Source organism: Vibrio sp. D401a (assembly GCF_030248515.1).
Taxonomy (GTDB): Bacteria; Pseudomonadota; Gammaproteobacteria; order Enterobacterales; family Vibrionaceae; genus Vibrio; species Vibrio rotiferianus.
In genome coordinates this window covers 1-115,343 of sequence record NZ_JAHGAI010000010.1, presented here as the reverse complement: position 1 = coordinate 115,343, position 115,343 = coordinate 1, and the positions used below count along the sequence as shown (strand labels likewise).

Sequence of the window (115,343 nt, the reverse complement as noted above, 5' to 3'; positions counted from 1 at the left end):
GATTATCAAACTAATTTGGTAGCGGGAGCTTACTCGAACTCTGGTCTTGGTGATGTTTACCGTGCCGTTCGGTCTGGCAAGCAATTTGCTGCGGTAGACTTTGCACCCTACGCCCCATCGAATGGTGATCCAGCAGCTTTTCTTGCTGTTCCTCTAAAAGTCGAGGGTAAGCAGTGGATGGTAGCGACTCAGATGTCGATTGATGGTATCAACCAATTGATGAACCTTCGCAGCGGCATGGGAGAATCTGGAGAAACGTACCTTGTTGGTGCCGATTTTAGAATGCGTTCTAACTCATTCCTTGATCCTGTAGGTCGAACGATCCAAGCTTCTTTCGCAGGCACGGTAGCAAACAATGGCGTAGACAGTGACGCAGTCAAACGAGCGTTGGCAGGTGAATCTGGCGTTGAGACAATTATTGATTACAACGGCAATCCGGTCGTGTCAGCCTATTCTCCGATAGATATGTACGGACACCGCTGGGCGTTGCTGTCTGAGATAGATGTGTCAGAAGCGGAGCAACCCATCAAGGAACTGATGACACTGAATGGCATTGTATTATTTCTGGCTATCATTGGCGGCATTGGCGTTGCGCTTATTGTTACCCGTGCAGTAATGAAACCTTTGGGCGGCGAGCCAGAAGAGATGAAACAACTGATGAATCAGTTGGCGCAAGGTGACTTACGACTGAATATATCTCAAGCCGAAGAGGGAAGCTTAAAACAGACGTTGAATACCACGGCGAGTAATTTAACAGTGATGATCAAGGACATCAGTGACGCTTCCTCTCAACTTGCCGCTACGTCTGAAGAGTTGAGTGTGGTCACTGAGCAATCAGAACAAAGCTTACATGTGCAAAATGACGAACTTCAGCAAGCTGTAACAGCCATTCATCAAATGACAACATCTATCACTGAAGTGGCGGGAAGTGCAAGTTCGGTGTCGGTTTCAGCTGCGGACGCGAACCAAGATTGCCAGCAAGAGCTTCAACGAATCGTTCAAACGGTAAACACCGTTTCTGGATTGGTTGAACAGGTTGATGAAGGTAATAGCAATGTTGTGCAACTGGCAGAACAAGTTCGCGAAATCAGTACGTTACTTGATGTGATTCGCGGAGTCGCTGACCAAACCAATTTACTTGCTCTGAACGCTGCGATAGAAGCAGCTCGAGCTGGCGAAAGTGGACGTGGCTTTGCTGTAGTAGCAGAAGAAGTTCGTAACTTAGCGCAGCGCACTCAAGTGTCGACGGAGCAGATTGAAGAGATGGTGCACAAGGTTAATCAACAAGCAGAGCAAACCGAGGCCATCATCGATAACTGTAAGTTAGTGGCAGGACAAACGATGGAGCAAGTACAAGAAACGGGCACCATGATTGAAGCCGTTGTTGGTACTATGGAGCAAATTCATCGCCAAACGACCTCTGTTAGCCAAGCGACAGAAGAGCAGGCAAAGGTCTCTGGTGGCATAGACAGCAGCCTTGTGACTATCCAAGATCTAGCGACCCAAAATGTCTCGGGGGCACACGAAACTTCTGCATCCAGCCGCGAGTTAGCCCGTGTCGCCGTGAACTTAAAAGAAATCGTGGACGATTTTAAAGTCTAACTCTACTAAACCGTCTCTATTGAGGCGGTTTTTGTTTTATGCCGTGTTTAAGAATTAATAAAAACAAATTTCTTAATTACATGATACTTCGAATTGCTTCCCACAAATTGTATTCCGTTTATTAACTTCTCTCACTCCCTCGTTTTTTTCCATATTATCCAAAAAATAATCAATGGATGAGAAAGGCTATGGCTAAAAAAATCTCTCTTATATTAGCCTTAGTTCTATTTTCGATAGGGGCAAGTGCAATGTTTTGGCCGTTTAAAAAATACGATGTGGAAATGTCTCCAGAAGTTCGTGGTGTTATCACGCTTGATGGCGTGCCACAAGCTGGGTTAACGGTTTATCGGGAGGTTTTTTACGAAGGATACAAAAAAGGTAAAATTATTAAAGATGTTGTCCAAACCAATCAGTTTGGTGAATTCTATTTTTCTTCTAGGTTTGTTAAGTCTAGTGCTCCTCAAGATATTTTTGGGCAAAACTTAAAAGTTAGGCAGTTTATTTTTGTTGAGTTTATTAACAATAAATATAAGTTGTGGGGAGCATCAGTACCCCCTAGGAGTAATAAGAAGTTGTTATTAATGCTCAATGATATGAAGTGCGAACTAACAAGTGTCCAATATATACATCAGGTTGATCTATCCCCAGAGGGGCCTCCTATTTCAGTCCACTCTATCTGTGATTGGAAAGCGGACTATATATCCACTTATAGGTATGACGAAAATACGGATAATTATATTAAAGAGAAGGATTAATAATGGCTTCCATTACACCAAACCAAGCTAGTGTTCTATCATCGTTAGCTTATGAAATTAGATATAACCACTCGTACCTTGATATGCCTATTGAACTTGAAAATGATTTTACTTTTTCTGATGTAGCTAAAGGTACAAGTGGGGGCTTTTTCTTCCGTTCTGAAACAGGCTTCGCGTTATTAGGAAAAGGAAAAGGGCAGCGCCATAAAGGTGATCTCATTATTGCTTGTCGAGGGACTGCAGGTTTAGCGGATAAGATTACTGATATAACTGCTCATGGAAAGGGAACTGATACTGGTGAGGTTGTACATGCGGGATTCCAATCTACATTCTTCTCGATGAGAAAAGGGATCACAAAGTTTCTTCATGATAACCCTACTTCTGCAAATGGAACTATACACTGTGTAGGGCATAGCTTAGGTGGTGCTTTAGCGACTTTAACAGCCAATTGGATCTCAGCAAATCCTTCTTTTAAGGGAAAAGTAAAACTGTATACTTTTGGTTCTCCAAGAGTTGGCTTAAGGTCTTTTTCAATCAACGCCTCCCCGAGAATCACAGAGCATTTTCGTTGTGTAAATGGTGCTGACCCAGTTCCTAAGGCTCCAGTATGGCCTTTCTATCACGTTCCTTATGATGGATCAGAATATTTATTAAGTCGTGCGAAAGGTCTAAGCAAGAGTGCACATGATATAGACAATTATATTTTTTTGACTCGCTCTAAAAATTGGAACAGCCTCGGGTTTCAAAAAGCAAACACGATTTTCAAACGAGTCGTTTTGAACTACAACAACCGGATACAAGTAACCAACTCTGCAGATTGGGCTGACAAAATATCTGCAGCAATATTAACTTTGTTGGCTGATAACGCCATGGTTTTAGGTACCTTTGGGCTTCAAAGTATGGGGGCAACAATCTCCACAGTTTATGATGCAGTTGCTCGTTCAATGGTAAAGATCTCAGAGTTAACAGAGGAGAATGCAGAGCGAGTGAAAGGTTTGCTCGGCCATATGTTGATGTTTGCCGGTAAGGGAGCAAACATAGCTATTAAATTTACATTTTCTTTTATACGTTGGGTTTTTAAGCTGGTTATCAATAAGTTGAATCAAGCGGTGAATGCAGCTCTTAAGAGTACTTTTTAGTTTTTTAGAAACCGCCTTATATGAGGCGGCTTTTCTATTGTGTTAGTCATACCTTACATACGTCAACATCGTCTTTCCGAAACCTAACCCCATCGCTGTGACTCAAACAGCTTTTCTTTGCTGAAAAAATCGGCAATATAAAAGAATAACCATTCACTCAATAGTTCAGGGAAGATGCATGAAAGACGAAACACTCTCGATCCATTTTGGCTACGAAACCGACCCAACAACCAAATCTGTCGCGACACCGATTTACCAGACGGTCGCGTATGAGTTTGATAATGCTCAGCATGGTGCCGATCTCTTTAACCTTGAAGTTCCAGGTAACATTTACACCCGCATTATGAACCCAACCAATGACGTGTTGGAAAAACGTATGGCAGCACTAGAAGGTGGTATTGCTGGTTTGGTTGTCAGTGCAGGCAGTGCGGCAATTAACTATGCCATTCTCACGCTCGCGCAAGCCGGCGATAACATCGTTTCTACTCCTCAGCTATACGGCGGCACTTACACTTTATTTGCGCATATGTTGCCGAACCAAGGTATTGAGGTACGTTTTGCCAAGGATGACAAACCTGAAAGTCTCGCGGAGCTTATCGATGAGAATACCAAAGCGGTTTACTGTGAAAGCATTGGTAATCCGGCTGGCAATATCATCGACCTTGAACGTGTTGCTGAGCTGGCTCATGCGCAGGGCGTGCCTGTGATTGTAGACAATACGGTCGCAACTCCTGTGCTATGTAAGCCAATTGAATTTGGTGCAGATATCGTGGTGCATTCATTGACTAAGTACGTAGGTGGTCACGGTACGACATTAGGTGGCATCATCATTGATTCGGGCAAGTTTCCTTGGGCACAGCACAAAGATCGTTTCCCAGTATTTAATCAGCCTGAACCTTCTTACCACGGTGTGGTTTACACCGAGGCATTTGGAGAGGCAGCGTTTATTGGCCGTGCTCGCACCGTTCCTTTGCGTAATACTGGTTCTGCTTTGTCACCGATGAATGCATTTATGTTGATGCAAGGGCTGGAAACGCTGTCGCTGCGTATGGAGAGACACACTGAAAATGCACTCAAAGTTGCGAAATACTTAAGCCAGCACGATAAAGTGAGTTGGGTAAGTTACGCAGGTTTGCCAGATTCTGAGTTCTATCCATTGGCAGAGAAGTACATGCAAGGTAAGCCGTCGGCGATTTTGTCGTTTGGATTAAAAGATGGTTACGAGGCAGGTGTACGTTTTTACGATGCGCTTAAGATATTCAAGCGACTGGTGAACATTGGTGATGCGAAGTCGCTTGCTTGTCATCCTGCATCAACTACACACCGACAGTTGAGCGAGGCGGAGCAAAAGCAAGCGGGCGTCTCTCCAGAGATGATTCGTTTGTCTGTCGGCATTGAACATATCGATGATATTCTGGCTGATTTAGAACAAGCGCTGAACGTGTAATTATACTTTCTAACATAGCTTTGGGTTACCCATAGGCCAGCCTTACCAAAAGCTGGCCTTATTTCTATAACGTACTTATTTATAATGATTTTTGAGTATTTGGGTTGCGGTATTCCAAATGCTCATGATGGTGTACTTTTCTTACCTTGCGTATAAGTCTCATCTTACTGACTATGCTTAGAAAATAGTCACTAGGAAGGGATTCTCATGTCTTACGTGTTTCACCGTCATTGCCACGCCAAATTGCCCACTATCTCCAGAGGGGAAGGGGTTTACCTGTTCGATAATCAAGGCAACCAATACCTCGATGCTTGCGGCGGTGCTGCTGTTTCAAACCTTGGGCATAGCCACCAAGCTGTTAAACAAGCCATGCTCGACCAAATCGAAAAAGTGCCTTTTGCTCATACTGGCTTTTTTACTAGTGAAGTAAGTGAGCAGTTGGCTGAGTTGATTTGCCAGCAAATGCCATCGCAATTCAATCACGTCTACTTAGTCAGTGGGGGCTCTGAAGCGGTTGAATCTGCACTAAAGATGGCAAGGCAATACTTTGTGGAATGTGGCAAACCTGAGAAAAAGCAGTTTATTGCTCGCCAGCAAAGTTATCACGGTAATACGCTTGGTGCGTTGGCTGTTGGTGGTAATGAATGGCGGAGAGAACCTTTCAAACCCATCTTGCACCCAAGCCATCATATTGCACCGTGTTATGCCTATCGTTATCAAAGAGAAGATGAGTCAGAACTCGATTATTCACTGAGAGCTGCCAATGATCTTGAAGCTAAAATTTTAGAACAGGGTGCGGATAACGTCATGGCGTTTGTTGCAGAGCCAATTGTTGGCGCAACAGCGGGCGCAGTGCCTGCCACTCAAGGTTACTTCAAACGAATACGAGAGATTTGCGATCGCTATGATGTGCTGCTGATCATGGATGAGGTGATGTGTGGCGTTGGGCGCAGCGGTAGCTTTTTTGCTTTTGAACAAGAGCAAGCCGTCCCAGATTTAGTCTGTATGGCGAAAGGGTTAGGGGCGGGTTATCAACCTATCGGTGCCGTTGTTGCTAATGACAAAGTTTATCAAGCAATCGCGTCTGGTAGTGGCTTCTTTCAGCATGGACATACCTTTATGGCGCATCCTGTTGCGTGCGCAGCTTCCGTTGCGACCATTCAGACCATTGGTGACCAAAAACTCCTGCAAGCCGTCAATCAACAAGGGGCGATGTTAAAAAGAGAGCTCGAGTCAGCACTTTCAGACTTCCCATATATTGGGGATATTCGTGGTAAAGGGCTGTTTCTTGGCATTGAGCTTGTAGCAGACAAAGTAAGTAAAATCCCGCTGCCTAATTCAACTTTGGCAGACAAAAAGATCAAGCAACAAGCGATGAAAAATGGACTGATGTGCTACCCAATGGCCGGCACGATTGATGGTGTAAATGGGCATCATATCCTTCTTGCACCGCCTTTTATCATCGAACGAAGCCACATTTACGAGCTGGTGGAAAAGCTCACTCGTACACTTAGAGAGGTGTCGCAGAAATGGCAGTGAACTCCCCAACTAAAAGAGCTCGAATCGCGATTATTGTTGCGCCCAATGGGGCGAGAAAAACTAAGCAAGACCATGCTCAATTGCCGATGACTATTGAAGAAATGGTTACCGAGGCGAAAGCATGTCAAACGGCAGGGGCTACCATGATCCATTTGCACGCGAGAGATGCGCAAGGCAGGCATTCTCTAGAGGTTGATGACAATTTAGAAATCTACCACGCGGTGAAAGCTGCGGTTGGGAATTCGATGATTGTTCAGCTCACGACTGAGGCAGTTGGGATGTATTCGCCACAACAGCAAATGGCGCTGGTTAAAGCGGTAAAACCAGAAGCCGCTTCTTTTGCTTTGCGTGAACTGATTTCTGATGAGCAGAGTGAGGAGCAAGGTTTTGTCTTTTTTGATTGGGTCGCTGCTCAGGGCATTCTCAGTCAAATCATTTTGTATGATCAGGCAGACATCGAGCGCTATTTCTCCCTACAAGAGCGAGGCGTTTTACCCAAGCACAACCAACACGCGTTAGTGGTTCTTGGCCGTTATCATGAGTCTCAACAATCTTCGCCATGGGATTTACGGGCACTGCATTTAGAGCGATTTATCGAAGAGAACGTTAGGTGTGCCGTGTGCGCGTTTGGCGCGAGAGAGCAAGACTGCTTAACCCATGCATTGTTAGTGGGATTGGATGTTCGGGTAGGCTTTGAGAACAACCATTTGAGTTCGGATGGTCAACTCGCAAAAAGCAATGCAGAACAAGTTCGGCGATTAAAAGAGATTTGTGAATTGCTCGATGTGCCCCTGCATGATGCGGAGAGTTTTCGAGAATCCATTTAGTCACGGATACAAAAAGGGCTCCAATCGGAGCCCTTCTTCAAATTTAATTTTAACTTTCAGTCTGAGGTACAGGCTGACGTGCTGGGTGCTTGATAAACACCGCCACGATTGCTGCAATTGCAAGTGCGAAACAGTAGTAAGAGTTCGCAACAACTTCTAGTGGAGAAAGGTTAAATACCGAGCCCAACAGCAGAACTTGCGCACCGTATGGCAATACACCTTGGATAACACATGAGAAGATATCCAACAAACTTGCAGAACGACGCGGTGAAACGTTGTTCTCTTCTGCCAGCTGACGAGCCACGCTACCTGATACGATGATGGCAACGGTGTTGTTAGCGGTACAGGTATTTACCATTGATACCAGACCAGCAATACCTAGTTCACTTGCACGGCCATTTGCTTCTTTCGAGTGGTTAGAACCAAACGTACGGATGATGCCACTCACTAGGTTAGTTAGAAACGCGAGACCGCCTTGGCGACGCATAAGCTCACTCAAGCCACCAATCAGCATGGACAGCAAGAAGATCTCTTGCATGTTGCCAAAGCCTGAGTAGATGTCTTGTGCGAAGTTGGTTAGACCGTAATCATCGATAGAAGATAAGCTCACGCCACCCGCTAAAACGATACCAATAGTAAGCACGACAAACACATTCATGCCTGATACAGCAAGGATAAGAATCGTCACATATGGCAGCACCTTCAACCATTCAATAGGACCGGTTTCTGGTACTTGAGTCGCTGTGCTGTTGAAGGCGAAGATCACAAGTGCCACCAGTGCTGCTGGCAGTGCGATACGGATGTTTTCTTTGAATTTGTCCTTCATTTCACAGCCTTGAGAACGGGTTGCCGCAATGGTGGTGTCTGAGATGATCGAAAGGTTATCACCAAACATTGCGCCGCTAAGTACTACACCAGCAGTCAATGGAAGGCTCATACCTGCCGATTGAGCAATACCCAGAGCAACAGGCGCAACTGCAGCGATGGTGCCCATCGAGGTGCCCATTGCCGTCGCGATAAATGCAGAAATCAGGAAGATACCCGGCAAGATCATGCTGGTTGGAATCGCAGAAAGACCAAGGTTAACTGTCGCATCTACGCCGCCAGACGCTTTTGCTACTGCAGCAAAGGCACCAGCAAGCAGGTAGATCATGCACATCGCGATGATGTCTTGATGACCAACGCCACGCATAAAGTGTTCGATAGAGCGATTGAGTTTGTCTTTGCTTAGGATGAGCGCAAGGATCACAGCAGGCAATACCGCGATAGGCGCTGGTAGTTGGTAGAAGGCGAAATCGACGCCTTGCAAGGATAAGTAAGTGCCCACGCCAATAAACAGCGCAAGGAATAGCACTAAAGGTAAAAGTGCGACCGCTGATGGTGCGATTGCTTTATTAGAATTTTTAGAACCAGACATGTGAACGACAACATAATCAACAAATAAGGCGAGCAGACTAATCTGACACCAAAGACTTGTCAACGTCTAGACGTCTAAATGGCTGGTTATTTTTAATCGAAAAGACCAAGAAAAAAGGCTCACATAACATATCTTATTGATACTGTGAGCCTTTGTGGAATTTTACTTGTGTAGAGTATTTATGCTTTTTTTCGTTTGAGGAGCGCGAAGATCATCAGTGAGAACAACAATGCTGCGCTCGACCAAACCACGTAGCGATGATCGGTATAGAACTGGCTGAGAACGCTTAGATGCTCAAACGCAAAGTTAGTGAGCAAACTGAACACGGCAACCCAAATGGTGGTTGCAAGGGCGTTGCCCAATAAGAACTCTTTACGCGACATCTTAGCAATGCCACAAGCAAGCGGCATAAACTGTTTCATTCCTTCAATAAAGCGGCTGACAACCAAGCAAGCAGGACCATACTTCTGAATTGTATTTTGTAGCTTCTGCATTTTAGGGCCAGAAATATAGCCTTTCTTGTCTAACCAACCTTCAAAGTGATAGCCAATCAGGTAGCCGCACGTGTTGCCAAAAAAGCAACTCAACCAAGAGACTATCATCACTAGGCTAAGGTTCATGACATGCTCAGATGAGATGATAGACGCCGCAATCATCAGCGATTGCCCCGGCATCGGAATGCCAATACCTTCAAGAAAGATGCTGACGATAAGGGCGAGATAGCCATATTGCTCAAGCAGCGGCTTCATCGCCATCAGTAAATCATTAATGTGTTCCAAATGCTTTCCTCTAACCAAAGTGGAACGAAGCTGGAGTGATACTCCTGTTAGTTAGCTTGGTCAATCGACGTTGTTCTCAAATAGTCAAATCTGACATTCCGTTGATAATAGTGGTGCGTATTTAGTCTTTTAGGTTACGCCTTACTAAGTCGTGCATTTGTTTAATGGTCATCAATGCTAACCAGATGATCTCTTCGACAGACCGTTGACCAGCTGTTGAGGAGGGGTGATCGGCATCGGTTTTATTGCTCAGCACTGGCAGCTCATGCACGCGATTGTCACGAATCGTACTGATCAACGCATCCATCGCATCATGAATCAGGTGTTCTACTTGCAATGAACCTTGGTAATGGGTGCCCGCTCTCACTAGAGGGATCAGCAAGCAGAGGTAGTGACTCAACAAGCGATAATGGCTCAACATATCTTCATAATAATGCGGATCGGCGCGAGTGTGTCTTGGCTCTTGCTGCATTTCGTTGTAAATCAGTTCAAGATCGCTTTCAGCGGTGAGCATGGCGGCACGTTGCTTAGTGAGCGCCATGTGATCACGTTGCTCTGTATCGACTTGTAACTGCTCATAGCAATACACAAATAAGCTTTTTGAACTATCGAGCGCTTTCAATGCTTGAGTGTGAATTTCTTTGCCTCGCCATTGTGGCCACAATAAGCCATAACCGAGCAAGACAATTGCGCCACCGACGACATTGTCGATCAAGCGCGGAGCGGCAAAGTCGAGCCCTTGGTGTGCCATGGTCTGATAAACAAAAATCAACAGTGCGGTAATACAGCCAATTGCCAGCGAGTAATGGCGCATAATATTGAGCATTGCGATGGGTAATAAGACTGCGATCAACACAAACATGATAGTCGTCGGGACACCAAGGTGAATCAAGGAGGTAGCGAAAAGCACCCCAAGCGCAGTACCTAAACAGCGTTGCCAAGTCTTACTGCGGGTGGCCAAGAAACTCGGCTGAATCACCATCAACATGGAAATTAATACCCAATCCGGGCGAATCAATTCAAAGTATTCGGCAATCCCAGCGCCAAGAGCAAACATCAAACCAACGCGAGTAACGTGGCGCCAAATCGGGTTGCCTCGACTTGGTAAACGAAAAGACAGCTCGAATGGTTGCACCTCAAAGGAGCGTTCATAAGCGGGTTCATTGAGCTCAATACGACGAGAAATATGCTTGACCGCGTATGCCCAGTAGCGAAAGCGAGGTTGGTCTTCTAGCTTCACCGCCTCAATCAAATCATGGGCTTCCTGCTCTAGTGAGCTCAAGTGTTCCATCTCTTCATGCGTGTTATGCAAAAGCTGCTTGGCTTTGTGTCTTAATCTTTGCTGACAGTGTTGGCTCCAAACCAAGAGCAGATCTCGCTTCGGTTTACTGGATTGAAATTGCTTGAGCAGGTCAGGGTTGCTGGTATGGCTGCTCAAGACGACTTCAAATGTATCGAGCGCCAAAAACAAAGCCTGGCGTAGAGAGTTGGCATCTTCATGTTTAGAGCGAAAAGATTCTGATTGCAGCGCTTGTTGGAACAGTTCAATCAACTGATATTTGATGCGTCGTTTCGGAGCATCGTTTTCGCTTCCAAGCAAGAAAGCTTGGCGATATTGAATATAGTCCGCTAGCGTCTCGTAAATCGCAGAAAGACAAACACGCAGCGCGTAATGTTTCCATAAAGCAAACCAAAGCCAACTGAACAGCGAAAAAGTGAGTGGCCCCAACACCAACATAGGATAGAGACCAATTACCGCGCTGGAATTATGTAGCGATAAGCTCACGACCGCGATCAGCAAGCTCGACATGCCAAGACGTCCCCAAAACGGACCATTCACTGCTGTACTGGCCAATACTGCTCCCATCGCGCCGTAAGTCAGCCACAGTGGTAAGCCCATATTCAGCAGGGCATAACTGATGACAAGCGTAATGCTCCACGTGAAAGCGGTAATTGCAAAGCGTGTCCAACGCCTAGGACCGGCAGTGTCTAAACCACTGATCAATGCTGCAGGCATGGTCATTAAAGCCGTCATGGCGAGATTGATTTGGTTGAATAGCACACCCAACCCCATGAACAGAACAATCGCGCTGGTGGCACGCAGACCAAGGTTGACAGAAGGGGAGTACCAGATTTTACGCAGAAAGGCAGGAGATAACGTCATAAACCCTCATTACAATTGGCAACACCTTCAGTGTAACGCGAATATCTTTAGATGTGCTGGCTTCAACCACAGATTGAAAAATTGAAGCGGAGTCGTTATCTAACCGACGCCTTCTCCAAGCCGAGTAAATAGCCAATCATTGAACAGCGATACTTTTCGCGCTGCGAGGCGGTAGTTCGGCACAAATACGTAATAGCCATAATGGCTAAGCATACTCAGTTGTTGGATGTGGTAGACCTCATCTCTCGACATCGCCTGTTGCACCATAAAATCAGGCAGAAGAGCAAGCCCTTTGCCAAGCTTGACCGCTTCATAAGAAAGATAGAAATGCTCATGACCGACGGGGTGATAATGAATCACGCTTTGCAGAGATTGTTCTAGTTTGAACTGCTCCCACAACTGCGGGCGTGTCGTTTGAGGAATAAATGCGAAATCCGTAATGGACTGTTTGTCGTTACATGTTGAAGAACTTGATGAGCCCGTTAGCAGCAGCGTTTCTTGACGCAACAATCGACCATGTTCGTAGTGACTAGAAAGAGGAAGGCAGCGGATGGTGATGTCGCTGTCTACATCTAACTGATTTATTGGACCATCACTGGTGCGAACTTTAACGCGGATTTCAGGGTGGACTTGATGGAATGCATCAATGTTTGGCACCAACCACAAACTGGCGAAAGAAGGCGTGACGTCGACCACCAATAACTCTTGTTCTGTATCGGTTTGAATCAGGCTTGCCGTCGCATGTTGGATGATCTCCAACGCTTCGGTCACCTTGGGTAAGTAACGTTTTCCTTCTTCTGTGAGCTCAATTCCATTGACACCACGCTGAATCAAAGGTAGCCCAACCAGTTGCTCTAACGTCGCAATCTGTTTGCTCACGGCACCTTGAGTCACGCACAAACTCTCTGCCGCTTTAGAAAAACTCAGCTGGTTAGCAACCGCCACAAAGGTTCGAAGTCCACGAATAGAAGGGTATTCACTGCCTTTTAGCATGATCTCATGTCCATTGATGAATGCTTAACCACAGACTAAGAGATTTTGGCTAGGAATCAAAGCGATGAGTTGAGGGGAGATACAAAAAGGGCCAACCCTTTCGAGTTGGCCCTTTCCAAACGTTTGGTGGAGCTGGCGGGAGTTGAACCCGCGTCCGAAAACCTTTCATCATTGGTACTACATGCTTAGTCGATCTTTAAATTCACCACCCACCTGCGAACCGACACGCTAATGAATGACTATCCTGAATTATAATTCGCCGTTCATCTCTCAGGCGGGAGAATCCGGGCTAGCGCGTTTGGGTTTGATCTCTCGTTGGTCCCCGTCTTACGTGCGGAAGCTAGGGCGAGAGAGCTCTGAGCAGGTTATTAAGCTGCTAGTGCGTAGTTTTCGTCGTTTGCGACTATTTTTTTGCGGTTTATTAACGAGGCCTACCGCACCTCGGCATGCACCTCAGACTTCTGAATTCCCGTCGAATCCTAAATCAGCCCCAGAGGTAATATCCGCATAGTAACAGAAAAGCCTAGGCTGTCCAGTACTATGCGTTTAAGTGGTCAAGTTTAGCGCAGTGAGCTCTTCATTACGCGTGCTTTTTCACGAGCCCAATCTTTCTCTTTAAGATCGGTACGTTTATCGTGAAGCTTTTTACCTTTCGCAACACCGATTTTGATTTTCACCCAAGAGCGAGACCAGTACAGTGACAACGCTGCTAGCGTCATACCTTCACGGTTAATGCGACCAAGTAGGTTGTCGAGTTCACGACGACTCATCAGTAATTTGCGTACGCGTGTAGGGTTTGCGACAACGTGTGTAGAGGCTTGGTTAAGAGGAGTGATAGTCATTCCGCTGACAAAAGCCTCTCCGTCACGCATGAAAACGTAGCTTTCAGCGATATTGGCTTTACCTTGGCGAAGTGCTTTTACTTCCCAGCCTTGTAGCTCCAAGCCAGCTTCAATTTCATCGTCAATGAAGTATTCGTGGCGAGCTTTTTTATTAAGCGCGATAGTGTTGCTACCCGCTTTTTGCTTTGATTTTTTCTTTACCATAATGACCTCATTATACGGGTTGGATATGGGTTAGGAAATCCTTTTATTTGCGCTATCGTCGAATAAAAGTAAAATTGGCACAAGCCTTAAACATGTACGCGTATCGATAGGAGTGTGTATGAAGCAAATCAGCCGTTCTGCTTTAGTGTCTTTTAGTGCAGAACAGATGTTCGACTTGGTCAATGATGTTTCTAAGTATCCTGAGTTTCTACCTGGTTGTTCAGGTTCAAGAGTCATTGAGTCTTCGGACGGTGGCATGGTAGCTTCTGTCGATGTAGCAAAAGCAGGCATCAGCAAGACATTCACGACGTCCAATGAGCTTGTTCATGGTCAAGCTATCATGATGAACTTAGTTGATGGCCCATTTAAGACGTTGCGAGGTGGTTGGATTTTTACGGCCTTGGATGAACAGGCATGTAAGGTTGAGCTTAAGCTTGAGTTTGAATTCTCCAGCAAGATGATCGAAATGGCTTTCGGTAAGATTTTTAATGAACTAACCAACAATATGGTTAACGCTTTCACGAAACGTGCGAAACAGGTGTACGAGTGCTATGAGTATTGAGTCGGATATGATCCACGTTGAGGTGGTGTATGCATTGCCTCAAGAGCAGCGAGTGTTCAATTTAGTGGTGAATAACCACGCGACTGTTGAAGAGATCATCCGCCAATCTGGTGTACTTGAGTTGTACTCTGAGATTGACTTGAAAAAGAACAAAGTTGGTGTTTACAGCCGTAATGTTAGATTAGATGCGACGGTTCGCGATAAAGATCGAATCGAGATTTACCGCCCGCTATTGGCAGACCCGAAAGAGATCCGTCGCAAACGTGCTGAGCAAGCAAAGGTCTCCGGTAGCGCGGATCCAGTGACAGGTGGTAAACCAAATGCTTTGCGAAAGGCTGCGGACTAGTTTGATATTGTTAAAAAGAAAAACCTCCCAACTGGGAGGTTTTTCTTTTCATAGAAGATATTATTGGATCTGCTCGTAAAAGGCGTCACTTTTCGGAAAATCGCCACTGATATCCGCGAGTGTTCCTTGATCATTAAAGTTAACGATCAGATCTTTTTGTACAGGGTCACCATGTCCAGGCGTATGATGATAAATGTAATACCATGTGTTTGGATAACCATTTTCAATAAGCATTGGTGACCCAAGAACGAAGCGAACCTGTGCTTTAGTCATCCCAAACTTCAATTTATCTACCGCACTTTGTTCTACATAGTTGCCTTGGTTGATATCAATGCGATAAACCAGTTTCTCCAATACCGAACATCCTGTCAGCAAAGTCATTGCTAATGGTACGGCAACTAACCACTTCTTTAATTGCATAATAATTTCTTAGTAACCTTCAAAATACTGCGCTGATAATAAACAAGCTCGACGCAGATGTAAAAAGCTATGCGTCGTATGGTAGGGAGTCTGACAACGATTTTTGAGTTGAGTTGCATTTATTCACTGATATTGCGCTCCAAATGACGGTTCAATACGCATTAGTGGAATGACCAAAGTCAGATTTAAATTTATAACCTGTGGTTGGGTAAGCGCAGGCACCATGGCGATAATGAACGAGAGTAGTTATTTTGATGTAGCAAATGCGAGTAGAGCATCATCTGCGAAGCGGTAGTATTCTTTTTCACTGACTAGCTCAGCACCAATCGATCGGTAAAACTGTCCTGCTATGGGGTTGTTACTTTCAGCCGTCCAATCCAACCTTTGGCATCCTTGCTCAATTGCCAAGGAGGCGAGATGCCTCATCAACGCAATGCCTACGCCACGTCCTCGGGCGTTGGAAGATACGAATAGATCTTTCAAGTACATTTGACCAGAGAGTTTTGGGCCAGGATACATCGTTGTATAGGACGCAAAACCTAATACGATGCTGTTATCGTAAGCAGCAATAATGTTTACACCAGAGTGTTCAGAGAAGACTTTCTGCTTTAGGTAATTCGTCAGTTCATGCTCTGACGTGGCTTGTTCCTTGAAGTAGTATTGTTCTAACTCAACAAAAATAGGGACGAGTTCCATGCAGTTGGTTTTGCTGATTGCTCTGATATCCATTTCTCATCCCTTGTTGAGCTTTTAAGCAGCGATAAGCAGTTCTTTAGCATTTGCCAATGTGGAATCTGTAATTTGACTACCACCAAGTAGACGAGCTAATTCTGCCACACGTTGCTCTTCATCTAGTGAGCGCATTTGTGTTTCAGTTTGACCACCTTTGGTGTGTTTTGCGACAAACATTTGCTGATGACCACAACCTGCGACTTGAGGTAAGTGGGTGACACACATTACTTGGGTCGACTCTCCTAGTTTGCGCAGCATCTTGCCGACAACAGCTGCTGTTGGACCACTGATACCTACATCCACTTCGTCAAAGATCAAGCTTGGTGTATCGACTTTCTGAGCGGTGATCACTTGGATCGCGAGCGAGATACGTGATAGCTCACCACCCGATGCGACTTTTGCAATAGGTTGCAGTGGTTGACCTGGGTTGGTTGAAACCAAGAAGCAGACGCTGTCCATACCCAATGGCGACGGGTGGGTGTTCTCGTTGTTTACTTCAATGCTGAATACCGCTTTCTCCATGCTTAATTCGTGCATGCTTTGCGTGATTAGCTTGTTCAGCTCTTTTGCGTAACGACTGCGTGATTTGTGCAGTTTTTCCGCTTGAGTTAAGAAGCTGTGGTATTTTTGTTCGACTTCTTGAGCGAGTTCATCCAAGCGTTCATCAGAGCAATCTAATGCTTCAATCTGTGCCAGCAGATCTTGGTGATGTTGGTATAACTCATCAGGCATAACGTGATGCTTACGAGCCATCGACATCACTTTAGAAAAACGTTCTTCAACATAAGCCATGCGACCCGGATCAACATCAATACCGTCAAGGTAGCTGCGAAGTTCGTTTTTGGTCTCTTCTAGCTGGATCATTGCTTCTGCCAGCATGTTTGGTAGCTCTGCTAACTTCTCATCCAGTTCAGCTAATTGAATTAGGGAGTGATTGGCCGATTGCAAAATACCAAGCGCATTGACTTCTTCACCTTCGTAAATAAGTTCGATGGCTTGCTGACAGGTAGCGGCGAGTTCACCACTATTGGATAGTCGTTTGTGCTCTTGTTCGAGCTCTGCGAATTCTTCTTCACCTAGCGATAACTCATTCAGTTCTTTGATTTGGTATTCAAGCAACTGCTTTTGCGCCTGGTTTTGCTGGCTGTTTTCTTTTAGTTGCTTAAGGTTATTGTCGGCTTGACGCCAATTCTGGTAAGCACTGCGTGTACTCTTTAGTAAGTTTAAATGTCCCGCATATTGGTCAAGCATGGCCATTTGGTGCTCGCTTTTCATTAATTGATGATGTGCGTGCTGTCCATGGATATTGATCAACAGTTGCCCAAGAGATTTGAGTTGTGAAAGTGGGACGGGGCTGCCGTTGATGAAGGCTCTTGAGCGGCCTTCTTTGGTGATGATGCGACGCAAAATACATTCACTGCCATCCAGCAGGTCGTTATCTTCTAGCCAACGCGTTGCGTGTAGATTGTTATCCAGTAAAAAGGCTGCGCTGACTTCTGTTTTCTCTTCGCCTTGGCGCACCATACCGGCATCGGCACGTCCACCTAAACAAAGACCTAAAGCATCAATTGCAATAGACTTACCTGCACCTGTTTCACCTGTAATGGTGGTCATGCCCTTTGAAAGCTCGAGCTGTAAAGACTTAACAATCGCAAAATTATTAACACTTAGATGAGCCAGCATTTTTATTTACCTGTATAACTGAACAATACTGTATAAGAAAACAGTATATACTGTTTCTTTATACAGTAAAGTCAGGTGCGGTATTTTTTCTTAAAGAAGCGGCTTTTTGTGATGGAGAGAGGAAAAATAGGCCGCGCAAAATGCAACGACCTATTTAAATTGAAGAAGTTACGGACGAGTTGGGTTAATGGTAAGCGGTTCTAATGTCACCACTGCATTTACTCCCGCGCCAGGATGGTCGACGTAAGATGTGTCTTGCATCAGGGTGTAGTAAACATCAACGAAATCGTCATCATTGGTCAGAACCCCATCAGGAATCGCATCAATGATCTTGTTGGTGATCTGAGGAATGATGGCATATGCCTGTACCTCTGGATCTGGAATTGCTTTTAGTACTTCTTCAGCTACTTGAACGAGCAATTTTGCCAACTGTTTGTAATCCGTTCCGTCATCTTGCTCCATCAGAACAATGTCTGCTGCGCCCCAACGGTAACGAGACCAGTGAATGATGATTTGGTTCGGATAGTAGTCTTTGTTGTCGTAATCCAAATATGGCATCTCAACTAAGTCTAGCGTTGGTTCATCTCGTGTTGGGTTGACGCCAGTTACCAAAGCATAAATTTCAGCTTTGCCTGAAATCCACGGCTCCTGATCATCTGCTAAACGAATTTTTTTGAGTTGAGTAGTTTGGATTGGTTGTGTGTCTGAGGCTTCCGTTTGTGCCTTGCTTTGTAGCACTTTCCCTTCTGCATAAGGTTGAATCATGGCTGCTTGACCAAGCTTTTGCATTTCAGCTTGCATTGCTTGAAGGCCCGCTTTTAGCTCTGCGGTACTGTTGTTGTCAATCACTAATACAGGCACGTCAGGTAGTTCATAGACATTTAACTCGTGAATGTTCCCATATACATCAAATGCTTCGATGTATTGCCACTGCTCATCATCACCACTAGGTTCATAAGCAAATAGCGGACTCATATCACCCGCTTGCCAAGTAGGTAACATGGCATCGTTAGCTAAACGTACTTCAAGTAACTCACTTGAGTATTCAGATACGCCCTTCCAGTTTCTTATTTGCTCGTCAGCTTGAACCAGTTGCTTACTCATTGGAGAAGTCGGGTTTTGTTCAATGAACTTTGAAACAGGAATGTTGGTTTGTAGTGCTGTAATGTCCTTGCGCAACATGGGTTCTAATGCTGCGTAGTTTTGGCTAAGTTCTAGAGCCAACGCTCGTTTGGTATTACTGATATCTTGCGCTTTATCGTTTGAGATACTTGTCACTTGGTTCTCATCAGATTGGCAGCCAACGATCGCTAATGTACTTAGAACAGACAGAATTATTGTTTTTTTCATAGCTCGTCCTTCTTTGATTATTGTTTGTTAGAGTTATTGCTCTATTCACTGCCAGAATATCACTCTGTGGCATATGAGCTATTTTCTTTTATAAAATCGTGTGGTTTTTGCCCAGAGCTTCAAATTTTCTATGGTTTTAGTAACGTGTGCAGGGTGAGTGATTGTTGTGGTGAATGATTTTGGCGTTGATAGTTTGTTCTCTGAAAAATAAAAAAGGTTGATAGAACATCAACCTTTTTTATTTTGTTTAGAACAGTTTGCTCGACCACCCAAGTTTGTTTCTTAATACGTGATAGTAGCTGTAGTCCTTTGGATGGATCAGCTTTAGCACATTCGGACTCTGGTAGATGTGTATTTCATCACCAGGAGAGACGGGGAGCGAAACTTGTCCGTCACAACTTACCTCTTGAGTGCCACGGTTTTCTGGGGAAACGACCAGTTTAATACGACGCTTGCCATCGACAACTAATGGGCGGCTAGACAATGTGTGCGGGAACATTGGTACCAGAGAAATCGCGTTTAAGCTTGGTGACAAGATAGGTCCACCACCTGACAGAGAGTAAGCCGTAGAGCCTGTTGGAGTAGAGACGATTAAACCATCGGCACGCAGCGAAAACGCAAAGCTGTCATCAATATAAACTTCAAACTCAATCATGTGCGCCACTTGTCCTGGGTGGAGCACTGCTTCGTTCAATGCCGCGTTATGGCTCTTGATTTGACCATGACGATGGATCTCTGCTTCCAATAAGAAACGCTCTTCTTCTATATATTCGCCTTTTAATACGGCTTTTAATGCTTCTTTGAAATCGTCAGGATTTAGATCCGTCAGGAAACCCAAGTTACCTCGGTTGACACCAATCACAGCAACATCGAAACGAGATAGAATGCGAGCGGCACCCAGCATGTTGCCATCACCGCCAACAACGATAGCGAGATCGGCGTTTTTACCTAGCTCTACGAGGCTAGCAAACTGGCTTTGCGGGATTTCGTCTAAAATTGCAGCAAGGCGATCATCGATAAATACTTGGTAACCTTCAGATGTCAGCCATTCGTATAACTCTCTATGAGTTTGAATTGCCTGCTGATCTCGTGGTTTTCCGATAATCGCGATCACGTTACATGGGTTTTTCATAGCATTTCCGCATTAAAGAGGCTTGAATCAGGAATCTTCATCCCCATAATAATGGCAAGTTACCTAAATATGCGAATTTTTATGTGGTTAAAGCCCACAAAACGTGAGTGGCTTTAAGGACATTAAGTTGAATTCTGGAGATATCATGAGCAACGAAGAAAACAAAGTTACAGAAGAAGAGCTTGATCAAATCATCGAAGAAGCTGAGAAAGTAGAAGCCGCAGCGCAAGAAGCTGAAGCAGAACTTGAAGAAATTGGTGATGAGAAAGACGCTAAGATTGCTCAACTAGAAGCAGCACTACTGTCTAGCGAAACAAAAGTGAAAGATCAGCAAGATGCGGTTCTTCGCTCTAAAGCTGAAGTAGAAAACATGCGTCGTCGTACTGAGCAAGAAATCGATAAAGCTCGTAAGTACGCTCTGAACAAATTCGCTGAAGAACTACTTCCAGTTATCGATAACCTAGAGCGTGCAATCCAAGCTGCAGATGCAGAGCACGAAGTGGTTAAGCCAATTCTTGAAGGTGTTGAGCTAACACACAAGACGTTTGTAGATGCAGTATCGAAATTTGGTTTGAAAGAGATCAACCCAGAAGGTGAAGCATTCAACCCTGAATTCCACCAAGCGATGTCTATTCAAGAAAGCCCAGATCACGAATCAAACACAGTTATGTTTGTGATGCAAAAAGGCTACGAGCTAAACGGTCGAGTTGTTCGTCCTGCAATGGTTATGGTTGCTAAGTAATCAACTAAATCATTGATATAAATATATTAAAACGCCCGCCATTCAATAGCGGGCGTTTTTGTTTCAAACATTACCCTCAACATATTCATCTCTCTGAATATGTGCGCAAAATGAAATTTGATCCCCTTCAAATTTTTTCTTATTGGTAAAAATTTTTCCAATAAGGGATATCCTTTCTTTATCTTGCTTACTTATGGAATGGGTGTGTCTATAAGTTCCTGTTATCACTCGCAATCAAAATTTAATTCTGAATATGAATGTAGATCTAGCGATTTACTTTTAATGTTGTTTATTAACAATCTCGTAAAGAAAGTCTTTATTTTGTAACTGTGGTGTGTATTATTCGCGAGGTCTGCCGTAAAAACCAGCAGATGTAACTATAAAAGTATAAATAGCAAACACAACATTTTGGAGATTTATGATGGATAAATCGCTTTCTAGCAAGATTTTTATCGGCTTGTTTGCGGGTCTTCTGATCGGTACTGCAATTCAGTATCTTTTTAGTGGCGTTGCTCTCTTTGATACTTATTTACTTGGCGCAGCAGAAGGCGCTGGTGGCATGTTTGTATCATTGATTAAGCTGTTAGTAGTACCTCTTGTTTACGTATCTATCGTATGCGGTATCGTTGACCTGAAAGACATCACTGCTTTTGGTCGTCTTGGTGGTAAAACCTTTGCTCTATACATTATCAACACCATCATCGCGATTACTGCGGCACTCACCGTTGGTCTTATTTTCCAACCGGGTGCAGATGCGAATCTAGCGGGTACGATTTCAGAGACCGTTAAACTAACAACAACAGAAACTCCTGACATTTTCTCGTTAGTGGTAAACATTGTTCCAAGCAACCCAGTACAAGCGTTTGCAAATGGCGACATGTTACAAATCATCTTTATGGCAATCCTGACAGGTCTTGCTATTCAAGCTCTTGACTCACGTGGTGGTCCAGCTATTCGTACGTTCAAGATGGCGAATGAAATCATGATGAAGCTGGTTGGTCTAGTAATGAGCCTTGCGCCTTACGGTGTATTTGCTCTGATGATTCAACTAGGCGCAACACTGGATGCAAACACACTGATGTCTGTTGCTGGCTACGTAGCACTTGTTGTTGCAATGCTAGTGTTCTGGATTTTCTTCTTCTACCCAATGGCAGTAGGTATTGCGACGGGCACTTCGCCAAAAACTTTCCTACGTGCAACTCGAGAGCAGATCCTATTCTCGCTATCGACAGCAAGCTCTAACGCGACCATTCCAGTAACAATGCGCACGCTGACTGAGAAGCTTAAAGTATCTAAATCGGTAGCTGGTTTCGGTGTACCACTGGGTGCAACAATGAACATGTCTGGTGTTTCTATCTACATTGCACTAGCAACGATGTTTGTCGCAAACGCATTTGGCCAACCAATCAACACTGCTGATATCTTTACTCTTGGTCTAACTATCTTGCTACTTTCTATCGGTGCTGGTGGTGTTCCGGGCGGCGGCGTAGTGATGGTAGGTGTTCTATTACACCAACTAGGTCTTCCACCAGAAGGTTTAGCAATCATTGCAGCTGTAGACCGTATCAATGATATGTTCTGTACTTCATCTAACGTAGTTGGTGATACAGCAGTAAACACCATTGTTGCGAAGTCTGAAGGCGAGATTGGTAAAGAAGAAGTCGTAGACGCAGAGCCTGCACAAGCAAGCGCATAATTTGCAGTACACTCTTAGTTGAAAAGCGAGGCTATATGCCTCGCTTTTTCTTTTATAGAAACGAGAATCGAGATTGAAAAGTCGAAAGGGGCAGAGTTGCGCTCGTCTCTCGCCTTTTGCGCAACTTTTTTTTGTTTTTTTTCACTCTCTCCCTTGAAAAGCCATTTGCAGCCCTTATCTATTGGGCATAAGAGAAGCAAACAACATTACTTTAGTTTGTGAGCAAGGGTTGAAACCCGATTCTACGTCCCCACATAGGGGATATAGCAAAACAAAATAGAATTTATTCGGAGATAGCCTGATGGGTAAAATCATTGGTATTGACTTAGGTACTACTAACTCATGTGTTGCTGTACTAGACGGCGACAAACCACGTGTAATTGAAAACGCAGAGGGTGAACGTACTACTGCATCGGTTATTGCTTACACTGACGGTGAGACGCTAGTAGGTCAACCAGCGAAACGTCAAGCAGTAACTAACCCAACTAACACGCTATTTGCAATCAAGCGTCTAATTGGTCGTCGTTTTGAAGACGAAGAAGTTCAGCGTGACATCGAAATCATGCCTTACAAAATCGTTAAGGCTGACAACGGTGATGCATGGGTAGAAGCAAAGGGCCAGAAAATGGCGGCTCCTCAAGTATCTGCTGAAGTACTTAAGAAAATGAAGAAAACTGCTGAAGACTTCCTAGGTGAGGAAGTAACTGGCGCAGTTATCACAGTTCCTGCTTACTTTAACGATGCTCAACGTCAAGCTACTAAAGACGCTGGTCGTATTGCAGGTCTAGAAGTTAAACGTATCATCAACGAACCAACAGCGGCTGCTCTAGCATACGGTCTAGACAAGTCAGGTGGCGACCGCACTATCGCGGTATACGACCTTGGTGGTGGTACATTCGACATCTCTATCATCGAAATCGATGAAGTTGAAGGCGAGAAAACATTCGAAGTTCTAGCAACTAACGGTGACACTCACCTTGGTGGTGAAGACTTTGATAACCGTCTAATCAACTACCTAGTAGACGAGTTCAACAAAGAGCAAGGCATCAACCTTAAGAACGATCCACTAGCAATGCAGCGTGTTAAAGAAGCAGCAGAAAAAGCGAAAATCGAGCTTTCTTCTACTTCTCAAACAGACGTAAACCTACCTTACGTTACTGCTGATGCAACTGGTCCTAAGCACATGAACATCAAAGTGACTCGTGCGAAACTAGAATCTCTAGTTGAAGACCTAGTACAACGTTCTCTTGAGCCACTAAAAGTTGCTCTAGCTGACGCTGACCTATCAGTAAACGACATCACTGACGTAATCCTAGTTGGTGGTCAGACTCGTATGCCTATGGTTCAAGCGAAGGTTGCTGAGTTCTTCGGTAAAGAAGCTCGCCGCGATGTAAACCCTGATGAAGCAGTAGCAATGGGTGCTGCAGTTCAAGGTGGTGTACTTGCGGGTGAAGTTAAAGACGTACTTCTACTAGACGTTACTCCACTGTCTCTAGGTATCGAGACAATGGGCGGCGTAATGACTAAGCTAGTTGAGAAAAACACGACTATCCCAACTAAAGCGAACCAAGTTTTCTCTACAGCAGAAGACAACCAGAGCGCGGTAACTATCCACGTTCTTCAAGGTGAGCGTAAGCAAGCGTCTTTCAACAAATCTCTAGGTCAATTCAACCTAGAAGGTATCCAAGCTGCACCACGTGGTATGCCACAAATCGAAGTTACTTTCGACCTAGATGCGGATGGTATCCTACACGTTTCAGCGAAAGACAAGCAAACTGGTAAAGAGCAGAAGATCACTATCCAAGCTTCTGGTGGTCTAAGCGATGACGACATCGAGAAAATGGTTCAAGAAGCAGAAGCTAACAAAGAAGCGGACAAAAAGTTCGAAGAGCTAGCAACTGCACGTAACCAAGCTGACCAAATGATTCACGGTACTCGTAAGCAAGTAGAAGAAGCTGGTGAAGCTCTACCTGCAGAAGAGAAAGAGAAGATTGAAGCAGCTATCTCTGAGCTAGAAACTGCACGTAAAGGTGATGACAAAGAAGCGATCGACGCTAAAGTTCAAGCGCTAATGACTGCAGCTCAAAAGCTAATGGAAATCGCTCAACAACAAGCTCAAGCGCAACAAGCACAAGGTGCTGACGCTGGTGCACAACAGTCTCAAGAAGACGATGTTGTTGATGCTGAGTTCGAAGAAGTTAAAGACGACAAGAAATAATATTTCTTAACTAGGCGGCTTATGGTCGCCTAGAGTCGATAAGACTTTTGTGTGCGGGCGTTTGGGGTAACTCTTACGCCCGTCTGTTTGTCCAAGCTGTCTTTCTAGTTAAGTATTTTGCAATAAGTGCACTTACCTAGAACGATACAAACACCAAGCGGTAAATCATGCCGTTTGCAGTAATTAATTGGTGACGAAGAACATGTCAAAACGTGATTTTTACGAAGTATTAGGCGTAAGCCGTGATGCCTCTGAGCGCGATATCAAAAAGGCGTACAAGCGTCTAGCAATGAAATACCACCCAGACCGTAACCAGGGTGATGAATCTGCTGCGGATAAGTTTAAAGAAGTAAAAGAAGCGTACGAAATTCTCACTGACCCTCAAAAGAAAGCGGCGTACGATCAGTATGGTCATGCTGCTTTTGAACAAGGCGGTGGCGGCTTCGGCGGCGGCGGTTTTGGTGGCGGTGGTGCTGATTTCGGCGACATCTTTGGTGACGTTTTTGGCGATATCTTTGGCGGTGGTCGTCGTGGCGGTGGTCAGCAACGTGCACAACGTGGCGCAGACCTACGTTACAACATGGAACTGTCGCTAGAAGAAGCTGTTCGTGGCGTATCGAAAGAAATCGAAGTACCAACGCTTGTTCATTGTGATACCTGTGACGGTAGCGGTGCGAAGAAAGGTTCTTCAGCTGAGACTTGTGGAACCTGTCATGGTCACGGTCAAGTTCAAATGCGCCAAGGTTTCTTTGCTGTGCAGCAAACCTGTCCTACCTGTCATGGTAAAGGTAAGATCATCAAAGACCCATGTAACGAATGTCATGGTCAAGGTCGCAAACAGAAAACTAAGACACTTAACGTTAAGATCCCAGCAGGTGTTGATACTGGCGATCGCATTCGTCTATCTGGCGAAGGCGAAGCTGGAGAAATGGGTGCACCAGCAGGTGACCTATACGTACAAGTTCACGTGAAAGAGCACCATATCTTCGAACGTGAAGGCAACAACTTGTATTGTGAAGTGCCAGTTAGCTTTGCTATGGCTGCTCTAGGTGGTGAAGTTGAAGTTCCGACACTAGATGGTCGTGTGAACCTTAAAGTACCAACAGAAACGCAAACAGGACGTATGTTCCGTATGCGCGGTAAAGGGGTGAAAGGCGTTCGTGGTGGCGGTGTTGGTGACCTAATCGTTAAGCTTGTAGTAGAGACTCCAGTTAACTTGAGCGCTCGTCAGAAAGAATTGCTTAAAGAGTTTGATGAGTCTTGTGGTGGCGATGCTGCAACTAAGCACAAGCCAAAATCGGAAGGTTTCTTCAACGGTGTGAAGAAGTTCTTCGATGATCTAACTAGCTAATAGCTCGGTTAGTTGAATCCAATAAAAAGCCTGCAGTGATGCAGGCTTTTTTGTGTTTGTAGCTCAGTCAATGATAATGATGCTTACTCCCAGCAAGCACTTGGTGATGCTACGTTAGAAGACGTGAGTGTTATAGTATTTTGTCTGTTAGGGAAACACTTATCATTACTTTGGCCTCTCTCAGGCTTCGCTGTTGCTGAGATAATATATGATTCAGTTGCCGAGCTAGCTACAGAGAATGTAAAGCGGTCTCGATCAGAGTTACATACTAGGCAGCGTCCTTGGGAGATAAGAGTGCTCCAATCATATTGTCCGTTGTAGTTTGCTTCAAGTTCTAACTGAATTCTGCTGATATCGGTTAAGGCAATAGTGCGGTGTGATTTTAAAGTGTGGTTAACATATGCAGGGTATGAGACAGCGGTTACTACACCTAATATAGCCAATACCACAACTAACTCGATCAATGTCATTCCACTTAATCTAAATTTGTAACTGTTACATATAATTGTTCGAATCATTTCGAGTAGTTCCTTTTCTCTTCTCCTCCTATTTTTAATAGCTGATAGCATCACTGCAAGAATGGTTTTGAACATTTAGCTCTTTTCATAGGAATTTGGGAAATGCATCGCGGCTTTACTTTATTGGAACTAATTATTTCATTAGCGGTATTTAGTATCGTTGCTGCTGTTGCTGCGCCAAACTTACATGGTTTATTAGAGACTAGCAAAATGCAGCGCTTAGCAAAGGAGCTGCATGGCTTTGTTCTGGAGGCCAAATCTGAAGCAGTCCTTAGGCGCGAGCGTCTATGGATACATATCTATATGGTTGGAGCTAGTGATAGTAGTGGAAATTGGTGGCTTGAGTTGACTGATAATATTGACCCCAATTTAGGAAATAAATTACTGACCCTATCTGGTAAGCCATATGATGGGATTTTTATCACTTCAAATTACAATTCATCACAAATTTCTTTTGATAGTATTCATGGTCGGCCAGCCTCTGGGCATTTTAGGTTTCATCCGGTTAATAACACAAATAAAGAACTCAAACTTATTTCATTTACTCGTTCCGCTCGTTTCAAAATGTGTAGTAATAGCCAAACAGAGCAGTACTTTGGTTATGTTGGTTGCTGAGGAGTGAAAATATGAAACGATCTAATCAGCTTGGAATGGGGTTAGTTGAACTCCTTATATCCTCTGCATTTGGCTTGATTGTACTTGCAACCGTTACCTCAGTTTTTTTAAAGGGGCAGCAATTAGCAGCTAAGAGAGCACAAGAGCTTGGTCTTTTACAAAATACGACGAGTGTTTTGCAAATGCTGAGGTCTGATGTTCAGAGGGCTGGCTATGATGGCTCAGATGGTCTTTCACTCAAATTGGTCGGGGCTGATAGTACGATCTTTTCAGTCAGCAATGCCAACCAAACGTTATTAGCTTACGCTTATTTATCCCAAGTCTCAGGTGGGGTCCCATATTACAAAAATGTGGTGTATGAGCAACGAGGTCAGCTTGATACTTCTTTTTATATTTGTGAAAGAGACTTAGCGAACCGAGTTATTAATATTGTTGAAGCTCAGGATTTTTCGAACCAAGTAGGCCCTTGTAATAATTTATTCGATGAGAATTGGATTCATCTAAATAGCTTTCAGGTTGCGAATGAAAAGGTCGAACATAATGGAGTAAAAAGCGCGTTCTTAACAGTAAATCTATCCGTTCAACTTGCTCATGACAGTAATGTGAACACCTCTCAGAGTTTTACTATCAAACAAAGGAATTGGCAGGAATGAATAAGCAAAGCGGTGCTGCCACATTACTGGTTACTAGCATGCTTCTAGTTGCAGCTTTAGTCGTCACCTTAGGGAGTTACAAGTCATTATTTTATCAAATAAAGCAGGCAAATAACCAAATCGTATCAAGGCAGGAGCATTGGCAAGCCGAAGGTGGCTTAGAGTGTGGATTTACCCATATAGTAGATAACAACTTATCAGGTGTTCCTGCAAATTTAGCACAGCAATGTACTAGTTATTCAATTGATATCCTTCAAGGCTCTCTTCATGAACCAGATATTTTGATTTCAGAAGTTGGCTATGCACGGGTTGCAAAAAAACTGGCGTTTGTTGGAGGAGGAGGATTTGGTGCGATCCGTTCTACAGCAGACATTATTGCTCATGGCTCCGCTGTGCTTGCACCCCCGGATCCTGGGAGATATAACAATGCTGGCTACTACGAGTGTGTCGGCGCAATTGTGAAACGAAGGTTTATTGCGTCAGGTATAACCAATAAAGGGCTAGGTGGTGCGATCCCTCCTCCTTCCGCAGGGTTCGATCAATCTAAAAACTGTGGTTCCAGTTACCAAACAGAAACTTCAGTTCACACGGGTATTTGGCAAGATGCAGATGGGAATTATCAAAGGGAGTACGCTGAGTTAGATATTCAACAAGACCCAAAGTTGGATCCATTCTTAGACTACTTTGGAGTCGAGAAAGATAAATGGCAGTCTGTTCGAGATGATCCTGCTCAAAACTTCCTGACTGTATCCATGGGCGGTGGGAAAGATATTGATTGTGTAAGTAAGTTTATCAATGAGTTAAAGGATAATAAGCCATATAAAATCTGGATCGATGGCTCGTGCCAAATAACTGATACCCAGTTAACAAGCTTAAAACAGCTACAAAGTAAAAATGACAAACTGAACTTGTTCATTTTAGTTCATAACGGAGTGTTAGGTATTAACGGTAGTGGCACGATCAGAGGTATGTTATTTCATTTCAATAGTGGGTACGCACCGACTCAAGAACAATGGGACAATTTGAAAGATATCAAGCCTTATTTAAATGCAAACTTTAATACTTATATAGATACTTTGTATGGGACTTCATCAGGTATATCGCCATTATTGGCAACTTACTTCCAGCGGGGCTCATTTTCCTTAACAGGTGGACAGATCTTTGATGCTGACGGGCAAATGGCTTTGTTTGATAACTCACTAAGGCTTGCATTTAACTCTGACGTAATTAACTCGTTTTCTACTCCAATTAATGTCAAATGGGTTAAGGGATCGTGGAATGACTTCTAAACAGAAAGGATTTAGTCTAATTGAAGTACTTGTGTCTACTTTATTGCTAGGCGGAGGGGTATTAGGCTTGACCCAACTTCAGGTATACATGGAGAAGGAGTCAGAATACGCGCTAAACAGTTTAGAGGCTTTACAGCTTGCAGAAGAGAAGCTTGAGTGGTTTCGAACTCGCGGTGCCTCTTCTGCTTCTTCTGACATTGTGGTGGCTGATTTTGATGCAGATATCATCGCAGGTAACTCAACCAATGGCGCATATACAGTTCAATGGGAGCTACTTCCTGCACCTATTGCGAATTTAAAAGTGGTAAAGGTTGAGGCAACTTGGCTTGATAGGGCAGGAGATACACAAGGTGTTGAATTGCAAACAATGATTTCGCGTTATAGTGAATTTGACTGAGTTGACATTGAATTATCAGTGTTTCGAATGCTTAAATTGCTTGTTATGTCTGGTTTTTATCTTAATTTTTCTCGGTTAACAAAGCGTTGTGTTGTTGTTGTTTTTGCTGGGGTGTAACTGTTTTTATTATGTTTAATTGATATGGTAATTTTGCAAAATATGTCTCCAAATATGGAAAAAATGCCAGAACCTTGTGCTTTCTGATTTGCTATTTAATAGAATGCTCGGTTGAAAATAGGCCGTTATAATTATTCAAATAGGCCATGGCACCAACATCATTCATATGGAGTTACCATGAGTAACCAAGCTGTAAATAAGGCACCGTCACCGAAGCCGAGCGGTATGGATCGCTTCCTGAACTTTATCGAGCGAGCAGGTAACAAAATTCCTGATCCTGCGATTTTGTTCTTCTGGGCACTAATCATTACTTGGGCTGCGTCTGCACTTTTGTCGAATGTTTCTTTCGACCTTCTAAACCCTCGAACTGGCGAAGCTCTCACAATCACTAACCTTCTAACAGGCGAAGCACTAGCAAGTTTCCTTGCTAACATGGTGACAACGTTCACTGGCTTTGCACCACTTGGTATCGTTCTTGTAGCGATGTTGGGTGTAGGTGTTGCCGATTCTTCTGGCTTCATCACCACTGGTCTTAAGAAGATGCTGAACTTCACGCCAGCTAAACTTCTTACTCCAATGCTAATTCTTGTAGCAATCGTATCGCACACTGCGGCGGATGCGGGCTACGTTCTAGTTATTCCTCTTGGTGGTATCATCTTCCACGCGGCTGGTCGTCACCCTCTAGCGGGTATCGCGGCAGCGTTTGCAGGTGTATCAGGTGGTTTCTCTGCAAACTTCATCCCTTCAGGTATCGATCCTCTATTGGCTGGTTTCACGCAAACAGCTGCACAGGTTCTAGATCCTGAGTACGTGGTTAACCCTCTAGCGAACATCTTCTTTACTGGTCTATCTTCAGTAATCATTGTTGCTATCGGTTGGTACGTAACTGAGAAAATCATCGAGCCACGTCTAAAGAACACTCCAATCGACGAAGACGCAGAGAAAGCACCAGATCTAGGTTCTTTCACGGAGCTTGAGTCTAAAGCGTTCCGTTACGCAGGTTGGGCTATGATGGCGGGTATCGCACTTCTTGTTGTGGCGCTTATCCCAGAAAACTCTGCACTGCGTTCACCTGAAGGTGAGATCACTGCGTTCTCTGCGCCAATCATGAAGTCTATCGTTCCGTTGATCTTCATCCTGTTTATCATTCCAGGTTACGTTTACGGTCGAGTTTCTGGCACGTTCAAGACAAGTAACGACATCATCAAAGCGATGGCGGATACCATGTCTACTATGGGCGCATACATCGTAATGTCGTTCTTCTGTGCACAGTTCCTATCTGCATTCGCGCAATCAAACATCGGTACGATGCTAGCGCTTTACGGTGCGGAAGGTCTGAAAGCAATGAACCTACCTGGTGAAGCAACTATCATCGGTATGATTCTTCTAACAGCTTCTGTAAACCTTCTAATCGGTTCTGCATCTGCGAAATGGGCTCTTATTGGTCCAATCCTAGTTCCTATGCTAATGGCTGTGGGTATCTCTCCTGAGCTATCTCAGGCGGCTTACCGCGTAGGTGACTCTGTATCGAACATCATTTCACCTCTGATGGTATTCTTCCCTCTAGTAGTGGTTTACTGTCAACGTTACGTGAAGTCGACAGGTATCGGTACACTAGCATCGCTAATGATGCCATTCTCGATTGCAATGCTAATCGGCTGGTCTATCTTCCTAGTAGTTTACTGGATGCTAGGCATTCCTCTAGGTATCCAAGCGCCATACACTTACACAATGTAAATACCGTCATATTTGGCGCTGTAGCGTTGTTAACTGCGCAAGTTCACCGGAGCGCTGGCCGCCCTAATCACATAGAGCCTCTATGCTCATAGGGCTGAACTTGCTTGTTGCCTAGCTACAACACCAACTATTTAGGTATTGGTAATTCGAAAGCGCTGGTCGAGAGACTGGCGCTTTTTTGTTTTGGGAGGCGGGAACGGACTTTGCCCTTCGGGACACAAAATAAAGAGATCCCCAACTCGCTCGTACCTCGCTCTTGAGGATGACGAGAAGACAGTCCTGTATTTATTCAACGTCATTCCCGAAAGCGACGAAGGAGCGTTGTCGGGAATCTCTCGTTAATAATGCAACTGAAGAGCGCCTCAGTTTGCTTGTGCCTCACTCTTGAAGGTGACAATCAAACTGCTTTGAATCACGGTATTTGTACCCTAACAGGTAAAATCATCCCGCTTCCACTTCCCCTCTTTGAAGGTTAAAATCCACTTTCAATCACGATCTATCCCAAATTCCGGAGCTTCCTTTTGTCAGATTCTCAGTTTTCCCCTCAAGACGAACTATTTATGCGCCGTGCGATGGAGCTTGCCGAGCAAGCTGAAGCTGAAGGGGAGGTGCCGGTGGGCGCTGTTCTGGTAAAAGATGGAGAGATTATTGCTGAAGGCTGGAACCGTTCTATTTGTGCTCATGATGCAACGGCGCATGCGGAGATCCAGACACTGCGCAAAGCCGGCGAAGCCTTGAGTAACTACAGGCTTCTTGATACCACACTGTATGTCACTTTAGAACCTTGCCCAATGTGCGCAGGTGCGTTATTACACAGCCGAGTCAAGCGTGTTGTCTATGGTGCTCCAGACTTAAAAGCAGGTGCGGCAGGGACGGTATTGAACTTATTCGCAAGCCAAGCGGCGTATCATTACGCGACGGTGGAAAGCGGATTATTAGAGGATGAATGCCGCTCTCAGCTACAAGCCTTCTTTAAGCGTCGCCGTAAAGAAATTAAAGCCAAGAAGGAAGCGCAGAAAGCGTTGGAGAACGAGCAGGAGAATAAAGAAAAGTAGGTTGAGAGGGAGGGAATGAGTTCTTTTCGCCTAGAAGTTTTTAGCAAACACCTACTCAGAAGTAGATGTTTGCTTCAAGTTTCAGTGGTTCACTAGGTGAACAAATACACGGTTACGTGCACTGACTTTTTTCTTCATTGTTGTAAGCTTGCGCTTACGGCGGTTTGCAGCCACTGTCTTATTCAAACGTTTTGACTGCACTCTGCGTTTTCTCATATTCAGAACCTCTTGCAGGCAACGAACACACTCTCCGACACTCGCACCGCAAAGCGTCTGATTCATTATCAATCGATGACATTCTGATGAAGCACGCTTACAGAGGAAGGTGGCATCAGTTCGAGGAGAGGTGACTAAAAGAGCATCTCTTTCATGCGAGCCAGTTATTGGTATGACACCAAATAGAATCACAAGCTAGATAAGCCCGAAAGACTGGATTCTAGATAACTTTATCTGTTGACTCAATAAAAAAATAGCGAGCTGAGTGCTCGCTATTTTCGAAGGGTTTATTCTGCTTTTTGAGCAGGCGTTTGCTCTGTCCCTTGAGGCGAACTCCCTTCAGTATTTGATGTGGCTTCAACCGCGCCTGAAACTTGCTCAGCGAGTGTCTCTACCGCTCCTGAAATTAGCAAATCTGGATTGAGCGGTGGTATCACTTGTAGGTCGTCGGTATCTTCATCAATCGCAGGTTTTTGGCTCACGTGGCCAATGATCGATTGGTAGTAACGACGAATACTCTCAACGTAGTTACGTGCCTCATCGCCACGAGCATAACCGTAACGAGTTTGGCTGTAGAAACGCTTCTGACGCAGCAACGGTAGACGCTCTTTCACATCTGCCCATGAATTTGGATCGCCACCTTGTGCCTTCGTTAATCTTCGAGCATCCATCATGTGACCATAACCGACATTATACGATGCTAATGCAAACCAAATCTTCTCATGCTCATTGATTGAATCTGGTACGCGGGCCACGATACGGCGTAGATACTCAACACCACCACGTACTGACTGTTCAGGATCAAGGCGGTTAGTTACGCCAACACTTTTTGCTGTCGGCAGCGTTAACATCATCATGCCTCGCACACCTGTTGGTGATTTTGCAGCAGGTTTCCAATGTGACTCTTGGTAAGCTAACGCGGCAATTAAGCGCCAATCAAACTCTTCACTGTATTTCTGGAACAGTGGTGCCCATTTGGGCAAGGTGTTGTCCAGTGCTCGAATAAAGGCTCGAGTATCTACATAATCAAACGCTTCAATATGACCAATGTACTTCTCTTCTAATGTTGCTAGTTCACCAGACTGTTTGATGCCGCCAAAGAACTCGATCAACATTGCGTACAAGCTTTCATCTTCAGATCGGCGTGTAAACCAAGACACTGGCTGGTCTTCTGTTAACTCAAAGGCTTGTGCAAGGTCAGGATAAAGTCGCTGAGCCAAAGATAACTCTACCGAATCAGTTACGGTAAATCGGAGTTCACCTGTAGATACTTGTTTTAATAGATCGCGAGTATCCGCATCACCAACAATTTCAAATTGAAGCTCAGGGTACTCTTTTTGTAGCGTAGTTAATGTTGGAACAAATTGTGATTGTTCAACGATTTGTAGCGTTTCTGCACCAGCATTGGCTTCTTTATCTTCCGCTTTGTCATCTTTAGATTCTTGATAGCTGATTAGCTGGTCAATATCGCGTGGGCGCAGTTGACCTTTCTTATACACTACTTGTTGACTGACGTAGTAATAAGCAGGTCCAGGGCGGAAGCGTTGTACCGCTTGAGAGGTTTGGTTTAAACCTGTCGCGATGATATCGATATCACCTTTTTTCAGGGCAGGGAATAACTCAGCTTGTCGGAAAGCAGGTTTGATTTCCAACTTAACACCTAACTGTTCAGCAAACTTGCGCGCCAGTTCGTAATCCAGGCCAGCAGGGCCATCAGGACCAATGTAATAGGAAAGTTGGTTGTTGAGAGTGCCAACTCGCAGAACACCACGTTCTTGGATTAGCTCAAACTCACTTTTAGGCTCCGATTCAATCTGGCAGGCAGAAAGTAGAAGCACAGAGGCGAAAAGTAGGGCGCTGCGCTTGAATCGGTTGAACTGACTTATTTGCATTAATTTGGTACGTCTCGATAAATTCTAGTTGCCTTTATATCAAAGCGTGCAAGTTGGGCAAAGTGAATCAGACAGATAGAGTGCGACATTGTGTGTTTTATCGACATTTCGGCTGTAACTCTAATTTGACAAAAAAAATGACGCAAACGGTTGCTTTTAGTGTTACATCACAAAAACAATTGCTATATAATGCGCTCGCAACGAAGAGGTGGCATCGGCATAGGTTTGAAAAACCTTCGGGAATAGCTTCGAAGTAAAACAGTCTAACCCACTGAATTTATTCCAATATCACCTCAGGTCAATAGACCTTAACCAATTGCATAAGAGACCTAAGCACATGAGAATTTTTCGTGGCTCCCCAGCTCTATCTGAATTTCGTGTTAACAAGCTTCTAGAGCTTTGTCGTGAACTAGGCTTACCTGTCACAGGTATTTACGCAGAGTTTGCTCACTTTGCTGAGCTATCAGCAGATCTAGATGATCAAGAAGTTGAGAAACTAGAGAAACTCCTGACTTACGGTCCAACAATTGAAGAGCATGCGCCAGAAGGACTTCTGCTGCTTGCGACTCCTCGTCCAGGTACGATTTCTCCTTGGTCTTCTAAGTCTACCGACATCGCGAATAATTGTGGCCTAGCTAAAGTGGTTCGCCTAGAACGCGGTACTGCTTACTATATTGAAACATCATCTGATCTTTCTGAGCTTCAACTTGTTGAGCTGAAAGCGATTCTTCACGATCGCATGATGGAAGTTATCTTTACTGATTTCGAATCAGCAGCGGCACTTTTCCAAGTGGCAGAGCCAGCACCAGTGGCTGACGTTGACCTACTTGTTGGTGGCCGTGCTGCGCTTGAAAACGCAAACGTTACCCTAGGTCTTGCTCTTGCTGATGATGAGATCGAATACCTATACGATGCGTTCGTAAACAAGCTAGACCGTAACCCAACCGATATCGAACTGATGATGTTTGCACAGGCGAACTCAGAGCACTGTCGTCACAAGATCTTTAATGCAGATTGGACTATCGACGGCGTTAAGCAAGAGAAGTCTCTGTTCAAGATGATCAAAAACACATTTGAAACCACGCCAGAAAATGTTCTATCTGCCTACAAAGATAACGCAGCGGTAATGGTGGGTTCCGATGTTGGTCGTTTCTTCCCGAACCCAGAAACTCGCCAGTACGGTTACAACCAAGAGAAAGCGCACATCCTAATGAAGGTGGAAACGCACAACCACCCAACCGCTATCTCTCCTTGGCCGGGTGCTTCTACAGGTTCAGGCGGTGAAATCCGCGACGAAGGTGCGACTGGTATTGGTGGTAAGCCAAAAGCAGGTCTTGTTGGCTTCACTACGTCTAACCTACGTATTCCTGGTTTTGAACAGCCATGGGAAACAGATTTCGGTAAGCCGGCTCGCATCGTTAACGCCCTAGACATCATGCTAGAAGGCCCACTTGGTGGCGCGGCGTTCAACAACGAATTTGGTCGTCCAAATCTACTTGGTTACTTCCGTACTTACGAAGAAAAAGTGAACTCTCACGCAGGTGAAGAGGTTCGTGGTTACCACAAGCCAATCATGATTGCTGGTGGTATGGGTAACATCCGTGACGAGCACGTTCAGAAGAAAGAGATCCCGGTAGGTGCGAGCCTAATCGTACTTGGTGGTCCTGCAATGAACATCGGTCTTGGCGGTGGTGCTGCTTCTTCAATGGCATCTGGTCAATCAGCAGAAGACCTAGATTTCGCTTCAGTACAGCGTGAAAACCCAGAGATGGAGCGTCGCTGTCAGGAAGTGATCGACCGTTGTTGGCAGCTTGGCGAACAGAACCCAATCGCATTTATCCACGATGTTGGCGCAGGTGGTATCTCTAACGCACTTCCAGAGCTTGTAGACGATGGCGAACGTGGTGGTATCTTCCAACTACGCGATGTTCCAAACGATGAACCAGGCATGAGCCCACTTGAGATCTGGTGTAACGAATCTCAAGAACGCTACGTAATGGCAGTTGCGCCAGAGAACATGGAAGTATTCGACGCTATCTGTAAGCGTGAGCGCGCACCATACGCAGTAGTAGGTATCGCAACAGAAGAGCGTGAGCTGAAGTTAGAAGATTCACACTTCGACAATACACCAATCGACATGCCAATGGATGTGCTTCTTGGTAAGACGCCTAAGATGCACCGTGATGCGAAAACGCTTAAAGCGAATAACCCAGCGGTTAACCGTGACGATATAGAGCTAAACGAAGCCGTGGATCGCGTTCTACGTCTTCCGACGGTTGCAGAAAAAACATTCCTAATCACCATCGGTGACCGCACGGTGACTGGCTTAGTAGCGCGTGACCAAATGGTTGGTCCTTGGCAGGTTCCAGTCGCTAACTGCGCAGTAACCGCAGCAAGCTACGACACTTACCATGGTGAAGCGATGTCAATGGGTGAGCGTACTCCAGTTGCTCTACTAGACTTTGGTGCTTCAGCTCGTCTAGCGGTTGGTGAAGCAATCACCAACATCGCTGCGACAAACATCGGTGATATCAAACACATTAAATTGTCTGCGAACTGGATGTCTCCAGCAGGCCACCCAGGTGAAGATGCAGGTCTTTACGAAGCAGTGAAAGCTGTGGGTGAAGAGCTATGTCCAGCACTTGGTCTGACTATCCCTGTGGGTAAAGACTCAATGTCGATGAAGACTAAGTGGGAAGAGAATGGCGAGCAGAAAGAAGTAACGTCTCCGCTGTCTCTGATCATCACTGCGTTTGCTCGTGTTGAAGATGTGCGTAAGACAATCACGCCGCAACTACGTACAGACAAAGGTGACACGTCACTAGTTCTTATCGACCTAGGTAACGGTCAAAACCGTCTAGGCGCAACAGCGCTAGCACAGGTTTACAAGCAGCTTGGTGATAAGCCAGCAGACGTAGATAACGCAGCACAGCTAAAAGGTTTCTACGAAGGCGTTCAAACTCTAGTAGCGAATGACCAAGTAGTGGCTTACCACGATAAAGGTGATGGCGGTCTATTCGTTACTCTTGCTGAGATGGCATTCGCGGGTCACTGTGGTGTGAAAGCTGACATTGCTGACCTTGGCGAAGATACTCTAGCAGCACTATTTAACGAAGAGCTAGGCGCAGTAGTTCAGGTTAAGAACGATGACCTAGACGCTGTACTTTCAACGCTAGCAGCAAACGGTCTTGAAGCATGTTCACACGTAATCGGCTCTGTAGAAGCATCTGATGAGTTAGTGATTACTTCTGGTGAGACTGTAGTTCTTGAGCGTAGCCGTACTGAACTACGTACTATCTGGGCAGAGACAACGCACAAGATGCAAGGTCTACGTGATAACCCAGCATGTGCGGACCAAGAGCATGAAGCGAAGAAAGACAACTCTGACCCAGGCCTAAACGTTAAGCTAAGCTTCGATGTAAATGAAGACATCGCAGCGCCATATATCGCGAAAGGCGCTAAGCCTAAGATGGCAATTCTGCGTGAGCAGGGCGTTAACTCTCATGTAGAGATGGCTGCAGCCTTTGACCGTGCTGGCTTTGAAGCAACGGATGTTCACATGAGCGATATCCTAACGGGTCAAGCTGTACTGGAAGAGTTCCAAGGCCTAGTGGCGTGTGGTGGCTTCTCTTACGGTGACGTTCTAGGCGCCGGTGAAGGTTGGGCTAAGTCTATCCTGTTCAATGAACAAGCTCGCAACCAGTTTGAAGGCTTCTTTAAGCGTGAAGATACGTTCTCTCTAGGTGTGTGTAACGGCTGTCAGATGCTATCGAACCTGAAAGAGCTAATCCCAGGAGCAGACCTGTGGCCACGCTTTGTTCGTAACGAATCTGAGCGTTTTGAAGCTCGCTTTAGCCTAGTTGAAGTACAAAAGTCTGACTCTGTATTCTTCGATGGTATGGAAGGCTCGCGTATGCCAATCGCGGTTTCTCACGGTGAAGGTCGCGTAGAAGTACGTGGTGCTGAACACCTAGCGGCGATTGAAGCGTCAGGCACGGTTGCAGTTCGTTACGTTGATAACCACGGTAACCCAACTCAGCAATACCCGAACAACCCGAACGGTTCGCCAAACGCAATCACAGGTCTAACGACTCAAGATGGCCGTGTGACTATCATGATGCCGCACCCTGAGCGTGTATTCCGTACAGTAGCGAACTCATGGTCTCCAGAAGGTTGGGGCGAGAATGGTGCTTGGATGCGTATGTTCCAAAATGCACGTAAGAACATCGGCTAATTACGACGTCGTTCGTCAACATTAACGAAACTGATAAGCGCTGGTTGAGAGACCGGCGCTTTCTTTATTTCAGATAATCGAGAATGGATCTCGTCCTATGGAACGCCTCGCTTCGAGATGCGAGAAAGAACAGTGGCGTCATTTCCTAGACTGACGAAGGAAGGAGTAGGAAATCTCTTTTTAACAATGAATCGTGAGAGCTCCCCAATTCGTTCGTGCCTTATCTACTGTAAAAAACTTGCAGCGTTTCGGTAACTTTTATGCTCTAATACCGCGCTTACCAAGGGATGGTGTTAAACAGCTCAGCTTAGATGGAGTTATCAAGTTGACCGAATCCCTGATTAATCCCTTAGGAAATGAAAGAAATGTCTAAAAATCCAAAATTTGCTATCCGCGTAACTGAAAAACGTAACGGTTGGAGCGCAGAGATCACTCGTCAAGTGACATCTCGTAAGACTGTAGTATCAAAACGTGAAACTGGCTTTGACAGCGAAGAGAAAGCACAAGCTTGGGCTGAGCAAGAACTAGCAGGTTTTGTTCAAAACCAAGTGGTTCGTAACGAGCGTAAAGCTGTACAGCGTCAAGAGCGTGAAGCAGAGCAACTAGCGGCAAAAGTTCGCAAAGAAGAAGCTCGCAAAGCACGCGAAGTTGAAGCTGACGAAGAGTAATCTCAGCTTACTAGATGGTCGATTTGTACCATCAAATCTGAATTAAAAAATGCCCCGAGCTCATCTCGGGGCATTTTTATTTGAATGGAAATTAAGAGGTTACTGTTGAGTGTCTAACGGGATTTGCCCTGTCGTTACTTGATCGACATCAAACTCAGTCAGCTCTTCAATGTAGCTTTCAACCGCTTGCTCTACCACTTCATCGTTTTGCTTGAAGTAAGCGATATGGAAAATAGCATCGCCTTCATTCACAAGTGGCAGTGTTTGCTGGCCAATAACGATACCACCTTTCGGTGCGACTAGTTCAAGCTCATCGTGACCCAGAGGAGAGCTGATGTATGCTAGCGTTTCGCCTTCTTCTACCTTGTCTCCTAGGTTAACCACAGTACGCAAAATACCGTTACCGGATGCACGAACCCAGCTGGTGGATTTTGCGATAATTGGTTCAGGTAGTTTCTTACGGCTCGCACGTAGCATACCGATTGCTTGCATCACACGTTGAACGCCCAGTACACCTGCGCTGATGGAAAGTGGGTCAAAGCGCAGAGCTTCACCCGCTTCATAGGTCAGTACTGGGATATCGCATTTCTCCGCTTCGCTACGCAGAGAACCGTCACGTAGAGCTGAGTCTACGATCACTGGTGTGGCAAATGCTTTTGCAATACGCAGTGTCTCAGGATTGCTCAAGTTCGCGCGGATCTGTGGCAGGTTAGTACGGTGAATCGCACCCGTGTGAAGATCCAAAATATAGTCACAACGCTTGGCGATGTTATTGAAGAAACCATGCGCCATACGTGATGCTAATGCACCTTTTTCACTGCCTGGGAAGCAACGGTTTAGGTCACGGCGGTCTGGTAGGTAGCGCGATTTATGGATAAAGCCGAACACGTTCACGATAGGCACGGCAATCACGGTACCTTTCAGCTTTGCAGGATCCAATTGGTTGATCATCTGACGAACGATCTCTACGCCATTAAGCTCATCACCATGGATCGCGGCATTCACCATGAGCACAGGACCTTCTTGCTTACCGTGGATAATTTCCACAGGGATAGAAAGCGGTGAGTGCGTGTAAAGCTGCGCTGCTTCAAATTCAGTTTCTAATCGCTGCCCTGGTTGTACTTGATGCCCGAGTAGCTCAAATACTTTGCTTTTTTTACTTCTGGCCATAAACCATCTCTGTCAAATACGTTATCAACAATGTAACAACTGGTTCAAAATCACACTAATCATTCTTGTTGATGTGACGAAAAAAACATTTTGTTGATGTGAGTAATAAAGCGCCAGATGTACTTTGAATGTATTCCTTTTGAGGTTGTTTTTGTTTCGAATGAACTGGTTTTGATGCTGCTTTTTGTCATTATATTCACGGTATAAATGGCATTGTTTTAAATTTAATACATCAAATTTATTTGAAAAAAACTGACTTTTACCGGGCCTTTTTATCCGCTAATATCCCCGCCGAATTTTTGACCTAATACCATTTAACTAGAGGTTTTGATGAAAAAGGCGATTGCTAAAATTGGCGCACTAACTGCTGTTGCAGTTTCTCTTTCTGGCTGTGTAGGTAGTAACGCAGTAACGGGTTACGTGATGGGCTTTAACTTAAAAGCAGTAGATAACCGTTACGCTCGTGGTGGCCTAAACATGCTAATGGCGCCAGTTTACGGTGTTGCTATTGCGGCTGACTACATCGTGTTCAACTCACTAGAGTTCTGGACTGGTAAAAACCCACTAAACGGTAAACCACACATCTTTGATACCAAGATGGATACTTACATCGACGTAAACCACCAGCTAGACAAGTCTCTAACGACAGCGCCGATTGGTCCTCTAACAAACAACCGTGTTATCGAACAAGGCCAAATGCAGCAGCTTGACGAAAACACAGTTCAAATGGACATCACTTACAACAATGGTGAAAAAGCAACGCTAATGGGTGTTCGTGAAGGCGATTTCGTTACTTACTACATCGATGGTGAAGTGGTTGCTAAGACTTCTATGGATGAGCTAGCAGCCTACGCGCAAACTCGTGCATAATTTGCGAAGCGCTGATAATAAAAAGCTCGCAATAAAAAAGGGTGCCTCGGCACCCTTTTTCGTATCTGACTTGGATTACGCTTTTTCTGGAATCGCTTCCAGAAGTGCGACCATTTGATCCCAGAACAGTTGAACGGTATCAATCTTCACTTTCTCATCTGGAGAGTGAGGGAACTTGATGGTTGGACCGAAAGAAACCATATCCATGTTCGGGTAAGGTTCTTTGAACAGACCACATTCAAGACCTGCGTGAATAACCATGATGTTTGGTTTGTGACCGTAAATGCCTTCGTACATATCACGGAAGATAGCCATGATTTCAGAATCCGCATCTGGTTTCCAACCTGGGTAAGCACCAGAGAATTCGATTTGCGCATTCGCAAGTTCAGCGACTGACTCAAGCATACCTTCAACTTGACTACGACCAGAATCGATCAGTGAGCGAATTAGGCATAGAACCGTTACTTTGTTCTCTTCAGTTGTGATAACGCCAACGTTAAGAGACGTCTCAACTACGCCTTCAACTTCATCACTCATGCGCATCACGCCGTTTGGACAAGCGTTCAATGCTGCGATGAAACGTTGTTGGTCTGCAATTGCAAACACTTGTGCATCTGTTGACACTTCTTCATTGAAAGTCACGATGTCGGTTTCAACTTTACCAAGCTCAGTTTTTAGTAACTCAGTGTAGTAGTTGAACAGTTCTGCCAGCTTATCTTGATTCTCTGCTGGTAGAGCAACGGTAACGAAGGCTTCACGAGGGATCGCATTACGTAGACTACCACCACGGAACTCAACAAGACGAAGATCCAACTCTTGTGCGTGACCTGCTAGGAAACGGCCTACAAGCTTGTTCGCGTTGCCGCGGCCAGTGTGGATGTCACAACCAGAGTGACCACCTTTTAGGCCTTTCAGCGTTAGCTGACGAGTCACAAAACCTGCTGGGATTGCATCACGAGTAATGTCGAATGTCATTGCGCCGTCGATACCGCCAGCACAACCCATGTAAACTTCGCCTTCTTGCTCTGAATCCGTGTTTAGAAGGATGTCGCCTTCTAGCCAACCTTGCTCAAGACCAAATGCGCCAGTCATGCCTGCTTCTTCATCAATTGTCAGAAGCACTTCGATAGGGCCGTGTTTGATTTCTGTAGAGGCTAAAACCGCAAGGCAAGATGCCATGCCGATACCGTTGTCAGCGCCAAGTGTTGTACCTTTTGCTGTTACCCATTCACCATCAATGTATGGTTGGATTGGATCTTTAGTGAAGTCGTGGTCAGTGTCTTCGTTCTTTTGCGGCACCATATCGATGTGCGCTTGAAGAACGACGCCTTTTTTGTTTTCCATGCCTGGCGTTGCTGGTTTTTTTATGAACACGTTGCCAGTTGGATCGCGGCGTACGTCAAAACCTTGCTCTGTCGCCCAGCTTACGATGTATTGCGCTAGAGCTTCTTCATGCTTTGAAGGGTGAGGAATTGAACAAATCTTATCGAAAAACTGCCAAAGTGGAGCAGGTGATAAGGTACTGATTTCAGAATGGAATTCAGACACGGAAGACTCCTTTTGATGTGCTTTGCCAAATTTAAACCGTAAATATATTGAGTGTTTAGCAATAAATGCTAACTGGTCTTGGCTTTTGGAATTGGCACCAAGCATACCACCAGATGAGAGAGGCGAGTAGTCAAGGGAGAAAGGAAATCACTATGAGCTGTCACAGATTCTGAACAGAGCAAAATACACCTATGCAATAAGGTTTATTTGATTGTAAGTATCTTAAATTTTTAATTCACAAAACTGTAATTAACTTACAGTTTTTGTTTGATGGAGATCAATTTAAATGAAAAGTGTGAGTTTAATCACTTTTATGCTTGTAATTAAATTTCTTGGTGGTATATTTGTAACCAGCTTCTGAGAGAAGAATGAAATGCTCAAAGGATGAGTCCGTTTTATCGCCTCCAAGGAACCGAGAAATCAACCAAATTTGACAGTATTAATTGATTTAGAAGGTGATATTTATGAAAGGTTTACCAAGTGCAATGTTCTGGAACAGCAAATCTGTTTACACCGGTAACTTTGTATACCCAACAAGCTTTGGTTACTAATTGAAGCCAACGCATGTGACTCGAACAAGTTTGTTCACCCCTATAAATTGGAATTTTTTTTCAGTGCATAGTGCTGACATGATTCACCGCCACTCAAATTGAGTGGCGTTTTTTTATCTGCTTTTCCTATCCTCGGCTATTTTATCGCCACCAAGCTTCCATTCTGGTATTGCTTATCTCACTTGTTTCGTTTTCAGACGAATTATTTGGGTATTGAGTGCCCGAAACCATGATTTTGCGTTTGAAAGTTTACAACATTGTTCAGTTTGCACTCATTGCATTTGACTGAACGTGAGCTTCTTAGTTCTTGTTTCGTAAGACCTAAAGCTTTTCTCTCTTGGAGGTGTTAGCGAATAGGTTTCATATCCGAAGAAAAAAATCCTATTAGAGTGAAAATTCTATCTGGAATTTGTTATTTGATAACTTTATAATCCGAGCCAATCGATTACGCAACCGTTTACTTTTTACCTTTACAGGATTCGATCATGCTCGAAAGGCTCTTTAAACTTAGTGAAAATGGCACCAATGTGCGCACTGAGATCATCGCAGGTGTTACAACCTTCCTAACCATGGCTTACATTATCTTTGTAAACCCAGCAATCCTTGCTGATACCGGTATGGATCGTGGTGCCGTTTTTGTTGCGACGTGTCTTGCGGCGGCTATTGGCTGTTTCATCATGGGCTTAGTAGCAAACTACCCAATCGCTCAGGCCCCTGGTATGGGTCTAAACGCGTTCTTCACATATTCAGTTGTGTTGGGCATGGGGTACACTTGGCAAGTGGCGCTAGCAGCAGTGTTCGTGTCCGGTTTGCTATTTATTTTACTGAGTATTTTCAAGATTCGTGAATGGATCATTAACTCTATTCCACTTTCTCTCCGCACTGGTATCTCTGCGGGTATCGGTCTTTTCCTTGCTTTCATCGCGCTGAAAAATGCAGGTATCGTAGTAGATAACCCAGCAACGCTAGTTTCAATGGGTAACATCACGTCACTACCGTCTGTGCTTGCGGCGATTGGTTTCTTCATGACGATTGCATTGGTTCACCGTGGTGTTAAAGGTGCGGTCATGATCGCTATCCTAGGTGTGACGATTCTTGGTCTTATCTTTGGTGACGTTCAGTGGGGCGGCATCATGTCGACTCCACCAAGCATTGCACCAACCTTCATGCAGCTAGACTTCTCTGGTCTATTCGAAGTGGGCATGATCTCAGTTGTCTTTGCTTTCCTATTCGTTGACTTGTTTGATACGGCAGGCACGCTAGTTGGCGTTTCGCAAAAAGCAGGTTTGACGGACGAAAACGGTAACATTCCTCGCCTAAACAAAGCGCTACTTGCGGACTCAACTGCAACGTCAGTGGGTGCGCTACTAGGTACATCAAACACGACTTCATACATCGAGAGTGTTTCTGGTGTGGCTGCTGGTGGCCGTACAGGTCTCACGGCTGTGGTTGTTGGTGTATTGTTCCTTCTAGCTCTATTGTTCTCGCCACTAGCGGGTATGATTCCAGCTTACGCAACGTCTGGTGCGCTATTCTACGTAGCAATCCTTATGCTTTCTGGCCTTGTTGGCATCGACTGGCGTGACCTAACAGAAGCGGCTCCAGTTGTAGTAACGTGTTTGGTAATGCCTTTGACTTTCTCTATTGCTGAAGGTATCACGCTTGGTTTCATTGCTTACGCTGCGATCAAACTGTTCAGTGGTAAAGGACGTGAAGTATCAATGAGTGTATGGGTTATGTCCGCTATCTTCATTGCGAAGTACATCCTAGGCTAACTCTGACGATTAAAAGAAAAGCCAGTGTGGGCATACGTTCACACTGGCTTTTTGTTTGTGGGCTTTTACTGGAGGGGAATTTCTCCTTGTTTATGGAGCATTTCTTCTCGAGTTCATTCCCTTCTTTATTTTGCAGTGTTCACTGAATTCGATTTTTCTGCGTAATAGACGGAGAATTTTGATATCAGCGTTGGTATTAATCATGGGTTTCGGTAGAATAATCGTTTGCGTAGCTTGAAACCCCCATTTCCTCTGGTGTGGGAAATCTAGATTGATGAGTCCATTTCAGCGCTATCAGCTAGGTCACGGGGATGCATATTTTGAAATTATTAGGTTATTACAATGAGTAAAAAATTCATTATCACTTGGGATGCGATGCAGTCTTACTGCCGTGAACTGGCTGAGAAACAAATGCCAGCTGAGCAATGGAAAGGTATTTGGGCGGTAAGCCGTGGTGGCTTGGTGCCTGGTGCTATCTTGGCTCGTGAGCTAGGTATTCGCTACGTAGATACAATTTGTATCTCAAGCTACGACCACGATCATCAACGTGACATGACAGTGCTTAAAGCACCAGAAGGTGACGGTGAAGGTTACCTAATCATTGAAGACCTAGTAGATAGCGGTGATACAGCGCGTAAACTTCGTGAAATGTACCCGAAAGCGAAACTGATTGCTGTATGTGCTAAGCCTTCTGGTAAAGAGCTACTTGATGACTACGTAGTAGACATCGCACAAGACACTTGGATCGAGCAACCTTGGGATATGTCTATCCAGTTTGCTGAGCCAGTAAATCGCAAGCAAAAATAAGTTTGCACTAAGAATATTGAGAAATGCCCCTTTATAGGGGCATTTTTTTTATTATTATTACGCTATTGCAACCAGCCTAGAGTTCTTCCTATGTCAGAAGACGTCAGTAAAAACCTCTCCGAAACTTTGTTTGTCAAACACAAACAAGCGAAAGAAACCTCTGCACTTACTCAATACATGCCGACCAGTCAAAAGATTCTTGATGAGCGAGAAGAGCATGAAGATCGTGCTTGGTATCGTCATTTGAGGCGTATTCAGTGGGCGTGGCAGGGCTTATCTCCTATCGAAATGGAAGGGGTACTTTCTAAAATCGCGTCATCGAATCATTCTCGTACCGAAGATAAATGGCTTGATACGGTCATGGGTTACCACGGTGGTAACTGGACGTTTGAGTGGATTAAGTTAGGCATGGAGCATCAACGTCGCGCGAATGAAATGAAGGGGGAGGAAGCGGCTGATGAGCTGTTTACGGCTTCATTGTGTTTTAGCATTGCAGGCTACCCACATTTAAAGAATGATAACTTAGCCATTCAAGCACAGGTATTGGCGAACAAAGCGTATTCAGAAGGCTCAGAAAAAACTAAATACGTGATCAAGCAGATCGAAGTGCCTTACCAAAAACGCAAGATCATCGCGAACCTGCATCTTCCTCGCACAGATAAACAATTACCAGTTGTAATGGTTAGTGCTGGTTTGGACAGCTTGCAAACGGATATGTGGCGTTTGTTCAGAAACCACTTAGCTCCCAAAGACATTGCGATGGTGACTATTGATATGCCGTCAGTCGGTCATAGTTCACATTGGCCGCTGACCGAAAACTCCAGTTGCCTTCATCAAGCGGTTTTGAATGAACTGTATTCTCTGCCTTGGGTTGATCACCACAAGGTTGGATTGATTGGTTTCCGCTTTGGCGGTAATGCCATGATTCGTCTTTCGTTTGTTGAGCAAGAAAAGATTAAAGCTTGTGTGGCTTTGGGTGCACCAGTGCATGATCTGTTTACGTCTCCTAAAAAGTTGCAGCAAATGCCGAAGATGTACCTCGACCTATTAGCGTCTCGCCTTGGCAAGAGTGCTGTTGATATCAATAGCATGGCCGGACAGATGATGGCATGGTCACTCAAGGTACAAGGTTTCCTAAGTAGCCGTAAAACGAAGGTGCCAATTTTAGCATTGAGTCTCGAAGGGGACCCAGTTTCACCGCACAGTGATAACCAGTTGGTAGCACTGTTTAGCCAGTACGGACAAGCCAAGAAAATCAGTTCCAAGACAATTACAAAAGGTTATGAGCAATCCCTCGATTTAGCCATAAAGTGGTTGGAGGACGAATTATTAAGATGACAAATCTCCTAATTTAGTTAAGAGTGATATATGTGAGCAAAAAATAAGCTCATGATAATTAAAAAATAATAATCATTCTTGGATAGCTAAATATCCTTACTATGGAAACGGAGATTCTTATGTCAGAGACGACACAAGGACCGACTCACTTTCGCTTGATGTCAAAGTTGAAGGCGATAGGTCCGTACCTGCGCGAACCACAATCACAAGAAGGGCACTACTATTTTGACTGTCTATCTGTCTGTGTAGATGACAAAAAGTCACCTGAGAAACGTGAATTTTGGGGCTGGTGGATGGACTTGGAGTCCATCGAAGGTGGCTTTACGGCAAAATACCATATTGGTAAATACAACAAAGAAGGGGAATGGACCTCAGAACCATTACCAAATAAGGTAGTAGAAGAAGTGTACTTGACACAAAGTACCTTCCATCAAAAGCTTATTGATACAGTAGCTGAGCATTTCAAACTGGAAGTGGAATATCACACCGAATCGTTTGATTTCGCCTAATTTGGCTGTTTTCTTCCCTGATAAGACAAAAAGGTGCGTTTTCGCACCTTTTCTGCTTGTTAAATCCCCATTTGATTGCTAAAACATCCACTCTTTATTTGTTTTTCATTTCAGAAGACATCATGACAACGAATCAACAGAATGCAGTTGTTTCACAACCACAGACCGTCGTTGTGAAACTGGGTACAAGTGTGCTGACAGGCGGCACTTTGGCGTTAGACCGTGCTCATATGGTAGAGCTGGCTCGTCAATGTGCTGAGCTTAAAAAACAAGGCCATTCAGTAGTAATGGTTTCGTCTGGTGCGATTGCAGCAGGCCGTGAGCATCTTGGATACCCCGCACTGCCCAACGCGATGGCGAGCAAACAGTTGCTTGCAGCCGTTGGTCAAAGCCGCTTGATTCAAACATGGGAGTCTTTGTTTGGCATTTATGGCATCAAAATTGGTCAGATGTTGTTAACTCGTGCTGACTTGGATGATCGTGAGCGTTTCCTAAACGCACGTGACACCATCAATGCTCTGGTTGTAAACGACATTATTCCGATCGTGAACGAAAACGACGCAGTTGCGACAAACGAAATCAAGGTTGGTGACAACGATAACTTGTCTGCTTTGGTGGGGATTTTGTGTGGTGCAGACAAATTACTGCTCCTGACTGACCAAAAGGGCTTGTTTACCGCAGACCCACGTAAAGATCCGAATGCTGAGCTGATCAAAGAAGTGAAAACGATTGATGACACTTTGCGTAAAATTGCAGGTGGTAGTGGCACCACGCTAGGTACAGGCGGTATGGCAACCAAACTTCAAGCGGCAGATATTGCTCGTCGTGCAGGTATTGAGGTCATTATCGCTGCGGGTAGTGCGCCAAATGTTATCTTCGATTCATTGAGTTCGGAGCCACAAGGTACACGTTTCTTACCTTGTTCAGAAGCACTAGAAAACCGTAAACGTTGGATCTTAGCTGGTCCTGCGGCATCGGGTGACATCATTATCGATGATGGTGCAGTGAACGCCGTTGTGGGTAAGGGCAGCAGCCTACTTGCAAAAGGAGTGGTCAAAGTCAGTGGTGATTTTGCTCGTGGTGAAGTTGCACGTGTGACAAACGCACAGGGTAAATTGGTTGCTCGTGGTATTAGCGCCTACTCAAGTGAAGACCTAGCGAAAATTGCCGGTAAGCACAGTAAAGACATCATCTCTATTTTGGGTCATGACTACGGCTCAGAAGTGATTCATCGCGATGATCTTGTCGTCATTCAAGAATAGATTGAGGGAAGCAAAGTGGATTTAACGAATATGGGTAAAGCTGCCAAAGATGCAGCTTTCGAATTGGCGACAGCGTCAACCGCACAAAAAAACCAAGCACTAGCGATCATCGCTGATGAGCTAGAAGCAAATGCAGCAACCATTTTGGCTGCAAATGCAAAAGACACAGAACTCGGCCGTGAAGCGGGTCTAACCGATGCGCTACTAGACCGTCTTCTACTTAACGAAGAGCGTTTGACGGGCATTGCTAATGACGTTCGTAACGTGATCAGCTTAAACGATCCTGTGGGCAGCGAAATTGACAGCAAAGTGCTAGAAAACGGCATGTCTCTGTCTCGTCGTCGCGTACCACTAGGTGTGGTCGGTGTGATTTACGAAGCGCGTCCGAACGTAACCATCGATATCGCAGCACTGTGTCTAAAAACAGGCAATGCAAGCATCCTACGTGGTGGTAAAGAGACGTTCTTCTCTAACATGGAGTTGGTGAAAGTTATCCAATCAGCCCTGGCGAAAGCGAACTTGCCAGCAGCTTCTGTACAATACATTGAAAAGCCAGACCGTGAGTTGGTTTCTCAACTGCTTAAGCTTGATGATTACGTTGATATGATCATTCCGCGCGGTGGGGCTGGTCTGCACAAAATGTGTAAAGAGAACAGCACCATTCCAGTGATCATTGGTGGTTTTGGTATCAGCCATATCTTCGTTGATGAATCTGCGGATTTAGAGAAATCTCTGAACGTAGTTGAAAACTCGAAAGTTCAACGCCCATCTGCATGTAACTCGCTAGATACTTTGCTAGTCCACGAAAAAGTGGCAGAGCAATTCTTATCGATGATTGTTGAGCGCATGAATGACAAAGTAACCTTCGTTGCAGAACCAAAAGCAAAAGCGCTAATGACACAAGCGAAACAAATTCGTGATGCGGGTGAAGGTGATTTTGATACGGAATGGCTAAGCTACACGCTTGGCGTGAAAGTGGTTGCCGACGTGAAAGAAGCGATTGACCACATGCGCGTTCATAACGCGAGCCACTCTGATGCGATCATGACCAATAGCTTGGTGAACTCTGAATTGTTCATCAATTCTGTCGGCTCTGCAGCGGTTTACGTAAACGCAGCAACGCGCTTTACTGACGGTGCTCAGTTTGGTCTTGGTGCAGAAGTTGCGGTATCCACTCAGAAACTGCACGCACGTGGCCCAATGGGTTTGGAAGAGCTAACCAGCTACAAATGGGTTGGTAAAGCAAACTACCTAGCACGTAGTTAACAGAAACCGTCTGATATTGATTGAAAAAGGGGCAGGAATGCCCCTTTTTGTTTTCTCTAACATAGCAATTCCGCTACACTAGTCTTGCTTTTGGGACGACCCCAATCGCACGCTATTTGGAGGTGATATGCATTGTCCTTTTTGTTCCGAGAACGATACAAAAGTAATTGATTCCCGCTTAGTCGCTGACGGCCATCAGGTTCGTCGTCGTCGCCAGTGTCTTGCATGTAGCGAGCGTTTTACTACGTTTGAAACTGCGGAGTTGGTGATGCCTAAAGTAATTAAGTCTAACGGCAACCGCGAACCGTTTGATGAAGATAAAATGGTCGGTGGTATTCAACGCGCTTTAGAAAAACGCCCAGTAAGCGCTGACGCTATCGAGCTTGCTATCAGCATGATTAAGTCACAATTGCGTGCTACTGGCGAACGTGAAGTACCAAGTGAAATGATTGGTAATTTGGTTATGGATCAATTGAAAGAGCTGGATAAAGTCGCTTATATCCGTTTCGCGTCGGTTTACCGCAGCTTTGAAGATATCCGGGAATTCGGCGAAGAAATTGCTCGCCTAGAAGACTGATTGAATCATGGCTCAACAATCTCTCTCTTCAGAATTGACCCCTCTAGATTTCGAAATGATGTCGCGTGCGCTCAAGTTGGCGAAACGCGGCATTTACACCACAGCACCTAACCCCAACGTCGGTTGCGTTATTGTCCGTGACGGTGAGATAGTTGGCGAAGGTCATCATCACCGAGCGGGTGAACCTCATGCTGAAGTTCATGCAATGCGTATGGCGGGTGATAAAGCCGAAGGTGCAACGGCTTATGTGACGTTGGAGCCTTGCTCTCATTATGGTCGCACACCGCCTTGCGCTGAAGGGTTAATCAAAGCCAAAGTGGCTCGTGTTGTCTGTGCGATGGAAGACCCAAACCCAAAAGTAGCAGGCCGTGGTTTTCAAATGCTGCGTGATGCTGGGGTAGAAGTTCAAGTCGGCTTGCTAGAAAGCGAAGCCATTGATCTGAACAAAGGGTTTATCAAGTTCATGCAAACGGGCATGCCTTATGTTCAGTTGAAGATGGCTGCCAGCCTCGATGGGCAAAGTGCACTTAATAATGGCCAAAGCCAATGGATCACCTCCCCAAAGGCTCGCCAAGATGTGCAGCGTTATCGCGCATTAAGTGGTGGGATTCTCTCAACCAGCAAAACCGTGATTGATGACAATTCGTCATTGAACGTACGTTGGGATGACCTGCCGTGCAGCGTACAAACTCAATATTCACAAGATGAAGTCCGTCAGCCACCTCGTGTGATTTTGGATCGCCAGTCTCAACTTAACGATGATCTAAAACTATTCAATACTGATGGTGAGCGTATTATTGTCAGCCAAGGTGGCGATATGGCACCTGAACTGGATGAAAACGGCCAAATTGACTTAGCCACGACATTAAAAGCTGTGGCGAGCGAATATCATATCAATCACTTGTGGGTAGAAGCAGGAGCAACGCTCGCGAGTTCGTTAATCAAAGCTAACCTTGTAGATGAGCTAATTGTTTACCTCGCGCCTAAATTGATGGGCAGTGATGGACGAGGTTTGATTGGTGCACTTGGTTTAACTGAGATGGCACAAGTTATCGATTTAACTATTACTGACGTTCGAATGGTCGGGGTGGATATCCGCATTACCGCAACCGTCAAACGCAACCAAAGCTAGAAAGAAGCATTATGTTTACAGGAATTGTAGAAGCAGTTGGCAAACTCACTGCCATTACGCCAAAAGGCGAAGACATTACCGTAACGGTAGAAGTAGGCAAGTTGGATATGTCTGACGTTAAGTTAGGCGATAGTATCGCGACCAATGGTGTGTGCTTGACGGTCGTTGATTTTGGCAGCAACTACTACAGCGCTGACTTGTCTTTGGAAACGCTGAACAAAACTGGTTTTGCCGCGTACCAAGTCGGTGACAAAGTGAACCTAGAAAAAGCCATGCTGCCAACCACCCGTTTTGGTGGGCACATTGTGTCTGGTCACGTCGATGGCGTGGGTGTGATTGTCGAGCGTAACCAAGTGGGTCGTGCCATTGAGTTTTGGGTCGAGATTCCTGCGGAGATCGGTAAGTACGTGGCAGAAAAAGGCTCTATCACAGTTGATGGCATTAGTCTGACTGTAAACGATCTACGTAAGAATGGCTTTAAATTGACAATTGTTCCTCATACCAGTGAAGAAACCACGATTGATCAGTTCCAAGTGGGACGCAAAGTGAACCTAGAAGTGGACGTATTGGCTCGCTACATGGAACGCTTACTGCAAGGTCAAAAAGAAGAGTCGCAAGAATCACGCATTACGATGGAATTCTTACAACAGAATGGTTTTGCCTAAGCGAAACCGACCATAATCACAGAACGTTATCAGGTTAATTGACTTAATAAAGGTTGGCTTCAAACTGCTTTGCTGACTAAGCCAGTAGACGTAACTAAACGAAACGTTAAATGCATTGCTGCTGCAATAATGAATTTTTGAATAACGGGAAACAGAATATGCCTATCAGCACGCCTCAAGAAATTATTGATGACATCCGCGCGGGCAAAATGGTCATCCTGATGGATGATGAAGACCGCGAGAATGAAGGTGATTTGATCATGGCTGCCGAGCACATTACGCCGGAAGCCATCAACTTTATGGCTACGCATGGTCGTGGCTTGATCTGTCTAACCATGACAAAAACACGTTGTGAAAATCTTGGACTGCCACCAATGGTGCAAGACAACAACGCGCAATACACCACCAACTTTACCGTTTCTATTGAAGCCGCTGAAGGTGTAACAACTGGTATTTCAGCTGCTGACCGTGCTCGCACTGTGCAAGCTGCAGTGGCGTCAAATGCGAAAGCGGCTGACTTAGTACAACCAGGTCATATCTTCCCTCTTGCAGCACAAGATGGTGGTGTTCTAACTCGCGCTGGTCATACTGAAGCTGGTTGCGATTTGGCTCGCCTGGCTGGTCTTGAACCTGCGTCAGTTATTGTTGAGATTTTAAACGACGATGGCACGATGGCTCGTCGTCCAGATCTTGAAGTGTTTGCTGAAAAGCACGGTTTGAAACTTGGTACCATTGCGGATCTTATTGAGTACCGCAACCACACTGAAACAACCATTGAGCGCGTTGCTGAGTGTGCACTACCAACCGAGTTCGGTGAATTCACGCTTGTGACGTACAAAGACACCATTGATAACCAAGTGCACTATGCAATGTGCAAAGGTGACCTTAGTTCTGAAGCGCCATTAGTTCGTGTGCACCTACAAGATGTATTTACTGATGTGCTTCGTAGTGACCGTAACGCAGAACGCAGCTGGACACTTGAGAAAGCGATGAAGCGTATCGGTGAAGAGGGTGGCGTGCTGGTTGTTCTTGGCAACGAAGAGTCAACGGACCTGCTTATTCATCGCGTTAAGATGTTCGAAGCGCAAGATAAAGGTGAAGCACCGACGCTTGCGAAGAAACAAGGCACGTCTCGTCGTGTTGGTGTTGGCTCGCAAATTCTTGCTGACTTAGGTGTGCATGATATGCGCCTACTTTCTTCGACCAACAAAAAGTACCACGCACTGGGTGGTTTTGGCCTGAACGTTGTTGAGTACGTCTGCGAATAACAACTGACCGACAAGTTCCTAGTCTTGCGTGTACTTATCATCGTTATGGCTAGGAACTCGTGACTGGTATCCAATTTCCATTAGATATTGCTCACAAAATTGTGCTAGAATCCGGCGATTCTCACTTGATGAACAATTTTCACTTAAAAATAGAGTTAAAGGAAAGCTTATGAAAGTGATCGAGGGTGGCTTCCCAGCGCCAAATGCAAAAATTGCTATCGTTATTTCTCGTTTCAACAGTTTTATTAACGAAAGCCTACTATCTGGTGCGATCGATACACTAAAGCGTCACGGACAAGTAAGCGAAGACAACATTACAGTAGTTCGTTGTCCTGGTGCCGTAGAACTGCCTTTGGTAGCTCAACGTGTTGCTAAGACTGGTAAATACGATGCTATCGTATCACTAGGTACAGTAATTCGTGGTGGCACACCACACTTTGACTATGTTTGTAGTGAATGTAACAAGGGTCTTGCACAAGTTTCTCTGGAATACAGCCTTCCAGTAGCATTTGGCGTACTGACTGTTGATACTATCGATCAAGCGATTGAACGCGCAGGGACCAAGGCTGGTAATAAAGGTGCAGAGGCTGCACTAAGCGCACTTGAAATGATTAACGTACTATCTGAAATTGATTCCTAATGGGGGCCAGTGTGAAACCAGCCGCACGTCGTAACGCACGTCAATTCGCTCTACAAGCGATCTACTCATGGCAAATTACTAAAGACAATGTTGCCACGATCGAAGAACAGTTTTTGTCCGGCGACAAATACGATGAAGAAGAACTTCACGCATCTGAGCCTGCACTAGCTGCTCCTGAAACAGACGTAGCTTACTTCCGTGAACTACTAAGCGGTGTTGTACTTAGCCACTCTGAGCTAGATAGCAAAATCCGTCCATACGTGTCACGTCCAATGCAAGACCTAGACATGATGGAACTTGCTCTTCTTCGCCTTGCTATGTACGAGATGACTCGTCGCGAAGATGTTCCTTACAAAGTGGTAATCAACGAAGCGATTGAACTTGCAAAAGTATTCGCAGCAGAAGACAGCCACAAGTTTGTGAATGGTGTGCTAGATAAAGCGGCACCGCACGTACGTAAGAAATAACAATTTCTTCAATAAAAAGGTCAGCAGATGCTGACCTTTTTTGTATCAATAGCTTTTACATCAAAAAGTAAGTGAATAATGTCTGGTGAATTCAATCTGATCGACAAGTACTTCGTTGGGCGTCAAAGCCAACGCAAAGACGTACACCTAGCGGCGGGTGACGACTGTGCGTTAGTGAAAGCGCCAGATAACGTACAAATTGCCATTAGTACCGATACATTGGTGGCTGGAACCCACTTCCTTGCGGATGCTAATCCTGCATGGGTAGCACATAAGGCGCTGGCATCGAATATTAGCGATCTCGCTGCAATGGGCGCAACGCCTGCGTGGGTAAGCTTCGCGTTAACCATGCCTGAGCCGGATGAAGCTTGGCTTGCTCCTTTCTGTGATGCATTTTTCGAGCTAGCGGATTACTTTGGTATTCAGCTAATTGGTGGTGATACGACAAAAGGTCCACTGAGTTTGACACTGACAGTACAAGGTTTTGTTCCAGAAGGCAGGGCGTTGACTCGTTCCGGAGCGAAAGTCGGTGACTGGGTGTATGTGACGGGGGACCTTGGTGATGCAAAAGCAGGGCTTGATGTGATTTTGGATGGCTCATTACGCTCACGCATTGCAGCGCAGCAGCTTGAGAAAGCACATTATCTTAGTACACCTCGTGTATTAGCAGGGCAAGCATTGGTCGGTTTAGCTTCGGCCGCGATTGATATCTCCGACGGTTTAATTTCTGATATCAAACACATTCTCAAACGTTCCGACGTTGGTGTGAGTTTAGATGTCTCCCAATTACCAATTTCTTCTGAGTTGGTTCAATTTTTAGATGATAAGGTCAGCGCTCAGCAGTATGCTTTATCAAGTGGTGAAGAGTATGAATTGTGCTTTACTGTGCCTGAGCAAAATAATGGCTCGTTGCAAAGCGCATTGTCTCATGCTGGTTGTAAAGTCACTTGCATAGGTCAGATTCGACCAAAAGGCACGTTTGAGCTGCACGATGACAATCAACCTCTTGATTGGGATCTGACTGGCTTTGACCACTTTAAATGATATGAGCTAGGCATTAGCCTAAGATTGAAACCAAACTCGCAGTATAGGTTTAAGGAAATGACCAACCCTCTCTCTCTGATTTCATTAAAGAACCCGTGGCATCTTTTGGCGACAGGTTTTGGTAGCGGTTTATCACCTGTAGTGCCAGGCACAATGGGCACGCTTGCTTCAATTCCGCTGTTTCTGCTTTTGGCACAACTGCCTTTCCCACTTTATGTGGTTGCGGTGTTATTCTCTTGTGTGATTGGCATTAAGATTTGCCAAGTGACATCAGATGACATGGGCGTTCATGACCATGGTTCTATTGTATGGGATGAGTTTGCGGGCTTTTGGATCACCATGAGCCTAGTACCAGCACTGAATATTCCTGTGACGGAATGGAAGTGGCTACTGACAGGTTTTATCTTGTTCCGCTTCTTTGACATGGTAAAACCATGGCCAATCGGTTGGTTGGATAAACGTGTTCACGGCGGCTTAGGTATCATGATTGATGATATCGTGGCGGGTATTATGGCGGGTATCGCGCTGTTTTTAGTGGCGAAATACGCAGGTTGGATGTAATACCTATCCTTAAGGTTTAGAATCGACAGATAAACAAAAGGGATGCCACATGGCATCCCTTTTTGGCTTCGTTGTAGGGTCTTACGTTCGCTTATTTGGCTAAGTAATCGTTGATCGACTTCTCGATGCCTTTTGCATCTAAGCCAAGCTCTTCATGTAGCTCGTCTTGTGTGCCTTGAGGAACGAAGCGATCTGGCAAGCCAAGGTTGAGTACAGGCTTGATGATCTTATCTTGCATCATAAACTCAATCACACCCGCACCCGCACCACCTGCAATCGCATTTTCTTCTAGCGTAACCAGAACATCGTGCTCTGCAGCAAGCTGACGAATCAACGTTTCATCAAGTGGCTTAACAAAGCGCATGTCTGCTACTGTCGCGTCTAGGTTTTCAGCTGCTTCTAGCGCGTTACCTAGGAAGGTGCCGAAGCTTAGAATTGCCACTTTCTCGCCTTTACGAACCACACGACCTTTACCGATTTCAAGCGCAGTAAATTCTTGTTCAATGTCTGTGCCCATGCCGCTACCGCGTGGGTAACGAACCGCACTTGGGCCTGTGTGCTTATGACCCGTGTACAGCATTTGACGACATTCGTTTTCGTCACTCGGCGCCATGATCACCATATTCGGGATACAACGCATAAAGCTAAGGTCGAACGCACCTTGGTGAGTTTGACCATCTGCACCAACCAGACCAGCACGGTCTATAGCGAACATCACTGGTAAGTCCATGATCGCAACGTCGTGAATCAGTTGATCATAACCGCGCTGTAGGAAGGTCGAGTAGATTGCCACGATCGGATGATCACCCGCAATTGCCATACCCGTTGCAAGTGTTACGGCATGCTGCTCTGCGATTGCTACGTCAAAGTATTGCTCTGGGTACTCTTTTGAAAAGCGAACCATGCCAGAGCCTTCACGCATCGCTGGTGTAATCGCCATTAGCTTAGGATCTTGCGCGGCCATATCACATAGGAAATCACCAAAGATCTTAGAGAAGGTCGGCTTGCCGCCGCTGCTCTTCGGCAAACTGTTATGTGATGGGTCGAACTTTGGTACACCGTGGTAGCCGATAGGATCTTTTTCTGCAGGTTCATAACCTTTACCTTTTTTGGTCATGATGTGCAGAAATTGTGGTCCTTTCAGTTCACGCATGTTTTTCAATGTTTTGACTAGCTCATTTACATCGTGACCATCAATAGGGCCGATGTAGTTAAAGCCTAGCTCTTCGAATAACGTGCCAGGAACAACCATGCCTTTTAGGTGCTCTTCTGTGCGACGAACCAACTCTTTAATTGGTGGAACGCCAGACAACACTTTCTTACCACCTTCTCGGATAGAGGTGTACAAGCTGCCTGAAAGCACTTTAGCAAGGTGGTTGTTCAATGCGCCTACGTTTTCTGAAATAGACATTTCGTTATCGTTCAGAATGACCAGCATATCGGGGTGAACGTCACCAGCGTGGTTCATGGCTTCAAATGCCATGCCTGCCGTGATTGCACCATCACCAATAACGCTAACAATTTTGCGGCCCTTTCCTTCTTTTTCAGCGCTGATAGCCATACCTAGGCCGGCACTGATAGAAGTGGATGAATGGCCAACAGATAGCGTGTCGTACTCGCTCTCTTCGCGCCATGGGAACGGGTGTAGTCCGTCTTTTTGACGGATGGTAGGCATTTGGTCACGACGGCCGGTCAGGATCTTATGCGGGTAAGCCTGGTGGCCTACGTCCCAGATCAACTGATCAACAGGTGTGTTGTATACATAATGTAGAGCTACGGTTAGCTCTACTGTGCCTAAGCCAGACGCTAGGTGTCCGCTAGACTGACTCACTGAATTTAGCAGATACGTGCGTAGTTCATCGCACAAAGCTGGCAATGTTTCTTTCGGAAGGAGTCGTAGCTCTTCCGGTGTATTTGCTAACGCCAGTGTTGGGTACTTTGAAATATCAAGAGTCATATAAATGCGCGCTTATTGTGTTAGTTCTTGCGCTCGATGACATATCGGGCGAACTCTTCGAGTAACTGAGTATTGTATGGGATTGCTTCTAATGCTTGAAGTGCTTCCTGTAACAGAGTGTGAGCTTTCTCCATTGCTCCCTCTAAACCCAGTAGAGACGGGTAAGTGCTTTTGTTCAGCTCTTGGTCTGAACCTTGCGGTTTCCCTAGTGTTTCTGTATCACTAATGATATCAAGAATATCGTCTTGAACTTGAAACGCCAAACCAACAGCTTGAGAGTAGCGCTCTAAGTGTGGCAAGACTTCCAGACCTTTTTCACCTGCTGCTAGCGCACCAAGTTTGACGGCACAATTAATCAGAGCGCCAGTTTTATTCCGGTGTATCTCTTCTAGCTCAGCGAGTGTGACTTGACGATTCTCTGCTCCAAGATCAAGCGCTTGGCCAACACACATGCCATTTGCGCCGGATGCTTGAGCTAAAGATTGCACCATTTTTATACGCTGGCTTTCTGCATTTGGATTCAGCTGGCCTTCTGCAATGATAGTAAAAGCTAAGGTTTGCAGCGCGTCACCTGTAAGAATTGCCGTTGCTTCATCAAATTTTATATGACAAGTTGGCTGACCGCGACGCAGTTCATCATCATCCATCGCTGGCAAATCATCATGGATAAGAGAGTAGGCGTGAATACATTCAATTGCCGATGCAGGCGTGTCGAGGTCTTGTAGTTGGCAGCCCAGCATTTGGCCTGTGATATAAACAAGGAAAGGACGAACACGTTTACCACCAAGGAGTAAGCCGTACTTCATCGCTTGAATCAATGGCTGCTGTTGGTGAGGCATTTGCTCAAGCCATTGATTGAGTTGTTGATTATTTCGTTGTTGATAAGACGTCAATGTCTCTTGCATCACATTGCTCACTACTGATTATTATTCTGACTCAGGGTTGAAGTCACTTAGTGGTGCTTCATCGTCTTCGCTAAGAAGAATGCTCACGCGTTGTTCGGCGTCACTCAGCTTCGTTTGGCCAGCACGCGCCAGAGCAATGCCTCGTTCAAATTTGCGTAAGGCATCATCTAAGGCAAGATCGCCATTTTCTAGTTGATCAACCAAGCCATCTAGCTCTTCAATGGTTGCTTCAAAGGTCATGTTTTCTGGTTTCTTGACCGCCATCTTTTATCTGCCTTAATCAAGCCTCTAATGAATGCACGCAAGTTACCTTAGCCTACTAACTTGGTCAAATTTAACCTTATATAATTGTCACAAAATTGGCTTGAGTAGACTCTGATGAGACAATCTTGATCATATAAATCGGGAATGAACGATCATTTTGTGATGTGTTAACCAAGATTCCGCTAAAAAAACTGTTCTAAGTGTCGATACAAGTAATAATCTGCTCAAGTGGCATAGTTGGATAGCATGAGGAGTGCTTTGTGGATTTAGCAACCCTAATAGGTTTGATAGGTGGATTTGCCTTCGTAATCATGGCGATGGTATTGGGTGGCAGTATCGGCATGTTCGTCGACGTCACTTCAATCTTAATCGTAGTAGGCGGTTCTGCTTTCGTAGTGTTGATGAAGTTCACATTGGGGCAATTTTTTGGAGCGGCTAAAATTGCAGGTAAAGCCTTCATGTTTAAAGCGGACGAGCCAGAAGATTTAATCGCCAAGATTGTTGAAATGGCAGATGCAGCTCGTAAAGGTGGTTTCCTAGCGCTCGAAGAAATGGAAATAGATAACAGCTTTATGCAAAAAGGCATCGATTTGTTGGTTGATGGCCATGATGCAGAAGTCGTAAGGGCGGCACTACAGAAAGATATCGCATTAACCGATGAGCGCCATACTCAAGGTACTGGTGTTTTTCGTGCGTTTGGTGACGTTGCTCCTGCGATGGGTATGATTGGTACACTAGTTGGTCTGGTTGCCATGCTTTCGAACATGGATGACCCAAAAGCGATTGGCCCTGCGATGGCGGTAGCACTTTTGACTACCCTATACGGTGCGGTGTTATCAAACATGGTTTTCTTCCCAATTGCTGACAAGCTTTCTCTGCGCCGTGATCAAGAGACATTAAACCGCCGCCTAATTATGGACGGAGTGTTGGCGATTCAAGATGGTCAAAACCCACGAGTCATCGATAGTTATCTGAAGAACTACCTGAATGAAGGTAAACGTGTTCTTGAGATTGACGAGTAATTAGGGGGCTGTGATGGATGAAGATCAAAAATGTGACTGTCCGCCACCCGGTCTCCCGCTGTGGATGGGTACCTTCGCTGACCTGATGTCACTATTAATGTGTTTCTTCGTACTTCTACTTTCGTTCTCGGAAATGGATGTTCTGAAGTTCAAGCAGATCGCAGGTTCGATGAAGTTTGCCTTTGGTGTTCAGAACCAACTTGAGGTGAAGGATATTCCCAAAGGTACCAGTATTATCGCGCAAGAATTTAGACCAGGTCGCCCTGAGCCAACGCCAATTGATGTCATCATGCAACAGACCATGGACATCACACAGCAGACGCTAGAATTCCACGAAGGGGAATCGGATCGTGCGGGTGGAACTAAGCGTGACCAAGGTAAACTTACAGGTGGTCAATCGCCAGACACCTCAACACAAACGAATCAATCTTCAGAAGCTGAAATGCAGCAACAACAGCAGCAATCAGAAGCGAAATCTCAAGAGATGGAAACCTTGATGGAAAGCATCAAGAAAGCGCTGGAACGAGAGATTGAACAAGGCGCAATTGAAGTCGAGAACCTTGGTCAGCAAATTGTGATTCGTATCCGAGAGAAAGGGGCATTTCCAGAAGGTTCCGCATTCCTACAACCTAAGTTTAGGCCTTTGGTACGACAAGTCGCAGAACTAGTCAAAGATGTTCCCGGTATTGTTCGTATTTCAGGACATACTGACAATCAAAGGTTGGACTCTGAGCTGTACCGCTCAAATTGGGATCTATCATCACAGCGAGCGGTGTCTGTTGCCCAAGAAATGGAAAAGGTGAGAGGTTTCTCACATCAACGCTTACGCGTTAGAGGGATGGCGGATACAGAGCCAGTCGCTCCGAACGATACTGATGCCAATCGTGCACTTAACCGCCGTGTTGAAATCAGCATCATGCAGGGTGAACCTCTTTACAGTGATGAAGTGCCTGTTGTGAACTAATGCTCTTCACTCTCTATTGAAGAAAAGCGAGCTGATAGCTCGCTTTTTTTGTTTTTCCAATCCGCTTGGGTGTATAATCTTGCGCCCTTAAAGTGAGCTCATACTCTTTAAACTGACCGATAAGAGAATTCCATACGTACTTTTATATGGTTGTACAGTTATGGTGAGTGTCACTCATTGTTGATTGCGAAACTAACCTGCGAATTAGACTATGAAATTTATTGTAAAGCCCCATCCAGAAATTTTTGTAAAAAGTGAATCTGTGCGTAAGCGCTTCACAAAGATTTTAGAGTGCAACATTCGTAACATCGTTAAGAGCCGTACGGAATCTGTCGCGGTATTCAACCGTCGTGATCACATTGAAGTGACCTCTGAGAGTGACGAGTTTCACGCTGAAGTTTTAGAAATCCTGACACACACGCCAGGTATTCACCACATTCTTGAAGTAAAACAAACCGAATTCAAAGACTTGCACGATATCTACGAGCAAGTGTTGGAGCTAAGCGGTTCACTGATCGAAGGCAAGACTTTCGTTGTGCGCGCTAAGCGCCGTGGTAAGCACGATTTTACTTCTATTGAACTAGAGCGTTATGTCGGTGGCGGTCTTAACCAAGCGGTAGAAAGCGCTCGAGTTAAGCTAAGCAAGCCAGACGTAACCATCAACGTTGAAGTGACCAACGACAAGCTAAATCAAGTACTGGCTCGCCATAAAGGTCTAGGTGGTTTCCCACTAGGTACGCAAGAAGACGTATTAAGCCTGATCTCTGGTGGCTTCGATTCTGGTGTTTCTAGCTACTTGCACATTAAACGTGGTTCAAAAGTACATTACTGCTTCTTTAACCTAGGCGGCCCAGCACATGAAATCGGCGTTAAGCAGGTTTCACACTACCTATGGAACAAATACGGTTCTTCGGCGAAAGTACGTTTCATCTCAGTTGATTTCGAGCCTGTAGTTGCTGAAATCCTTGAGAAAGTCGACGATGGCCAAATGGGCGTGATCCTGAAGCGTATGTTTATGCGCGCAGCGGGTATGGTCGCTCAAAGAATGAAGATCGAAGCATTGGTAACTGGTGAAGCGCTAGGTCAGGTATCTAGCCAAACACTGACGAACCTACGCCACATCGATAACGTAACAGACACACTGATTCTTCGTCCGCTTATCAACTGGGATAAAGAAGACATTATCAACCTAGCGCGTGAAATCGGCACAGAAGACTTCGCGAAGACGATGCCAGAATACTGTGGTGTTATCTCTAAGAAGCCGACAGTGAAAGCGGTGAAAGGCAAGCTAGAAGCTGAAGAAGAGAAATTTGATTTCAGCATTCTTGAGAAAGTGGTTCAAGAAGCTCGCATGATGGACATCCGTGACATCGCGAAAGAGTCAGAACAAGCTGCTCCAGAAGTTGAGCAAGTACAAGCAGTAGAAGAGCACGCAATCGTACTGGATATTCGTAGCCCTGAAGAGGAAGACGACAACCCATTAGAAATCGATGGCGTTGATGTTAAGCACATCCCATTCTACAAGTTAGGTACGCAGTTTGGTGATTTAGACCAAACTAAGACATACCTACTGTACTGTGACCGTGGTGTGATGAGCCGCCTGCAAGCACTTTACTTGCAAGAGCAAGGCTTCAACAATGTGAAGGTTTACCGACCATAACCGTGTTGTAACGCAGACAATCACAAAAGCGCAAATTGAGAAATCAGTTTGCGCTTTTTTCGTTTTAGCACGCGCAAAAAATGGCTTTATGAAGTGATAATATTGAGCTTAATCGCACGCTTCGTAATTTGTACTGATATAACGATAATTAATCCGAAGTGAGGATGAAAGAGTGATATTACTGCCAGTTTTTGAAGAAGATGGCGATGAGATATTTAGATAAAAAAACACCGCCTAAGAAGGCGGTGTAAGAAATTTGACAGACAGGTCAAAATAAATACAGGAAGTATATGTTTTGTCACAGGGAGTTGTACACAAAACATCATGGTAGAAATCTACCTAACTCGAAATACGAGTTTGCAAACACAACATCGCAACAGCAAGCCAATTGATTCTAAAAAGAATCAAGCCGTTCAGGCTCGCGTTGCGGGATGAAATATAGAATTTATCTGGCTGTTCGACAACGGACATTTTATAATGTTTCAGATAAAAAAAACTAATCCTACTTGAGGTCCCATAATGTCTCGCAGATTGCCTCCGTTGAATTCACTTCGCGTTTTTGAAGCGGCTGCTCGCCATCTTAGTTTTACCCGTGCAGCTGAAGAGCTATTTGTTACACAAGCGGCTGTAAGTCACCAGATCAAAGCCCTTGAAGAATTCCTATCTTTAAAGCTTTTCCGTCGTCGTAATCGCTCATTGTTGCTCACGGAAGAGGGGCAAAGCTACTTCCTAGACATTAAAGATATCTTCACTTCGATTGCTGAAGCGACAGATAAGGTATTGGAACGTAGCGAAAAAGGTGCACTGACCATCAGCTTACCACCAAGTTTTGCTATCCAATGGTTGGTGCCTCGGTTAGCGGATTTTAATGCCCAAGAACCGGACATTGATGTACGCATTAAAGCGGTCGATATGGATGAAGGTTCACTGACTGATGATGTTGACGTTGCTATCTATTATGGTCGTGGGAACTGGCCAGGTTTACGTGCTGATAAACTCTACCAAGAGTTTTTGATCCCACTTTGTTCACCTTCATTACTTTTAGGTAACAAACCATTAGAATCTCTAAGTGACCTTAAATTACATACCTTGTTACATGATACTTCTCGTAAAGATTGGAAGCAGTTTGCTCGCCAACAAAATATCGAAGGCATCAATGTGAATCATGGTCCAATTTTCAGCCACTCGACCATGGTGCTTCAAGCGGCTGCACACGGGCAAGGGGTCGCTCTAGGAAACAACGTACTAGCCAAACCTGAAATGGAAGCGGGACGCTTAATTGCGCCATTTGACGAAGTATTGGTGTCGAAGAATGCCTTCTACGTGGTGTGCCACGAACAGCAAGCGGATATGGGACGTATCGCAACGTTTAGAGACTGGATGTTGGCAACCGCGAGAAAAGAACAAGAGGAAGTATTGGATGAGTCATTGGATAGCTGAGGGGCCTGAAAACGGACCACTGTTTATTTTTGCTCACGGCGCAGGAGCTGGCATGGAACACGATTTTATGACTGCCGTCGCTAAGGGATTAGTTGAGCAGGGCATACGCGTGGTGCGTTTTAATTTCCCTTACATGGTTAAGCGAGCTGAAGACGGCAAGAAGCGTCCGCCTGATCGTGCACCAAAGCTTCTTGAAGCCTATGAAGAAGTGATCACTCACTTTACTTTTCAGCCAATCGTGATTGGTGGTAAGTCGATGGGCGGACGCATGTCGAGCTTGTTAGCAGATAATGAGCTGGTGGCGGGTATTGCCTGTTTAGGTTTTCCTTTTCATCCTCCTGGTAAGCCAGAGAAATACAAAGGTGAACACCTCGCGAGCATTGAAAAGCCAACTCTAATCCTACAAGGCGAGCGCGATACTTTCGGTAAGCGCGAAGAGTTCGATAGCTTTGCGTTGTCAGAGCAAGTGAAAGTGAGCTTTTTGCCAGATGGTGACCATAGCTTTAAGCCTCGTAAGAGCTCAGGCTATACAGAAGCCAGTAATATTGCATTGACGGTAGATCAGTTAGCGAGATTTGTTAAAGAGGTGTACGGTGAAAAGTAAGTGGTTACTCTCCTTTACTGGCATTTCTGGCTTAACATCAGTGGCGCTAGGTGCATTTGCTGCGCATGGTTTGAAGGCAAAGTTATCGCCTTATTTACTCGGCGTCTTTGAAACCGGCGTTTTGTACCAGTTCATCCATACTTTGGCTATTGCATTTTGTTCGATTTTGCTGTTGCTCAATTTGGGACAAAAAGCACAAAAGTATTTTTTCATTGCCGCGATTTGCTTTATCATCGGCATCTTTTGTTTTAGCGGCAGTCTTTACGCGCTGGCGCTGACGGGCATTAAATGGTTTGGACCAATCACTCCGATGGGAGGATTGTTGTTCATGATCGGCTGGTGTCTGTTCTTTTTTGCTGCGTTTAATATCAAAGAGGTCTCCAAGTGAAACAACTAATGCTCTATTGCCGTTCTGGCTTTGAGAAAGAGTGTGCTGGTGAAATTCAGGACAAAGCGACACAGTTGGAAGTGTACGGCTTCCCTCGTGTGAAGAAAAACTCAGGTTATGTTGTCTTCGAGTGTTACCAAGATGGAGACGCAGACAAGCTAGCAAAAGGCTTAGACTTTAGCGCTCTGATTTTCGCTCGCCAAATGTTTGCTGTTGCGGCTGAGTTTGAAGCGCTACCAAGCGATGACCGTATCAGCCCTATTTTGGCAGAACTGTCTGAAATCGAAGCATTCCCACGTTGTGGCGATCTGCGTATTGAAACCCCAGACACTAACGAAGCGAAAGAGCTATTGAAGTTCTGCCGTAAGTTTACAGTACCAATGCGTCAAGCAATGCGTGGTAAAGGTCTGATGTGGAATAAAGACAACGCGAAGAAGCCTGTGCTGCACATTTGTTTTGTCGCGCCGGGTCATTGTTACGTGGGTTACTCTTACCCGGGCAACAACTCGCAGTTCTTTATGGGCATTCCTCGCCTTAAGTTCCCTGCGGACGCGCCAAGCCGTTCTACGCTGAAATTGGAAGAAGCATTCCACGTCTTTATTCCTCGTGAGGAGTGGGATGAGCGTTTGGCTCCTGGCATGTGGGGTGTTGACCTAGGTGCATGTCCGGGAGGTTGGACTTACCAATTGGTGAAACGTTCGATGTTCGTTCACTGTGTCGATAACGGCATGATGGCGGATAGTCTAATGGAAACCGGTCAAATTAAGCACCACATGGTGGATGGCTTTAAGTTCGAACCAGACCGCAAGAATGTAACTTGGATTGTGTGTGACATGGTTGAGAAGCCAGCACGTGTGGCTCATCTAATGGGTCAGTGGCTGCTAAAAGGTTGGGCGAAAGAAGCGATTTTCAACCTTAAGCTTCCAATGAAAGGTCGTTACGATGAAGTGCTGCAAGATCTTGAAAACCTAAAAATGTTCCTGATTGAGAACAAGGTGAAGTTCAAGCTGCAAGCTAAGCACTTGTACCATGATCGCGAAGAGATCACGATTCACATTCAGTGTCTGTCTAATATCTCACCACACTAAGCTAAAGTTTTTATGTGGTAGAACAGAATCAAAAAAGCGCCTACAGTAGGGCGCTTTTTTATTGCGGTTTAAGAACCGTGACCGTCACTTAGTTGCTGGTAGGCCACATCTCTTCCCATTTTACTGATTCCATGTTGTCTTCGATGCTATCTGGCGTTTGAGCAAAAAAGTCTAATCCAGTTTGACGTTCAACTTCGTCAATGGTGGTAATAAAGTTGGCTAACTCTGAGCTTGAAACATCACGATGCGGGACAATGAAAGCAATGGCTTCATCAAAGCTTGGATCAAGAATGACTTTGTAAAACGCGCTCGGGATCATCACGCCATTACCGATTGTTCCTTCGTTGCCTTGGTAAATCGGTCCAGTCACCACATAAAGTTCGTTGTATTCATTGGCGAGATCACGAACATGTTCTTCTAGAACGCGCCAACCAACTCGGTTAAACCCCGGAAGTTGAGGCGACATGTTGCTCATCAAAAAGCTCTGTTTCATTGACTCTCGGGTGAAGTCCATTGTCGCTGACGGAGCAAGGTGTCCTCTGTCGTAACCTGAGCCTTTGTAGTCCGCTAGGGTAGAGCGCGCGTAATCCGGCATTTCAGTGTCTTCTTTGAAGGAGTTACTGCGCTTGTTGGTGATATTCACGCTTTCTGCGGTAATGTGATAAGCAACCCAGTCTGCGTTTTTGGTGTCGTAGTTGTACCCAACTGCATAGCCATCTCGGCAAAGGAACTGATCGCTGTTGGTTGAAGGCATGCCTTTATCAAGGTGTTGACCACAAGTTTCAGCAAGACTAGGAAAAGATAGTAGTGTGACTAAAGATACTAAGATGATGTTTTTCATTATTTTTCTCCGTTATAGGGAGATCTGAAAATAATGAAATTACTTACTAAGACTGTGAATTAGCTTATAAACTAATCAGTACCTTGTAGGTTAATAGTGGGGTAAATATCATTGCTGTGAATGTAAAGGGTTACACAACAAATTTTATAAACGTATTGTCTAACCCAAAACTGACTGCGTAAAGAGATGTACTTACTCGGCTTTATTTGGTCCGGTAAAGCGAATGTCTTGCAGGTTAAAGCCGAGCTCGATGTCGCATTTCAACGCCGCTACTCGTTTGCATAGACGTGCAGATTCAATGTGCTCATCCAGCTTCTTACGATATTTCGGTACCAGCTCTTCACTTGCGTATGCCGCTTCAATGTCCTCAAACTGAGTGAGAATTTCCTTAGCTGCTTTTGGACCTACACCGGGAACGCCCGGCACTTGGCTTGAACTGATGCCCGTTAAGCCCCAGTAGTCGGCAAGCTGAGAGGGTTTTACGCCAAACTCTTTTTCGATAAACGGCTCATCCAGCCAGCGGTGTTGGAAGTAATCACGGATTTGCAAAGTCGGGGACAGCAACTGGCAGTATCCTTTATCGGTCGAGACTATCGTGACCTTCTCTCCGTGACTGGCGACTTTGGTGGCCAGAGTTGCAACCAAGTCATCCGCTTCATCACCTTCAGATAATAACGAATCAATACCTTGTTCCCACCACGCTTGTTGAATTGCGTCTAAACCTTGCATCAGGGGCTCTGGCATAGGTTTGCGGTTTTGTTTGTAGTTTGGAAGGATTTCCGCGCGCCAACCTCGGTCTTGCTCGTGGTGATCGAATACCGCGATGATGTGCGTCGGTTGCGCTTCAGACAGGATGCGAGTCAGCGTTCTGCCTGTGGTGGTGATGGTTCTTGCTATGTCAGTTGGATCGGGTTGTGCAGAGTGCACACGGCGGATCAGGTTTAGGGCATCAATGATAACAAGATGAATAGACATAATGACTTAGCAATAAAAAAGGGGCGTAATGCCCCTAGTGTAACCAAAGCTGAGTTATCTATCGACCACCATTTTCTCGATGGGCAATACGGTAACATGGCTCGTAAGCTGTACCACCTGGTAGTTTCATGCGGTGCTGCTCTACGAAGTCTTTCAACAGCTTGTCGAGCTTTTTCATCAAGACTGGATCGCCATTGATGGTAAACGGACCTTTGCGTTCGATTTCTCGAATCCCTTCCGCTTTAACGTTACCAGCAACAATACCTGAGAAGGCTTGGCGCAGGCTTGCAGCCAGAACTTGAGGTTGTTGGTTCAAATGCAGATCTAGGCTTGCCATCGCATCATGAGTTGGTTCAAACGGAAGTTGGAACTCTGGCTCAATTTTTAGCGACCAGTTAAAGCTGTACGCGTCGCCTTTCTCTTTTCGGTGTTGACGCACTTCGTCCATTGAGCGTTTCATGATGCGGGCAACTTCTGCAGGATCATCAATCACGATTTGGTAGTGTTTCTGACCTTCTTCGCCAAGGGTATCAGCAATAAAGGCATCGATTGAGCGGAAGTAGGCTTCGCTCTCTTTCGGACCTGTAAGTACGATAGGCATTGGTTGGTCGGCATTTTCTGGGTGCATCATAATACCCAAGATGTACAGCAACTCTTCGGCGGTACCCGGACCTCCAGGGAAGATAACGATGCCGTGCGCCATGCGAACAAAGGCTTCGAGACGTTTCTCGATATCTGGCATGATCACCAGTTCATTCACGATTGGGTTTGGTGGCTCAGCTGCGATGATTGATGGCTCTGTCAAACCAAGATAGCGTTGGTCTGTGTAACGTTGCTTGGCATGACCAATAGCGGCGCCTTTCATTGGACCTTCCATCGCGCCAGGACCGCAGCCCGTACAGATATTCAGTTCACGCAGACCCAGTTCGTTACCCACTTCGCGAGTGTATTGGTACTCGGTTGGATTGATTGAGTGGCCACCCCAACACACAACAAGGTTTGGCTCGATACCAGGGGTTAGAGCGCCAGCATTACGCAAGATGCCAAATACGAGGTTGGTAATGTGAGTAGCATTAGTCAGGTTGAGGCGCTGGTTGTCCGCCAAGTGCATGTTCACGTATACGATGTCGCGCAACACAGAAAACAAGTGCTCTTGAATACCTTTGATGATCTCACCGTCAACGAACGCGTGCTCAGGTGGGTTAGCAAGCTCAAGCTTGATGCCTCGTTCACGACGCACTACATTCACATCAAACGATAGGTATTTATCTAACAGCTCTTTTGAGTTGTCGGTGTGGCTTCCCGAGTTGAGGACCGCAAGCGTACAGTTGCGATAGAGCTGATAAAGATCACTTGATGCTGTTTTCTTAAGACGCTCAACTTCGAGTTGTGATAGCAAATCCATGCTACCTGCGGGGCTTATATGGGTAATCATAAGGCCTCCTTGCTATTGCTTTCTTTGAGGGAAAAAACCAACTCACCTACTTAGCTTATACGTGTCGTTCTACTCAGCGGTTGGCAGACTTTGTTGTTTAAACAGCTTAGCAGACTGGTAATGAAGAAACGTGATAACTCGTTGAATTTTGTAGGCTATATAGTAAAACAGACTGCAATTGCAGTCTGTTTGGTGTTTTTTTGAGCAATCGGCTAGTTCCAACTTACTTGGTTGGTACCTCTTTGTTTCGTCTCTTTTAGCATACTACCTAATCGATCTAAAACGTACTCAGGGCTATCTGACTCTTTAAAGCTGGTTGAGACGGCGGTCAGCGTAATCATGATGTTCTGTTCTCGGAACTTAAATGGCAGTTGGCTCACATCTCGTTGGATCTGCTTGAGTAAATCAAGCGTGTATTCTTCGCTTTGGTCAGGGATCAACAAGATAAATTCTTCTCCACCAAAGCGTCCGACAGTATCGGTATCGGAGATGCGTTTTCTCATCGTGCGAGCAAGGATCTTCAATGCCTTGTCACCTGCTGTGTAACCATAGCTATCATTAACCGCTTTGAAGTTATCGACATCAAACAGCACGACGCGCAAATTTTGTTGAGAGCGAATCCAGCGACGGTATTCTAATTCCAAGCGATCATTGAAGGCCGCTCGGTTGTACACCTTAGTCAGTGGATCTAGCAGCATCCGCTGAGCTTGATCTTCCAATCGACGACGATAATCTTGGGTAGTCTCGAATACGGCTTCAAGCTGATTTTTACTGTAGCTTAGGCGCTCTTGAAGAGCCTGCTCACGCTCCTCTGTCATTTTTAACCTTTCAGTTAATGAAGCGATTTGAGCTAGCAATGGTGACATATCAGCTTTGAGAGCTTCCAGTTCCGCTGCTTGAACGAGCGTCGTTTGGGTGCGATCCACCAACGAAGAGAGCTCAGAGTTTAAGTCTTGTCGGTGCTCAAAATAGGTTTGATGCTGATCGACATTTTGATGTGCAGTCTTTAAGTTGGAAGAGAGAGAAGTATTCAACTGATCGAGGAATTGCTCAGAAGACTTACGCTCAAATTTGGTTGCTTCAACAACCAGTTTTAGCGTATTCAACGTGAGTTCGATTAGTGACTCTGCGTTAACACCCAGCAGAAGCTTGGCTCGAATATCGAGTAGTTGCTCTCCAGATTCGCCTTCAAAGTCTAGTTCTGTAATTGTGTATTGCAGATCAGAGGCAAGACACTCTAGTTGTGACTTGTCAGGTGAGTTTTCAAGTTCACCTAAGTTAAGGCGTGAGTTGGAGGTGATTATTTTAAGCGCACGTTCGTAAATGCTGAGAAGCTTTACTGCTTGGTCCACTTTTTTGCCTGCATGAACCTCTGAAAAGCTCATTAGATTCCGCAGTTCACGTTTCAGTTGCGCAGGCAAACCTGTGATTCGCTGGAGCGTTTCACCACTGTGTTTTATCTGCTCATCAAGATAACCGTTTTGTTTTTCCATCGCCATAGACTGTTGTTTGAGTACTCGTTCCAATACTGCAAGGCGGGGGATCAGTGAGGTTATGTCTTGTTGATGTTCTAATTCTCGCTGAATTTCAAGCAAGTAGTTTGTGACTTGCGTGCTTGAGCCCTGGCATGCAGAGGTCAATGATGCCACAACTCGCTTCAGAACTTGCTGCTCTCGCTTAAATTTGAGCGAAGTATCACGATGTGCCAGCCTGAGTTGGTCAAGTTGACAACTCAGCTGATGAAGCTGCGACTGAATATCGGATTCCAAGATTCCCATGAAAAAACTGTGGCTAAGTCCATGTACTGCTGACAATTAATTGATAATAACAAAAAACTTTATAGCGTCATTAGGTATCGTGCTCAACCGCTGTTTAATTACCCACTTTTTAATATTTTTTTGAGGTTGTCCTCATTCTGGTACGAAGAGTGGATCTTTATTAGCCCTTGGTTTATGGCGTGTTGGCATGCGGTACGTATGTCGCCAGTTGCAAAGCTCGCTGCTGGCGCATTATCAATGGCTTTCAAAAATACCCAGTGACTTGCTTTGTCTTTTAAGCTGACCTCTCGGGCAATGTGCGTAGCCAATAGCAGCAAATCAAGCAATTCCTCATCGTTGATTGCGGTATAAGCCCGAGGTAAGAATGGGTAGTCACTAATGCCCATTCGGATAATTCGATTTACATTGTGCTGCTCGGCAAACTCATCCACCCAGCTTTGGAATTTCTCAAAAGTAGCTTCTGCGGAAGCATCACGATCAGCATTTGGCTCGATATATAGCAGGTTTGCATCTGAGAAGTGGTACAAACGAGTCGGTTTGTTAATGCGTTCCGCTAAGAACTCTCCGAATGCGCGTTCTAGCTCCAAACCTGCTTTGTAGCCGTGCTGAACGTACATACTGCGCAGGAATGGTAAATCGATCATCACAAAGCGTAAGCGGTCGTTGAGAGGTTCGTGGATTAACTCTCCCATTTGCCATTGCTCGAACGTTTCACTGGATTTCTGCAGTGAGCGCGATAATTTGACGTTGAGCATACGCAAGTTGCGTAAGCGTGATCGAGAGTGGGTAAATAGGTCGTTACGTAGTTTTTCTATCTCATTCGATTGGCGTTGCATGATTACGCCACGACGCATGATAAACAAAAACATCACCAAAACAGTGATAAACAACGCGAACGATATTTTCTGAAACTTGCGATGCTCCATTTCTACTTGAGCCAAGCGATCCGCTTGGCCTACATAGTGGATACTCTGTTCGGCAAATTCTTTTTGCTGGCGGAAGGCATCCTCACTGATCTGGTTAAGTTGCTTTTGCTCTAAGCGAACTAAGCCGGTGTATTTTTTATACGCTTGCAAAGAAAGCTGATATTCGCCAGCTTGCTCATAACCTAGACCCAATAATCGGTATGATTGCTGTTTGATGAAGCCAGTATCGTCCGGCGCTTTCTCAATGAGATCGAGCGCTTTCTGGGCATTGTTGATCACACTCTTACTGTCATTTTGGTGATACGCTAGACCGGACTTAAGCAATGACGCTTTTGCTTCCAAATAAGGTATCTTTACGTACTCGAGTAAGTCTAAAGAGCGATCGAGGTACTGTTCTGCTAGTGCGTAGTTGTACAGTTGAAGGTAAGTAGCGGCGAGGCTGAGGCGGATCTTGATGATACGTTCAATATTTTTTGCTGTGCTGTCATGGTCCAGAACATTGAAGTAATGAACGAGGGCAAGATTGAACTTGCCTTGATAGAAGTAAACATCCCCCATTTGCTCAAGAACATCCGCTAAGATAGGTGAGTTCGGGTAGCTATCATAAAAATCAGCAGCTTGCGAGAGGTACTCTATGGCTTTGTCATAGACTCGTCTCTCACGGAATAGGCGTGCTAGTAGCCGATTAACTTTTGCAAGGCGAGCACCGTTATCGCTCTCAATCGATTGCCAGTAACCAAAAAGCAGCTCTGATAATGCTAAGTTGTATTTCTTGTAGTTGAGGTAAAACTCGCCGACAGCAGTGTGGTAGTCAATTAATGTGATGTCAGAGCGGTTATCAGCCAGCATGCTTTTGGCCTCCGCATACCAACGATCCGCTTCGACAAAGTTGCCGCTGTGAGAGGCGAGCAATGCACGCTGCATTACTAAACGGTATCGTACACTGTCTGTCCGTTGCAAAACTGGGTTAGCTTGTTCGATCTGCTGCTCGACCTGATCGAGTTTATCTTCCGCCACCGCATAGTTTTTATCATTCATCCAAAGCATTTGGTTGCGCATCAGTTGCACATCTAGATTTAGGTAAGGAAGTTGATATTCGGTGGCAAGTCGTTCAGCTTCGTTTAGGTTGTCGATGGCTCCCTTAATGTTACCCATAGCATATTCAGCTTGCGCGATGATTTTATGAGCTTCAATCGTGCTACTGGGAGTGCGAATACTACGATCGGTCTCTTCACGAGACATGGCAGAAGGGCTACCGTTTTCTTTTCGGTCAGTCAACTCACGTTGTAAAAGGTAGTTTTTGGCGGCTTGTTTGGCTTGCGATGGTTCAATCTCAGCCAGTTGCTGAGCTTCATTAAGCAAAGCGGAAGATAAAATGGTCGCGTGAAGTGGCTGTGCTAACCATAAGCAAAGAAAGCCAATCAGCCTAAATAGACGCGAACTGTCCCAAAACATCCTTTTCGTTCCCTCGAACTGTGTCGTAATTTACGTGTTTTTGAATAAACAATAGTAGAGAAAAACGCCCAGCAATCCAACAGATAGCTGAGCGTTTTTGAGTATTTAAGCAATTAGTTTTTGAGTGTGGAACTCAAGCACTTTTGATTCTCAACTCAGATTACTGACGCGCCATGCGGTTATTGTGCGCGGGCTTGTCTTGTTCCGTTGAGCGGTAAGGGTTGATATCCAAACCACCACGACGTGTGTAACGTGCAAATACCGTTAGTTTTGTTGGCTGGCAGTACTTCATCAGGTCAGTGAAAATACGCTCCACACATTGCTCGTGGAACTCGTTGTGCTCACGGAATGAAACGAGGTAACGAAGTAATTTCTCACGATCAAGCTTAGCGCCTTGGTAACGAATTTCTACGCTGCCCCAGTCAGGTTGGTTGGTGATCAGGCAGTTTGATTTCAGTAGGTGGCTGTGAAGGGTTTCTTCTACTTGCTCTTCGCCTGCTGCGCCTTCAAGAAGTGCGGCGTCAAAATCGTAGCTGGTGATTTCGATATCTTGACCGTCGATGCACTCGCCTTCCATTGTCACGATAGGCTGGTTGGTGTAGTGAGTTACTGGGTTTACTTCCACAAGTACTTGCTCACCAGCGCATGCTGATAAATCTTGCGTCAAACGCTCAGTCACTTCTTCCCAAGTAGCGAAACGCGTTTGGTTGTAGCTGTTTAAGTACAACTTGAACGACTTTGACTCAATTAAGTTCGCGCTGGTCGCAGGGATGTAGACTTCGCCAACGGCAACTTGAGGCAAGCCTTTACTGTTGAGCCAAGATAGCTCGTACAGCGTCCAAATGTCGTGCCCCATAAACGGTAGGCTGTCGCCAAGTTCAAGGTCATCACGGTTTAGGCTGCGAGGTACAGGTTGCAGCAAGCTTGCGTCGTATTGATTTGCGTACTCGGTCTTTTTACCCAGAGTTAGGCCAGCAAGCTCTTTAGCGTCAGAATATTTGCTCATACTTTGTGGTCATTTTCGATTAGAATGGCGAGAATTTTACTGAATCCGCTGATTAATTGCCATCCGGCAGACACCGCGACCTGATAAAAACTAACCAGGAGACCTTCATGACCCAAACCGTTACTCAGGCTCTACAGGACTTTAGCCTGCGCTATCAACAAGCTTGGCAAGACGAGCATAACGAACTGCCACGCAGTGAAGAGCTTGCTGATCTTGTTTCTCCATGTGTAGAAGAGAAACGCGACGGGGCCGTATTGTGGAAAGCATTCCCACGTGAAGAAATGGCGGATTTCACTAACGTTGAGAACGCAATTGAGCTGACGCTGCATGAAGACATCAAAACCTTCTACGGTTCTCAGTACAGTGCTGATATGGACGCAACTTGGCAAGGTAACGAACTGACGCTGCTGCAAGTGTGGAGTGACGATGATTTCACCCGTCTTCAAGAGAATATTCTTGGTCACCTAGTCACTCAGCGTCGTCTAAAGCTAAAACCGACGGTATTTATCGCCGCTACAGACGCAGAGCTGGATGTGATTTCTATCTGTAACCTAACTGGTAATGTGATTCTTGAGCGCCTAGGCTCAGACAAACACGACATACTGGCGGAGACGCTAGCAGAGTTCCTAAGCAAACTAGAGGCAGCGGTTTAAGCATGTACGTTGTTGAGTTGCAGTTTGAGTGTTTTGATAACACGACCGTAAGCGCCGTTGATAAAGCGATCAATGGTCTGATGGATGCGTTGCGCTACAACGGCCAGGTACTTGGACGTGAGTTCCCTATCGTAATGGGTGACGGTGAGTTTTATGTTCGTGTGGTTTGCCCAGAGCAAGACAGTTTACACCCTCGCTACCATTCTGATTTCGTCAAAGTGTGCATGAATCGTTTGTCGGAAGCGTCGTTGCTTGCGCCGAAAATGCGCATGTTGGGTCGTGATTTGAACTCAGAAGAAGCGGCAGAGGAAGAAACGCCAAGCTGGCAAGTGCTGTACACCACATACGTACATACTTGTTCTCCGCTGCGCAGTGGCGAGACCTTGTTACCTATTCCGCTTTACCGTAATGGTGCGACATTGAATGGTGACCATAAAGCGGTAGTGAAATGGCAAACGGAATGGCAAGCGTGCGATGAAATCCAAATGGCGGGTGGTTGCCGTGCTGAACATGCGGCGCTGCACGAGATTTGCGACGCGGACAGTGTCCTGTTCCGTCGTGGTTGGGATTTACGTGGTCGGATTGAATACATCACCAAGATCCCGACTTACTACTATCAATACCGAGTTGGTGGTGAGTCGCTTGAAGCGGAAAAAGGACGCAAGTGTCCAAAATGTGGTGGTGAGTGGTTACTCGACGAACCGCTGCACGACATTTTCTATTTTAAGTGTGACGATTGCCGAATTGTCTCCAATATCTCTTGGGACCACATCAAATAGTTTATTTTTTAAAGCTGGCGCCTATGCCAGCTTTTTTCTATCTAATGTAATTGTGTAAAGGTTACTTAACAGATTTTCTTATTATTCACTCTGTCAATGCTTTGTTTTTGAAAGCATTTTTTCTGAAGATATCTCTCATCCCCTAGTTTGTGACCTGTGTTCACGTTCAAAGAAAAATGTAACACATATGCATGCATTGTAAGCATTGAAACGTTTGCTTCTCAAAAATTTCAAATAATATCCATATCCTTATTAAGGTTTTGGGAAGAGGGCCCCTTCCGAAAATATATATAAAAATAATCTGGAAGGAATTGAGATGACTTTATTTAAACGAAGCTTAGTCTGTATTGCTGTAGTCGGCTTGATGGCTGGCTGTAACGATGATGAAACAAAATATGTAGAAGTACCGTCGGATTACAGTCCAGTTGTCGCAGAGGGTAAAACGCTAACTAACACGCCTGATGTAGTGGTAAAAGGTGAAGCAACACAAGCCGATGAAGTAACCATCGCTATTGCTGCGACGTCGGATTTACATGGTCGTTTATTTGGTTTTGATTACGCGTTGAATGCGGAAGATGACGATGCTGGTGTTACGCGTGTAGCGACCTTACTGGCAGATCAAAAAGCGGCACATCCAAATATGATCCTGATTGATATCGGTGATACGGTTCAAGGTAACTCTGCACAGCTATTTAACGACGACCCAACTCACCCAGTGGTCGAGAGCATGAACTCGCTTGGCTTTGACGTTTGGGTACCGGGCAACCATGAATTCAACTTTGAGCGCTCGTTTATCGATCGTAACTTAAATCACTTTAATGGTGCGGTGCTGTCTTCTAACATCAAATGGGAAAGCAACGATGTGAACTACATTCGTGCATTCCAAATGTTTGAAGTGGAAGGGGTTAAAGTAGCAATCGTTGGTCTAACACCGTCAAACGTGCCTAACTGGGAAGCGTCTGCGCCGGATCACTTCAAAGGTTTGAAGTTCGAGAACGAATTGGATGCGACTAAAGAAGCCGTTGACCAATTGGTATCTAAATACAATCCAGATGTGATTGTTGGTGCGCTTCACCTTGGCCGACAAGAAGATGGTGGTGTGGGTGTTTATAAGATTGCTTCAGCAATGGCGGACAAATTTGATGTCATCCTAGCAGGGCACGAACACGCAAACTACATTGAGCAAGTGAATGCTGATGGCACGGTGACACCAATTAGCAAAGCAACGTCAGAAATTGGTGGCGATAATTCTCTAATCGAAGATAAAGCTAAATCTGGTGAATACAACCAAGAAAATCGTAAGCAAAGTGTGAAGATTATTGAGCCAGGTAAATGGGGTGCTTACCTTGCTAAAGCTGAGATTCAGCTGAAAAAAGTTGATGGCAAGTGGACGATGGCAGACACGACATTGACCAACATCGGCACTAAGAAAGTGGAAGAAGATCAAGCGATACAAGCGAAATTCCAATACGTGCATGATATTTCGGTTGAAGATGCAACACGTGAGCTCGGTCGTGTGACAGGTAACTTCACGCCAAGCGCAACGGGCTTCCAAGATGAAGCGACAGCGAAGGATTACAACTACACTGCAGAGCGTTTGTACTCGACCATTCACCTTGCGAAAGTGGTTGATACGCCTTTGATGGATGTGATTAACCAGATTCAAATGCAGCAAATCGAAGCTGCTGTTGGTGAGGGCAAAGGGGCTGTTGTATCGGCAGCATCACTGTTCTCTGATCAATCTAACTTAATTGATAATGAAGTTTACACCAAAGGTAAATCGACTAACTTGTACAAGTACGACAACACCTTGCTTGGTGTTGAGATGACAGGTGCGAATCTGAAACGCTTCATCGAATGGTCTTACTCTTACTTCAACCAATATAAACCGGGTGATATTACCGTATCGTTCAAGAAAGGCGCGCCAGCTTATCTTTACGATCAGTTCGATGGTGACATCCAGTTCACGGTAGATCTAAGCAAGCCATCACTTGAGTTGGATGAAAATAACGCGGTGACGAATGAAGGTAGCCGAGTAAGCATTACTAGCATTGGTGGCGAACAGTTTGATCCAAACGCGACTTACAAAGTGGCGATGAACAGCTACCGCTTTGGTTCGCAAATTCAGAAGTTTGGTTGGGCAGACAAAGATGACGTGTTCTACGACTCTGTGAATGAGCCAGTTTACGCAATTCGCGATATGCTAACTGCATATGTTGAGAAGAACCATGGCATTGATGTTGCTGATTTCAGCGATAATGTTGGTAACTGGGCATTCACGCAATACCAACCAAGCGGAGAGATTACTACGCTGCGTGACGGTGAGGGTAAAGCACTTTGGGAGCAATTGAAGAACATGGAAATCTGTGTCTCGATTGATTTAGAGAACCCGAAATACCCAGCGATTGTTAAGTCTGTGAACATCAATGATTCGTCGAGCTACTTTGTTAACCCTAACAAAGACGCGACAACCCTTGATGAGAAGGTAGCAGGCTGTAACCCAGCTCATTAATCCTGCATGTGGGCGCGGTAGAGGTTACCGCGCCTAATTTTACTCACCAGAGGCAAAGCCTGTTGGAGTGAGTGATGTAGAAGAGTGCTTCATGATCAAAAGAATCTATAACAAGTGGGGTTTCACCCTACTGATTATCCTTATATCCACACTTATTTTTCAGTTTTCTTCTTCGTGGAGTGAAGGTTTCCGTCCTAAATCTCGTCAGCAACAAGAGTTTGTTGAAGCGACTGTCACGCGTTCGATCTCGAACCATGTGGCACCTGATCCGCTGGTGCCAGATGTGATGACAGGCAAACAAGTCTTCATGGCAAAAATCCTAGAAGGTGAGAGCGAAGGCTTAGAGGTGGAAGTCACCAATCCACTCAGCCGTCAGCACAATGTTTATGTCAGTGAAGGCGATACTTTCATCATGATGATCCGCGAAACCACCAATGGCACCGTTTATTGGGCGTATAACCACAAACGCTCAGACGCGATTTACCTGATGCTTGCTCTGTTCTGCGCGTTGCTGCTGAGCTTTGGTAAGAAAGAGGGCATTAACTCAATGGTCGCGCTCTATTTTACTGCGGCATTAATCGTTGGCGTGTTGGTGCCGAGTATTTTCGCTGGTTGGAATCCAATGTTGGTCAGCATCTTATTGATGGTGGTGATCATCGTAGTCAGCTTTATTCTCGTCTCCGGTTATAACCGTAAGAGTTTATGTGCCATGGGCGGCACATTATTGGGCGTGATTGCCGCGGGTGTAATGGCGCAGTGGTTCGGCGAAATGGCACACTTGTCGGGCATTTACCTCGACAAAGGCGAAGACGTGATTTACCTAACGTCGGTGAAGATGGGCATTCGTTGGTTGATGTTCGTGACGATTGTCGTGGCTGCGCTTGGTGCCGTAATGGACGTGGCAATCTCGATTGCATCGGCGTACGCGGAGCTGCAACAAACCGACCCGAAACTCAAACCAAAGCAATTGGTTAGAGCGTCGATGAATATTGGTCGAGACATCATGGGCACCATGACCAACACTTTAATTTTGGCGTTTGCTGGTGGTTCATTGACGACCATTATGATGGTGTGGGGGCTTAACATGCCGGCGAGTCAGTTTATGAATATGCCGCTGGTGGGCCTCGCAGTCGTGAACGCGTTGGCGGGTAGTGTGGGGATTGTGCTGACTATTCCTTTTACTGCGTTTCTAGCGCCTTATGTGTTCAAGCATCCTCAAGTGGAAGAACAGGTGAAAAAGAACGTTGAGCAAGACGAAGTTCAGCTGTTCTAGCGATATAAAACCGCAATGAAAACAAATACAAAAAGGGCGCTCCGATGAGCGCCCTTTTTAAGTTTCAAGTGTTGTAGAAAGGGGCGATTACCAACCTTTAACTACGCCACCTTTGAAGATGTCTTTCGCTGCTTCGTAAACTTCATCAGTTTGGTATGCTTTCACGAAGTTTTGTACGTTAGCTGCTTGAACGTTGTCTTCACGAGCAACGATTAGGTTTACGTATGGAGACTCTTTGTCTTCAACGAAGATACCGTCACGCTCAGGTGTTAGGTTGATTGAGCTTGCGTAAGTCGTGTTGATGATAGAAACCGCTACGTCATCAAGAGAGCGTGGAAGCTGTGCTGCATCTAGCTCTACAATTGTGATGTTTTTCGGGTTACCTACGATGTCACGTACCGTTGCTAGCAGATCAACACCATCACGTAGCTCGATCAGACCTTGTTGCTCAAGAAGCAGCAGAGAACGACCTAGATTCGTTGGATCGTTTGGTACCGCGATGCGTGCGCCGTCTTCGATCTCATCCACTGATTTTACTTGCTTAGAGTAACCAGCGATTGGGTATACGAAAGAGTTGCCAGCCGTTACTAGTTTGTAGCCACGATCTTTTACTTGCTGATCTAGGTATGGCTTGTGTTGGAATGCGTTCGCATCGATTGAGCCATCATCTAGTGCTGCGTTTGGTGTTACGTAATCGGTAAAGGTAACCAACTCAACATCCAGGTTGTATTTCTCTTTAGCAACTTTTGCTGCAACTTCCGCAACTTGAGCTTCCGCACCTGCCATTACGCCAACTTTTACTTTGTTCACGTCGACTTCTTTGTCCCCACAACCAGCAAGAACCAGTGCAGAAGCGGCAGTTGCAACAGTCAAAAGACTCTTAAGGCTAAATTTCATCTCTATCTCCTTATAATTGGTATTTTCAATTCTTATCTGTGGTCTACGCGGCGTACGATTGCATCACCGATAGACTGAATAATTTGTACTAGAACAATCAGCATCACGACGGTTACTGCCATGATCACTACATCGTAACGGTGGAAGCCATAACGGATAGCTACGTCACCAAGACCGCCGCCGCCTACTGTTCCTGCCATTGCTGAATAGCTTACTAGTGTTACTAGGGTAATCGTCACTGAGTTAACAATAGTCGGCATTGCTTCAGGAAGCAGAACTTTTGTGATGATTTGCGTTGGTGTCGCACCCATAGATTGCGCAGCTTCAACCAAACCTGATGGAACTTCCAGTAGTGCGCCTTCGATTAGACGCGCCACAAATGGGATAGCACCGATAGTCAAAGGTACGATGGCTGCTGTTGTACCGATAAAGGTACCAACCAACAGTTTGGTTACTGGGATAATCGCAACCATCAATACTAGGAAAGGAACCGAGCGGCCCACGTTGACGATCGCGCCAAGAATGCCGTTGAGTTTGGTGTTTTCCAGTAGGCCACCTTTTTTAGTGGTATGCAGAATCACACCAAGAGGAATGCCGACAGCGAAACCAACGATGCCCGCAACCGCCACCATGTAAAAGGTTTCCCACGTTGCGCCTAAAAGTAGGTTGCTGTTTAAGCTCAGCCATTCAGAAATCGTATTAAAGGACATAGCCAAGTACCTCTACTTTCACGTTGTGCTCACGCAGGAATTCAATCGCTGCGTTATCGTCTTCTTCACTACCAAACAGTTCTGCGACCATCATGCCGAACTTCACGCCGCCAGCGTAATCGAGATCAGAACTTAGGATGCTCACGTCGATGTTGTACTTACGAGCAATTTGCGTCATCAGAGGGGCATCCACAGTTGCACCAGTAAACTCTAGGCGAACCAATGGGTAGCTGTTTTCCACGCGCGTGGTTTGTAAGCGAGCTTGGTAATCTTCTGGGATAGAAAGATCCAAAGTAGAGCGAATGAACTCGTGTGCCAGTGCAGTCTTCGGATGCGCGAAGATTTCACCAACGGTGCCTTTTTCCACTAGTTCACCATCACCGATGATCGCCACTTCGTGACAGATGCTCTTAACCACTTCCATCTCGTGAGTGATCAGAAGAATGGTGATTTCTAGCTTGCGGTTGATTTCTTTGAGTAGTTCTAAGATGGACTGAGTCGTTGCTGGATCCAGCGCACTGGTTGCTTCGTCACACAGCAGAACGCTAGGGTCTGATGCCAGTGCACGTGCAATTGCCACACGTTGCTTTTGACCACCACTTAGGTTTGCTGGGTAGCTTTCATGCTTGTCTGAAAGACCAACAAGCTTAAGTAGCTCAGTGACTTTTGTTGCGATTTGCGATTTGTCTTTGCCTGCTAGCTCAAGAGGGAGTGCGACATTGTCGAAAACGGTGCGAGACGACAGCAGGTTAAAGTGTTGGAAGATCATCCCGATGTTACGGCGAGTTTCTCCCAATTGCTTTTTGCTTAATTTGGTTAGATCAACGCCATCTACGATGATGGAACCCGATGTTGGGGCTTCCAGCATGTTCACACAACGGATCAGGGTACTTTTACCCGCGCCCGATGAGCCGATAACACCAAAGATGGTGCCCTTCGCGATATCTAGATTAATGTCCTTAAGGGCAAGAATTTCCTTACTGCCTTGGTAGAACACTTTATTGACGTTTTTTATTTCTATCATGTTTCAACCTGCACAGAGATACTGGGAACTTCGCTGTTAAAAACGGCTTTTAACAGGAGTAAATTTTGAACTCTATCTCAATTCTCAGTTGATGCTATGGGTTAAGCAGTAGTAAGTCAATAGATATTTTTACGTCTAGACGTCTAAATGTATGGATGTTCTGTTGGGAAAATAAAACAGAGGATGTTTGGCGGAAAGGAATATAAAAGAGGGATATTCAAGATTTACCGATTCTCGGGCGACAAATCAACTGTTTTGTCGCTCACTCACGCCAATTAGATAGTGTGAGTGCTTATAAGGTATGTAATAATCTGATGAAACCGAGTAAATAGAGAAATACGTTTTGGCAAAACCTGCTGTTTTTATCGATCGTGACGGCGTGATCAATGTTGACCACGGCTACGTTCATGACGAACATGATTTTGAGTACATTGACGGTGTCTTTGAAGCGACGAAAGCGCTGAAAGATAAAGGCTACCTGTTGGTGCTTGTGACCAATCAATCCGGCATTGCACGTGGTAAATTCAGCGAAGACCGTTTCTTATCTCTGACTCAGTGGATGGACTGGAACTTCGCTGATAATGGCGTTGAGTTCGATGGCATCTACTACTGCCCACATCATCCTGAACATGGCATTGGTGAGTACAAGCAAGATTGTGAGTGCCGCAAGCCAAAACCAGGCATGTTCATTTCTGCACGTGACTTCTTGAAGATCGACATGGAGAAATCTGTGATGATCGGTGACAAAGCTGAAGATATGATGGCAGCAGAAGCGGCAGGCGTTGGCACTAAGATTTTGGTTCGCACTGGTAAGCCAGTAACAGAACAAGGTGAAGCTATCGCAACAGTAGTATTAGATAGCATTGCAGATGTGCCTGCGTACCTAAATAAGTAATCGCCATTACTGACTGAGATAAGGGAAGCCGCTGCTTCCCTTTTGTTTGATTCCTTCTTTTAGTCTGAACACTTATGAGCAAAAAACTCACCATTCTTGATATCGCGAAATTGGCTGGCGTGGGCAAGTCGACGGTCAGCCGTGTGCTTACCAATGATCCCAAGGTAAAACCGCAAACGCGTGAGAAGGTAGAGCAAATCATTCGTGAATCAGGCTACGTCCCATCAAAGTCGGCGCAGTCGATGCGTGGTGGCAGTCAAAAGGTGATCGGTGTGATCATCTCTCGTTTGGATTCACCATCAGAAAATCGCGCTGTTGGGACCATGCTCAACGCTTTGTACTCAGCCGGATACGATGTGGTGATCATGGAGAGCCAGTTCGATCGCGATAAAACCAATGAGCATTTGGATGTGCTTAAACGTCGCAACGTCGATGGGGTGATCGTGTTTGGCTTTACTGGATGTGATGAGCAAGCGTTAGCGGAGTGGGGCAATCGCATTGTCGTGATTGCGATGGACACGCAAATCGTTTCCTCGATCAACTATGATAACCAAGGCGTTATCGATATGGCGCTCTCTCATCTGGAACAACAATCTATTTCTCGTATTGCCTACATTGGTGTTGATCCAGAAGACCGCACCACTGGTCTCGCTCGACTAAATGCTTACCAAGCTTGGTGTGAGCAAAAGCGCATCGAACCTTGCTTTCAAACCGGTAAGCTCAACCACGAAAGTGCTTATCAGCTAGTGGATCAAGTCCTTCAATCCGATACTCAAGCCATCGCTTGTGCCAGTGACACTATCGCTCTCGGTGTAATTAAACGTCTGCAAGAAGTGGGACGTGAAGATGTGGTGGTTACCGGTGTGGGTGGCAACGAATTGCTTTCTTTTCTCTTCCCGAATGTCTTCAGCGTGGATCCTGGCTACTCTCATGCTGGTGAAAAAGCCGCTAACATGCTGATTAATCAATTAAATGGTGATGAGTCTGTGGTGCATTTTACCCAGCAGCCTATCCGTCATTAATCCTCCTTTCGATGATCTGCTCTAAAATTATACTGTGATCATTCTCAATTAATGGGACTGTTCCCATTTTGTTTTTGAATGCGAAATGGCACTATTAAAATCATCGAATGGGAATGTTCCCATTATAAAAATAAAACGATGAATTGAATGTATCCAATACAGGGTGGACAAAGTTATGAGTAAGATTGCGCGCCAAGATGTACAGCGTCTTATTGAGCTGGTCGGGGGATCGGACAATATTGCCAGTGTAAGCCACTGCTTAACTCGCTTGCGTTTCGTGTTGAATGACACTGACAAAGCCGATACAAAACAGTTAGATGCACTGCCTATGGTGAAGGGCTGCTTTACCAACGCAGGTCAATTTCAGGTCGTCATCGGCACTGAAGTTGATGAGGTTTACAAAGTTCTGATCGAGCTTAGCGGCAAAAGTGAAGCGAGCAAAGATGAATCTAAGAACGCTGCTCGTCAAAATATGAATATCGTTGAGCGTGGTATATCCCACCTTGCTGAAATCTTTGTACCACTGCTACCAGCGATCATCACCGGTGGTCTGATTCTTGGCTTCCGTAACGTGATTGGTGACATCAAGATGTTTGATGGCCAAACGTTAACGGAAATCAGCCAGTTTTGGGCTACGGTACACTCTTTCTTATGGCTAATTGGTGAGGCGATCTTCTTCTTCCTACCAGTTGGTGTGTGTTGGTCGACAGTGAAAAAGCTCGGCGGTACTCCGATTCTGGGCATCACATTGGGTGTCACTCTGGTTTCGCCACAGTTAATGAACGCCTATCTGATTGGTAAGCAAGTGCCTGAAGTATGGGACTTTGGCTTATTCGCCATCGAGAAAGTGGGCTATCAAGCGCAAGTGATTCCGGCGATGTTAGCCGGTATTGCACTGGCATTTATTGAAACTAACTTAAAACGCATTATTCCGTCTTACCTTTACCTAGTGGTGGTACCGTTTGTTTCTATCATTGTGTCGGTGATTCTTGCGCACTCTATCATTGGTCCATTCGGTCGTATGTTGGGTGACGGCGTTGCTTTTGCTGCGAAAGCTGCCATGACGGGTGACTTCGCGATGATTGGTTCAACCATCTTCGGCTTCCTATACGCGCCATTGGTGATTACCGGTATTCACCACACCACCAACGCGGTTGACCTTCAACTGATGCAAGAGCTAGGCGGCACGCCAATTTGGCCTCTGATTGCACTTTCAAACATTGCTCAAGCATCTGCAGTAGTTGGCATCATTATCATCAGTAAAAAACACGGCGAGCGTGATATCTCAGTGCCTGCGGCTATCTCTGCTTACCTTGGTGTGACTGAGCCAGCGATGTACGGCATCAACTTGAAATACAAATTCCCAATGCTGAGCGCGATGATCGGTAGTGCGATTGCCGCTGCTATCTGTGGTAGCGCAGGTGTGATGGCGAACGGTATCGGTGTGGGCGGTTTGCCGGGCATCTTGTCTATCCAACCACAGTTCTGGGGCGTATTTGCTCTGGCGATGTTGGTGGCGATTGTTGTACCAGTGGCACTGACCCTTGTGTTGTATAAGCGTGCGCAAATGAAAGGCGAGTTAGAAACCGCTAGCGCGTAATTCGAACTGAGGCAGCGATTTGGCTGCCTCGTTTATCTCTTCGTTTTTTTAAGATTTTTAAGTTTCCGTTTAATGGTAAGTGAGCGTTAGAAATGGCAATGACCAAGCATGATGAGAGCTGGTGGAAAACCGCAACCATCTACCAAATTTACCCAAAAAGCTTTTGTGACAGTGGAAGTAAAGGCACGGGCGATATTAAAGGGATCATTTCTAAACTAGATTATCTAAAACACCTTGGTGTGGATGCGATTTGGCTGACGCCGGTTTATCAATCGCCAATGATCGACAACGGTTATGACATTTCCGATTATTACGCGATCAACCCAGATTTCGGCACTATGCAAGATTTCGATACCCTGTTGGCAGAGGCTCACCAACTGGGTATTCGAATCATCATGGACATCGTGGTCAATCATACTTCGACAGAGCATCATTGGTTCCAATCGGCACTGGGTGACAAAAACAGCCCTTACCGTGATTACTACATTTGGAAAGATCCTGTTGATGGCGCAGAGCCAAACAACTGGCAATCTAAGTTTGGTGGCAATGCTTGGGCGTTGGATGAAAAAACGGGTCAGTACTATTTGCACCTTTTTGCTAAAGAGCAAGCGGACTTAAACTGGGAAAATCCAGTGGTACGTGAGGAAGTAAAAGAAGTCATAGGCTTCTGGGCAGACAAAGGCGTCGATGGTTTCCGTCTTGACGTTATCAACCTGATTTCCAAGCAACAAGACTTCCCAAGTGACGATATTGGTGATGGTCGCCGTTTCTACACGGATGGTCCACGTGTGCACGAATACCTTCAAGAGATCAGTGAAGCCGTGTTCCAAAAATATGGCAGCGTGACGGTGGGTGAAATGTCGTCCACCACGCTAGGGCATTGTCAGCAGTATTCAGCGCAAGATGGCAAAGAGCTGTCGATGGTGTTCAACTTCCACCACCTGAAAGTTGATTACCCAAATGGTGATAAGTGGACGAAAGCGCCGTTTGACTTCATCCAACTGAAACAGATCTTCAACCATTGGCAAACCGGCTTAAATGGCAAAGGGTGGGGCGCGCTATTTTGGTGTAACCACGACCAACCACGCGTTGTGAGTCGATTAGGTAACGACGAACAATACCGTGTTGAATCTGCCAAAATGCTTGCGGCATCGGTACACATGATGCAAGGCACGCCTTATGTTTATCAAGGTGAAGAGATCGGCATGACCAACCCGGGCTACACCGAAATCAGCCAATATCGCGATGTTGAAAGCACGAACATGTACGACATCATGGTCAATCGCGATGACGTATCTCACGACGATATGATGGCGATTTTGGCACAGAAGTCGCGTGATAACTCACGTACGCCAATGCAATGGAACAGCGCGAAACACGCGGGCTTTACTGAGGGCACGCCTTGGCTAGAGGTGGCTCAGAACTATTCAGAGATCAACGCGGAAGCCGCGATTGCCGATTTGAACTCGGTGTTCTACTTCTACAAGCGCTTGATTGAACTGCGTAAACAGGTTCAAGTGATCACTGATGGTCGTTACGAGGACCTGCTGCCAGAGCACAAACGTATTTTTGCTTATGCTCGTCAGAACGATAAGCAAACGCTGTTGTGTATTAACAACTACTACGGCGAAGAGGTGGAGTGTGTGTTACCAGAGCGTTTTGATATGAGTAAAGCCAAAAACCTGCTTTCCAACTATCAAAATGCGACCAGCGCGATTGCTTCCAATCACCAAGTACTGCGTCCTTACGAAACTCGCATCTTGCTGATTGAAGAATAAAAGCAAATAAAAAGTACCCCTAAGGATTTCGATCCTAAACAAAAGGCTTTGGAGTGCTCCCCAAAGCCTTTTTTCTATGAGATGAGATTGTGGTCTATGCTTTCTCGATCTTGCTCAGAGTTGCTTTCTCTTCACTGATTTGAGTCTGTTCGGCTTTCAACAGTTCAACTTGCTCAATCAAGCCTAGTGCAGGGTTGAACCAACGCTCTGCCGATGTTTCAAATTCCATTGAATCCATACCATCACATCTTAGGTTGTAGGTGTTCTTCTCGGTTAGGTATGCCGCTTCAATCGATTTGCCAGATACAGTGAAGGTTTTGCGCGCACCTGTCTCAGTGATTTGTTGGCTCCACCAAGCTTTGCAATCTGCGTTATCTGGCAGCTGTTCTACCCATTCGTGATCCTCAAAATCATTCAAAAGGTTAGCCACTTGTTCACCATTCAGCGATAAATCAATAGAGATGGTGTTTACGCTAATATCAATGTTCAGGTCTTTCTCTTTAACCGTCGAACCTTCCACGCGAAACACAGGGCTGCTATCCATAAGCATTGCGATAGAGATACGGTTAACAAGGTAAGCATCGGTGATTTCGTGTAGTGCGCCATCGGTGCCGGTAAAGTAGATCGATTTATCCTCTTCGCCGTTCTCTTCAACTTGCTCAGACAGATAAAATTGAGTGATACCGTTGTTAACCAGATCGTGGATGATTTGAATCACAGGTGCCGATTGTGGAACGTTAGACAAAGCATCAATAAGCTCCTGACTGCTCATTGCTTCAAAGTCCATCGTCACTGTACCGATTTGCTGTTCATCAGAAGCAATGTCATAGCGCAATTTTGTACTTGATACTGGTGCAAAAGATGAGTTTGAAATCGGGTAATCAAAGCTGTTTTGTGGACCTTTATTGCCGCTTGAAGATCCAGAAGAAGAGCCGCCACCACAGCCGTAAAGTGCGATGGTAGCTGCTGCGATAAGCGTCATTTTTTTAAGCATGAGTTTACATTCCTAGTTTTAGAAGGCTGATAAATCGAGCCGTTATTTGAATGTCGCCATGCTAAGTTTTGTGGCAGAAAAAGGGCAAAAAACAAAAGCTAACAGAGTTTAATGAAAGCTTAATTTTATATTTAGGTCTTTGTTTTATTTGGAGTAATTTCAGCGTCGATATTCGTGCAGTATTCTTCGATTAGCGCCTTCCAACGCATCACAATTTCTTTCTCTTTAATGCTGACACGCAGTTTTGTCCAAGGTTGTAAGCAGGTCTCTTTTGATTCTGGTTGTGACAAGCGACTGAATAATTCTTCAGAAGGCATGACGCGCAGCAGAGCCACCAAAGACTCCATGTAATTGAGACGAAATTGGTCGAGCTTATTCTGCTTGTAAGCGATATGAGAAACGAAGGTGTACACCAAGGCGTTTTGAATTCGTGAGTCGCCAGCTGGCGTCGTCAGTAATGTTTTGGCTTTATCGAGGTTACCTAACTTGTAGTGCAAGATACCAAGCCACAAACTCAGTTCGTCAGGGAGGACATCAAATTCCGATTGAGCCTGAATGAGGTATCCCTCTAGCTTGGTTTTATCTTGTTCGTACAATGCAAGATGACGAGCGATGGTGATAGCAGTGAACTCGTCCATGTGATCAATTGGTGAGTTGGAAAACTGCTCGTCGAGCAACATCTTTTCGTGTGTGTCTGTAAAGTGCCAAGTGCTTTTTGAAGGTTCGGGCAGATTGAAGTACTGAGCAATGTCGCTGTGCAAACGGAATAAGTCTGATTGTAGGTGGTCGATACGCAGGACGTACTGATTTCGAAACGCTAACTTTCCTGTCGCTGGGTAAATCAGGTTCATCTGCGCTTTTATCATGCCCTCTGTCGGACTGTCTTTGAGTTCGATATTGAGCTGATAATCACTGGTCTGCATGTTGCGTGCACCGGGGAAATAAGGCGTCTCGTTGATTGGATCGAGAAAGTAGCTTGGAGCATCTTGGTTGGCAATATCTGTATAAGGGTATTCGACTTGCTGTTGGAGCAAGATGGCTTTCACCACGGTACGATACTCACGTGCAGCAGTGCCTATCGCATCGACACGATTTAGGAGAAGCTCGACTTTCGGGATCAGCAGTTGGTTACGCGTCTGCTGAGTGGAAATGCCTTGTTGTTGCCAGAGAGTCACACCCAGTCCAATAGTGGTCAGCGTGAATAATGCACATAAGCCATAAACAACCCCAAGTTTGCGTGAAGATGGCGATTTACCCTCATTGGCGAGTTTGGCTTTGCGCTTGCTCGACTTTGCTGGTGGCAATAGTTGAACGTTCGCTGGATTGAGGAAGTAGCCTTTACGTGGATAGGTCACCAATAGCTTAGCGGCATCGTGCTCTGGTAAGTGCTCTTGTAGCAAGGCTCGAAGTGTACTGATTCGATTGGTAAGTACGTTCTTTGAGATAAACTTACTTTGCCAAATAGTCTCTATGATGGTTTCTGCAGACAGCGGGTGGCCAACACTGGTGAGCAGCAGTTCTAATAACTCGATGCTACGTGGCTCAAGATCGATAACGACCGCTTGCTTGTGAAGCGTTTGAGTCTCTGGGTTATAGATCAGCTCGCCAATAACAATCTGACTGTTGGTTTGTTTGGCTTGTTGTAGGAAGTCGCGCATACCATCATGAGTGATTAGGAAATGGCGAGATATTATATAGGCATTGGAGCGCAAAATCTTATAAATTGCGCTCCAATTATTATAGAAAGGTTATGAACCGTAGCTCACAGAATAGCGGTGTGGTTTGTGGTTCATAGCAAGCACTAGGTTCAGTGCGAATGCGCCAAGAATCGACAAGCCGATAACCCACGGAGTGACGAAGAAGAAAGAGGCAAATAAGATACAAGCGTCAATTGCCATCTGAGATTTGCCTACCGAGATACCAAACTTGTCCTGAATGAATAAGCACAATACGTTGAAACCACCCAAACTTGAGCGGTGGCGGAATAGGATCAGCATGCCCAAGCCCATCAATAGCCCACCAGCTACGGCGCAGTAAATCTCATTAATCGATTCGAGCGAAATCAGTAAATACAGATTATCAGCAAAGATAGAAACCAAAGCGCCAGAAATTGCACTATTAATCGCAAAATGACGGCCAAAGCGTTTCCATGCTAGCAAGTAAAAAGGACAGTTGGCTAAAAAGTAAAGCACACCAAACGTAAAAGGTGTAAATTGGCTAATAAGCAGAGCCAATCCAGTTGTGCCTCCGGTTAAGAGGTTAGCGGATTGGAGAAAGAAAACCCCTTGAGCTACCAAAAAGGTACCTGTAAGAATTGCCATCCAGTCTTCTTTTCTTGAGTGTTTTTCCATCTAATATGCAGTCGTTGATGATAAATCGGGCATGCATAGTAGTAAAAAGATGATCTTTTCGGTAGCTAGAGGGTAAAATTTACGGTAAACCTATGTAATTGTTGTTTTACAGGGTGTAAAGCACAAATTTGACAGTCAGTGGTTCATGGTCAAACGATTGCGATATCGTCATGATAATTCTTACTTGTCATCATGAAAAAACTGCATGAGAAAAATTACAAATTTCTCTTTATGACCTAGATCAAATTATGTAAAATGCGCGCCATTAGCTCGACGTAAACGTTTGCGTTAGGTCGTTATTCAGTTTTTTTGCAACTTTCAGTACCAATCTGAGTCAGGAGATACAGATGCTTAAGCGTGATATGAACATCGCAGATTACGATGCGGAACTGTTCGCAGCTATCCAGGAAGAGACTCTTCGCCAGGAAGAACACATTGAACTTATCGCTTCTGAAAACTACACAAGTCCACGTGTAATGGAAGCACAAGGTTCTCAGCTAACGAACAAATACGCTGAAGGCTACCCAGGCAAGCGTTACTACGGCGGTTGTGAGTACGTAGACAAAGCTGAAGCACTAGCAATCGATCGTGCATGCCAACTGTTCGGCTGTGAGTACGCGAACGTACAGCCTCACTCAGGTTCTCAAGCAAACAGCGCAGTCTACATGGCGCTTCTAAACCCAGGCGACACAGTTCTAGGTATGAGCTTAGCACACGGTGGTCACCTAACTCACGGTTCACCAGTTAACTTCTCAGGTAAGCACTACAACGTTATCCCTTACGGTATCGATGAAGCTGGTCAAATCAACTACGATGAGATGGAGCAACTAGCCCTTGAGCACAAGCCTAAGATGATCATCGGTGGTTTCTCTGCTTACTCACAAATTGTTGATTGGAAACGCATGCGTGAAATCGCAGACAAAGTTGACGCTTACCTATTCGTAGACATGGCGCACGTTGCTGGTCTAATCGCAGCAGGTGAATACCCAACGCCAGTACCACACGCTCACGTAGTTACAACGACTACGCATAAGACACTTGCAGGCCCACGTGGTGGTCTAATCCTGTCTAATGCGGGCGAAGACATGTACAAAAAGCTGAATTCAGCAGTATTCCCTGGTGGTCAAGGTGGCCCTCTAATGCACGTTATCGCTGGTAAAGCTGTAGCGTTCAAAGAAGCGATGGAGCCTGAATTCAAAGCTTACCAAGCTAACGTAGTGAAAAACGCGAAAGCAATGGTTGGTCAATTCCAAGAGCGTGGCTACAAGATCGTATCTAACGGTACTGAGAACCACCTATTCCTAGTTGACCTAATCGACAAGGACATTACAGGTAAAGATGCAGATGCCGCACTAGGTGCAGCAAACATCACAGTAAACAAGAACTCTGTACCAAACGATCCACGCAGCCCATTTGTAACGTCTGGTATCCGTGTCGGTACACCAGCAATTACTCGTCGTGGCTTCACTGAAGATGACGCGAAAGAGCTAGCAAACTGGATGTGTGACGTTCTAGATAACATCGGCAACGAGGAAGTTATCGAAGCGACGAAACAGAAAGTTCTAGAAATTTGTAAGCGTCTACCAGTTTACGCGTAACTTTCTTCATAGAGTGCGCCGATTTCGTTGTCGAACATACTCATTTGCTAGAAGCAAACTCCGTGTGTTCTCCTAGAACTCGACCCATCTATTTCGAAAGTTCACCCAATTTAAAGGTCCTCATTTGAGGGCCTTTTTGTTTTTCTAGCGTATGGAAGTATCAGCTCAGAGTACGTTGAAAGCAGATTCCGGATATCGCTTAGGCTCTTCGGAATGACGCGTTTTTAGTTGTGAGAAATAAGTTTGTTGTGTGGAGGCTTTTGGGGAAGTAGAAAAACGAAAGAGATGATTAGACTCTGGATATATTTTTGATTTGCTCAGGAGCCCAACTGCGTCATTCCCTACAAGCGAGGAACGAGCGGGATAGGGAATCTCTAATTGTCACTATTACTTAGAGAGCGCGTTGAAAGCAGATTCCTGATATCGCCTAGGCTCTTCGGAATGACGCGCTATTAGTTTAAGGATATAGGTTCGTTATCCGAATGGCAGTGGTTTAGATTCAGCAGAAACAAAAAAGGTTGGCCCTGAGCCAACCTTTCTTTTCAAAACAAGCGAGTGCTTATTTAATCTCGATACCTTGAGCCTGCATATCTGCATGGTAAGAAGAGCGAACGAATGGACCACACGCCGCGTGGGTGAAGCCAAGTTCTAGTGCGATCTCTTTTAGCTCGTCAAACTCTGAAGGTGGAACGTAACGCTCTACTGGCAAGTGGTGACGGCTTGGCGCTAGGTACTGACCAAGAGTCAGCATAGTTACGCCATGTGCACGAAGGTCTTTCAATACTTCGACGATCTCTTCTTTCGTTTCACCAAGACCCATCATCAGGCCTGATTTAGTCGGTACATTTGGGTGCTGCTCTTTGAATTTTTGTAGCAGTTGTAACGACCATTTGTAGTTCGCACCTGGGCGAGCTTTACGGTACAGACGAGGTGCCGTTTCTAGGTTGTGGTTGAAGACATCTGGCGGGTTGTCTTTCATTAGATCAAGCGCAACGTCCATGCGACCACGGAAGTCAGGAACCAGAGTTTCAATCTTGATGTGTGGGTTCAGTTCACGGATTTCACGGTTACAGTTGGCAAAGTGCTCTGCACCACCATCACGTAAGTCATCGCGGTCAACGGAAGTGATTACAACGTACTTCAGCTTCATGTCTGCGATTGTTTTCGCTAGTTTTTTTGGCTCTTCAGCTTCAACAGGAAGCGGACGACCATGGGCAACGTCACAGAAAGGACAACGGCGTGTACAGATCGCGCCTAGGATCATGAAAGTGGCCGTTCCGTGGTTAAAACATTCAGCTAGGTTAGGGCAAGACGCCTCTTCACATACAGAATGAAGGTCATTCTTGCGCATCGCTGATTTGATGTCTTGAATACGTTGGCTGTCGGCTGGTAGCTTGATCTTCATCCAATCAGGCTTACGTAGCACTTCTTTCTGCTCTGTAGGCATGTTCTTTACTGGAATCAATGCCATCTTATCGGCGTCGCGGTATTTAACGCCTTTTTCCATCTGGATTGGTTTGCTCATGCTTTGTTACCTTGAGAAGGTGCTTCTGTGCTGAAATCTACTTGCTCATAATCAAGCAAAGTAACGAGTTCTTGTATTAGTTGTTTTTCCACGGCTTCGATGTCTTCTGGCCCACCAACTTGGCTTACCTGAACCATCTCCATTCCTTCATAGCCGCATGGGTTTATACGTAAAAACGGACCTAAGTCCATATTCACATTTAACGCCAGACCATGGAATGAGCATCCTTTACGAATGCGAAGTCCGAGAGAACATATTTTTTTACCGTCGACATAAACGCCAGGAGCGTCAGGTCGCGCAGCTGAATCGATATTGTATGCCTTAAGAGTGTTAATAACGAGGTTCTCAATGTGCGTAACGAGATCTCGCACTCCTAATTTTTTGCGACGTAGATTGATCAAGAAGTAAGCAACCAATTGACCCGGCCCATGGTAAGTCACCTGACCGCCACGATCACTTTGTACAACAGGAATATCTCCAGTGTTGATAAGGTGCTCGGCTTTACCTGCTTGACCTTGTGTAAATACTGGATTGTGCTCTACCAACCAAACTTCATCAGGTGTGTCGTCTGTGCGTTGATCAGTAAACTCATGCATTGCCTTCCATACAGGCTCATAATCTTGGCGTCCAAGTCGTTTTACAACAAGTTGGTGTTGCATGGAAATTCCTGTCGCTAATAAATAAAGTTTTTGGATTATAAACCGGATAACCCTAATGCTCTACAGCTGAGTAACAGATTTTTAACTGATACATGGGGTGGTTTAGATTATCTGTATGATAAATAAAAAGAAAGCAGCCGAGGCTGCTTTCAAAAAAAATTTAATCTATCAAAAAATTATAGAACCATGCGTACAATTTCGATTTCACCTAGCTCTTTATATAGAGTTTCAACCTGTTCGATAGAGGTTGCAGTGATATTGATAGACACCGAGTGGTAGTTACCCTTAGCGCTTGGTTTTACTGTTGGGCTGTAGTCACCAGGAGCATGGCGCTGGATCACTTCAAGAACAAGTTCTGGAAGCTCAGGCTTTGCGTGACCCATTACCTTGTAAGTAAATGAACAAGGGAACTCAAGCAGGTCTTTCAATTTTGCATCAGAGTTGATGGTTAGCATATCGGTAACTCCCGTTGGTATTCGTTGCGGTGCGAAATAGTACAGTCAAATTAGGGTTAACTCAAGATCATACCCAAGCGTGTTGGGGTCCTTTGAGTATAGATAACAAAGCCGCCCTAGTTGGCGGCTTTGTAGATTCGTTTATTGGTCAGAAGCGACGGTTAGAAGAAGCTCTTAAACAACAACACGATGTAGTCCCACATGCGGCTAAATAGGCTGCCTTGGTCTACTGTTTCCAGTGCCATTAGTGGGTACTCAGCAATATCTTCACCATCAATTTGATAGTATAGCTTACCAACTACATCCCCTTTATTAATTGGGGCTTCTAGCTCTTTTTCAAGTACGAAGCTTGCTTTTAGGTTCTTTGCTTGACCGCGAGGTAGGGTAACATAAGTATCTTCATCTACACCGAGAGCGACGGTATCTTTGCTGCCCATCCATACTTTCTCTTCTACGAAGGTTTCACCCGCTTTATGTGGTGCCACTGTTTCGAAGAAGCGGAAACCATAGCTCAGTAGCTTTTTGCTTTCCGATTTACGCGCGTTTGCGTCTTTAGTACCCATCACTACAGCAACTAAACGCATTTGCCCTTCAGTTGCTGAACTTACTAGGCTGTAACCTGCGTTGCTGGTGTGACCGGTTTTGATACCGTCAACGTTCATGCTCTTGTCCCACAGCAGACCGTTACGGTTGTACTGTGTGATACCGTTGTAAGTAAACTTCTTATCCGAGTAAATACGGTATTCATCTGGCACATCACGAATCAGTGCTTTACCAAGTAATGCCATATCGTAAGGTGTAGAGTATAGGTTAGGGTTGTCTAAACCATGAACGTTTGCAAAGTGCGTATTTGTCATCCCTAGCGTGTCAGCCCATGCATTCATCAAATCAACGAATGCATCTTCTGAGCCTGCGATATGTTCAGCCATCGCAACACAAGCATCGTTACCTGATTGGATGATGATGCCGCGGTTTAGGTCATGTACCTTAACGGTTGTACCCACTTCGATGAACATTTTTGAAGAATCAGGGAAGTTCTTCGCCCATGCATTTTTGCTGATGGTTACATCATCGTCTTCTGAAATATTACCACGCGCGAGTTCTTGACCAATTACGTAGCTGGTCATCATTTTCGTTAGACTTGCAGGAGATAACTTAGTGTTCATCTCTTTTTCTGCCAGTACTTTACCTGAATGGTAATCCATCAATACGTAGCCTTTCGCTGCGATTTGTGGCGCGTCTGGAACAACAATTGGTGATGCAAGTGCTGATTGAGCAAAGGTTGCAGAAAGAGCAACCGAAGAAACGAGAATAGATTTCACAAACTTATTTTTATTCATGGTAATTCAAATTTTTTGGTTAACTGTCGTCATCTTAACAGAATCCCCGGTTATATAAGAGAGGCTCTGCATAGAAATTCATGAATCGGGTCATTTAACAGTTGTGTGTTTTTTAATAAATGCTGATGGATAGCCGAGCAACTTAACTTTCTCTAACATACTTTGTGTCAGAGCATAATCAGTAAATGGCCCCACAAAGAGTCGATGTAAATCGTCTGTACTTTCTAGGAAAATTTCAGTATCCAGCTTTTGACTTATATCTGAGCCTAAAGTTCGCGTACGATCTGCATATTTAGATGAAGCGACTTGAATGACGTACTTTGGGTGCGCAGCGAGTGCTTTCTCATCCGTAGGTTTTTCAAAACTGAGAACTTCGATTTCAACATTGGCGGTGCCAGTTTTTACAACATCTAACTTGAAAGCGGCTGCATAACTCAAGTCGATAATTCGTCCTTCGTGAAATGGTCCGCGGTCATTGACTCGAACAATCGTTGATTTGCCATTGTCTGTATTTGTTACTTTTACAAAACTTGGCAATGGCAACGTTTTATGAGCCGCTGTCATCGAATACATGTCGTAGATCTCACCGTTTGAAGTGAGATGTCCTTGGAACTTTTCACCGTACCAAGATGCTTTGCCTTTTTCTTTAAACCCTTTTGCATCACGGATGATCTTGTAGTCTTGTCCGCGTAAGGTGTAATTACTATTACCCCCTAAACTGTACGGTTCATATTTAGGGTGTGCATCTTCAATATGTTCGACAGACAAAGGTGTTTCAGGAGCGACATCTGATTCTAGTTCGTATCGGCCCTCTTGTGCTTTTTGGCTTGAGCAGCCTGCCAAAATCAAAGCAGAGAAAACTAAGCTGTATAAAGAACGGTTTTGCATGTCTAGGTAGCCTTAGAGAATGCTTTTCTGTGTGTATGAATTGACATTAAAATGCCAAAACCAGCCATCAAGGTCACCATTGAGGTGCCGCCATAACTGATCAACGGTAAAGGTACGCCTACCACAGGTAGGATGCCACTAACCATGCCAATATTTACAAAAATATACACGAAGAAGCTGAGTACAATGCTGCCTGCCATCATTCGACCAAACGCAGTTTGTGCTTGGCTAGCGAGGTAAAGACCACGACCAATGATAAATAGATAGATGGCTAATAGGCAAAGGAAGCCAATCATACCCCATTCTTCTGCAATTACTGCAAAGATAAAGTCAGTGTGTCGCTCGGGAAGAAACTCAAGTTGTGATTGGGTGCCTTGTAACCAGCCTTTGCCTGAAATACCACCAGAGCCAATGGCGATTTTACTTTGGATGATATGGTAGCCTGCACCAAGAGGGTCTGATTCGGGGTTAAACAAAGTACGGACACGTACTTTTTGGTATTCACGCATCAGGAAGAACCACAAAATAGGAATGAAGCCTCCTAACGCTATGGCGGCACCTGTGATGATTTTCCAACTGATACCAGCGAGGAAGATTACAAAGATACCTGAAGCTGCGATCAGGATGGAAGTACCTAAGTCGGGTTGTTTAGCAATGAGAATGGTGGGAATAAACACCATGACAAGCGCAACAATTAGCGTGGTCAATGTTGGTGGGAGTGGTTTTCGGCCAATATAGCGCGCAACCATCAATGGCACGGCAAGCTTCAGCAATTCTGAAGGCTGAAAACGAACAAACCCTAGGTTAAGCCAGCGCTGAGCACCTTTTGAAGCCTCACCAAAAAAGAGCACTCCAAGAAGTAGTATGACACCACCGACAAACATTAGTGGAGCGAGACTTTCATAAGTTCTGGGTGATATTTGGGCCAACACGAGCATGACAGCCAGCGATAACACCATGCGCATTGCTTGGCGATCCATCATTGCAAAGCTCTGGCCACTAGCACTGTACATAATGACCAGACCAAACCCCATTAATGCCAGAATGCCTAGCAGTAACGGTAAGTCGATGTGAAAACGCTCAAATAAAGCTCGATTCTTACCTGTAGAAGGATCCATTTTCATTAGTGCGATACCTTTTTCTTCGCTGCGTCATCATCTGTAGCAGCTACGTTGTCGTCCAAAACGACTCTGTCGAAGATCTTTCTCACCACCGGTGCACCATTACTTGAGCCACCGCCGGCGTTTTCTAGTACAACAGTTACCACCACTTTCGGATCGTCAAATGGCGCAAACCCCGTAAATAGAGCGTGGTCTCGTAAGTGTTCTGCAATTTCGTCCGCGTTGTACTCTTCATTTTCGCCAAGACCAAATACTTGTGCAGTACCTGATTTACCGGCTGTTTGGTAAGTCATGTTGTAGAACGAGCGGCGAGCTGTACCTTTGGTACCATGGTTAACCAAGCGCATACCTTCTTTGGCCATATTCCAGTATTTATCTGGCACGTTTTGGATAGGAGGGTAGGTCACATACTCAGATGTTTTTTGCTGTTCAAAATCACCACCATTGTCGATGGTTGCTTTGAGTAAGTGCGGTGCGGTTACAGCGCCTTCATTGACGAGAACCGAAGTTGCTTTGGCTATCTGCATTGGCGTTGCTGTCCAATACCCTTGGCCGATACCAACAGGAATTGTATCGCCTTTGTACCAAGGAGTCTTATGGCGAGCCATCTTCCAATCACGTGTTGGCATGTTGGCTTTACTTTCTTCGTAAATGTCGATGCCTGTGTAATCACCAAAGCCAAACATCATCATCCAGTTAGAGATACGGTCAATGCCCATGTCGTAGGCGATTTGATAGAAGAAAGTATCTACAGATTCTTCAATTGACTTGATGATGTCAACGCGACCATGGCCCCAGCGCAGCCAGTCACGGAAAGGGCGAGTATCTGAGTTTGGAATACGCCAATAACCTGGGTCATTACGAGTTGTTTTAGGTGTGACGACACCTTCTTCCAGAGCTGCCACTGCCATGAATGGTTTAATGGTCGAGGCTGGAGGATAAATGCCGAGCGTAGTTCGGTTCACCAAAGGACGATTCTTATCGTTCAGTAGAGCTCGGTAAGCTTTGCCTGAGATACCATGTACAAATGCATTTGGGTCGTAACTTGGGCTCGATACCATTGCAAGTACGCCGTTATCACGAGGATCAAGCACTACTGCACTACCACGTCGAGCATCCAACAACTGGTGTACGTACAACTGAAGGTTGATATCGAGGTTCAAGACGATATCTCTACCTGGAATTGGAGGGATATACTTTAGTGTACGGATGACGCGACCACGGCTGTTGACTTCTACCTCTTGGTAGCCTGCCGTGCCGTGCAGTAGGTCTTCGTAATATTTTTCGATACCTAACTTGCCGATATCGCGGGTTGCTTGGTAGTTGGCGTCTTTCTCTTCACGAACTAAGCGTTGCATATCGCGGTCATTAATTCGTGATACGTAACCAATGACGTGGGTCAGAACTTCGCCATATGGATAGTAACGTTTCAAGGTCGCACTGATCTCAACACCAGGGAAACGGTATTGATTGACAGAAAATACGGCTACTTGCTTTTCATTTAATTGGGTCAAAAGTGGTACAGACTTGAAGCGACGTGTACGCTTACGCTCACGTTGAAAGCGTTCTATTTGTTCTGGGGTAATTTCCAGAATGGTTTGTAACCCTTGAATTGTCTCGTCAATGTTTTTAATCTTTTCTGGGGTTAACTCCAGGTTATAAACGGGACGGTTTTCAGCAAGTAGCACTCCGTTGCGGTCGTAGATAAGGCCGCGGTTAGGTGCGATAGGTACCACTTTAATGCGGTTATCGTTGGAACGGGTTTGATAGTCTTGAAATTGGTTGACCTGAATGTTGTACATATTAGCAACTAACAGGCCCATCAAGACAACAATACCAAGAAATGCAAAAACAGCACGACTGGCGAACAGGCGTGCTTCTGCTTGGTAATCTCGAATTTGACTGCGGCGTCTACGAATCATTAACGCTTATCTCTACTGCTAAGTCGCTATTATTCGCGGTGGTAAGGGTGGTTAGCTGTAATGCTCCACGCTCGATATAAGCTCTCAGCCATTACGATACGAACCAGTGGGTGTGGTAATGTCAGTGCCGAAAGTGACCAGCTTTGATCAGCGGCAGCTTTACATGCTGGTGCTAGACCCTCTGGGCCACCGATTAGAATCGACACATCGCGGCCATCAAGTTTCCACGCTTCTAGCTGTTCTGCTAGTTGTGGGGTATCCCATTTTTTACCCGGAATATCGAGCGTGACGATGCGGCTACCTTTTGGTACTGCAGCCAACATTGCTTCGCCTTCTTTTTGTAGAATGCGTGCGATATCTGCGTTTTTACCGCGTTTGCCTGCGGGGATTTCAACCAACTCGAGTGGCATATCATGTGGGAAGCGACGGCGGTATTCCTGAAAACCTTCTTCGACCCATTTGGGCATTTTTGTGCCAACGGCAATTAGTTGAATTTTCAAAAGATTAACCCCAGAGTTTTTCTAGTTGGTACAGCTCACGGTGTTCTTCTTGCATCACGTGAAGCATGGCGTCGCCCATGTCTAGGACAACCCATTCTCCTTCATTTTCGCCTTCCATACCTAGTGGCTCTAGACCCGCTTTCTTCACTTCAGATGCGACGTGATCAGCGATAGATGAAACGTGACGCTTAGACGTACCAGTACAAATGATCATGTAATCTGTCACGCTTGATTTGCCTTCTACATCTAGAATAACAATCTGTTCCGCTTTCATGTCGTCGGCTTTATCGGCTAAAAAGTCTTTAAGTTCTTCGCGAAGCACTCGGTTTTCCTCGGTATTTTCGTTTCTATCTGTGGGTGTTTTAACTTAACTGGGCTAAAACTGGTTGCGCACTATATCACGCTTTGAAAGCTAAATTGCCAGCTTAATATCAGGCGAGCAGGTTTCTAGGCTCAATTGATGGATAGTTGGCCACACAGATTCATCATATTGGGTTTTGGCTTTTATCTCGGCGTGTGCCAATAGAGATAAAAGCGCGCAAATTCGGGAGGCTGACAGACGAGTCAGCGCAGCATTGTAAAATGGGCGTTTCTTTTGCCACACTCGATGTTTTTCAAACACCTGAATCATACCCATTTGGGTAAGATCTCGGTGCATGTTGAGTAGTTGGTTGAACTCTTTCTGTACACTACGGATCAGAATAACGGCTTCTATACCTTCTGCTTCCAGCTGACGCAGGATGCGTTGTGCACGGTTGGCTTTACCTGCAAGTAGGGCATCAATCCAGTGGAACGTCGTAAAGTGGTTGTGGCGACTAAGTGATTCTTCGAGTCGCACAACCGTCAGTTCGCCATCTGGATAGAGCAAAGCGAGTTTCTCTAAACTTTGCGATAGTGCGAACAAATTACCCTCGTGCCACTGGGCCAACATTTGCAGAGATTGCTGATCCGCTTTTAATCCCAAGGTTCGGCAGCGTGCTTGCACAAACATCGGCAAGCGTTGTAAATCGGGTGTTAGGCAGCTGACCCAGTCACCTTTTGCACTAAGTGCTTTGAACCATTTCGCGTTCTCTTGTGCTTTGGTCAGTTTGCTACCGACGATTACCAGCATGATGTCTTCATGTAGCATGTCACACAAAGTTTGCAGCTCTTTGCTAACCGTTGTGGTCACGCCACTCTCTGGCAGCTCAAGCTCAATCAACTGACGGCTTGAGAATAGGCTTAGCGCTTGGCAACAGTCGTACACTTGATTCCAATCTAAGCTGGTATCAACTGAAAAACGATGCCTTTCTTCGAAGCCTTGTTGGCGAGCCATTTCCTGAATCGCTTGGCGGCTTTCCTGAATCAACAGCGGTTCATTACCAAAAATTAGGTAAACTTGCTTGATATGCTTAGCTAGGTGCTCGGCCAGTTTATCGGCAAAAATCCGCATAAGTTATGACTTATTTACTTCTGGCTTGAGTACGATTTCATCTGAGTTATATTCAGCCTTGATACGACCTAACTGGCGCATCATTTGTGATGCTGCTTGTTGGCGCATTTCATCTTCAATTACGTCACGCTCTACTGATTTTGCCAGTGCGGTTAGCGGGTTATCGAGGTAGTTACGGTTAACGGTTGTTGTGAAGGTTTTTGCACCGACTTCAGGAATTGTCACACGATAAACAACGTTATAAGTAAGTTCTTTTTCTGCCGCGCGGCTGTTTTGATACAGAGAAAGTGTACGCTCTCCTATGCTTTCTGAAATAAGAGTTAGGTTGGGGATTTTAGAAGATGGCATTACTAGGTTTACTTTATTGAGCTCTAGTTGAGCGTACACGTATCGTGTCAGAGGACTGTATTTGTCGTAACTTGTAAATGACATGGTGTGCAGTTCTTCTGGAACGGAATACTCGCCACGAAGGTGAAAACCACAGGCAGAAAGAAGCCCCGCTAATACCAATACCACTGGTAGTTTAATCAAAGAGAAAAAGCGCATTGATTGTATTCATCCTAAATTGAAGGGGTTATTTACCTTAAACCACTCGGCGTGAATGGTTTGAGGTAAATAAACAGGGTAGCGAACTACCCTGTTTAATGACTCCTAGCATGCGAATTGGTTCGCGTTGCTTTGAGTTATTGCAAGCTGTGTTTCGTTTTTAGCGAAAGACTAGTTTGCAACGATGTTCAGCAGTTTACCTGGTACGTAAATTACTTTACGGATAGTTAGGCCATCTGTGAACTTAGTAACGTTTTCATCGTTTAGACCAAGCTCTTCCACTTGTTCTTTCGTTGCGTCTGCTGCAACAGTCAGTTTCGCACGTAGCTTACCGTTTACTTGAACAACGATAGTTTTCTCGTCTTCAACCAGTGCTTTCTCGTCGAACGTTGGCCATACAGCGTTATCGATGTCTGCTTCACCTAGCGCAGCCCATAGCTCGTATGAGATGTGCGGAGTGATTGGGTAAAGCATTGCAACTACCGCTTTTAGCGCTTCATCAAGGATTGCACGATCTTGTGCAGATTCTTGAGGTGCTTTCGCTAGCTTGTTCATCAGTTCCATGATCGCAGCGATTGCTGTGTTGAACGTTTGACGACGAGCGATATCGTCAGTCACTTTCGCGATAGTCTTATGAACGTCACGACGAAGTGCTTTTTGGTCACCAGAAAGTGCTGCTGCATCTACTGCTTCTGCTGCGCCTTTTGATGTGTGCTCGTTCACTAGTTTCCAAACACGTTTTAGGAAGCGGTTAGCACCTTCTACGCCAGACTCTTGCCATTCAAGTGTCATGTCTGCAGGAGACGCGAACATCATGAATAGACGCACTGTGTCTGCACCGTACTTATCTACCATCTCTTGAGGGTCGATACCGTTGTTTTTCGACTTAGACATTTTGATCATGCCTGAGTGCGTAACATCGCGGCCTTCAGTGTCTTTCGCAGAAGTGATGCGGCCTTTACCGTCACGCTCAACAGCAACATCTGTTGGTGCAACCCACTCTTTACCGCCTTTCTCGTTCTCGAAGTAGAACGCGTCTGCTAGTACCATGCCTTGACATAGTAGTTGCTTGAACGGTTCGTCAGACGTTACGTAGCCTGCATCACGTAGTAGTTTGTGGAAGAAGCGAGAGTACAGTAGGTGCATACAAGCGTGCTCGATACCACCGATGTACTGGTCTACTGGAAGCCAGTAGTTTGCTTTTTCTGGATCTAGGATGTCGTCAGCTTGTGGTGAACAGTAACGCGCGTAGTACCAAGAAGATTCCATGAACGTGTCGAACGTATCTGTCTCACGTAGAGCAGGTTCGCCGTTAAAGGTTGTCTTCGCCCATTCTTTGTCTGCTTTGATTGGGCTTGTTACGCCGTCCATTACCACGTCCTCTGGAAGGATTACTGGTAGTTGGTCAGCTGGTACTGGGTGAACTTCACCGTCTTCAGTTGTTACCATTGGGATTGGTGCACCCCAGTAACGTTGACGAGATACACCCCAGTCACGTAGACGGAAGTTAACTGTCTTAGTGCCTTTGCCTTCTGCTTCTAGCTTCGCTGCGATTGCATCGAACGCCGCTTGGAACTCTAGGCCGTCGAATTCACCTGAATCGAACAGTACACCTTTCTCTGTGTATGCTGCTTCAGAGATGTCTAGCTCGCTGCCATCTACTGGCTTGATAACAGGCACGATGTCTAGACCGTACTTAGTTGCGAATTCGAAGTCACGTTGGTCATGCGCAGGTACTGCCATTACAGCGCCTGTACCGTAGTCCATCAGTACGAAGTTAGCTACGTAAACTGGTACTTCACGGCCGTTCAATGGGTGAATAGCAGTAAGGCCAGTCGCCATACCTTTCTTCTCCATTGTCGCAAGTTCAGCTTCCGCTACTTTGTTGTTCTTACACTCGTCGATGAACGCTGCAAGCTCAGGATTGTTCTCTGCTGCTACTGCTGCCAGAGGGTGACCTGCTGCGATACCCACGTAAGTCACACCCATTAGTGTGTCTGGACGTGTTGTGTAAACTTCTAGGTCTTGTTGACCCTTAACTTCAAACTTAAGCTCAACACCTTCAGAGCGACCGATCCAGTTGCGCTGCATGGTTTTAACCATTTCAGGCCAACCGTCTAGGTTATCTAGATCGTCTAGTAGCTCTTGAGCGTATTCAGTGATCTTGATGAACCACTGTGGAATTTCTTTTTGCTCTACAGGCGTGTCACAACGCCAGCAGCAGCCGTCTTCAACCTGTTCGTTTGCAAGAACAGTTTGGTCGTTTGGACACCAGTTAACAGAAGAAGTCTTCTTGTACACTAGGCCTTTGTTGTAAAGCTTAGTGAAGAACTCTTGTTCCCAACGGTAGTACTCAGGAGTACACGTTGCGAATTCACGGTTCCAGTCGTAACCAAAGCCTAGAAGCTTAAGTTGGTTCTTCATGTACTCAATGTTTTCGTAAGTCCATGGTGCAGGCGCAGTGTTGTTTTTAACTGCAGCGTTCTCTGCAGGCAGACCAAACGCATCCCAACCAATTGGTTGCATTACGTTTTTGCCTTGTAGGCGTTGGAAACGAGATACTACGTCACCGATGGTGTAGTTACGCACGTGACCCATGTGCAGTCGACCACTTGGGTATGGGAACATGGATAGACAGTAGAATTTTTCTTTATTTGGGTCTTCACTTACAACAAAGGTCTTGTTGTCATCCCAGTGCTTTTGAACTTTCTGTTCAAGGTCTTGTGGATTGTATTGTTCTTGCATCGATGGTATCCGGTTATCTTGGAATTTGTGAGTTCGGTTAGAACAGACTTTAATAGATCATCATAGAATACCTAAAGCTAGGGATCACAACAATAGCCAATCTATACCCATGTACCTTGAATTGGTGCTGGCAGTAGAAAGATGGAGGTCAGTTATGCCTAAACGTAAAGCAGGTTATGAGGAAATGCTCGAGGATGTGATTGAAACCTTGAAGCACAGTCCGGATGAAGTTAACAAAGTGTTCGAAACGTCGGGCAAAGTGGTGGATGCAGCCAACGACATGACTAAAGATGAACTCTCGTTGATCTCGGCATATGTCAAAGCGGATTTGAAAGAGTTTTCAGACAGCTATGAAGAAGGAAAGAGCGGACCTTTCTACCTCACGATTGCTGATTCAATCTGGCAGGGTCTGCTCGATATTACCGACCGAACCAAAGTGGAGTGGGTTGAACTGTTTGATGATTTAGAACATCAAGGACTTTATGAAGCGGGCGAGGTGATTGGTCTTGGTACTTTAGTCTGTGACGAATGTGGTCACAAAACCACGTACAACCATCCAACCATCATCATCCCATGTATTAAGTGCAATCATACGGGCTTTAGTCGTCAATCTCTTAAGCCATAGTGGACGTTAGCAAACGAAATAAAAAAGAGGCTCAAGAGCCTCTTTTTTTGTTTATGACTTTTTCTTTCTTGGTAACCACCAAGCGAGCATCAAACTCAATCCAGCCCAAATATACAGCGGCCAAGTTCCCACGACTCGATATGGCGTTTGCCCATCTGTCGGAACAAGTTCTGCGCGTAGTACTGCGGTCTCAAACTGAGGAATTTGTTCGATGATCTTACCTTTATGGTCAGTTACGGCAGTTAAACCATTATTGGTAGAGCGAATCAGCGGTTTACCAAGCTCTAATGCACGCATACGAGCGATTTCCATGTGTTGCAGTGGACCAATCGAATGACCAAACCACGCGTCATTAGACAGGGTTAGGATGAAGTCGGTATCGTCAGTGACGTTCTGACGCACTTGCTCACTGAAAATGATCTCGTAACACAGCGCAGGATCCATATGCTTACCATTCGCCACAATGTTTGGTTGAATGAAATCGCCACGGCTGAAGGAAGACATTGGTAAGTTAAAGAATGGTGCCAATGGGCGCAGTACATCCTCAAACGGTACAAACTCACCAAACGGAAGTAAGTGATGTTTGTGGTAGCGTTTGTCCATATCAAAGCTGTAGTCGCCGTATGGAGTTACACCTAAAGATAAAATGCTGTTGTAGAACTGGCCGTCTTTTCCTTGGTTTACCACACCCGTAATAATGGCGCTGTTGTTCATTTTCGCCGCAGTATCGATGTTTCTCAAGAACGACGGGACTTCAATTTCAAATGCAGGAATGGCAGCCTCTGGCCATACGATGATGTCAGCATCCCAGTTCTCACGAGTGAGGTCTGCGTATTTCATGATGGTTGGCCAGCGTTGGCTTGGTAGCCATTTTAGTTTTTGGTCAACGTTGCCTTGGATAAGAGCTACTTTAGTGGAGTCTCCTACGCGCGGTGTTACCCAATCGTATTGGCGAATACCAAAGCCAGTACTTAACAACACGGCAGGGATGATGACCACCAACCACTGTTTGTGAATCCAAGCGTAAGCGAGTGCACCGGCACTGATCATGACGAACAGGGTTAGCAGTTCTACACCACCAATAGGCGCAAAGCTAGCGAATGGTGCGTCAATTTGGCTGTAGCCAAGCCATAGCCACGGGAAGCCTGTCATTACCCAGCCACGTAACCAGTCGGTGACTAGCCATAATGCAGGGGCAGCAAGCAGCGCTTTGCTTAGGGTAAATTCTGGGAAGAACTTGTTGCTGAGCCATGCAAACAGGCCAGTGTAAATCGACAAGTAAGCGATCAATAGGCCCATGAGGAAGACGTTTGCAAGCAGCGGCATGCCGCCAAAGCCTGCAATGCTGACGTAAACCCAGCTTACACCCGTTGCAAATTGACCTAGACCCCAGGCATAACCGGTCCAAAGCGCGCGCTTAGGCGATTGGTTTGCAAGAAGAATAAGCAGGATAGCAGGGCTAAGTATGGCGATTGGCCATAACTGGTAAGGGGCAAATGCTAGGGTAGTGGAGGCGCCAACAAAAGCGGCCACTAAGGGCCGCTTGAGGCGATGAAAGAGTACATTCATCATTTTATTTTTCTGATATTCCCGATGTTAGGGTATCGCGTTACTCTTGAGTGGCTTCAACCAGCTTTTCTTCGTCTGGAATCGTCACCTGAAGTTGAATGACACGACGGTTATCGGCTGCAGTTACTTTGAAGCTGTACGCTTCGATTTCAACTACTTCGCCGCGCGATGGTAGGTGACCAAAAGCAGTCATTACCATGCCGCCAACGGTATCTACTTCTTCATCGCTGAAGTCGGTACCGAATGTCTCATTAAACTCTTCAATGGTTGTCAGAGCTCTGACAGCAAACGTGTGCTTGCTTAGCTTACGGATATCGGTTTCTTCATCGTCATCGAACTCATCTTCAATATCCCCTACGATTTCTTCAAGGATATCTTCGATGGTTACGAGACCAGAAACACCGCCGAATTCATCGACAACAATCGCCATGTGATAACGTTCTTCACGGAACTCTTTTAGCAGGCGGTCGACACGTTTACTTTCCGGTACCACGACTGCTGGTCGAATTACTTCTTCGATATCAAATGGGTTACTGCCTGAGCCCAAGTATTTGAGTAAGTCCTTCGCTAGTAGAATGCCTTCCACATGGTCTTTATCTTCGCTGATCACTGGGTAGCGAGAGTGTTGAGCGTCAGTGATTAGTGCGATCAAAGTATCAAGATCATCAGTGCGTTCAACAGTAACCATTTGCGAACGCGGGATCATGATGTCACGCACGCGCATTTCGGAGATTTCCATAACACCTTCAAGCATGTCGCGGGTGTCGTGGTCAATCAGGTCATTGATTTCAGAGTCACGGATTACATCCACAAGCTCTTGGCGGTCTTTTGGTTCGCCTTGAAATAGTTGACCTAGACGTTCAAAGAAGGACTTTCTACTCGGACCTTCTGCCTTTTCTTTCTTGCCTTCATTAGAAGAGGGAGAATTATCTTCGTTCATTGTTTCTCAATTAAGTAACGCTATCAGATGTGTGATAGCTCACATAGAAAGACGAGCACGAGATGGTTATCTGGGTGGTTCGCCTTTCCCTGTCGAGCAACCAAAGTTACTCTTTTTCAGCAATATACGGGTCTTCATAACCCATACCTTGCATGATTTCTGTTTCGAGGGATTCCATCTCTTCAGCTTCATCATCCTCGATATGGTCATAACCTAGCAGATGCAAGCTGCCATGTACAACCATATGCGCCCAATGTGCTAGTAGAGGCTTGTTCTGCTCTACTGCCTCTTTTTCAACAACTTGGCGACAGATGATCAAATCGCCTAGTAGGTCCATTTCCATACCCGGTGGTACTTCGAATGGGAAAGACAGCACATTGGTCGGCTTATCTTTACCGCGGTATTCGTGGTTTAGCTCGTGACTTTCTTGCTCGTCGACAATACGAATTGTCAGTTCCGCTTGTGGTTGGAAAAGAGGGATAGTCTTATCTAGCCACAATTGGAAATCTTGCTCAGAAGGTAAACCTTCTTCATTTTCGACTGCCAGTTGCAAATCAAGTTCAATTGCCATGGTTATTCCTTAGTTGCCGCAACTTGTGCGTTCAGTTCAGCTTTGGCTGCTTCTAGCAATTTGGCATCACGTTCTTCACGACGGCGTTTTTCGAACTCTTTACGTTCTTTCTGGTCTTGTGCTTCCCACTTCTCGTAAGCGTTAACGATGCGAGCAACCACTGGGTGGCGCACTACGTCGTCAGCTTGGAAGAAGTTAAAGCTGATGTCGTCGACTTCGCTTAGCACTTCAATCGCATGACGAAGCCCCGATTTTGCACCGCGAGGTAAGTCAATTTGAGTGACGTCACCGGTGATAACTGCACGAGAGTTGAAGCCGATACGCGTAAGGAACATCTTCATCTGCTCTACAGTGGTGTTTTGGCTCTCATCAAGAATGATGAAGGCGTCGTTTAGAGTACGACCACGCATGTAAGCAAGAGGTGCTACCTCAATCACGTTACGTTCAATCAGCTTTTCTACGCGCTCAAAGCCCAGCATTTCAAATAGGGCATCGTAGAGAGGGCGTAGGTATGGGTCGACTTTCTGGCTCAAATCGCCAGGTAGGAAGCCCAGTTTCTCACCTGCTTCAACCGCAGGACGAGTTAATAGAATACGACGGATTTCTTGGCGCTCTAGTGCGTCAACGGCTGCTGCAACGGCTAGGTAAGTTTTACCAGTACCAGCAGGACCGATACCAAAGGTGATATCGTGCGTCACCATGTTCATCAGGTATTGACCCTGATTTGGTGTACGAGGCTTGATCACACCTTTTTTCGTTTTAACGAAGACTTCTTTACCGTGTTCGAAGTTCGATTCGGTACTCTGCTCCAGTACACCCGATTCTTTGATTGCCAGGTGGATCTGCTCTGGTTCGATATCAGGGGTTTCGCCGCGGACAGGAGCGGTGTCTACGTAAAGGGTTTTCAGAATATCCAGCGCAGCCGCTGCGGTATGAGGTTTACCGACAATGGTGAAAAGGTCGCTACGGTGGTTAATTTCAACGCCTAGACGACGTTCTAAATGCTTGATGTTGTCATCGAATGGACCGCACAGGCTTGCTAGTCGGCGGTTGTCTGAAGGTTCTAGATTGATTTCTAGCGTTACGATTTTATTGCTCAATGTTGCCTCTCATTTTATGCCACTTAACGAGAGCCTGATAACGACCAGGCTCTCAATGGCTATTTGTACGAGCTTATGGCGTAAAAGTAGCTACACCTAGCTCATCTTCGCGACGTGTTTTCGCCATCATTTGCGTTGGTGAAATCACACTACGAAGGTCCATGTCTTTTTCTGTACGTACTAGCTCACCACGTAGTGAGTTAGCAAATACGTCCGTAATCTTCACGTCAACGAATTGACCAATTAGGTCTGCGCTACCTTCAAAGTTTACTACACGGTTGTTTTCTGTACGAGCGCGTAGCTCCATTAGGTTCTTCTTAGAAGGACCTTCAACCAGAACGCGTTGCTCAGTGCCTAGCATTAGACGAGAGTAGCGCATTGCTTGTGCGTTTACGGTTTGTTGTAGCTCGTATAGACGCTCTTTCTTCACTTGCTCTGATAGGTCACAAGGGTAATCTGCCGCTGGCGTACCTGGACGTGGAGAGAAGATGAAGCTGAAGCTCATGTCAAAGTCTACGTCTTTGATTAGCTTCATTGTGTCTTGGAAATCTTTGTCTGTTTCACCAGGGAAACCAACGATAAAGTCTGAACTGATTTGGATATCAGGACGTGCTTTACGTAGCTTACGGATGATCGACTTGTACTCAATCCCAGTGTGAGGACGTTTCATCATAGTCAGTACGCGGTCACTACCACTTTGTACTGGTAAGTGAAGGAAGCTCACTAGCTCAGGTGTGTCTTCGTATACAGCAATGATGTCATCAGTAAACTCTAATGGGTGGCTTGTTGTAAAGCGGATACGATCAATACCATCGATAGACGCAACCAAACGAAGCAGCTCTGCAAATGAACAGATTTCACCGTCGTGCATAGGACCACGGTATGCGTTTACGTTTTGACCCAGTAGGTTTACTTCACGTACGCCTTGATCTGCTAGTTGTGCGATTTCGAACAGTACGTCATCCATTGGGCGGCTTACTTCTTCACCACGAGTGTACGGTACTACACAGTAAGTACAGTACTTAGAACAGCCTTCCATGATAGAAACGAATGCCGTTGCACCTTCAGCACGAGGCTCTGGTAGACGGTCGAACTTTTCGATTTCTGGGAATGAAATGTCCATTACTGGTGCTTCATCCGATTGAGATTGTTTAATCATCTCAGGAAGACGGTGAAGAGTTTGTGGACCAAAAATTACGTCAACGTATGGAGCACGTTGACGGATGTGGTCACCTTCTTGAGTTGCTACACAACCACCTACGCCGATAACTACGCCAGGTTTTTTATCTTTTAGTGTTTTCCAACGACCAAGCTGGTGGAAAACTTTCTCTTGCGCTTTTTCACGGATCGAACAGGTGTTAAGTAGAAGTACATCTGCTTCCTCTGGCTCTTCGGTCAGCTCATAGCCGTTTGCAGCATTAAGCAGGTCGGCCATTTTTGATGAATCGTATTCGTTCATCTGGCAGCCCCAGGTTTTAATTAGCAGTTTCTTACTCATCTCACTTTCGCTCGTTCAGTTGTACTTAAATCGGAGAGCTATTGCTCAAATTATAGCCGCCATCACGGCGGTAAGCGGCGTATTGTACTGCTTTAAAAAGCACCTGACTAGTGATCTGACGAATTCTCTGCAAACCCTGATGAAATCTAGTTTTTTGCCCTATATACAGCAAGGTTTTTTGTTAAAGAATTTTGTAAAAATACCCATGGAACGTACAATTAAAAAACGCCAATTAATCAATACGATGAAGAGCAAAAAATGAACAAGTATGACATCGCCGTAATCGGTGGCGGCATGGTCGGGGCCGCCGTGGCTGTTGGGTTTGCCAAGCAAGGCAGAAGCGTTGTAGTAGTAGAAGGTGCAGAACCAAAGGCGTTTGAGGTTTCTCAAGCGTTGGATATTCGTGTATCTGCAATTTCCCATCAGTCGGTGAAGCTACTTGATTCATTAGGCGCATGGTCTGCGATTGAAAGCATGCGAGTGTGCCCTTATCGTCGTTTGGAAACGTGGGAACATCCTGAGTGCCGTACACGTTTTCACTCTGATGAGCTTTCGTTGGAGCAGTTAGGCTATATCGTTGAAAACCGACTAATCCAACTTGGTCTTTGGCAAGCTTTCGCACAACACGACAACTTAACGGTGATGTGCCCTGAGCGATTGAAAGATATAGAGTTTGCCGAGGTAAACCGTGTAACGCTAGAAAGCGGCGAGCAGTTTGAAGCAAATTGGGTGATTGGTGCCGATGGCGCGAACTCAAAAGTTCGTCAATTGGCGGGTATTGGTGTAACCGCATGGGATTACCGTCAACACTGCATGTTGATCAACGTAAAAACCGAACTCCCTCAACAAGACATCACTTGGCAGCAATTTACTCCCTCAGGTCCACGCTCATTCTTGCCGTTATGCTCACTAACTGAGGATGGTAAAGAAGTCGGGCAGGGTTCGCTGGTGTGGTATGACTCACCAAAACGCATTAAGCAATTGTGCGCGATGACGAAACCTCAGTTAAAAGAGGAGATCCTACGTCATTTCCCTGCTGAGTTAGGCGATATTGAAGTTTTACAATTTGGCTCATTCCCACTAACTCGTCGCCATGCCCAAAGCTATTCAAACAAGAATTGCGTGTTAGTGGGGGATTCTGCTCATACAATCAACCCACTTGCTGGGCAAGGTGTGAATCTCGGCTTCAAAGATGTTGATGTTCTGCTTTCGGTTACCAATCAGCAAGAGCAACTTAATGATGCTTTGCTCGCCAAGTATGAGCGCGCCCGTCGACCAGATAACTTATTAATGCAAACGGGCATGGATGTGTTCTACAAAGGCTTTAGTAATGATTTAGGTCCATTGAAGTTCGCTCGTAATGCAGCATTGAAGCTGGCGGAAAACTCAGGACCGATCAAAGCGCAAGTATTGAAGTATGCGCTAGGTATGTAAAAGACTTCTGATCACATAGAAAGCGGTCGATAGGAAAGCAATAGATAGAAAAAAAGCGAGCCATGAGCTCGCTTTTTTAATTCGATAAATCAGAGATCTACCGAGTCCAGAATCAGAAAAAAGAAAAAACCCAGCAAATCAATGCTGGGTTTCTTAAGAATGGTGCGGAAGGAGAGACTTGAACTCTCACACCTTGCGGCGCCAGAACCTAAATCTGGTGCGTCTACCAATTCCGCCACTTCCGCAACTTATTCTGTAGTTATCAAGGTAATTGGTAAAACCTCAACAACGTTGTGTAATGGCAGGGCTACCTGGATTCGAACCAGGGAATGGCGGCATCAAAAGCCGCTGCCTTACCGCTTGGCGATAGCCCTACTAATCTTAGCCTTTCAACTAAGTGCTTTCCTATAAAGGAAAGTATGGTGCGGAAAGAGAGACTTGAACTCTCACACCTTGCGGCGCCAGAACCTAAATCTGGTGCGTCTACCAATTCCGCCATTTCCGCAAAGTATAGATTATTTTTAGATGGTGCGGAAGGAGAGACTTGAACTCTCACACCTTGCGGCGCCAGAACCTAAATCTGGTGCGTCTACCAATTCCGCCACTTCCGCATCTAAAATCTATATTAATGGTGGCTACGACGGGATTCGAACCTGTGACCCCATCATTATGAGTGATGTGCTCTAACCAGCTGAGCTACGTAGCCATTCTATATTCTTTAATCAAGTATGGTGCGGAAGGAGAGACTTGAACTCTCACACCTTGCGGCGCCAGAACCTAAATCTGGTGCGTCTACCAATTCCGCCACTTCCGCAACTTGATCTGTAGTTATTGATGTAATTGGTAAAACATCAGTAACGTTCCTATGTTTCAAGGAAAAATAATGGCAGGTCTACCT

General features: G+C 45.4%; 100 protein-coding genes, 6 tRNA genes and 1 other RNA gene (1 of these 107 running past the window's edge). 53 read left to right on the top strand and 54 right to left on the bottom strand.

Annotated elements, in window-relative coordinates; genetic code table 11:
• The 6 genes from KIV41_RS06470 to KIV41_RS06445 form a co-directional block, all read left to right on the top strand.
• On the top strand, positions 1 to 1,602 hold the 3' portion of the coding sequence (locus tag KIV41_RS06470) for a methyl-accepting chemotaxis protein (protein ID WP_285335928.1). The gene continues 348 nt to the left of window position 1, outside the view; 1,602 of the gene's 1,950 nt are visible here — the last part of the coding sequence; its start codon lies off the left edge, out of view; its stop codon occupies positions 1,600 to 1,602.
• Positions 1,603 to 1,790: 188 nt separating this feature from the next.
• Positions 1,791 to 2,357, top strand: a complete 567-nt coding sequence (locus KIV41_RS06465; RefSeq protein WP_285335927.1) for a DUF6795 domain-containing protein — start codon at positions 1,791 to 1,793, stop codon at positions 2,355 to 2,357.
• 2 nt (positions 2,358 to 2,359) lie between these two features.
• Complete coding sequence (locus KIV41_RS06460; protein ID WP_285335926.1) at positions 2,360 to 3,496, top strand: lipase family protein; 1,137 nt, start codon at positions 2,360 to 2,362, stop codon at positions 3,494 to 3,496.
• Positions 3,497 to 3,674: 178 nt separating this feature from the next.
• Positions 3,675 to 4,943 (top strand): O-acetylhomoserine aminocarboxypropyltransferase/cysteine synthase family protein, encoded by a 1,269-nt coding sequence (locus KIV41_RS06455; RefSeq protein WP_285335925.1) that lies wholly within the window; start codon positions 3,675 to 3,677, stop codon positions 4,941 to 4,943.
• A gap of 207 nt (positions 4,944 to 5,150) precedes the next feature.
• A complete protein-coding gene (locus KIV41_RS06450; protein WP_285335924.1) occupies positions 5,151 to 6,482 on the top strand; it encodes an aspartate aminotransferase family protein in 1,332 nt (443 codons plus the stop codon).
• Positions 6,473 to 7,309 carry a 3-keto-5-aminohexanoate cleavage protein gene (locus KIV41_RS06445; RefSeq protein ID WP_285335923.1) on the top strand — a complete coding sequence of 279 codons (837 nt, stop codon included), beginning with the start codon at positions 6,473 to 6,475 and terminating at the stop codon, positions 7,307 to 7,309. The genes KIV41_RS06450 and KIV41_RS06445 overlap by 10 nt, the downstream gene beginning before the upstream one ends.
• Positions 7,310 to 7,358: 49 nt before the next feature.
• Here KIV41_RS06445 and KIV41_RS06440 read toward each other — a convergent pair whose 3' ends face one another.
• The 6 genes from KIV41_RS06440 to smpB all read right to left on the bottom strand — a co-directional run bounded on the left by KIV41_RS06440 (position 7,359) and on the right by smpB (position 13,708).
• Positions 7,359 to 8,726 carry a Na+/H+ antiporter NhaC family protein gene (locus KIV41_RS06440; RefSeq protein WP_045415715.1) on the bottom strand — a complete coding sequence of 456 codons (1,368 nt, stop codon included), beginning with the start codon at positions 8,724 to 8,726 and terminating at the stop codon, positions 7,359 to 7,361.
• Between the two features lie 179 nt (positions 8,727 to 8,905).
• Positions 8,906 to 9,481 (bottom strand): DedA family protein, encoded by a 576-nt coding sequence (locus tag KIV41_RS06435; RefSeq protein WP_005447665.1) that lies wholly within the window; start codon positions 9,479 to 9,481, stop codon positions 8,906 to 8,908.
• Positions 9,482 to 9,626: 145 nt separating this feature from the next.
• Positions 9,627 to 11,669, bottom strand: coding sequence for an FUSC family protein (locus tag KIV41_RS06430; RefSeq protein ID WP_285335922.1), 2,043 nt, complete (start codon positions 11,667 to 11,669; stop codon positions 9,627 to 9,629).
• A gap of 99 nt (positions 11,670 to 11,768) precedes the next feature.
• Positions 11,769 to 12,662, bottom strand: coding sequence for a LysR family transcriptional regulator (locus KIV41_RS06425; RefSeq protein ID WP_285335921.1), 894 nt, complete (start codon positions 12,660 to 12,662; stop codon positions 11,769 to 11,771).
• Between the two features lie 124 nt (positions 12,663 to 12,786).
• Positions 12,787 to 13,154, bottom strand: a transfer-messenger RNA (tmRNA) gene (gene ssrA, locus KIV41_RS06420).
• 68 nt (positions 13,155 to 13,222) lie between these two features.
• Positions 13,223 to 13,708, bottom strand: a complete 486-nt coding sequence (smpB, locus tag KIV41_RS06415) for an SsrA-binding protein SmpB (RefSeq protein ID WP_005440253.1) — start codon at positions 13,706 to 13,708, stop codon at positions 13,223 to 13,225.
• Between the two features lie 118 nt (positions 13,709 to 13,826).
• On the opposite strand from smpB, the gene KIV41_RS06410 reads away from it, so the two are divergent.
• Both KIV41_RS06410 and KIV41_RS06405 read left to right on the top strand, forming a co-directional pair.
• Positions 13,827 to 14,270, top strand: coding sequence for an SRPBCC family protein (locus KIV41_RS06410; protein ID WP_010446232.1), 444 nt, complete (start codon positions 13,827 to 13,829; stop codon positions 14,268 to 14,270).
• Positions 14,260 to 14,616 carry an RnfH family protein gene (locus tag KIV41_RS06405; RefSeq protein WP_010446234.1) on the top strand — a complete coding sequence of 119 codons (357 nt, stop codon included), beginning with the start codon at positions 14,260 to 14,262 and terminating at the stop codon, positions 14,614 to 14,616. Before KIV41_RS06410 ends, KIV41_RS06405 begins: the two co-directional genes overlap by 11 nt.
• Positions 14,617 to 14,676: 60 nt before the next feature.
• Here KIV41_RS06405 and bamE read toward each other — a convergent pair whose 3' ends face one another.
• The 5 genes from bamE to nadK form a co-directional block, all read right to left on the bottom strand.
• Positions 14,677 to 15,036 carry an outer membrane protein assembly factor BamE gene (gene bamE / locus KIV41_RS06400; RefSeq protein WP_005391468.1) on the bottom strand — a complete coding sequence of 120 codons (360 nt, stop codon included), beginning with the start codon at positions 15,034 to 15,036 and terminating at the stop codon, positions 14,677 to 14,679.
• A 246-nt stretch (positions 15,037 to 15,282) separates the two neighbouring features.
• Positions 15,283 to 15,765: a GNAT family N-acetyltransferase gene (locus KIV41_RS06395; protein WP_285335920.1), complete on the bottom strand. Its 483-nt coding sequence runs from the start codon at positions 15,763 to 15,765 to the stop codon at positions 15,283 to 15,285.
• A gap of 21 nt (positions 15,766 to 15,786) precedes the next feature.
• Positions 15,787 to 17,451: a DNA repair protein RecN gene (gene recN / locus KIV41_RS06390; RefSeq protein ID WP_010446249.1), complete on the bottom strand. Its 1,665-nt coding sequence runs from the start codon at positions 17,449 to 17,451 to the stop codon at positions 15,787 to 15,789.
• 168 nt (positions 17,452 to 17,619) lie between these two features.
• Entirely contained in the window at positions 17,620 to 18,801 is a 1,182-nt protein-coding gene (locus KIV41_RS06385; RefSeq protein WP_285335919.1) for a DUF3103 domain-containing protein, read from the bottom strand.
• Between the two features lie 247 nt (positions 18,802 to 19,048).
• On the bottom strand, positions 19,049 to 19,933 hold the full coding sequence (gene nadK, locus KIV41_RS06380; protein ID WP_005447653.1) for an NAD(+) kinase: 885 nt from the start codon (positions 19,931 to 19,933) through the stop codon (positions 19,049 to 19,051).
• A gap of 145 nt (positions 19,934 to 20,078) precedes the next feature.
• Here nadK and grpE point away from each other — a divergent pair, with 145 nt between their 5' ends.
• The 4 genes from grpE to dnaJ all read left to right on the top strand — a co-directional run bounded on the left by grpE (position 20,079) and on the right by dnaJ (position 25,940).
• Positions 20,079 to 20,675, top strand: coding sequence for a nucleotide exchange factor GrpE (grpE, locus tag KIV41_RS06375; protein WP_005447652.1), 597 nt, complete (start codon positions 20,079 to 20,081; stop codon positions 20,673 to 20,675).
• A gap of 421 nt (positions 20,676 to 21,096) precedes the next feature.
• Positions 21,097 to 22,371: a dicarboxylate/amino acid:cation symporter gene (locus tag KIV41_RS06370; RefSeq protein ID WP_010446260.1), complete on the top strand. Its 1,275-nt coding sequence runs from the start codon at positions 21,097 to 21,099 to the stop codon at positions 22,369 to 22,371.
• Positions 22,372 to 22,672: 301 nt separating this feature from the next.
• Positions 22,673 to 24,589, top strand: a complete 1,917-nt coding sequence (gene dnaK / locus KIV41_RS06365) for a molecular chaperone DnaK (RefSeq protein ID WP_005447648.1) — start codon at positions 22,673 to 22,675, stop codon at positions 24,587 to 24,589.
• Between the two features lie 202 nt (positions 24,590 to 24,791).
• Positions 24,792 to 25,940, top strand: a complete 1,149-nt coding sequence (gene dnaJ / locus KIV41_RS06360; protein ID WP_005447647.1) for a molecular chaperone DnaJ — start codon at positions 24,792 to 24,794, stop codon at positions 25,938 to 25,940.
• Between the two features lie 83 nt (positions 25,941 to 26,023).
• Here dnaJ and KIV41_RS06355 read toward each other — a convergent pair whose 3' ends face one another.
• Entirely contained in the window at positions 26,024 to 26,458 is a 435-nt protein-coding gene (locus tag KIV41_RS06355; protein ID WP_029560929.1) for a type IV pilin protein, read from the bottom strand.
• A gap of 102 nt (positions 26,459 to 26,560) precedes the next feature.
• Here KIV41_RS06355 and KIV41_RS06350 point away from each other — a divergent pair, with 102 nt between their 5' ends.
• The 6 genes from KIV41_RS06350 to tadA all read left to right on the top strand — a co-directional run bounded on the left by KIV41_RS06350 (position 26,561) and on the right by tadA (position 32,321).
• A complete protein-coding gene (locus tag KIV41_RS06350; RefSeq protein ID WP_010446268.1) occupies positions 26,561 to 27,073 on the top strand; it encodes a GspH/FimT family pseudopilin in 513 nt (170 codons plus the stop codon).
• An 11-nt stretch (positions 27,074 to 27,084) separates the two neighbouring features.
• Positions 27,085 to 27,726, top strand: a complete 642-nt coding sequence (locus tag KIV41_RS06345) for a PilW family protein (RefSeq protein WP_285335918.1) — start codon at positions 27,085 to 27,087, stop codon at positions 27,724 to 27,726.
• Positions 27,723 to 29,015: a hypothetical protein gene (locus KIV41_RS06340; protein ID WP_010446272.1), complete on the top strand. Its 1,293-nt coding sequence runs from the start codon at positions 27,723 to 27,725 to the stop codon at positions 29,013 to 29,015. Before KIV41_RS06345 ends, KIV41_RS06340 begins: the two co-directional genes overlap by 4 nt.
• Positions 29,005 to 29,412 (top strand): prepilin-type N-terminal cleavage/methylation domain-containing protein, encoded by a 408-nt coding sequence (locus KIV41_RS06335; RefSeq protein ID WP_010446274.1) that lies wholly within the window; start codon positions 29,005 to 29,007, stop codon positions 29,410 to 29,412. Before KIV41_RS06340 ends, KIV41_RS06335 begins: the two co-directional genes overlap by 11 nt.
• Before the next feature lie 294 nt (positions 29,413 to 29,706).
• Positions 29,707 to 31,266 (top strand): AbgT family transporter, encoded by a 1,560-nt coding sequence (locus KIV41_RS06330; RefSeq protein ID WP_010446276.1) that lies wholly within the window; start codon positions 29,707 to 29,709, stop codon positions 31,264 to 31,266.
• 521 nt (positions 31,267 to 31,787) lie between these two features.
• Positions 31,788 to 32,321 (top strand): tRNA adenosine(34) deaminase TadA, encoded by a 534-nt coding sequence (gene tadA, locus KIV41_RS06325; protein WP_082038721.1) that lies wholly within the window; start codon positions 31,788 to 31,790, stop codon positions 32,319 to 32,321.
• Positions 32,322 to 32,402: 81 nt separating this feature from the next.
• On the opposite strand, the gene KIV41_RS06320 is transcribed toward tadA, so the two are convergent.
• Together KIV41_RS06320 and mltF are read right to left on the bottom strand one after the other, a co-directional pair.
• Complete coding sequence (locus KIV41_RS06320) at positions 32,403 to 32,537, bottom strand: hypothetical protein (RefSeq protein WP_010446281.1); 135 nt, start codon at positions 32,535 to 32,537, stop codon at positions 32,403 to 32,405.
• 287 nt (positions 32,538 to 32,824) lie between these two features.
• Positions 32,825 to 34,429, bottom strand: a complete 1,605-nt coding sequence (gene mltF, locus KIV41_RS06315) for a membrane-bound lytic murein transglycosylase MltF (RefSeq protein ID WP_045387324.1) — start codon at positions 34,427 to 34,429, stop codon at positions 32,825 to 32,827.
• 337 nt (positions 34,430 to 34,766) lie between these two features.
• Here mltF and purL point away from each other — a divergent pair, with 337 nt between their 5' ends.
• On the top strand, positions 34,767 to 38,663 hold the full coding sequence (purL, locus tag KIV41_RS06310; protein WP_045387327.1) for a phosphoribosylformylglycinamidine synthase: 3,897 nt from the start codon (positions 34,767 to 34,769) through the stop codon (positions 38,661 to 38,663).
• Positions 38,664 to 39,028: 365 nt separating this feature from the next.
• Positions 39,029 to 39,331 (top strand): DUF3622 domain-containing protein, encoded by a 303-nt coding sequence (locus KIV41_RS06305; protein ID WP_010446286.1) that lies wholly within the window; start codon positions 39,029 to 39,031, stop codon positions 39,329 to 39,331.
• A 99-nt stretch (positions 39,332 to 39,430) separates the two neighbouring features.
• Here the strand turns inward: KIV41_RS06305 and KIV41_RS06300 are convergent, their stop codons facing one another.
• Positions 39,431 to 40,501, bottom strand: coding sequence for a succinylglutamate desuccinylase/aspartoacylase family protein (locus KIV41_RS06300; protein ID WP_010446288.1), 1,071 nt, complete (start codon positions 40,499 to 40,501; stop codon positions 39,431 to 39,433).
• 330 nt (positions 40,502 to 40,831) lie between these two features.
• On the opposite strand from KIV41_RS06300, the gene KIV41_RS06295 reads away from it, so the two are divergent.
• Positions 40,832 to 41,371: a DUF3332 domain-containing protein gene (locus KIV41_RS06295; protein WP_010446291.1), complete on the top strand. Its 540-nt coding sequence runs from the start codon at positions 40,832 to 40,834 to the stop codon at positions 41,369 to 41,371.
• Positions 41,372 to 41,446: 75 nt separating this feature from the next.
• On the opposite strand, the gene KIV41_RS06290 is transcribed toward KIV41_RS06295, so the two are convergent.
• A complete protein-coding gene (locus KIV41_RS06290; protein WP_182027013.1) occupies positions 41,447 to 42,919 on the bottom strand; it encodes an aminoacyl-histidine dipeptidase in 1,473 nt (490 codons plus the stop codon).
• A 1,036-nt stretch (positions 42,920 to 43,955) separates the two neighbouring features.
• Between KIV41_RS06290 and KIV41_RS06285 the strand changes: the two genes are divergently transcribed.
• From KIV41_RS06285 to pgpA, 14 genes are all read left to right on the top strand, one after another.
• Positions 43,956 to 45,245, top strand: coding sequence for an NCS2 family permease (locus KIV41_RS06285; RefSeq protein WP_038886921.1), 1,290 nt, complete (start codon positions 43,956 to 43,958; stop codon positions 45,243 to 45,245).
• A gap of 342 nt (positions 45,246 to 45,587) precedes the next feature.
• On the top strand, positions 45,588 to 46,052 hold the full coding sequence (gene tet(34) / locus KIV41_RS06280) for an oxytetracycline resistance phosphoribosyltransferase domain-containing protein Tet(34) (RefSeq protein ID WP_045387330.1): 465 nt from the start codon (positions 45,588 to 45,590) through the stop codon (positions 46,050 to 46,052).
• 90 nt (positions 46,053 to 46,142) lie between these two features.
• On the top strand, positions 46,143 to 47,390 hold the full coding sequence (gene frsA, locus KIV41_RS06275) for an esterase FrsA (RefSeq protein ID WP_045387333.1): 1,248 nt from the start codon (positions 46,143 to 46,145) through the stop codon (positions 47,388 to 47,390).
• Positions 47,391 to 47,509: 119 nt separating this feature from the next.
• Positions 47,510 to 47,899 carry a sigma factor-binding protein Crl gene (gene crl / locus KIV41_RS06270; protein ID WP_005447601.1) on the top strand — a complete coding sequence of 130 codons (390 nt, stop codon included), beginning with the start codon at positions 47,510 to 47,512 and terminating at the stop codon, positions 47,897 to 47,899.
• A gap of 122 nt (positions 47,900 to 48,021) precedes the next feature.
• Positions 48,022 to 49,161, top strand: a complete 1,140-nt coding sequence (gene proB, locus KIV41_RS06265) for a glutamate 5-kinase (protein WP_045387337.1) — start codon at positions 48,022 to 48,024, stop codon at positions 49,159 to 49,161.
• 15 nt (positions 49,162 to 49,176) lie between these two features.
• On the top strand, positions 49,177 to 50,427 hold the full coding sequence (locus KIV41_RS06260; RefSeq protein WP_285335917.1) for a glutamate-5-semialdehyde dehydrogenase: 1,251 nt from the start codon (positions 49,177 to 49,179) through the stop codon (positions 50,425 to 50,427).
• Between the two features lie 127 nt (positions 50,428 to 50,554).
• Entirely contained in the window at positions 50,555 to 51,004 is a 450-nt protein-coding gene (nrdR, locus tag KIV41_RS06255) for a transcriptional regulator NrdR (protein ID WP_010446320.1), read from the top strand.
• 7 nt (positions 51,005 to 51,011) lie between these two features.
• Positions 51,012 to 52,136 carry a bifunctional diaminohydroxyphosphoribosylaminopyrimidine deaminase/5-amino-6-(5-phosphoribosylamino)uracil reductase RibD gene (gene ribD / locus KIV41_RS06250; RefSeq protein ID WP_285335916.1) on the top strand — a complete coding sequence of 375 codons (1,125 nt, stop codon included), beginning with the start codon at positions 51,012 to 51,014 and terminating at the stop codon, positions 52,134 to 52,136.
• Between the two features lie 11 nt (positions 52,137 to 52,147).
• On the top strand, positions 52,148 to 52,801 hold the full coding sequence (locus KIV41_RS06245) for a riboflavin synthase (protein ID WP_285335915.1): 654 nt from the start codon (positions 52,148 to 52,150) through the stop codon (positions 52,799 to 52,801).
• A 158-nt stretch (positions 52,802 to 52,959) separates the two neighbouring features.
• Positions 52,960 to 54,069, top strand: a complete 1,110-nt coding sequence (gene ribBA, locus KIV41_RS06240; RefSeq protein ID WP_285335914.1) for a bifunctional 3,4-dihydroxy-2-butanone-4-phosphate synthase/GTP cyclohydrolase II — start codon at positions 52,960 to 52,962, stop codon at positions 54,067 to 54,069.
• Positions 54,070 to 54,238: 169 nt separating this feature from the next.
• Positions 54,239 to 54,709, top strand: a complete 471-nt coding sequence (ribE, locus tag KIV41_RS06235) for a 6,7-dimethyl-8-ribityllumazine synthase (RefSeq protein ID WP_005440184.1) — start codon at positions 54,239 to 54,241, stop codon at positions 54,707 to 54,709.
• Positions 54,709 to 55,176 (top strand): transcription antitermination factor NusB, encoded by a 468-nt coding sequence (gene nusB / locus KIV41_RS06230; protein ID WP_005440182.1) that lies wholly within the window; start codon positions 54,709 to 54,711, stop codon positions 55,174 to 55,176. Before ribE ends, nusB begins: the two co-directional genes overlap by 1 nt.
• A 78-nt stretch (positions 55,177 to 55,254) precedes the next feature.
• Positions 55,255 to 56,220, top strand: a complete 966-nt coding sequence (gene thiL / locus KIV41_RS06225; RefSeq protein WP_010446352.1) for a thiamine-phosphate kinase — start codon at positions 55,255 to 55,257, stop codon at positions 56,218 to 56,220.
• Between the two features lie 57 nt (positions 56,221 to 56,277).
• Complete coding sequence (gene pgpA, locus KIV41_RS06220) at positions 56,278 to 56,781, top strand: phosphatidylglycerophosphatase A (protein WP_010446353.1); 504 nt, start codon at positions 56,278 to 56,280, stop codon at positions 56,779 to 56,781.
• 91 nt (positions 56,782 to 56,872) lie between these two features.
• Here the strand turns inward: pgpA and dxs are convergent, their stop codons facing one another.
• The 3 genes from dxs to xseB are packed head-to-tail and all read right to left on the bottom strand — an operon-like array spanning position 56,873 to position 59,907.
• Positions 56,873 to 58,738: a 1-deoxy-D-xylulose-5-phosphate synthase gene (gene dxs / locus KIV41_RS06215; RefSeq protein ID WP_038886015.1), complete on the bottom strand. Its 1,866-nt coding sequence runs from the start codon at positions 58,736 to 58,738 to the stop codon at positions 56,873 to 56,875.
• A 20-nt stretch (positions 58,739 to 58,758) separates the two neighbouring features.
• A complete protein-coding gene (gene ispA / locus KIV41_RS06210) occupies positions 58,759 to 59,643 on the bottom strand; it encodes a (2E,6E)-farnesyl diphosphate synthase (protein ID WP_045387357.1) in 885 nt (294 codons plus the stop codon).
• Positions 59,644 to 59,664: 21 nt separating this feature from the next.
• A complete protein-coding gene (xseB, locus tag KIV41_RS06205) occupies positions 59,665 to 59,907 on the bottom strand; it encodes an exodeoxyribonuclease VII small subunit (protein ID WP_038886016.1) in 243 nt (80 codons plus the stop codon).
• Positions 59,908 to 60,167: 260 nt separating this feature from the next.
• Between xseB and pomA the strand changes: the two genes are divergently transcribed.
• From pomA to rlmM, 7 genes are all read left to right on the top strand, one after another.
• Positions 60,168 to 60,929 carry a flagellar motor protein PomA gene (pomA, locus tag KIV41_RS06200; protein WP_010446362.1) on the top strand — a complete coding sequence of 254 codons (762 nt, stop codon included), beginning with the start codon at positions 60,168 to 60,170 and terminating at the stop codon, positions 60,927 to 60,929.
• Positions 60,930 to 60,942: 13 nt separating this feature from the next.
• Complete coding sequence (locus KIV41_RS06195; RefSeq protein ID WP_010446364.1) at positions 60,943 to 61,893, top strand: flagellar motor protein MotB; 951 nt, start codon at positions 60,943 to 60,945, stop codon at positions 61,891 to 61,893.
• A 211-nt stretch (positions 61,894 to 62,104) separates the two neighbouring features.
• Positions 62,105 to 63,553 (top strand): tRNA uracil 4-sulfurtransferase ThiI, encoded by a 1,449-nt coding sequence (gene thiI, locus KIV41_RS06190; RefSeq protein ID WP_045387359.1) that lies wholly within the window; start codon positions 62,105 to 62,107, stop codon positions 63,551 to 63,553.
• A 519-nt stretch (positions 63,554 to 64,072) separates the two neighbouring features.
• Positions 64,073 to 64,993, top strand: a complete 921-nt coding sequence (locus KIV41_RS06185) for a transcriptional regulator GcvA (RefSeq protein WP_010446367.1) — start codon at positions 64,073 to 64,075, stop codon at positions 64,991 to 64,993.
• The gene (locus tag KIV41_RS06180) at positions 64,974 to 65,597 is read left to right on the top strand and encodes an alpha/beta family hydrolase (RefSeq protein WP_285335913.1); all 624 of its coding nucleotides are present in this window, start codon (positions 64,974 to 64,976) and stop codon (positions 65,595 to 65,597) included. Before KIV41_RS06185 ends, KIV41_RS06180 begins: the two co-directional genes overlap by 20 nt.
• The gene (locus KIV41_RS06175) at positions 65,587 to 65,985 is read left to right on the top strand and encodes a DUF423 domain-containing protein (RefSeq protein WP_045387362.1); all 399 of its coding nucleotides are present in this window, start codon (positions 65,587 to 65,589) and stop codon (positions 65,983 to 65,985) included. Before KIV41_RS06180 ends, KIV41_RS06175 begins: the two co-directional genes overlap by 11 nt.
• Positions 65,982 to 67,073, top strand: a complete 1,092-nt coding sequence (rlmM, locus tag KIV41_RS06170; protein WP_017188443.1) for a 23S rRNA (cytidine(2498)-2'-O)-methyltransferase RlmM — start codon at positions 65,982 to 65,984, stop codon at positions 67,071 to 67,073. Before KIV41_RS06175 ends, rlmM begins: the two co-directional genes overlap by 4 nt.
• Positions 67,074 to 67,161: 88 nt before the next feature.
• On the opposite strand, the gene KIV41_RS06165 is transcribed toward rlmM, so the two are convergent.
• From KIV41_RS06165 to queF, 6 genes are all read right to left on the bottom strand, one after another.
• Positions 67,162 to 67,914 (bottom strand): DNA/RNA non-specific endonuclease, encoded by a 753-nt coding sequence (locus KIV41_RS06165; RefSeq protein WP_045387363.1) that lies wholly within the window; start codon positions 67,912 to 67,914, stop codon positions 67,162 to 67,164.
• A gap of 192 nt (positions 67,915 to 68,106) precedes the next feature.
• The gene (gene xni / locus KIV41_RS06160) at positions 68,107 to 68,889 is read right to left on the bottom strand and encodes a flap endonuclease Xni (RefSeq protein WP_171357929.1); all 783 of its coding nucleotides are present in this window, start codon (positions 68,887 to 68,889) and stop codon (positions 68,107 to 68,109) included.
• A gap of 58 nt (positions 68,890 to 68,947) precedes the next feature.
• On the bottom strand, positions 68,948 to 70,324 hold the full coding sequence (gene ppnN, locus KIV41_RS06155; RefSeq protein ID WP_045387369.1) for a nucleotide 5'-monophosphate nucleosidase PpnN: 1,377 nt from the start codon (positions 70,322 to 70,324) through the stop codon (positions 68,948 to 68,950).
• Between the two features lie 212 nt (positions 70,325 to 70,536).
• The gene (locus KIV41_RS06150; protein ID WP_285335912.1) at positions 70,537 to 72,102 is read right to left on the bottom strand and encodes a GGDEF domain-containing protein; all 1,566 of its coding nucleotides are present in this window, start codon (positions 72,100 to 72,102) and stop codon (positions 70,537 to 70,539) included.
• Between the two features lie 98 nt (positions 72,103 to 72,200).
• The gene (locus tag KIV41_RS06145) at positions 72,201 to 74,483 is read right to left on the bottom strand and encodes a tetratricopeptide repeat protein (RefSeq protein WP_138956087.1); all 2,283 of its coding nucleotides are present in this window, start codon (positions 74,481 to 74,483) and stop codon (positions 72,201 to 72,203) included.
• 160 nt (positions 74,484 to 74,643) lie between these two features.
• Positions 74,644 to 75,489: an NADPH-dependent 7-cyano-7-deazaguanine reductase QueF gene (gene queF, locus KIV41_RS06140; RefSeq protein WP_071235986.1), complete on the bottom strand. Its 846-nt coding sequence runs from the start codon at positions 75,487 to 75,489 to the stop codon at positions 74,644 to 74,646.
• A gap of 107 nt (positions 75,490 to 75,596) precedes the next feature.
• On the opposite strand from queF, the gene syd reads away from it, so the two are divergent.
• The 4 genes from syd to KIV41_RS06120 all read left to right on the top strand — a co-directional run bounded on the left by syd (position 75,597) and on the right by KIV41_RS06120 (position 80,706).
• The gene (syd, locus tag KIV41_RS06135; RefSeq protein ID WP_285335911.1) at positions 75,597 to 76,142 is read left to right on the top strand and encodes a SecY-interacting protein; all 546 of its coding nucleotides are present in this window, start codon (positions 75,597 to 75,599) and stop codon (positions 76,140 to 76,142) included.
• Between the two features lie 2 nt (positions 76,143 to 76,144).
• Positions 76,145 to 76,921 (top strand): Zn-ribbon-containing protein, encoded by a 777-nt coding sequence (locus KIV41_RS06130; RefSeq protein ID WP_005432677.1) that lies wholly within the window; start codon positions 76,145 to 76,147, stop codon positions 76,919 to 76,921.
• Positions 76,922 to 77,237: 316 nt separating this feature from the next.
• Positions 77,238 to 79,433 carry a bifunctional UDP-sugar hydrolase/5'-nucleotidase gene (locus tag KIV41_RS06125; RefSeq protein WP_285335910.1) on the top strand — a complete coding sequence of 732 codons (2,196 nt, stop codon included), beginning with the start codon at positions 77,238 to 77,240 and terminating at the stop codon, positions 79,431 to 79,433.
• A gap of 91 nt (positions 79,434 to 79,524) precedes the next feature.
• Positions 79,525 to 80,706, top strand: a complete 1,182-nt coding sequence (locus KIV41_RS06120) for a YibE/F family protein (protein WP_285335909.1) — start codon at positions 79,525 to 79,527, stop codon at positions 80,704 to 80,706.
• Between the two features lie 87 nt (positions 80,707 to 80,793).
• Here the strand turns inward: KIV41_RS06120 and KIV41_RS06115 are convergent, their stop codons facing one another.
• From KIV41_RS06115 to metN, 3 genes are read right to left on the bottom strand one after another with little or no spacing between them, the layout of a single operon-like run.
• A complete protein-coding gene (locus KIV41_RS06115; RefSeq protein ID WP_010446406.1) occupies positions 80,794 to 81,603 on the bottom strand; it encodes a MetQ/NlpA family lipoprotein in 810 nt (269 codons plus the stop codon).
• 32 nt (positions 81,604 to 81,635) lie between these two features.
• The gene (locus KIV41_RS06110; protein WP_009705638.1) at positions 81,636 to 82,313 is read right to left on the bottom strand and encodes a methionine ABC transporter permease; all 678 of its coding nucleotides are present in this window, start codon (positions 82,311 to 82,313) and stop codon (positions 81,636 to 81,638) included.
• On the bottom strand, positions 82,303 to 83,337 hold the full coding sequence (gene metN, locus KIV41_RS06105) for a methionine ABC transporter ATP-binding protein MetN (RefSeq protein ID WP_041060310.1): 1,035 nt from the start codon (positions 83,335 to 83,337) through the stop codon (positions 82,303 to 82,305). The genes KIV41_RS06110 and metN overlap by 11 nt, the downstream gene beginning before the upstream one ends.
• A gap of 343 nt (positions 83,338 to 83,680) precedes the next feature.
• Here metN and gmhB point away from each other — a divergent pair, with 343 nt between their 5' ends.
• From gmhB to treC, 4 genes are all read left to right on the top strand, one after another.
• A complete protein-coding gene (gmhB, locus tag KIV41_RS06100) occupies positions 83,681 to 84,232 on the top strand; it encodes a D-glycero-beta-D-manno-heptose 1,7-bisphosphate 7-phosphatase (protein ID WP_005381961.1) in 552 nt (183 codons plus the stop codon).
• Positions 84,233 to 84,306: 74 nt separating this feature from the next.
• A complete protein-coding gene (treR, locus tag KIV41_RS06095) occupies positions 84,307 to 85,254 on the top strand; it encodes a trehalose operon repressor TreR (RefSeq protein WP_285335908.1) in 948 nt (315 codons plus the stop codon).
• Between the two features lie 175 nt (positions 85,255 to 85,429).
• On the top strand, positions 85,430 to 86,854 hold the full coding sequence (gene treB, locus KIV41_RS06090; protein WP_010446414.1) for a PTS trehalose transporter subunit IIBC: 1,425 nt from the start codon (positions 85,430 to 85,432) through the stop codon (positions 86,852 to 86,854).
• Between the two features lie 92 nt (positions 86,855 to 86,946).
• Complete coding sequence (treC, locus tag KIV41_RS06085; RefSeq protein WP_285335907.1) at positions 86,947 to 88,632, top strand: alpha,alpha-phosphotrehalase; 1,686 nt, start codon at positions 86,947 to 86,949, stop codon at positions 88,630 to 88,632.
• Between the two features lie 94 nt (positions 88,633 to 88,726).
• On the opposite strand, the gene KIV41_RS06080 is transcribed toward treC, so the two are convergent.
• The 3 genes from KIV41_RS06080 to KIV41_RS06070 form a co-directional block, all read right to left on the bottom strand.
• Entirely contained in the window at positions 88,727 to 89,626 is a 900-nt protein-coding gene (locus tag KIV41_RS06080; protein WP_285335906.1) for a hypothetical protein, read from the bottom strand.
• Between the two features lie 131 nt (positions 89,627 to 89,757).
• Positions 89,758 to 91,284, bottom strand: a complete 1,527-nt coding sequence (locus KIV41_RS06075) for a winged helix-turn-helix domain-containing protein (protein WP_285335905.1) — start codon at positions 91,282 to 91,284, stop codon at positions 89,758 to 89,760.
• A 90-nt stretch (positions 91,285 to 91,374) separates the two neighbouring features.
• A complete protein-coding gene (locus tag KIV41_RS06070) occupies positions 91,375 to 91,977 on the bottom strand; it encodes a YitT family protein (RefSeq protein ID WP_005530699.1) in 603 nt (200 codons plus the stop codon).
• 347 nt (positions 91,978 to 92,324) lie between these two features.
• Between KIV41_RS06070 and glyA the strand changes: the two genes are divergently transcribed.
• On the top strand, positions 92,325 to 93,575 hold the full coding sequence (glyA, locus tag KIV41_RS06065; RefSeq protein WP_285335904.1) for a serine hydroxymethyltransferase: 1,251 nt from the start codon (positions 92,325 to 92,327) through the stop codon (positions 93,573 to 93,575).
• Between the two features lie 559 nt (positions 93,576 to 94,134).
• Here the strand turns inward: glyA and lipA are convergent.
• From lipA to leuS, 12 genes are all read right to left on the bottom strand, one after another.
• Positions 94,135 to 95,100, bottom strand: coding sequence for a lipoyl synthase (lipA, locus tag KIV41_RS06060; protein ID WP_010446422.1), 966 nt, complete (start codon positions 95,098 to 95,100; stop codon positions 94,135 to 94,137).
• Positions 95,097 to 95,759, bottom strand: a complete 663-nt coding sequence (lipB, locus tag KIV41_RS06055) for a lipoyl(octanoyl) transferase LipB (RefSeq protein ID WP_038886042.1) — start codon at positions 95,757 to 95,759, stop codon at positions 95,097 to 95,099. The genes lipA and lipB overlap by 4 nt, the downstream gene beginning before the upstream one ends.
• Positions 95,760 to 95,935: 176 nt before the next feature.
• Positions 95,936 to 96,214, bottom strand: a complete 279-nt coding sequence (ybeD, locus tag KIV41_RS06050; RefSeq protein WP_010446426.1) for a DUF493 family protein YbeD — start codon at positions 96,212 to 96,214, stop codon at positions 95,936 to 95,938.
• 161 nt (positions 96,215 to 96,375) lie between these two features.
• Positions 96,376 to 97,554, bottom strand: a complete 1,179-nt coding sequence (locus KIV41_RS06045) for a serine hydrolase (protein WP_010446428.1) — start codon at positions 97,552 to 97,554, stop codon at positions 96,376 to 96,378.
• 90 nt (positions 97,555 to 97,644) lie between these two features.
• Positions 97,645 to 98,442: a septal ring lytic transglycosylase RlpA family protein gene (locus KIV41_RS06040; protein ID WP_282066195.1), complete on the bottom strand. Its 798-nt coding sequence runs from the start codon at positions 98,440 to 98,442 to the stop codon at positions 97,645 to 97,647.
• Positions 98,443 to 98,444: 2 nt separating this feature from the next.
• The gene (rodA, locus tag KIV41_RS06035; protein ID WP_038886046.1) at positions 98,445 to 99,566 is read right to left on the bottom strand and encodes a rod shape-determining protein RodA; all 1,122 of its coding nucleotides are present in this window, start codon (positions 99,564 to 99,566) and stop codon (positions 98,445 to 98,447) included.
• Complete coding sequence (gene mrdA / locus KIV41_RS06030; RefSeq protein ID WP_071235980.1) at positions 99,566 to 101,485, bottom strand: penicillin-binding protein 2; 1,920 nt, start codon at positions 101,483 to 101,485, stop codon at positions 99,566 to 99,568. Before mrdA ends, rodA begins: the two co-directional genes overlap by 1 nt.
• 29 nt (positions 101,486 to 101,514) lie before the next feature.
• Positions 101,515 to 101,985, bottom strand: a complete 471-nt coding sequence (gene rlmH, locus KIV41_RS06025; RefSeq protein WP_010446437.1) for a 23S rRNA (pseudouridine(1915)-N(3))-methyltransferase RlmH — start codon at positions 101,983 to 101,985, stop codon at positions 101,515 to 101,517.
• 4 nt (positions 101,986 to 101,989) lie between these two features.
• Positions 101,990 to 102,307 (bottom strand): ribosome silencing factor, encoded by a 318-nt coding sequence (gene rsfS, locus KIV41_RS06020; RefSeq protein ID WP_029560931.1) that lies wholly within the window; start codon positions 102,305 to 102,307, stop codon positions 101,990 to 101,992.
• A gap of 90 nt (positions 102,308 to 102,397) precedes the next feature.
• Positions 102,398 to 103,417: a DNA polymerase III subunit delta gene (gene holA, locus KIV41_RS06015; RefSeq protein WP_285335903.1), complete on the bottom strand. Its 1,020-nt coding sequence runs from the start codon at positions 103,415 to 103,417 to the stop codon at positions 102,398 to 102,400.
• A gap of 3 nt (positions 103,418 to 103,420) precedes the next feature.
• The gene (gene lptE / locus KIV41_RS06010; protein WP_010446442.1) at positions 103,421 to 103,963 is read right to left on the bottom strand and encodes an LPS assembly lipoprotein LptE; all 543 of its coding nucleotides are present in this window, start codon (positions 103,961 to 103,963) and stop codon (positions 103,421 to 103,423) included.
• Positions 103,964 to 104,134: 171 nt separating this feature from the next.
• Positions 104,135 to 106,708, bottom strand: coding sequence for a leucine--tRNA ligase (gene leuS, locus KIV41_RS06005; protein ID WP_038886052.1), 2,574 nt, complete (start codon positions 106,706 to 106,708; stop codon positions 104,135 to 104,137).
• Between the two features lie 154 nt (positions 106,709 to 106,862).
• Here leuS and KIV41_RS06000 point away from each other — a divergent pair, with 154 nt between their 5' ends.
• Positions 106,863 to 107,333: a zinc ribbon-containing protein gene (locus KIV41_RS06000; RefSeq protein ID WP_010446446.1), complete on the top strand. Its 471-nt coding sequence runs from the start codon at positions 106,863 to 106,865 to the stop codon at positions 107,331 to 107,333.
• 51 nt (positions 107,334 to 107,384) lie between these two features.
• Here KIV41_RS06000 and lnt read toward each other — a convergent pair whose 3' ends face one another.
• The 5 genes from lnt to miaB all read right to left on the bottom strand — a co-directional run bounded on the left by lnt (position 107,385) and on the right by miaB (position 113,011).
• Complete coding sequence (lnt, locus tag KIV41_RS05995) at positions 107,385 to 108,905, bottom strand: apolipoprotein N-acyltransferase (protein ID WP_285335902.1); 1,521 nt, start codon at positions 108,903 to 108,905, stop codon at positions 107,385 to 107,387.
• 37 nt (positions 108,906 to 108,942) lie between these two features.
• On the bottom strand, positions 108,943 to 109,842 hold the full coding sequence (corC, locus tag KIV41_RS05990; RefSeq protein WP_010446451.1) for a CNNM family magnesium/cobalt transport protein CorC: 900 nt from the start codon (positions 109,840 to 109,842) through the stop codon (positions 108,943 to 108,945).
• Positions 109,843 to 109,948: 106 nt separating this feature from the next.
• Positions 109,949 to 110,413 (bottom strand): rRNA maturation RNase YbeY, encoded by a 465-nt coding sequence (gene ybeY, locus KIV41_RS05985; protein ID WP_005425552.1) that lies wholly within the window; start codon positions 110,411 to 110,413, stop codon positions 109,949 to 109,951.
• A 2-nt stretch (positions 110,414 to 110,415) separates the two neighbouring features.
• A complete protein-coding gene (locus KIV41_RS05980) occupies positions 110,416 to 111,513 on the bottom strand; it encodes a PhoH family protein (RefSeq protein WP_143692112.1) in 1,098 nt (365 codons plus the stop codon).
• Between the two features lie 73 nt (positions 111,514 to 111,586).
• Positions 111,587 to 113,011, bottom strand: a complete 1,425-nt coding sequence (miaB, locus tag KIV41_RS05975; RefSeq protein ID WP_005438595.1) for a tRNA (N6-isopentenyl adenosine(37)-C2)-methylthiotransferase MiaB — start codon at positions 113,009 to 113,011, stop codon at positions 111,587 to 111,589.
• Positions 113,012 to 113,269: 258 nt separating this feature from the next.
• Here miaB and KIV41_RS05970 point away from each other — a divergent pair, with 258 nt between their 5' ends.
• Positions 113,270 to 114,445: a 2-octaprenyl-3-methyl-6-methoxy-1,4-benzoquinol hydroxylase gene (locus KIV41_RS05970; RefSeq protein WP_285335901.1), complete on the top strand. Its 1,176-nt coding sequence runs from the start codon at positions 113,270 to 113,272 to the stop codon at positions 114,443 to 114,445.
• A 160-nt stretch (positions 114,446 to 114,605) separates the two neighbouring features.
• Here the strand turns inward: KIV41_RS05970 and KIV41_RS05965 are convergent.
• The 6 genes from KIV41_RS05965 to KIV41_RS05940 all read right to left on the bottom strand — a co-directional run bounded on the left by KIV41_RS05965 (position 114,606) and on the right by KIV41_RS05940 (position 115,259).
• Positions 114,606 to 114,690: transfer RNA gene (locus tag KIV41_RS05965), tRNA-Leu, on the bottom strand.
• Positions 114,691 to 114,744: 54 nt separating this feature from the next.
• Positions 114,745 to 114,819, bottom strand: a tRNA-Gln gene (locus tag KIV41_RS05960).
• A gap of 46 nt (positions 114,820 to 114,865) precedes the next feature.
• Positions 114,866 to 114,950, bottom strand: a tRNA-Leu gene (locus tag KIV41_RS05955).
• 21 nt (positions 114,951 to 114,971) lie between these two features.
• Positions 114,972 to 115,056: transfer RNA gene (locus KIV41_RS05950), tRNA-Leu, on the bottom strand.
• An 18-nt stretch (positions 115,057 to 115,074) separates the two neighbouring features.
• Positions 115,075 to 115,151 (bottom strand) — tRNA-Met (locus tag KIV41_RS05945).
• 23 nt (positions 115,152 to 115,174) lie between these two features.
• Positions 115,175 to 115,259, bottom strand: a tRNA-Leu gene (locus KIV41_RS05940).
• Positions 115,260 to 115,343: the final 84 nt, after the last annotated feature.

What these genes read in the sequence shown, in the direction of transcription:
- lnt (WP_285335902.1), bottom strand. Translation starts at nt 108,905, where the DNA reads ATGATGAATGTACTCTTTCATCGCCTCAAGCGGCCCTTAGTGGCCGCT.
- KIV41_RS06335 (WP_010446274.1), top strand. Translation starts at nt 29,005, where the DNA reads ATGACTTCTAAACAGAAAGGATTTAGTCTAATTGAAGTACTTGTGTCT.
- syd (WP_285335911.1), top strand. Translation starts at nt 75,597, where the DNA reads ATGACCCAAACCGTTACTCAGGCTCTACAGGACTTTAGCCTGCGCTAT.
- KIV41_RS06125 (WP_285335910.1), top strand. Translation starts at nt 77,238, where the DNA reads ATGACTTTATTTAAACGAAGCTTAGTCTGTATTGCTGTAGTCGGCTTG.
- KIV41_RS06110 (WP_009705638.1), bottom strand. Translation starts at nt 82,313, where the DNA reads ATGTCCTTTAATACGATTTCTGAATGGCTGAGCTTAAACAGCAACCTA.
- ybeD (WP_010446426.1), bottom strand. Translation starts at nt 96,214, where the DNA reads ATGCTAACCATCAACTCTGATGCAAAATTGAAAGACCTGCTTGAGTTC.
- crl (WP_005447601.1), top strand. Translation starts at nt 47,510, where the DNA reads ATGTCAGAGACGACACAAGGACCGACTCACTTTCGCTTGATGTCAAAG.
- KIV41_RS06045 (WP_010446428.1), bottom strand. Translation starts at nt 97,554, where the DNA reads ATGAATAAAAATAAGTTTGTGAAATCTATTCTCGTTTCTTCGGTTGCT.
- KIV41_RS06245 (WP_285335915.1), top strand. Translation starts at nt 52,148, where the DNA reads ATGTTTACAGGAATTGTAGAAGCAGTTGGCAAACTCACTGCCATTACG.
- ispA (WP_045387357.1), bottom strand. Translation starts at nt 59,643, where the DNA reads ATGCAAGAGACATTGACGTCTTATCAACAACGAAATAATCAACAACTC.
- KIV41_RS06340 (WP_010446272.1), top strand. Translation starts at nt 27,723, where the DNA reads ATGAATAAGCAAAGCGGTGCTGCCACATTACTGGTTACTAGCATGCTT.
- treC (WP_285335907.1), top strand. Translation starts at nt 86,947, where the DNA reads ATGGCAATGACCAAGCATGATGAGAGCTGGTGGAAAACCGCAACCATC.
- KIV41_RS06430 (WP_285335922.1), bottom strand. Translation starts at nt 11,669, where the DNA reads ATGACGTTATCTCCTGCCTTTCTGCGTAAAATCTGGTACTCCCCTTCT.
- KIV41_RS06465 (WP_285335927.1), top strand. Translation starts at nt 1,791, where the DNA reads ATGGCTAAAAAAATCTCTCTTATATTAGCCTTAGTTCTATTTTCGATA.
- KIV41_RS06295 (WP_010446291.1), top strand. Translation starts at nt 40,832, where the DNA reads ATGAAAAAGGCGATTGCTAAAATTGGCGCACTAACTGCTGTTGCAGTT.
- dxs (WP_038886015.1), bottom strand. Translation starts at nt 58,738, where the DNA reads ATGACTCTTGATATTTCAAAGTACCCAACACTGGCGTTAGCAAATACA.
- KIV41_RS06350 (WP_010446268.1), top strand. Translation starts at nt 26,561, where the DNA reads ATGCATCGCGGCTTTACTTTATTGGAACTAATTATTTCATTAGCGGTA.
- KIV41_RS06300 (WP_010446288.1), bottom strand. Translation starts at nt 40,501, where the DNA reads ATGGCCAGAAGTAAAAAAAGCAAAGTATTTGAGCTACTCGGGCATCAA.
- dnaJ (WP_005447647.1), top strand. Translation starts at nt 24,792, where the DNA reads ATGTCAAAACGTGATTTTTACGAAGTATTAGGCGTAAGCCGTGATGCC.
- KIV41_RS06410 (WP_010446232.1), top strand. Translation starts at nt 13,827, where the DNA reads ATGAAGCAAATCAGCCGTTCTGCTTTAGTGTCTTTTAGTGCAGAACAG.
- miaB (WP_005438595.1), bottom strand. Translation starts at nt 113,011, where the DNA reads ATGAGTAAGAAACTGCTAATTAAAACCTGGGGCTGCCAGATGAACGAA.
- lipA (WP_010446422.1), bottom strand. Translation starts at nt 95,100, where the DNA reads ATGAGCAAACCAATCCAGATGGAAAAAGGCGTTAAATACCGCGACGCC.
- KIV41_RS06305 (WP_010446286.1), top strand. Translation starts at nt 39,029, where the DNA reads ATGTCTAAAAATCCAAAATTTGCTATCCGCGTAACTGAAAAACGTAAC.
- nadK (WP_005447653.1), bottom strand. Translation starts at nt 19,933, where the DNA reads ATGAAAAACCCATGTAACGTGATCGCGATTATCGGAAAACCACGAGAT.
- bamE (WP_005391468.1), bottom strand. Translation starts at nt 15,036, where the DNA reads ATGCAATTAAAGAAGTGGTTAGTTGCCGTACCATTAGCAATGACTTTG.
- mltF (WP_045387324.1), bottom strand. Translation starts at nt 34,429, where the DNA reads ATGCAAATAAGTCAGTTCAACCGATTCAAGCGCAGCGCCCTACTTTTC.
- KIV41_RS06075 (WP_285335905.1), bottom strand. Translation starts at nt 91,284, where the DNA reads ATGCGCGACTTCCTACAACAAGCCAAACAAACCAACAGTCAGATTGTT.
- KIV41_RS06435 (WP_005447665.1), bottom strand. Translation starts at nt 9,481, where the DNA reads ATGGCGATGAAGCCGCTGCTTGAGCAATATGGCTATCTCGCCCTTATC.
- proB (WP_045387337.1), top strand. Translation starts at nt 48,022, where the DNA reads ATGACAACGAATCAACAGAATGCAGTTGTTTCACAACCACAGACCGTC.
- queF (WP_071235986.1), bottom strand. Translation starts at nt 75,489, where the DNA reads ATGAGCAAATATTCTGACGCTAAAGAGCTTGCTGGCCTAACTCTGGGT.
- KIV41_RS06070 (WP_005530699.1), bottom strand. Translation starts at nt 91,977, where the DNA reads ATGGAAAAACACTCAAGAAAAGAAGACTGGATGGCAATTCTTACAGGT.
- ribE (WP_005440184.1), top strand. Translation starts at nt 54,239, where the DNA reads ATGAAAGTGATCGAGGGTGGCTTCCCAGCGCCAAATGCAAAAATTGCT.
- thiL (WP_010446352.1), top strand. Translation starts at nt 55,255, where the DNA reads ATGTCTGGTGAATTCAATCTGATCGACAAGTACTTCGTTGGGCGTCAA.
- metN (WP_041060310.1), bottom strand. Translation starts at nt 83,337, where the DNA reads ATGATAGAAATAAAAAACGTCAATAAAGTGTTCTACCAAGGCAGTAAG.
- lipB (WP_038886042.1), bottom strand. Translation starts at nt 95,759, where the DNA reads ATGCAACACCAACTTGTTGTAAAACGACTTGGACGCCAAGATTATGAG.
- ybeY (WP_005425552.1), bottom strand. Translation starts at nt 110,413, where the DNA reads ATGGCAATTGAACTTGATTTGCAACTGGCAGTCGAAAATGAAGAAGGT.
- nusB (WP_005440182.1), top strand. Translation starts at nt 54,709, where the DNA reads ATGGGGGCCAGTGTGAAACCAGCCGCACGTCGTAACGCACGTCAATTC.
- lptE (WP_010446442.1), bottom strand. Translation starts at nt 103,963, where the DNA reads ATGCGCTTTTTCTCTTTGATTAAACTACCAGTGGTATTGGTATTAGCG.
- KIV41_RS06115 (WP_010446406.1), bottom strand. Translation starts at nt 81,603, where the DNA reads ATGAAATTTAGCCTTAAGAGTCTTTTGACTGTTGCAACTGCCGCTTCT.
- KIV41_RS06040 (WP_282066195.1), bottom strand. Translation starts at nt 98,442, where the DNA reads ATGCAAAACCGTTCTTTATACAGCTTAGTTTTCTCTGCTTTGATTTTG.
- KIV41_RS06445 (WP_285335923.1), top strand. Translation starts at nt 6,473, where the DNA reads ATGGCAGTGAACTCCCCAACTAAAAGAGCTCGAATCGCGATTATTGTT.
- KIV41_RS06165 (WP_045387363.1), bottom strand. Translation starts at nt 67,914, where the DNA reads ATGAAAAACATCATCTTAGTATCTTTAGTCACACTACTATCTTTTCCT.
- thiI (WP_045387359.1), top strand. Translation starts at nt 62,105, where the DNA reads ATGAAATTTATTGTAAAGCCCCATCCAGAAATTTTTGTAAAAAGTGAA.
- glyA (WP_285335904.1), top strand. Translation starts at nt 92,325, where the DNA reads ATGCTTAAGCGTGATATGAACATCGCAGATTACGATGCGGAACTGTTC.
- frsA (WP_045387333.1), top strand. Translation starts at nt 46,143, where the DNA reads ATGTCAGAAGACGTCAGTAAAAACCTCTCCGAAACTTTGTTTGTCAAA.
- KIV41_RS06150 (WP_285335912.1), bottom strand. Translation starts at nt 72,102, where the DNA reads ATGGGAATCTTGGAATCCGATATTCAGTCGCAGCTTCATCAGCTGAGT.
- smpB (WP_005440253.1), bottom strand. Translation starts at nt 13,708, where the DNA reads ATGGTAAAGAAAAAATCAAAGCAAAAAGCGGGTAGCAACACTATCGCG.
- leuS (WP_038886052.1), bottom strand. Translation starts at nt 106,708, where the DNA reads ATGCAAGAACAATACAATCCACAAGACCTTGAACAGAAAGTTCAAAAG.
- rodA (WP_038886046.1), bottom strand. Translation starts at nt 99,566, where the DNA reads ATGAAAATGGATCCTTCTACAGGTAAGAATCGAGCTTTATTTGAGCGT.
- KIV41_RS06195 (WP_010446364.1), top strand. Translation starts at nt 60,943, where the DNA reads ATGGATGAAGATCAAAAATGTGACTGTCCGCCACCCGGTCTCCCGCTG.
- mrdA (WP_071235980.1), bottom strand. Translation starts at nt 101,485, where the DNA reads ATGATTCGTAGACGCCGCAGTCAAATTCGAGATTACCAAGCAGAAGCA.
- KIV41_RS06385 (WP_285335919.1), bottom strand. Translation starts at nt 18,801, where the DNA reads ATGAAAAAAACAATAATTCTGTCTGTTCTAAGTACATTAGCGATCGTT.
- KIV41_RS06460 (WP_285335926.1), top strand. Translation starts at nt 2,360, where the DNA reads ATGGCTTCCATTACACCAAACCAAGCTAGTGTTCTATCATCGTTAGCT.
- nrdR (WP_010446320.1), top strand. Translation starts at nt 50,555, where the DNA reads ATGCATTGTCCTTTTTGTTCCGAGAACGATACAAAAGTAATTGATTCC.
- KIV41_RS06455 (WP_285335925.1), top strand. Translation starts at nt 3,675, where the DNA reads ATGAAAGACGAAACACTCTCGATCCATTTTGGCTACGAAACCGACCCA.
- KIV41_RS06395 (WP_285335920.1), bottom strand. Translation starts at nt 15,765, where the DNA reads ATGGATATCAGAGCAATCAGCAAAACCAACTGCATGGAACTCGTCCCT.
- KIV41_RS06405 (WP_010446234.1), top strand. Translation starts at nt 14,260, where the DNA reads ATGAGTATTGAGTCGGATATGATCCACGTTGAGGTGGTGTATGCATTG.
- KIV41_RS06185 (WP_010446367.1), top strand. Translation starts at nt 64,073, where the DNA reads ATGTCTCGCAGATTGCCTCCGTTGAATTCACTTCGCGTTTTTGAAGCG.
- ribD (WP_285335916.1), top strand. Translation starts at nt 51,012, where the DNA reads ATGGCTCAACAATCTCTCTCTTCAGAATTGACCCCTCTAGATTTCGAA.
- KIV41_RS06320 (WP_010446281.1), bottom strand. Translation starts at nt 32,537, where the DNA reads ATGAGAAAACGCAGAGTGCAGTCAAAACGTTTGAATAAGACAGTGGCT.
- KIV41_RS06450 (WP_285335924.1), top strand. Translation starts at nt 5,151, where the DNA reads ATGTCTTACGTGTTTCACCGTCATTGCCACGCCAAATTGCCCACTATC.
- treB (WP_010446414.1), top strand. Translation starts at nt 85,430, where the DNA reads ATGAGTAAGATTGCGCGCCAAGATGTACAGCGTCTTATTGAGCTGGTC.
- KIV41_RS06370 (WP_010446260.1), top strand. Translation starts at nt 21,097, where the DNA reads ATGGATAAATCGCTTTCTAGCAAGATTTTTATCGGCTTGTTTGCGGGT.
- KIV41_RS06330 (WP_010446276.1), top strand. Translation starts at nt 29,707, where the DNA reads ATGAGTAACCAAGCTGTAAATAAGGCACCGTCACCGAAGCCGAGCGGT.
- xseB (WP_038886016.1), bottom strand. Translation starts at nt 59,907, where the DNA reads ATGGCGGTCAAGAAACCAGAAAACATGACCTTTGAAGCAACCATTGAA.
- purL (WP_045387327.1), top strand. Translation starts at nt 34,767, where the DNA reads ATGAGAATTTTTCGTGGCTCCCCAGCTCTATCTGAATTTCGTGTTAAC.
- KIV41_RS06130 (WP_005432677.1), top strand. Translation starts at nt 76,145, where the DNA reads ATGTACGTTGTTGAGTTGCAGTTTGAGTGTTTTGATAACACGACCGTA.
- pgpA (WP_010446353.1), top strand. Translation starts at nt 56,278, where the DNA reads ATGACCAACCCTCTCTCTCTGATTTCATTAAAGAACCCGTGGCATCTT.
- KIV41_RS06355 (WP_029560929.1), bottom strand. Translation starts at nt 26,458, where the DNA reads ATGATTCGAACAATTATATGTAACAGTTACAAATTTAGATTAAGTGGA.
- holA (WP_285335903.1), bottom strand. Translation starts at nt 103,417, where the DNA reads ATGCGGATTTTTGCCGATAAACTGGCCGAGCACCTAGCTAAGCATATC.
- treR (WP_285335908.1), top strand. Translation starts at nt 84,307, where the DNA reads ATGAGCAAAAAACTCACCATTCTTGATATCGCGAAATTGGCTGGCGTG.
- grpE (WP_005447652.1), top strand. Translation starts at nt 20,079, where the DNA reads ATGAGCAACGAAGAAAACAAAGTTACAGAAGAAGAGCTTGATCAAATC.
- KIV41_RS06285 (WP_038886921.1), top strand. Translation starts at nt 43,956, where the DNA reads ATGCTCGAAAGGCTCTTTAAACTTAGTGAAAATGGCACCAATGTGCGC.
- corC (WP_010446451.1), bottom strand. Translation starts at nt 109,842, where the DNA reads ATGAACGAAGATAATTCTCCCTCTTCTAATGAAGGCAAGAAAGAAAAG.
- KIV41_RS06425 (WP_285335921.1), bottom strand. Translation starts at nt 12,662, where the DNA reads ATGCTAAAAGGCAGTGAATACCCTTCTATTCGTGGACTTCGAACCTTT.
- KIV41_RS06440 (WP_045415715.1), bottom strand. Translation starts at nt 8,726, where the DNA reads ATGTCTGGTTCTAAAAATTCTAATAAAGCAATCGCACCATCAGCGGTC.
- ribBA (WP_285335914.1), top strand. Translation starts at nt 52,960, where the DNA reads ATGCCTATCAGCACGCCTCAAGAAATTATTGATGACATCCGCGCGGGC.
- KIV41_RS06000 (WP_010446446.1), top strand. Translation starts at nt 106,863, where the DNA reads ATGCCTAAACGTAAAGCAGGTTATGAGGAAATGCTCGAGGATGTGATT.
- KIV41_RS06180 (WP_285335913.1), top strand. Translation starts at nt 64,974, where the DNA reads ATGAGTCATTGGATAGCTGAGGGGCCTGAAAACGGACCACTGTTTATT.
- dnaK (WP_005447648.1), top strand. Translation starts at nt 22,673, where the DNA reads ATGGGTAAAATCATTGGTATTGACTTAGGTACTACTAACTCATGTGTT.
- recN (WP_010446249.1), bottom strand. Translation starts at nt 17,451, where the DNA reads ATGCTGGCTCATCTAAGTGTTAATAATTTTGCGATTGTTAAGTCTTTA.
- xni (WP_171357929.1), bottom strand. Translation starts at nt 68,889, where the DNA reads ATGTCTATTCATCTTGTTATCATTGATGCCCTAAACCTGATCCGCCGT.
- KIV41_RS06145 (WP_138956087.1), bottom strand. Translation starts at nt 74,483, where the DNA reads ATGTTTTGGGACAGTTCGCGTCTATTTAGGCTGATTGGCTTTCTTTGC.
- KIV41_RS06080 (WP_285335906.1), bottom strand. Translation starts at nt 89,626, where the DNA reads ATGCTTAAAAAAATGACGCTTATCGCAGCAGCTACCATCGCACTTTAC.
- KIV41_RS06120 (WP_285335909.1), top strand. Translation starts at nt 79,525, where the DNA reads ATGATCAAAAGAATCTATAACAAGTGGGGTTTCACCCTACTGATTATC.
- KIV41_RS05970 (WP_285335901.1), top strand. Translation starts at nt 113,270, where the DNA reads ATGAACAAGTATGACATCGCCGTAATCGGTGGCGGCATGGTCGGGGCC.
- ppnN (WP_045387369.1), bottom strand. Translation starts at nt 70,324, where the DNA reads ATGATTACCCATATAAGCCCCGCAGGTAGCATGGATTTGCTATCACAA.
- KIV41_RS06345 (WP_285335918.1), top strand. Translation starts at nt 27,085, where the DNA reads ATGAAACGATCTAATCAGCTTGGAATGGGGTTAGTTGAACTCCTTATA.